Annotated in this window: 96 protein-coding genes (2 of these 96 running past the window's edge); 69 read left to right on the top strand and 27 right to left on the bottom strand. The window is 40.6% G+C overall.

Annotated elements, in window-relative coordinates; translation table 11 throughout:
- The 17 genes from PR767_RS03830 to PR767_RS03750 form a co-directional block, all read left to right on the top strand.
- On the top strand, positions 1-156 hold the end of the coding sequence (locus tag PR767_RS03830; protein WP_272519906.1) for an O-antigen ligase family protein. 1,515 nt of this gene lie to the left of the window's left edge; 156 of the gene's 1,671 nt are visible here — the last part of the coding sequence; the start codon falls outside the window, past its left edge; its stop codon occupies positions 154-156.
- 110 nt (positions 157-266) lie between these two features.
- Positions 267-464, top strand: coding sequence for a DUF4762 family protein (locus PR767_RS03825; RefSeq protein WP_004907658.1), 198 nt, complete (start codon positions 267-269; stop codon positions 462-464).
- A 79-nt stretch (positions 465-543) separates the two neighbouring features.
- Positions 544-1,230, top strand: a complete 687-nt coding sequence (locus PR767_RS03820) for a thiol:disulfide interchange protein DsbA/DsbL (RefSeq protein ID WP_227024193.1) — start codon at positions 544-546, stop codon at positions 1,228-1,230.
- A complete protein-coding gene (locus PR767_RS03815) occupies positions 1,227-2,183 on the top strand; it encodes an ABC transporter (protein WP_110731620.1) in 957 nt (318 codons plus the stop codon). Before PR767_RS03820 ends, PR767_RS03815 begins: the two co-directional genes overlap by 4 nt.
- 6 nt (positions 2,184-2,189) lie before the next feature.
- Positions 2,190-4,394 carry a peptidase domain-containing ABC transporter gene (locus tag PR767_RS03810; RefSeq protein WP_109912779.1) on the top strand — a complete coding sequence of 735 codons (2,205 nt, stop codon included), beginning with the start codon at positions 2,190-2,192 and terminating at the stop codon, positions 4,392-4,394.
- A complete protein-coding gene (locus PR767_RS03805) occupies positions 4,391-5,572 on the top strand; it encodes an efflux RND transporter periplasmic adaptor subunit (RefSeq protein ID WP_272519905.1) in 1,182 nt (393 codons plus the stop codon). Before PR767_RS03810 ends, PR767_RS03805 begins: the two co-directional genes overlap by 4 nt.
- Positions 5,572-7,545: an ABC transporter permease gene (locus PR767_RS03800; RefSeq protein ID WP_109912778.1), complete on the top strand. Its 1,974-nt coding sequence runs from the start codon at positions 5,572-5,574 to the stop codon at positions 7,543-7,545. The genes PR767_RS03805 and PR767_RS03800 overlap by 1 nt, the downstream gene beginning before the upstream one ends.
- 2 nt (positions 7,546-7,547) lie before the next feature.
- Entirely contained in the window at positions 7,548-8,960 is a 1,413-nt protein-coding gene (locus tag PR767_RS03795; protein WP_210850695.1) for an efflux transporter outer membrane subunit, read from the top strand.
- Complete coding sequence (locus tag PR767_RS03790; protein WP_109912777.1) at positions 8,957-10,210, top strand: beta-ketoacyl-[acyl-carrier-protein] synthase family protein; 1,254 nt, start codon at positions 8,957-8,959, stop codon at positions 10,208-10,210. The genes PR767_RS03795 and PR767_RS03790 overlap by 4 nt, the downstream gene beginning before the upstream one ends.
- The gene (locus tag PR767_RS03785) at positions 10,207-11,016 is read left to right on the top strand and encodes a MaoC family dehydratase (RefSeq protein ID WP_109912776.1); all 810 of its coding nucleotides are present in this window, start codon (positions 10,207-10,209) and stop codon (positions 11,014-11,016) included. Before PR767_RS03790 ends, PR767_RS03785 begins: the two co-directional genes overlap by 4 nt.
- 19 nt (positions 11,017-11,035) lie before the next feature.
- The gene (locus tag PR767_RS03780; protein ID WP_004907686.1) at positions 11,036-11,287 is read left to right on the top strand and encodes an acyl carrier protein; all 252 of its coding nucleotides are present in this window, start codon (positions 11,036-11,038) and stop codon (positions 11,285-11,287) included.
- A 1-nt stretch (position 11,288) separates the two neighbouring features.
- Positions 11,289-12,029 (top strand): SDR family NAD(P)-dependent oxidoreductase, encoded by a 741-nt coding sequence (locus tag PR767_RS03775; RefSeq protein ID WP_004907691.1) that lies wholly within the window; start codon positions 11,289-11,291, stop codon positions 12,027-12,029.
- Between the two features lie 409 nt (positions 12,030-12,438).
- Positions 12,439-14,883 carry a DMSO/selenate family reductase complex A subunit gene (locus PR767_RS03770; protein WP_109912774.1) on the top strand — a complete coding sequence of 815 codons (2,445 nt, stop codon included), beginning with the start codon at positions 12,439-12,441 and terminating at the stop codon, positions 14,881-14,883.
- A gap of 11 nt (positions 14,884-14,894) precedes the next feature.
- The gene (locus PR767_RS03765) at positions 14,895-15,512 is read left to right on the top strand and encodes a DMSO/selenate family reductase complex B subunit (protein WP_109912773.1); all 618 of its coding nucleotides are present in this window, start codon (positions 14,895-14,897) and stop codon (positions 15,510-15,512) included.
- 1 nt (position 15,513) lies between these two features.
- On the top strand, positions 15,514-16,365 hold the full coding sequence (locus tag PR767_RS03760) for a DmsC/YnfH family molybdoenzyme membrane anchor subunit (protein WP_272519904.1): 852 nt from the start codon (positions 15,514-15,516) through the stop codon (positions 16,363-16,365).
- A gap of 61 nt (positions 16,366-16,426) precedes the next feature.
- Positions 16,427-17,065 (top strand): Tat proofreading chaperone DmsD, encoded by a 639-nt coding sequence (gene dmsD / locus PR767_RS03755; protein ID WP_117162610.1) that lies wholly within the window; start codon positions 16,427-16,429, stop codon positions 17,063-17,065.
- 109 nt (positions 17,066-17,174) lie between these two features.
- Positions 17,175-17,921, top strand: coding sequence for a GntR family transcriptional regulator (locus tag PR767_RS03750; protein WP_123382216.1), 747 nt, complete (start codon positions 17,175-17,177; stop codon positions 17,919-17,921).
- 32 nt (positions 17,922-17,953) lie between these two features.
- On the opposite strand, the gene PR767_RS03745 is transcribed toward PR767_RS03750, so the two are convergent.
- The 4 genes from PR767_RS03745 to PR767_RS03730 all read right to left on the bottom strand — a co-directional run bounded on the left by PR767_RS03745 (position 17,954) and on the right by PR767_RS03730 (position 23,016).
- On the bottom strand, positions 17,954-18,937 hold the full coding sequence (locus tag PR767_RS03745) for a PfkB family carbohydrate kinase (protein WP_109912770.1): 984 nt from the start codon (positions 18,935-18,937) through the stop codon (positions 17,954-17,956).
- Positions 18,924-19,943 (bottom strand): ADP-ribosylglycohydrolase family protein, encoded by a 1,020-nt coding sequence (locus PR767_RS03740; protein WP_004907711.1) that lies wholly within the window; start codon positions 19,941-19,943, stop codon positions 18,924-18,926. Before PR767_RS03740 ends, PR767_RS03745 begins: the two co-directional genes overlap by 14 nt.
- 85 nt (positions 19,944-20,028) lie before the next feature.
- Entirely contained in the window at positions 20,029-21,300 is a 1,272-nt protein-coding gene (locus PR767_RS03735; protein WP_004907714.1) for a nucleoside permease, read from the bottom strand.
- Between the two features lie 309 nt (positions 21,301-21,609).
- Positions 21,610-23,016 carry a cytochrome-c peroxidase gene (locus PR767_RS03730; protein ID WP_109912769.1) on the bottom strand — a complete coding sequence of 469 codons (1,407 nt, stop codon included), beginning with the start codon at positions 23,014-23,016 and terminating at the stop codon, positions 21,610-21,612.
- 580 nt (positions 23,017-23,596) lie between these two features.
- Between PR767_RS03730 and PR767_RS03725 the strand changes: the two genes are divergently transcribed.
- Positions 23,597-25,339: a lysophospholipid acyltransferase family protein gene (locus PR767_RS03725; protein ID WP_272519903.1), complete on the top strand. Its 1,743-nt coding sequence runs from the start codon at positions 23,597-23,599 to the stop codon at positions 25,337-25,339.
- 25 nt (positions 25,340-25,364) lie between these two features.
- Here the strand turns inward: PR767_RS03725 and PR767_RS03720 are convergent, their stop codons facing one another.
- Positions 25,365-26,633: a cytosine permease gene (locus PR767_RS03720; protein WP_272519902.1), complete on the bottom strand. Its 1,269-nt coding sequence runs from the start codon at positions 26,631-26,633 to the stop codon at positions 25,365-25,367.
- A gap of 837 nt (positions 26,634-27,470) precedes the next feature.
- On the opposite strand from PR767_RS03720, the gene PR767_RS03715 reads away from it, so the two are divergent.
- Positions 27,471-29,807: an AAA family ATPase gene (locus tag PR767_RS03715; RefSeq protein WP_272519901.1), complete on the top strand. Its 2,337-nt coding sequence runs from the start codon at positions 27,471-27,473 to the stop codon at positions 29,805-29,807.
- A gap of 1 nt (position 29,808) precedes the next feature.
- Positions 29,809-31,980 carry a UvrD-helicase domain-containing protein gene (locus PR767_RS03710; protein ID WP_272519900.1) on the top strand — a complete coding sequence of 724 codons (2,172 nt, stop codon included), beginning with the start codon at positions 29,809-29,811 and terminating at the stop codon, positions 31,978-31,980.
- A 47-nt stretch (positions 31,981-32,027) separates the two neighbouring features.
- Here PR767_RS03710 and yghU read toward each other — a convergent pair whose 3' ends face one another.
- Entirely contained in the window at positions 32,028-32,867 is an 840-nt protein-coding gene (yghU, locus tag PR767_RS03705) for a glutathione-dependent disulfide-bond oxidoreductase (protein ID WP_117162605.1), read from the bottom strand.
- Positions 32,868-33,363: 496 nt separating this feature from the next.
- Between yghU and PR767_RS03700 the strand changes: the two genes are divergently transcribed.
- The 7 genes from PR767_RS03700 to PR767_RS03670 all read left to right on the top strand — a co-directional run bounded on the left by PR767_RS03700 (position 33,364) and on the right by PR767_RS03670 (position 42,305).
- On the top strand, positions 33,364-34,881 hold the full coding sequence (locus tag PR767_RS03700; RefSeq protein WP_196723524.1) for a class I adenylate-forming enzyme family protein: 1,518 nt from the start codon (positions 33,364-33,366) through the stop codon (positions 34,879-34,881).
- A 67-nt stretch (positions 34,882-34,948) separates the two neighbouring features.
- Positions 34,949-36,517, top strand: a complete 1,569-nt coding sequence (locus PR767_RS03695; RefSeq protein ID WP_004907757.1) for a bifunctional acetyl-CoA--acetoacetyl-CoA transferase subunit alpha/beta — start codon at positions 34,949-34,951, stop codon at positions 36,515-36,517.
- A gap of 26 nt (positions 36,518-36,543) precedes the next feature.
- On the top strand, positions 36,544-37,281 hold the full coding sequence (gene fabG / locus PR767_RS03690) for a 3-oxoacyl-ACP reductase FabG (protein ID WP_004907760.1): 738 nt from the start codon (positions 36,544-36,546) through the stop codon (positions 37,279-37,281).
- A gap of 9 nt (positions 37,282-37,290) precedes the next feature.
- Positions 37,291-38,475 (top strand): thiolase family protein, encoded by a 1,185-nt coding sequence (locus tag PR767_RS03685; protein ID WP_109912755.1) that lies wholly within the window; start codon positions 37,291-37,293, stop codon positions 38,473-38,475.
- A gap of 123 nt (positions 38,476-38,598) precedes the next feature.
- Complete coding sequence (locus PR767_RS03680; protein WP_272519899.1) at positions 38,599-39,939, top strand: MFS transporter; 1,341 nt, start codon at positions 38,599-38,601, stop codon at positions 39,937-39,939.
- A 33-nt stretch (positions 39,940-39,972) separates the two neighbouring features.
- Positions 39,973-41,136: a glycerate kinase gene (locus PR767_RS03675; RefSeq protein ID WP_102138109.1), complete on the top strand. Its 1,164-nt coding sequence runs from the start codon at positions 39,973-39,975 to the stop codon at positions 41,134-41,136.
- A 14-nt stretch (positions 41,137-41,150) separates the two neighbouring features.
- Positions 41,151-42,305 (top strand): CdaR family transcriptional regulator, encoded by a 1,155-nt coding sequence (locus tag PR767_RS03670; protein ID WP_004907773.1) that lies wholly within the window; start codon positions 41,151-41,153, stop codon positions 42,303-42,305.
- Positions 42,306-42,317: 12 nt separating this feature from the next.
- Here PR767_RS03670 and narL read toward each other — a convergent pair whose 3' ends face one another.
- The gene (gene narL, locus PR767_RS03665) at positions 42,318-42,974 is read right to left on the bottom strand and encodes a two-component system response regulator NarL (protein WP_004907776.1); all 657 of its coding nucleotides are present in this window, start codon (positions 42,972-42,974) and stop codon (positions 42,318-42,320) included.
- Between the two features lie 21 nt (positions 42,975-42,995).
- Positions 42,996-44,738: a nitrate/nitrite two-component system sensor histidine kinase NarX gene (narX, locus tag PR767_RS03660; RefSeq protein WP_102138108.1), complete on the bottom strand. Its 1,743-nt coding sequence runs from the start codon at positions 44,736-44,738 to the stop codon at positions 42,996-42,998.
- Positions 44,739-45,069: 331 nt separating this feature from the next.
- On the opposite strand from narX, the gene PR767_RS03655 reads away from it, so the two are divergent.
- The 5 genes from PR767_RS03655 to narI all read left to right on the top strand — a co-directional run bounded on the left by PR767_RS03655 (position 45,070) and on the right by narI (position 53,236).
- Entirely contained in the window at positions 45,070-46,470 is a 1,401-nt protein-coding gene (locus PR767_RS03655; protein WP_102138107.1) for a NarK family nitrate/nitrite MFS transporter, read from the top strand.
- Positions 46,471-46,537: 67 nt separating this feature from the next.
- Positions 46,538-50,299: a nitrate reductase subunit alpha gene (locus PR767_RS03650; RefSeq protein WP_210782382.1), complete on the top strand. Its 3,762-nt coding sequence runs from the start codon at positions 46,538-46,540 to the stop codon at positions 50,297-50,299.
- Positions 50,299-51,840, top strand: coding sequence for a nitrate reductase subunit beta (gene narH, locus PR767_RS03645; protein WP_109912751.1), 1,542 nt, complete (start codon positions 50,299-50,301; stop codon positions 51,838-51,840). Before PR767_RS03650 ends, narH begins: the two co-directional genes overlap by 1 nt.
- Complete coding sequence (narJ, locus tag PR767_RS03640; protein ID WP_004907791.1) at positions 51,837-52,562, top strand: nitrate reductase molybdenum cofactor assembly chaperone; 726 nt, start codon at positions 51,837-51,839, stop codon at positions 52,560-52,562. The genes narH and narJ overlap by 4 nt, the downstream gene beginning before the upstream one ends.
- Positions 52,559-53,236: a respiratory nitrate reductase subunit gamma gene (narI, locus tag PR767_RS03635; protein ID WP_004907792.1), complete on the top strand. Its 678-nt coding sequence runs from the start codon at positions 52,559-52,561 to the stop codon at positions 53,234-53,236. Before narJ ends, narI begins: the two co-directional genes overlap by 4 nt.
- 115 nt (positions 53,237-53,351) lie before the next feature.
- Here narI and PR767_RS03630 read toward each other — a convergent pair whose 3' ends face one another.
- Positions 53,352-54,134, bottom strand: a complete 783-nt coding sequence (locus PR767_RS03630; RefSeq protein WP_004907793.1) for an IclR family transcriptional regulator — start codon at positions 54,132-54,134, stop codon at positions 53,352-53,354.
- A 245-nt stretch (positions 54,135-54,379) separates the two neighbouring features.
- On the opposite strand from PR767_RS03630, the gene PR767_RS03625 reads away from it, so the two are divergent.
- From PR767_RS03625 to PR767_RS03495, 27 genes are all read left to right on the top strand, one after another.
- Complete coding sequence (locus PR767_RS03625) at positions 54,380-55,375, top strand: 2-dehydro-3-deoxygalactonokinase (protein WP_162617356.1); 996 nt, start codon at positions 54,380-54,382, stop codon at positions 55,373-55,375.
- Positions 55,376-55,408: 33 nt separating this feature from the next.
- The gene (locus PR767_RS03620; RefSeq protein ID WP_115168032.1) at positions 55,409-56,035 is read left to right on the top strand and encodes a 2-dehydro-3-deoxy-6-phosphogalactonate aldolase; all 627 of its coding nucleotides are present in this window, start codon (positions 55,409-55,411) and stop codon (positions 56,033-56,035) included.
- Positions 56,036-56,053: 18 nt separating this feature from the next.
- A complete protein-coding gene (locus tag PR767_RS03615; RefSeq protein WP_272519898.1) occupies positions 56,054-57,490 on the top strand; it encodes an N-acyl-D-amino-acid deacylase family protein in 1,437 nt (478 codons plus the stop codon).
- Positions 57,491-57,503: 13 nt separating this feature from the next.
- Positions 57,504-57,896 carry a RidA family protein gene (locus tag PR767_RS03610; protein WP_004259329.1) on the top strand — a complete coding sequence of 131 codons (393 nt, stop codon included), beginning with the start codon at positions 57,504-57,506 and terminating at the stop codon, positions 57,894-57,896.
- 24 nt (positions 57,897-57,920) lie between these two features.
- Complete coding sequence (locus tag PR767_RS03605; protein ID WP_004907804.1) at positions 57,921-59,372, top strand: sodium:solute symporter family protein; 1,452 nt, start codon at positions 57,921-57,923, stop codon at positions 59,370-59,372.
- Positions 59,373-59,392: 20 nt separating this feature from the next.
- Positions 59,393-60,646 (top strand): amino acid deaminase, encoded by a 1,254-nt coding sequence (locus PR767_RS03600; protein ID WP_272519897.1) that lies wholly within the window; start codon positions 59,393-59,395, stop codon positions 60,644-60,646.
- Positions 60,647-60,889: 243 nt separating this feature from the next.
- Complete coding sequence (locus PR767_RS03595) at positions 60,890-61,849, top strand: D-2-hydroxyacid dehydrogenase (RefSeq protein ID WP_272519896.1); 960 nt, start codon at positions 60,890-60,892, stop codon at positions 61,847-61,849.
- Between the two features lie 30 nt (positions 61,850-61,879).
- Complete coding sequence (locus tag PR767_RS03590; protein ID WP_004259316.1) at positions 61,880-62,689, top strand: class I fructose-bisphosphate aldolase; 810 nt, start codon at positions 61,880-61,882, stop codon at positions 62,687-62,689.
- A 36-nt stretch (positions 62,690-62,725) separates the two neighbouring features.
- On the top strand, positions 62,726-63,766 hold the full coding sequence (locus PR767_RS03585) for a zinc-dependent dehydrogenase (RefSeq protein WP_004907811.1): 1,041 nt from the start codon (positions 62,726-62,728) through the stop codon (positions 63,764-63,766).
- Between the two features lie 20 nt (positions 63,767-63,786).
- Complete coding sequence (locus tag PR767_RS03580; protein ID WP_272519895.1) at positions 63,787-65,289, top strand: xylulokinase; 1,503 nt, start codon at positions 63,787-63,789, stop codon at positions 65,287-65,289.
- 135 nt (positions 65,290-65,424) lie between these two features.
- Positions 65,425-66,747: an MFS transporter gene (locus PR767_RS03575; RefSeq protein WP_004907815.1), complete on the top strand. Its 1,323-nt coding sequence runs from the start codon at positions 65,425-65,427 to the stop codon at positions 66,745-66,747.
- An 80-nt stretch (positions 66,748-66,827) separates the two neighbouring features.
- On the top strand, positions 66,828-67,973 hold the full coding sequence (locus PR767_RS03570; RefSeq protein WP_272519894.1) for a glycerate kinase: 1,146 nt from the start codon (positions 66,828-66,830) through the stop codon (positions 67,971-67,973).
- Positions 67,974-68,148: 175 nt separating this feature from the next.
- Positions 68,149-69,306 carry a sugar diacid recognition domain-containing protein gene (locus PR767_RS03565; RefSeq protein ID WP_109912742.1) on the top strand — a complete coding sequence of 386 codons (1,158 nt, stop codon included), beginning with the start codon at positions 68,149-68,151 and terminating at the stop codon, positions 69,304-69,306.
- 1,485 nt (positions 69,307-70,791) lie between these two features.
- Positions 70,792-71,322, top strand: a complete 531-nt coding sequence (locus PR767_RS03560; protein WP_004907820.1) for a fimbrial protein — start codon at positions 70,792-70,794, stop codon at positions 71,320-71,322.
- 79 nt (positions 71,323-71,401) lie between these two features.
- Complete coding sequence (locus PR767_RS03555) at positions 71,402-71,953, top strand: fimbrial protein (protein WP_109912690.1); 552 nt, start codon at positions 71,402-71,404, stop codon at positions 71,951-71,953.
- A 20-nt stretch (positions 71,954-71,973) separates the two neighbouring features.
- The gene (locus PR767_RS03550; protein WP_004907825.1) at positions 71,974-74,664 is read left to right on the top strand and encodes an outer membrane usher protein; all 2,691 of its coding nucleotides are present in this window, start codon (positions 71,974-71,976) and stop codon (positions 74,662-74,664) included.
- A 35-nt stretch (positions 74,665-74,699) separates the two neighbouring features.
- Positions 74,700-75,452: a fimbria/pilus periplasmic chaperone gene (locus PR767_RS03545; RefSeq protein ID WP_272519893.1), complete on the top strand. Its 753-nt coding sequence runs from the start codon at positions 74,700-74,702 to the stop codon at positions 75,450-75,452.
- Between the two features lie 13 nt (positions 75,453-75,465).
- On the top strand, positions 75,466-76,047 hold the full coding sequence (locus PR767_RS03540) for a fimbrial protein (RefSeq protein ID WP_004907828.1): 582 nt from the start codon (positions 75,466-75,468) through the stop codon (positions 76,045-76,047).
- Positions 76,040-76,594, top strand: coding sequence for a fimbrial protein (locus tag PR767_RS03535; protein ID WP_004907830.1), 555 nt, complete (start codon positions 76,040-76,042; stop codon positions 76,592-76,594). The genes PR767_RS03540 and PR767_RS03535 overlap by 8 nt, the downstream gene beginning before the upstream one ends.
- Before the next feature lie 10 nt (positions 76,595-76,604).
- On the top strand, positions 76,605-77,090 hold the full coding sequence (locus PR767_RS03530; RefSeq protein WP_227024197.1) for a fimbrial protein: 486 nt from the start codon (positions 76,605-76,607) through the stop codon (positions 77,088-77,090).
- On the top strand, positions 77,090-77,620 hold the full coding sequence (locus PR767_RS03525; protein WP_004907834.1) for a fimbrial protein: 531 nt from the start codon (positions 77,090-77,092) through the stop codon (positions 77,618-77,620). Before PR767_RS03530 ends, PR767_RS03525 begins: the two co-directional genes overlap by 1 nt.
- Before the next feature lie 17 nt (positions 77,621-77,637).
- Positions 77,638-78,480, top strand: coding sequence for an MrpH family fimbial adhesin (locus PR767_RS03520; RefSeq protein WP_004907835.1), 843 nt, complete (start codon positions 77,638-77,640; stop codon positions 78,478-78,480).
- A 14-nt stretch (positions 78,481-78,494) separates the two neighbouring features.
- Entirely contained in the window at positions 78,495-78,764 is a 270-nt protein-coding gene (locus PR767_RS03515; protein ID WP_004907837.1) for a helix-turn-helix domain-containing protein, read from the top strand.
- Between the two features lie 368 nt (positions 78,765-79,132).
- On the top strand, positions 79,133-80,101 hold the full coding sequence (locus PR767_RS03510) for a siderophore ABC transporter substrate-binding protein (protein ID WP_004907838.1): 969 nt from the start codon (positions 79,133-79,135) through the stop codon (positions 80,099-80,101).
- A gap of 3 nt (positions 80,102-80,104) precedes the next feature.
- Positions 80,105-81,067 (top strand): ABC transporter permease, encoded by a 963-nt coding sequence (locus tag PR767_RS03505; RefSeq protein WP_004907840.1) that lies wholly within the window; start codon positions 80,105-80,107, stop codon positions 81,065-81,067.
- Positions 81,054-82,037: an iron chelate uptake ABC transporter family permease subunit gene (locus PR767_RS03500; protein WP_109912688.1), complete on the top strand. Its 984-nt coding sequence runs from the start codon at positions 81,054-81,056 to the stop codon at positions 82,035-82,037. Before PR767_RS03505 ends, PR767_RS03500 begins: the two co-directional genes overlap by 14 nt.
- 1 nt (position 82,038) lies before the next feature.
- On the top strand, positions 82,039-82,797 hold the full coding sequence (locus tag PR767_RS03495; protein WP_102138091.1) for an iron ABC transporter ATP-binding protein: 759 nt from the start codon (positions 82,039-82,041) through the stop codon (positions 82,795-82,797).
- 381 nt (positions 82,798-83,178) lie between these two features.
- Here PR767_RS03495 and PR767_RS03490 read toward each other — a convergent pair whose 3' ends face one another.
- From PR767_RS03490 to PR767_RS03455, 8 genes are all read right to left on the bottom strand, one after another.
- Positions 83,179-84,642 carry a hypothetical protein gene (locus PR767_RS03490; RefSeq protein ID WP_109912687.1) on the bottom strand — a complete coding sequence of 488 codons (1,464 nt, stop codon included), beginning with the start codon at positions 84,640-84,642 and terminating at the stop codon, positions 83,179-83,181.
- 39 nt (positions 84,643-84,681) lie between these two features.
- Entirely contained in the window at positions 84,682-86,250 is a 1,569-nt protein-coding gene (locus PR767_RS03485) for an SLC13 family permease (protein ID WP_109912686.1), read from the bottom strand.
- Positions 86,251-86,340: 90 nt separating this feature from the next.
- Complete coding sequence (locus PR767_RS03480) at positions 86,341-86,973, bottom strand: hypothetical protein (RefSeq protein WP_109912685.1); 633 nt, start codon at positions 86,971-86,973, stop codon at positions 86,341-86,343.
- 10 nt (positions 86,974-86,983) lie between these two features.
- A complete protein-coding gene (locus PR767_RS03475; RefSeq protein WP_272519892.1) occupies positions 86,984-87,454 on the bottom strand; it encodes a CYTH domain-containing protein in 471 nt (156 codons plus the stop codon).
- A 164-nt stretch (positions 87,455-87,618) separates the two neighbouring features.
- Complete coding sequence (locus PR767_RS03470) at positions 87,619-88,590, bottom strand: LysR family transcriptional regulator (RefSeq protein ID WP_109912683.1); 972 nt, start codon at positions 88,588-88,590, stop codon at positions 87,619-87,621.
- Between the two features lie 242 nt (positions 88,591-88,832).
- On the bottom strand, positions 88,833-89,333 hold the full coding sequence (locus tag PR767_RS03465) for a RidA family protein (protein WP_004259262.1): 501 nt from the start codon (positions 89,331-89,333) through the stop codon (positions 88,833-88,835).
- A gap of 123 nt (positions 89,334-89,456) precedes the next feature.
- Positions 89,457-90,875: an NAD(P)/FAD-dependent oxidoreductase gene (locus PR767_RS03460; RefSeq protein ID WP_004907849.1), complete on the bottom strand. Its 1,419-nt coding sequence runs from the start codon at positions 90,873-90,875 to the stop codon at positions 89,457-89,459.
- A gap of 920 nt (positions 90,876-91,795) precedes the next feature.
- Complete coding sequence (locus PR767_RS03455) at positions 91,796-92,458, bottom strand: DUF1028 domain-containing protein (RefSeq protein ID WP_272519891.1); 663 nt, start codon at positions 92,456-92,458, stop codon at positions 91,796-91,798.
- Positions 92,459-92,621: 163 nt separating this feature from the next.
- Here PR767_RS03455 and PR767_RS03450 point away from each other — a divergent pair, with 163 nt between their 5' ends.
- Genes PR767_RS03450 through PR767_RS03425 form a run of 6 tightly spaced genes read left to right on the top strand, consistent with a single transcriptional unit; the run spans position 92,622 to position 99,665 of the window.
- The gene (locus PR767_RS03450; RefSeq protein ID WP_110731635.1) at positions 92,622-94,181 is read left to right on the top strand and encodes an ABC transporter substrate-binding protein; all 1,560 of its coding nucleotides are present in this window, start codon (positions 92,622-92,624) and stop codon (positions 94,179-94,181) included.
- Positions 94,182-94,236: 55 nt separating this feature from the next.
- Positions 94,237-95,184, top strand: a complete 948-nt coding sequence (locus PR767_RS03445) for an ABC transporter permease (RefSeq protein WP_004907851.1) — start codon at positions 94,237-94,239, stop codon at positions 95,182-95,184.
- Positions 95,181-96,995 (top strand): dipeptide/oligopeptide/nickel ABC transporter permease/ATP-binding protein, encoded by a 1,815-nt coding sequence (locus tag PR767_RS03440; protein ID WP_211888522.1) that lies wholly within the window; start codon positions 95,181-95,183, stop codon positions 96,993-96,995. Before PR767_RS03445 ends, PR767_RS03440 begins: the two co-directional genes overlap by 4 nt.
- Positions 96,995-97,798, top strand: a complete 804-nt coding sequence (locus tag PR767_RS03435) for an ABC transporter ATP-binding protein (protein ID WP_004907854.1) — start codon at positions 96,995-96,997, stop codon at positions 97,796-97,798. The genes PR767_RS03440 and PR767_RS03435 overlap by 1 nt, the downstream gene beginning before the upstream one ends.
- A 30-nt stretch (positions 97,799-97,828) precedes the next feature.
- Positions 97,829-98,599 carry a FadR/GntR family transcriptional regulator gene (locus tag PR767_RS03430; protein ID WP_109912678.1) on the top strand — a complete coding sequence of 257 codons (771 nt, stop codon included), beginning with the start codon at positions 97,829-97,831 and terminating at the stop codon, positions 98,597-98,599.
- Positions 98,600-98,603: 4 nt separating this feature from the next.
- Positions 98,604-99,665: an osmoprotectant NAGGN system M42 family peptidase gene (locus PR767_RS03425; RefSeq protein WP_196719638.1), complete on the top strand. Its 1,062-nt coding sequence runs from the start codon at positions 98,604-98,606 to the stop codon at positions 99,663-99,665.
- 69 nt (positions 99,666-99,734) lie between these two features.
- Here PR767_RS03425 and PR767_RS03420 read toward each other — a convergent pair whose 3' ends face one another.
- Both PR767_RS03420 and dsdX read right to left on the bottom strand, forming a co-directional pair.
- The gene (locus PR767_RS03420) at positions 99,735-101,069 is read right to left on the bottom strand and encodes a D-serine ammonia-lyase (protein ID WP_272519890.1); all 1,335 of its coding nucleotides are present in this window, start codon (positions 101,067-101,069) and stop codon (positions 99,735-99,737) included.
- Positions 101,070-101,081: 12 nt separating this feature from the next.
- Complete coding sequence (gene dsdX, locus PR767_RS03415) at positions 101,082-102,419, bottom strand: D-serine transporter DsdX (RefSeq protein ID WP_109912675.1); 1,338 nt, start codon at positions 102,417-102,419, stop codon at positions 101,082-101,084.
- Between the two features lie 216 nt (positions 102,420-102,635).
- On the opposite strand from dsdX, the gene dsdC reads away from it, so the two are divergent.
- The 3 genes from dsdC to PR767_RS03400 all read left to right on the top strand — a co-directional run bounded on the left by dsdC (position 102,636) and on the right by PR767_RS03400 (position 105,284).
- A complete protein-coding gene (gene dsdC, locus PR767_RS03410; protein ID WP_051128906.1) occupies positions 102,636-103,607 on the top strand; it encodes a DNA-binding transcriptional regulator DsdC in 972 nt (323 codons plus the stop codon).
- A 61-nt stretch (positions 103,608-103,668) separates the two neighbouring features.
- Positions 103,669-104,691 (top strand): LacI family DNA-binding transcriptional regulator, encoded by a 1,023-nt coding sequence (locus PR767_RS03405; protein ID WP_226537983.1) that lies wholly within the window; start codon positions 103,669-103,671, stop codon positions 104,689-104,691.
- Positions 104,692-104,816: 125 nt separating this feature from the next.
- Positions 104,817-105,284: a hypothetical protein gene (locus PR767_RS03400; RefSeq protein ID WP_272519889.1), complete on the top strand. Its 468-nt coding sequence runs from the start codon at positions 104,817-104,819 to the stop codon at positions 105,282-105,284.
- Positions 105,285-105,336: 52 nt separating this feature from the next.
- Here the strand turns inward: PR767_RS03400 and ghrB are convergent, their stop codons facing one another.
- Genes ghrB through PR767_RS03380 form a run of 4 tightly spaced genes read right to left on the bottom strand, consistent with a single transcriptional unit; the run spans position 105,337 to position 109,383 of the window.
- Complete coding sequence (gene ghrB, locus PR767_RS03395; protein ID WP_198641683.1) at positions 105,337-106,311, bottom strand: glyoxylate/hydroxypyruvate reductase GhrB; 975 nt, start codon at positions 106,309-106,311, stop codon at positions 105,337-105,339.
- 10 nt (positions 106,312-106,321) lie between these two features.
- The gene (locus PR767_RS03390) at positions 106,322-107,602 is read right to left on the bottom strand and encodes an MFS transporter (RefSeq protein ID WP_272519888.1); all 1,281 of its coding nucleotides are present in this window, start codon (positions 107,600-107,602) and stop codon (positions 106,322-106,324) included.
- 13 nt (positions 107,603-107,615) lie between these two features.
- Positions 107,616-108,596: a sugar kinase gene (locus PR767_RS03385; protein WP_272519887.1), complete on the bottom strand. Its 981-nt coding sequence runs from the start codon at positions 108,594-108,596 to the stop codon at positions 107,616-107,618.
- 4 nt (positions 108,597-108,600) lie between these two features.
- Positions 108,601-109,383: a sugar phosphate isomerase/epimerase family protein gene (locus tag PR767_RS03380; protein WP_272519886.1), complete on the bottom strand. Its 783-nt coding sequence runs from the start codon at positions 109,381-109,383 to the stop codon at positions 108,601-108,603.
- A gap of 473 nt (positions 109,384-109,856) precedes the next feature.
- Between PR767_RS03380 and PR767_RS03375 the strand changes: the two genes are divergently transcribed.
- Positions 109,857-111,203 carry a phosphoethanolamine transferase gene (locus PR767_RS03375; protein ID WP_272519885.1) on the top strand — a complete coding sequence of 449 codons (1,347 nt, stop codon included), beginning with the start codon at positions 109,857-109,859 and terminating at the stop codon, positions 111,201-111,203.
- Positions 111,204-111,266: 63 nt separating this feature from the next.
- Here the strand turns inward: PR767_RS03375 and PR767_RS03370 are convergent, their stop codons facing one another.
- The 4 genes in view from PR767_RS03370 to PR767_RS03355 are tightly spaced (at most 18 nt apart) and all read right to left on the bottom strand, a layout consistent with a single transcriptional unit that may run on beyond the window.
- A complete protein-coding gene (locus PR767_RS03370; RefSeq protein ID WP_272519884.1) occupies positions 111,267-112,739 on the bottom strand; it encodes an FGGY-family carbohydrate kinase in 1,473 nt (490 codons plus the stop codon).
- Between the two features lie 11 nt (positions 112,740-112,750).
- The gene (locus tag PR767_RS03365; RefSeq protein WP_272519883.1) at positions 112,751-113,614 is read right to left on the bottom strand and encodes an L-ribulose-5-phosphate 3-epimerase; all 864 of its coding nucleotides are present in this window, start codon (positions 113,612-113,614) and stop codon (positions 112,751-112,753) included.
- An 18-nt stretch (positions 113,615-113,632) separates the two neighbouring features.
- On the bottom strand, positions 113,633-114,667 hold the full coding sequence (locus tag PR767_RS03360) for an ABC transporter permease (RefSeq protein ID WP_004259206.1): 1,035 nt from the start codon (positions 114,665-114,667) through the stop codon (positions 113,633-113,635).
- Positions 114,668-114,680: 13 nt separating this feature from the next.
- On the bottom strand, positions 114,681-115,343 hold the 3' portion of the coding sequence (locus PR767_RS03355; RefSeq protein WP_004259203.1) for an ABC transporter permease. The gene runs 327 nt beyond the window's last position; the window shows 663 of its 990 coding nt (coding positions 328-990); the start codon falls outside the window, past its right edge — the gene reads right to left on this strand; it ends in the stop codon at positions 114,681-114,683.

Genomic DNA, 115,343 nt, shown 5'->3' with positions numbered 1-115,343 from the left:
GAAAACTATTCGCGTTCTTGCCCAGATCTTAATGTTTATTTTTCTTGGATCCTTGTTTTAAATGAATTAGGTGAGAAAGAGAAAACAAAAAGCGTCAAAGAAAAAGCGATTTTTTTATTTGATAATAATGAGAAATTAGAAGGATTGAATTTTTAGTTATTCATGCGGTAATTCGTGTGTTAATTAAAAATCTAAAGGATTTATTGGTGTTAATTATCAATAAATAGGGCGTTTTATTAATTAAAATCTATATTAAAGGAAATAACATGAAAAAGTTAAATGCTATCGAAGCTGCTGCTGTAGTTGGTGGAACAAAACAAGTTTGTACTAATTCTTACGAGAGCATCACTGTTGGTGGTGTTAAATCTTGCCAATTAGTGACCACTTGTACTGATAAGCACGGTAATAAAACATACAAAGCAAAAGCTGTTGGTGCATCAAACTGTGATGTAACAGCTCCATAGTATTAAATTTGATTTTTATTAATTGATACATGGGGAGCTATCCCCATGTATTTTTCGTACCGGAATGGAATTAACTGTTATGAATACTCGTTTTAAACCAATAACTATTACACTTTATACTCTATTTGTTATTATCGCTTCTTCACTCATGACGGTTTTGTTCTATCATATTTTTGTTTTTAATACTTTCTCAAATGATGATGCACAAAGCTCTTCTTTTATTGAATTTAATAATGAACAAGTTCTATTGAGTCCAATAAAAGAAAATAACAGCATCATAGAAGTCCTTTCTTATGGTTGCCATTATTGTGCCGTAAATCATGATAATGTCAGTCAATTCGAAAAAACACTCCCTGAGAACGTCAACTTTAAAGTCGTGCATTTAGCCATGGATAATAATATGGGGCTTGCTGCCTATGCGCCTATTTTTGCGACATTGGAAGAGATGGGGGTGGAATCTCAATACCGTCAGGATCTTTATACCGCAGTTATCAATGATAAGCTTGATTTAGCTAATAAAGATGTCTTAAACCAATGGTTAAAACAGCACAATGTTGATTCAACCCAATACCTAAAAACCAGTGAGAGCCAAGCGGTTCAAGAACGCCTGAAAAACATGCTTGAAATTAGCAAGTTTTATCAAATTACTGGAACACCTGCATTTATTATCAATAAACGCTATGTCGTCTATCAAGACCGTGATTTTGCAGACTTTACTGCTTATATGCTTGAGTTATTAGACAAAAGCAATAAGGAGTTACGGTGATCCGGTTTTGCATTGTCTGGACGGTATTTACAGTGAAAAACTGTTTGATGCCGTTTAAAAAAGGATATCAAAAACTTAATCATAGTGGACTTGCCTTTTTACGGTTGTTATTGCGCCGAGGCTATATCACATCGGTATTATTTGTCTCCAATTTATTATGTCGCGTCGGCTTATTAGGTCGTCAATATCGTAATCGGAATAAAGTCGCCACGGAAAACTTTCGTAGTTTAATGGAAACGAAAGGGCATATTGATATGAGCTGGATAGCTGTTCGACGCTTCATTTTGGAAGAGGCAGCCACATGGGGACAAAACCAAAAAATCATGGCGCAAGTTCGAGTTTGTACCCTTGAACTTGATAGCGTCGTTGCGCCTTTGCACCAACAAAATAACCCCGTTGTACTTGCTCCATTGCATATGGTTTCTGATGTTTTAGCTACCATGGTTGGCGCGGGGGTGACTCCAGGCAATGCGACGGTGGTGGTTTCGTCGAGTGCAGAACAGCAGAAGTATAACGCCTCGGCACGTGAGTTAGGGCAGGTGAATTTATCGTATTGTTCTATTCATCAAGGGAATAAAGTATTAGCTAGCCAGTTAATGACTGCGATGACAGAAGCGGCGACAGGGCAAAAGAATATAATTGTTTTTCCTGATATCACCCCTGATTACACGGTTCAAACAGAAGAAGGGGCGTCGAGCAAATTATCGTGCCATTTATTTAACCGTGCAGCAAAGCTGCACAATGGTGTAGTGCGTTTATCCAGTGCGATTTCGGCACAGGTGGTTTTTTATCATCTGTACTACCAAAACGGTTTAAAAATCAAGGTTTATCCGCCTGTTGCAGCAAAAGATGTTGCAACTCAAATGCCCGCCATCATTGAAAATGCGGTTCGTCATTATCCCAATGATTGGCTTTTATGGCATAGCCATTCACTTTATTTTATTAGCCATTAAATAATAATGAAAAATATTATTCCAAATTTTGTTTCTCAAGAAGAAACCAATGAATGTGGCTTAGCATGTATTGCGATGTTAGCACAAACTCAAGGTCTCAATGTTTCTCTTGAAACGCTGCGAGAGGTGTATCCAGCATCGGATCATGGAACTTCTTTGATTGACCTTTCGTCCATTTTAGCTAATTACGGTGTTGCGACGACACCAGTGCTATTTGAGCACCAAGAGCTCAATAGCTTACCACTTCCCGCTATTTTACATTACGGAGCAAGCCATTTTGTACTGCTTGCTTATCGCAAAGGAAATAACGTGTGCGTGATGAACCCTGCAATTGGGCAGCAGTGGTTACCTTTCTCTGCATTAAAAGCGGAAATCAGCGGTTACGCATTAATTTTAGAACCAGATACTGCGCTGGAAAAAATTGAATCACTCGCACCAGAAGACAGAAATGATGGGACTACAGGGAAAAAAGCCCCTCATGCAATGAGTCTGAAAGAAACCTCAGAAATTCGTGGTGTTTATTGGTTGATGATATTCGCTTTTTTGGTTTCTTTAACGCTATTTTTAATGCCAGCAATGGTGAGCAATGCGATCAACCAAGCTTTTTCCGACGCTAAAAATGCCATTTTCCCTTACGGCTGGTTCATTGTTGCCTTTGTGGTTGCAACACTGTTAGCACTCGGCGTGAGAATACTAAGCGAGCGTTTCGTAAAACACTTTGTGTTGATTAAAAGCGGGGTGGGTTTTTCACGTTTATTGAGTAATCCATTGCGCTTTTTTGAAAAACGCGCCCCCGGGGATGTGTTTAGCCGTTTTGTTGCTTGGCAGGGGGCATTAACCGAAAAAATCGAGCTGGATAACGGGCTACGAACGGATTGGGTTATTTGTGCGATAGCATTAGGTACCATGTTTTGGATTGCGCCCGTATTAGCAGCTATTTCAGCTGCGGGTGTTACCGTGATGGGCTTAATTAGTGTATGGGCGATTATTCGTGATCGGTGGTATACCCAACAGTTACAGTTAAAATCAGCAGAATTAAATGACTTTTTTATGGAGACGCTGCAGGGCATTCTGACCATAAAAACAGCAGGGATAGAAAATCAGCGTAAGGCGCAATTTGCATGGTTAAGCCGTGAATTGTTTACCTGTATGCAACGCAGAAATGTGTATCAACAAATTAAAGATGGCATCTATCAATTAACCGGTAGTTTGGAGATGGTCATTTTTATGTTAGTGGTTTTACCCATGGTGGCCAATGAGTTAATTTCTTTGGGGGATTTCTTTGCTTATAGTTTCTTGCGTCAAATTTTCACCAATTATGTGACGCGTATTTTTTATGCGATTATCCATAAGTCGCAACTGCATATTATTGATACACGTGCCCATTCTTTATTCCCTAAGAAAAGTGAGCAGGACACCGCGCCATTCCACGAAAAACAAGCCGCAGTGCTAGGAAAAGCCCCTCACTTATCTTTCAATGGGATTCATTTCAGTTATGACCCTGCGAAACCGATTTTAAATAATGTGTCATTAGACTTACCTTCAGGTACGCAGGTTGCCATTGTTGGGGAGTCAGGAGCAGGAAAAAGCACATTATTACGGACAATCGCGGGTTTATTCAGCCCACAGCAAGGAGTATGCGAGTCCAACGGTGAGGTTGTCAGTGTGCAGCAGCTTACGCAATTGGTTTGCTTGCAAAGCCAAGAAGATATTTTATTTAATGCGACCGTCTTAGATAACATCACGCTATTTGACCCTAACTTCCGCGAAAAAGATAAAAAAAGAGTCGAAGTGTTGCTTGATAAACTGGCTCTCGGTGCAGTGATTAATCAATTACCTGGTGGGGTTAATGCGTTAATAAGAGAAAGTCATGCGGCGCTGTCACTTGGGCAACGTCAACGTTTGTTATTGGCTCGTTCGTTATACAGTGCCCGTCCTATTTTGTTATTGGATGAGCCCACCGCCAATTTGGATGAAGAAACGGCGAAAATAGTCATGGCGACCATTCAGTCACATTGCCAGAAAACAGGTAAGACATTGATTGTTGTCACTCACAGTGAAGAGCTGGCGGCTAATTTCGATGCACTTTACCGAATAGTTGATGGGAAATTAAGTCTTGAGAACAGCCCTAATAAAGCCCCTTGTGTGACAACAGGTACGCCTCAACCTGAACCTTCTTTGTTAGCGGCAATGGAAGGAACTCCCTCATGACCTCTCGCCACGTAGCACCAAAATTGGGTTTAACGACTCAACGATTACGCATTTTAGGTGGGTTGGTAGCACTACTTGTGCTGATCGTGGTGATCGGCCGTTTTGTTTGGGAATCACCCGCGCCAGCGTTGCATGAAAACGTAATTTTATCGGTGGAACGTGGCGATATTGAAAAAGTTGTCATGGTCACGGGGACATTAAAGCCCTCAATGCAAGTTAACGTAGGGGCTCAGGTTAACGGGCAAATCAAAAAACTGTATGTAAAACAAGGCGACAAAGTAGTTAAAGGGGAATTGTTGGCAGAAATCGACCCAACTATCCAGCAGTCTGAGCTCAAAAATGCAACCGCTCGGTTATCCAGTGCTCAGGCGCAAAAACGGGCTGCAGAAGCGACATTAATACAGTATATCAAAGCCTATCGGCGCCAAGTGGTGATGCAGAGAGATGGCTCTGGTATTCGCAGTGAATATGAACAAGCACAAGCCCAATATGAGGCGCAATTACAGCAGGTTAATGTCAATGAGGCGTTAATCACGCAATCAGAAATGGACGTGCAAACTGCACAAGCTAACCTCAATTTTACACGGATCATCGCGCCGATTAGTGGCGAAGTACTGGGTATTGTGGCGAACGAAGGGCAAACCATCGTTTCTTCACAGACAGCACCGACCATTTTAGTGCTGGCGAACCTAGATAAAATGCAGGTTCAGACACGAATTTCGGAAGCGGATATTCAAAAAATTCGCCCAGGCCAACCCCTCACATTCTATGTGATTGCGGACCCTGAAACGCACTACGAAAGTACCATGGGGTATGTTCAACCCATTCCTCCCGAAGCGCTTGATGAAAATAACAATAATTCTGGGGGGCAACAGAACAGTGCAATTTATTACAATGGAACATTTGAGGTTGATAACGCCGATCGTGCATTAAAGACATCAATGACAGCGCAAGTATTTATTCGTGTTGCACAAGCGAAAGATGCGTTACGACTCCCCGTTAGTGCACTAGGGCGAGCGGTAGGTGCAAACCAATATGAAGTGACCGTGATCAACAATGAAAAACCGGAAATTCGCACTATCAAAGTGGGGATTAATGATCGCCATTTCGTCGAAGTACTTGAGGGGATTAGCGAGGGTGAACACGTTGTTATTCAATCAGATAATGTGGCGAGTTAATGATGGCGACGACACGAAATGTATCTTTTACCCGCCCCCTGATTGAACTTCATCATGTTTACCGTGAGTTTTCAGCAGGTACGCAAACTATTCCTGTTTTGAATGATATTTCGCTATCAATTAACCAAGGAGAAATGGTCGCTATCATTGGCGCATCAGGTTCAGGTAAATCGACTCTGATGAATATCATTGGTTGTTTAGATAAGCCTTCTCAAGGAGAAGTGTTTATCAATGGGATTGCGGTTCATGAGGTGAACAGTGACCAACTGGCGGAATTACGTAGCCAATATCTTGGATTTATTTTTCAACGTTATCACCTGATGCCCTACCTGACTGCAGAGGAAAATATTGCTATCCCTGCTTTGTATACGGCAATGCCAGAAGATGAGCGGAGCGCACGAGTTGCTTTATTAGCAGAAAAGTTAGGGTTACAAACACGCTTGGATCACAAACCTTATCAGCTATCTGGTGGGCAACAGCAGCGTGTTAGTGTTTGTCGCGCCTTGGTCAATGGTGCACAAATAATTCTTGCAGATGAACCTACAGGGGCATTAGATAGCGCCAGTGGCCATGCATTGATGGATATTTTACATCAGCTTCATCTCGATGGGCACACTGTTGTGATTGTGACCCACGACCAAAATATCGCTCAGCAAACTCAGCGAATTATTGAAATTAGTGATGGAAAAATTGTTTCTGATAAGCAGAACCAAGCACAGACAGACACAAAACAACGGCACCAGCTTCCTTCTGTTGAAGATAATGGCCGTGCATCGGTGTGGCGCAATATTATTGAGTCCATTCGTATGGCATGGCGGGCCTTACTCGGTCATCGTATGCGTGCATTTTTGTCGATGTTGGGAATTATCATTGGTATTTCTTCTGTGGTGTCATCAATGGCCGTGGGGGAAGGTGCAAGACGCTCCATCATGGATGAAATCGGGAAGCTTGGTAGCACGACACTGGAAATTCGCCCCGGTACTGGGTGGGGGGCAAAGCGGCCTGATATGGAGCGAGCGTTATCGTTAAATGATGTTAAAAGCCTAAAGCAACTGCCATGGATTGAGTCTGTTTCTCCCGTCGCGAGTAGCATGACGATGGTCGTTAATAAAGGCTTGGATAACTCCATCATGCTTAATGGTGTTTCAGAAGAGTATTTTGCGGCACAAGGGTTTCAGCTTTTACATGGCAGTTTATTCAGTACGCTCGATATGGCTGACAGTGAGCCCGTTATTGTATTGGATGAAGGAAGCCGAGAAGTACTTTTTCAGCCAGAAGAAGAACCGTTAGGGCAAATTGTGCAGATTGGCCATTCACCATGGCGAATTATTGGTATTGCCCGTAAACCGGGGCCCAAAATGTCGAGTGGCTTTGTTATGGGATGGGTACCTTACTCATCGTTACAGCAACGTGTGGTCGGGGACAAACCTATTGAGTTTATTTCACTGCGCTTCCCTGAAAGCTTAACCTCTCAGCAAGCTGAATTACAGGTTGAGCGTTTGTTATTACGCGAACATGGTAAAAAGGACTTTTTTATTCAGTCGGATGACCAACTCGCCAATGCATTACAAAAAACATCCGATTCTATGTCATTACTGATCACTTCGATTGCCGCTATTTCCTTATTGGTTGGCGGCGTTGGGGTGATGAATATCATGTTGGTTTCTGTAACGGAACGAACTCATGAAATCGGGATCCGCCTTTCCGTCGGTGCGCGTCCTCAAGATATTATGAACCAATTTCTGATAGAAGCTGTGATGATTTGCTCGCTTGGCGGCTTAATTGGTATTGTCGGTTCATGGTTAACGGGGTGGATTTTCTCTTATTTCACCACTGAATTTACGATGGTGTTTACTCTGTTCCCTGTTTTATTAGCGTGCGGTTTCTCTGCTTTAATTGGTTTGGTTTTTGGTTATTTTCCTGCCCGTCGAGCTGCCAAACTCAACCCAACGGAGGCATTGGCACGCGAATGAATATCAAATCACTTTATATTATTTCTGCTTTATTTTTGCTTAATGGCTGCGGCAGTTTTACGCGTACCGAATACCAACGCCCTGAACTCACATTGCCTCAGAAGTGGGATGATAAAATACGCCAATCTGGTGCGAATGACGTGATTACGTCAGTGCAGGGGGGGAATGTTGCTGGAAATTGGTGGGATAAGTTTAAAGATCCTCAGCTATCCCAACTGATCAATCAGGTACTAGAAAATAATAATGACTTAGCTACCGCGGCAATTAAATTAAAGCTTGCGCGAAGTACTGCTGGGTTAGCAAATACCAATATAACCCCGGATTTCTCCCTTGGCGGCTCAGCAAGTAATACGAAATCCATTCGCCATGGCACTTCCCCTCAAGAAAGCTATAGCTCAAACCTAACCTTAAATTATGAAATCGATTTATGGGGAAAACTGGCACGTATTCGTGAAAAGAATGAGTGGGAAGCTATAGCAACCGAACAGGATTACCATGCAACAGCATTAGTGGTTATTAATACGACAGCACAATTATATTGGAATATTGCGCTGTTAAATCAACAGATTGATAACCTGATAGCAAGCCAAAAGATTGCAGAAAAAAGTCAGCAGCAAATTAAGTCATGGTATTTGGCAGGAAAAGTTAGCCAGCTGGATTTTTTACAATCACAGCAAACGGTGATTAGTCGAAAAAATGAATTGCGACGACTCATTAAAGAGCGTGATAGTTCCCGTAATGCATTAGCACTATTGTTAAACCGCCCTGCAGAGCAACATGTGCGTGAGCTTAGCGCACTTAATCGAAATCAACGGATTGAAATTCTTAACGCGACACCGTTGGCCGTATTAGCACAGCGGCCGGATATTCAAGCCGCCGAGTCACGTTTACGTTCCGCGCTTGCTGATTCTGATGCTGCTAAATTGAGCTTCTACCCGACACTGTCTTTGCAAGGTGCGCTTAATGCGGGTAGCCAGCTGTTTTCTCAATGGTTTAGTGACCCGACACGGGTTGTTGGGGGTTCGATTTCTTTGCCATTTATTCAGTGGAACACAGTGAAATTGACCATTGAACAATCCGACTTACAAGTGCAACAAGCTGCGGTGGCATTTCGTAGTGCAGCTTATACCGCCTTGTCAGAAGTCGATAATGCCATGGAAGCCCGTTTTGCCGCGGATGAAATTCGTCAGCAATTGCAACAGTCATTATCACTTAGCCAGCAGCGACTAAAACTAACTAACAGCCGTTACAGAGCCGGTGCTGTGGATTATCAAACACTGCTTAATGCGCAAGATGACCTTTTAACTATTGAGAACTCATTAGCGCAAAATCAATACGATTATCTTTATGCAACGCTACAACTTTGGCTAGCACAAGGTGGCGGTAGCGCTCGACAGGAGGACAACCCATTATGAACCAAAAATCTCACTTTAAACGCGTTGTTGTCACAGGCTATGGGGCTGTCACTCCTCTGGGTGATACGGCTTCGGCATGTTGGCAAGCAATTATGGATAAAAAGCTCGGTTATCGTTACGTTGATAAAACCGCGCAAAATATCCACAGTCATTTTTTAGGGCTTATTGATAATGAACCTAGCTTAAAAGGGGTTCCCGCGGCTATTCGTCGTCGTTTACCACGCCATACGCGTTTAGCCTTGGGGGCAGCGCGGGAAGCCATGGATATGGCCTTCGCAGGCACGCCATTAACTGATTTTTATGACCCACTGATGTGCGGTGTCATTATGGGAACAGGATGGGCAGGGCTTGATGAAAGTTATATGTCAGTAAGTGAATTTGAAGCGACAGGGATGACCTCGCCTTTCAACTGTTTTTATGCAATGCCAAATGTGACAACGGCGGCTTGCAGCCAGTTTTGGAATTTGCGTGGATATCAAAATACCACCATCGCGGCTTGTGCGACAGGCACTATTGCGATTGGTGATGCTTTTGAAGCGATTCGTCATGGACGAGCCGATATGATGCTCGCTGGTGCAGGGGAGTCCTTGCGGACAGATTGTGCTGTATGGAATATCGATGTTCTTGGTGCTTTAACACGTGAAGCGGAAGACCCGACTCGTGCCAGTTGCCCATTTAGCGCAGATCGCAGTGGTTTTGTCCTTTCTGAAGGTGCGGCCGTGTTGTGTTTAGAAGAGCGTGAGAGCGCTATTTCTCGTGGCGCCACCATTTTGGGCGAGATTACAGGGTATGCGAATTTTTCTGATGCCTTTGATTTTACATCACCAGCAGAAGATTGTGTTGCCCGAGTGAAAACCATTGAAATGGCTTTACAACAAGCGGGAGCTGCTCCTGAATCTCTCGATTATATCAATGCCCATGGAACCTCAACGGCTCTTAATGACTTAAATGAAACAGAATCATTGAAAAAGGCATTAGGTGCGGCAGCTTACCAAGTCCCAATATCCAGTACGAAATCCTATACGGGACATTTAATTGCCGCTGCTGGCAGCTTTGAAACCATTATTTGCTTGCAAGCGATGGCGCATGGTGTGATGCCTGCAACTGCGAATTTGCACCACTCGGACCCGCAATGTGACCTCGATTATATCCCTAATGAACACCGCATTGGTGAAGTTAAGCGTGCATTAAACCTGAGTTTTGGTTTTGGTGGGGCAAATGCGGCACTGATTTTAGAGAAAGCGTCATGAGGACTTTACGCTATACCCTTGAGGATGCAAAACAGTGGGCCTCATTTTCTGGTGATGATAACCCGATTCATTTCGACCTTGAATGGGTCAAAGCAAAGGGTGGAGATCAACTGAGTGTGCATGGCATGCGTGCATTACTCGATGTGAAACAATTCGCGAGTGAATCATTAAATCATCCATTATTGGCTTCAAAAGAGGTTACCGCCCCTGAGTTTATCAAATGTGTTGTGCGACTGCGTAATCCCCTGTGGAACGATAAAGATTATCAATTAGTTGCACGAAATAAAGCGGGGTCTGTAGCTTTACTTTCTTCTGATACACAACAAAATTGCTTAACTTGCCAATTGTCGAACAGTCCTCCACCTGTATTACATGAAATCGCCAATGAGATAACGATTTCGGCCGCAGAGATGGTGAAATTGCAGTCAATATTTTCTCAGTTTTCCAACGAAATGTATGAATGGCAGTTTATTGACGCAGTTTTGTTCTGGTACTTAATTCATGATAGCTCGTTATTTGAACAACAAGAGATCGCACAATGGCTGCCGGTCGGCTCAACATTGAAAGATATTTTTTGCCGTTATCCTATCGTACAAACCCATCAAGAGGTGGTGTTTGACCGTGAACTTCTGACTAAATGGGTTCCTATCACCTCTCCTGAGCCTATTTACCTACGTATTTTGCCGGCCTTAGTGATCGCCGATAGTGAGAGTGGTCGATTAGTGAGTATTAGTATCGCTGCTCGTTACAGAGAAAAAATAATAAATAATTCAATAACATTGAAAGTTAATTCAATAACTCAATAAGAATGCAAGGATAAAACAAATGAGCCAATATCAAGAAATTTATACCAAAATTAGTGACATGATCTGTGACGCAAAAGATTTAGAAGCAGAAGAGCTGAATGCGGAGATGACTTTAGTCCAGTTAGAGTTCGATAGCTTAGATTATGTTGAACTTATGGTGCTGGTTAAACGTGACTTTAATGTTGCTTTAGATGCGGAATTTTTCCTAGAACATCCAGAAATTTCGGTGAAAGCGTTGTGTGAACATATTGATAAGGAGTCGAAATCTTAAAATGGCAAATAATCAATGGATACTCGTGACGGGAGGAAGCCGAGGAATTGGACTTGCACTGGTTAGCGAATTGCGACGCCATTGGAATGTGGTTTTTACTGGGCGTAGCGTTGATGGCGTTAATGAAACTCAAGCGAATCTTGAAAACCCCGATTTAGATACATGGGTGAAAGGATCCCCGTGTGATGGTAAAAATGAAGCCCAAGTTGATGCGCTTTCTAGCTCGTTATTGGAACAATTTGGAGCGCCTACGGCGATTATTCATAATGCGGGTATCACTAGGGATGCCTTACATATTCATCAAGATGCTGAAATCTGGCGAGACGTGCTAGAGAACAACGTCATTTCCGTGATGAATTGGCACCGTAAATTATTACCTGCCATGTTGATGGCGGGGAGTGGCTCAATCGTATTGATGTCATCAATTACTGGGTTAAAAGGCAATATTGGTCAAACAGCTTATGCGGCGAGTAAATCGGCGATGATGGGATTGACGCGTTCATTGGCTCATGAAGTTGGGCGTTTTGGATTACGTGTGAATTGTATTGCTCCGGGGCTTATTGATAGTGATATGACCCGCGCAATGCCTGAAGCTAAATTAAAAGCTATGTGCCAAAACATCCCTTTACGTCGCTTAGGGCAACCTCAAGAAGTGGCAGAGCTAGTTGAATTTTTGATTGGTAATAACAGCCAGTACTTAACCGGGCAAACATTGGTTTTAGATGGTGGGTTAACGGCGTAATTGCCAGTTTTGAGTGCTGTTAAAAGAAAAAAGTCACTAGATAAGGTTAGTTTCTATGTTTCCCCTTAAACGCTTTAGTCAATTTTCGTTTAAGGGGATTTTTTATGGATAGAGACTCGGAAATAAATGAAAAACAGTAAACTCAAGTTAAAGAAGAATGGAATTATATTTATTTCAATTTAATTCATAATTAAATATTAAAAATAATTATTTTAATTTTAGTCTGGCTTGAATGACTCGATATAACGTATCAAAACCACACAATTTGTATTGGATTGTTGATCGTGCACAATACCCCACGGTGCCTCGGTTATAGAATGGTAATTGGAAGTTGATAAATAAATTAAAGATAAAAATAAATTTCAGAAAACCATTTTAAAACGCTGAAGCAATGTAAAGTGAGGCAGATATGAGTAAAGCATTATCTGAGGGAGTACTCCAATCGGAGATCAGCCGCAGGAAGCTAATGCAAACCAGTACCGTCGGGGGACTCGCACTTGCAAGTGGAGCGCTAAGTTTACCTTTTAATAGTGTTGCTAATACCAGTGAAACCGCATCCAAAACAACCATACCTGAAGAGAAAATAGTTTGGAGCGCATGTACTGTTAACTGTGGGAGTCGCTGCCCACTGCGTATGCATGTGGTTGATGGTGAAATCAAATATGTCGAAACCGATAATACCGGAGATGATGTTTACGGCAATAATCACCAAGTTAAAGCCTGTTTACGTGGTCGCTCAATGCGCCGTCGTGTCTATAACCCTGACCGCTTGAAATACCCAATGTTGCGCGTTGGGGCGCGTGGTGAAGGTAAATTCAAACAAATCAGTTGGGATGAAGCCTACGATCTAATCAGTGGTAACCTAAAACGAATTATTGCCGATTATGGTAATGAAGCAGTGTATTTGAACTATGGTACTGGCACATTAGGTGGCACAGTCGCACGTTCATGGCCGCCAGCGAATTCACCCATCGCCCGTTTGATGAACTGTATGGGCGGCTATTTAAACCATTACGGAACTTACAGTACGGCACAAATCAGCTGTGCAATGCCGTATACCTATGGTAGCGGAGCGGGTAATAGCGTTTCCGATATCGAAAACTCAAAGCTGGTGGTTCTCTTCGGTAACAACCCTGCAGAAACCCGTATGAGCGGTGGTGGGATTACTTATCAATTAGAACAAGCTCGTGAGCGTTCTAATGCAAGAATGATAGTGATCGACCCGCGTTATACTGATACAGCAGCAGGGCGTGAAGATGAGTGGATCCCAATCCGCCCAGGAACAGACGCCGCATTAGTGGCAGGGATCGCCCATGTGTTGATCACTGAAGATATGGTTGATCAACCCTTCTTAGACCAATATTGTGTAGGTTATGATGAGAAAACCCTGCCAGCAGACGCCCCAAAAAACAGTCACTACAAGGCGTATATTTTAGGCCAAGGGGATGATGGCGTAGAAAAAACACCACAATGGGCTGCGCAGATCACCGGTATTCCGGCTGATAAAATCATTAAACTCGCGCGTGAAATCGGTTCTGCAAAACCTGCGTATATTAGCCAAGGTTGGGGGCCGCAACGTCATTCGAATGGTGAACAAACCGCACGTGCGATTGCGATGTTACCGATTTTAACCGGTAATGTTGGCATCAATGGTGGTAATACAGGGGCTCGTGAAGGGAATTATGATATTCCATTTGAGCGGATGCCAACGTTAGAAAACCCAGTCAAAGCAAGCATTTCCGTATTTTTATGGACTGATGCAATAGAGCGCGGCCCAGAAATGACCGCAACTCATGATGGCGTACGCGGCAAAGATAAACTGGATGTTCCGATTAAGTTTATTTGGAACTACGCCAGCAACAGCTTAATTAATCAACACTCTGATATTAATAAAACGCATGACATTCTTCAGGATGATAAAAAATGCGAAATGATAGTAGTGATTGATAACCATATGACCGCCTCAGCGAAATATGCGGATTTAGTCCTACCAGATTGCACCGCCTCTGAACAAATGGATTTTTGTTTGGATGGTGCCGCCAGTAATATGGGGTATGTCATTTTCGCCAGCCAAGCTATCGAACCGCGTTTTGAGAGTAAAACAGTGTATGAAATGTGTACACAAATTGCGCGTCGCATGGGCGTTGAAGAGAAATTCACCGAAGGGCGAACCCAAGAAGAGTGGCTACGCCATTTGTATGAAATCTCACGACAAAAGTTACCTGAGCTACCTGATTTTGAGACATTCCAGCAGCAAGGAATTTATAAAAAAATGGACCCGCAAGGGCATTTTGTAGCACACAAAGCCTTCCGTGAAGACCCTATTGGTAATCCATTAAATACCCCGTCAGGAAAGATTGAGATCTATTCATCTCGCTTAGCGGATATTGCGAAAACATGGACTCTAGCGGAAGGTGATTTGATATCAGCACTTCCAATGTATTCCCCAGGCTTTGAAAGCCATGATGATAAGCTCACCGAAAAATACCCACTGCAATTGAGTGGTTTTCACTATAAATCACGAGTTCACTCCACCTACGGTAACGTTGATGTGATCAAGGCGGCTTGTTTACAAGAGATGTGGATCAACCCTATTGATGCAAAACGTCGCAATATTAAAGATGGCGACATGGTACGAATTTACAACGATAGAGGGGAAGTACAGATCACTGCCAAAGTGACTCCACGCATCATCCCAGGCGTTGTCGCAATGGGGGAAGGGGCTTGGTACGCACCTGATGAAAACAAGGTAGACCATGGTGGTAGCCTAAACGTCCTGACGACTCAACGCCCGTCACCGTTAGCGAAAGGTAATCCGCAACACAGTAATTTGGTTGAAGTGGCAAGGGTATAGGGGGATAAATCATGACAACACAATATGGTTTTTATATTGATTCCGCACGGTGTACGGGATGCAAAACATGTGAGTTAGCGTGTAAGGACTACAAAAATTTATCTCCTGCGGTGAATTTTAGGCGCATTTATGAATATGTAGGGGGAGATTGGCAAGAAGATAACGGTGTGTGGCATCAAAACGTATTTAGTTATTATTTGTCGATTTCATGCAACCACTGCGAAGACCCTGCTTGTGTCAAAGTGTGCCCTAGTGGCGCGATGCACAAACGTGAAGATGGCTTTGTCGTTGTAGATGAAAGCGTGTGTATTGGTTGCCGCTATTGTCATATGGCCTGCCCATATGGTGCACCGCAATTTGATAGCGAAAAAGGACATATGACCAAGTGCGATGGTTGCTATGAACGTGTTGCAGTTGGTAAAAAACCGATTTGTGCCGAGTCTTGCCCATTGCGTGCATTAGACTTTGGCCCCATTGATGAATTACGTGAAAAACATGGCAATTTGGCCGAGATTGCGCCACTACCTGAAGCGCACTATACCAAGCCCAATCTTGTCATTAAACCAAATGCCAATAGTCGCCCTGTCAATGATACGACAGGCCATTTAGCCAATCCTCGGGAGGTATAACATGGGCAATGGATTACATGAATGGCCGCTAATTTTATTTACGGTATTAGGCCAAAGTATTGCAGGTGGTGTGATTGTAACGGGGCTTGCATGGTTATCGACAGACGATAAACCCCAAAAACAGCGTATTGTGAATGCGATGTTGGCATTATGGGTATTGATGGGCTTAGGTTTTTTCGCTTCTATGATGCATATGGGCTCACCGATGCGTGCATTTAACTCGATGAACCGTGTATTTGCCTCGTCACTGAGTAACGAAGTGTTATTCGGCTCTATTTTCTTTGCTTTGGGTGGCTTATGGTGGTTGTTATCCGCAATCAAAAAGATGCCAACAGGACTCGATAAGGTGTGGCTAATCATCACCATGTTGATGGGATTGCTATTTGTTTGGGCAATGACACGAGTTTATATGATAAGCACAGTACCGACATGGAACACGCCACATACCACTATCGGCTTCTTTATGACTCTGTTTGTTGTGGGGCCAATTTTAGGTACTTTGCTATTACGAGTTGCTAAATTTCCATTTAATAGTGGTAAATTAGCGGCAATTAGTGTCGTTGCTTATATCGTGACTATTGCATCAGTACTACTGCAAAGTGGTGAGATTGCGCTTATCACCACCTCAGTACAAAAAGCCGTGGATTTAGCCCCTGATTTTGGTGTTTTACAAGTGATACGCATCGTGGTGACAAGTCTTGGGTTGTTGTTATGGATTTTGCCTGTTGTGCGACAAAATCAGCCTTCGGTTTTGAGCTTACTTCTTGGTACCGTGCTGGTACTGGTTGGTGAATTTATCGGTCGTGGGCTATTCTATGGTTTACATATGACAGTCGGCATGGCTGTAGCTTAATTAGTAAACTTTCAGCGCAGGGTGTGATTTCCCTGCGCTGATAACTTCAGAGACAATCAATATGCAACAAGCGCACTTTCTTGAACACGTTGCAGTGACAGGGCGGGTTTTGGGATCTTTATTTTATTTCTCCCCAGAGAATGAAAACAATGCAGAAATTATCGCGATTTTACAGGAGCCGACTTGGCATGACGAATGGCCATTTGCTTTACCTTCCTTAGTAAAAATTAGCCAGCTTTTGCAATCCAGTGCTCAGGGGAATGAACCACTGAGTGAAGCATGGCAGCGCTTGTTTATTGGGCCTTATGCTTTACCTGCTCCCCCTTGGGGTTCGGTTTGGCTAGATAAAGAAAAGATTGTTTTTGGCGACTCAACCGTTGAATTGCGTCAGTGGATGCGTATTAAAGGTGTTGAACCCGTAACGACACAAAAAGAGCCTGAAGACCACTTTGGGTTGATTTTGATGTTAGCGGCTTGGCTGGCTGAGCAAAATCGCAGAGCGGATTTAGAAGAGTTGCTCGCTTGGCACTTATTACCTTGGTCGGCACATTTTCTCGAAGTATTGATAGATTCGGCTAACAGCGATTTTTACCGCGCATTGGCGATATTATCGAAAGAAACACTGGATGGGTATCAACAGCAATTGACTTTACCTATATCAGAGAAAAACGTGTACCTCACCAGAAATAGTACCCTGTAGCATTCTGTTTTTCATTGGTAATAAATTTATCTAATTCAATTGCCTGCAATAAATTTATGGATAGTGGTACTATTGATTATTGCTGCGATTTTTAGGTGACTAACTCAATATGAATGATGCGCATTTATCTCTGATCCAACAACTTTGCACCCGTCTTGCTGAAATAGACAATACACCTTTATATGTAAAATTTGCTGAAACGGTGAAATTTGCCGTGCGAACAGGGGTTTTGCATCAAGGTGATATGTTACCCAGTGAAAGGGAATTAGGTCAGCAGACAGGGGTGTCACGTATTACCGTTCGAAAAGCGTTAGAGCTACTTGAACAAGAAGGCGTTATCATTCGGTCACAAGGTTATGGCACCCAAATTAGTGATAAGTTTGAATATTCACTCAAAGAAGCTAAAGGTTTTTCACAACAAGTTGTTTTACTTGGAAAAAAACCAAACACACTTTGGGTCAATAAAAGTATCGTGCCTTGTTCACAGGAGGTGGCAGAGTCACTAGCGCTCCCCATCAATAGTGATGTATTTATGTTAAAACGTATTCGCTATGTGGATGAACAGCCGGTCTCTATTGAGGAGTCATATGTTCCTATTGGGCTGATTGGTGATGTCGATGATATTGGCTTATCTTTGTACGATTATTTTCGCAGCCAAAATATTTATCCTACACGAACAAAGAGCAAGGTGAGTGCTCGAATGCCAGATGAAGACTTCCAAACGCACATTAAATTGGAAAAGACCGTACCTATTTTAGTGATTAAGCAGGTGGCTTTCGACCATAAAAATGTGCCCATTGAATACAGTTTTAATCAGTGTCGCAGTGATATGTATGTATTTGTCTCTGAAGAGTAAAAAAGAGGCTAGGCCTCTTTTTTCTCTGATGATTAATATTGCTGTAAATATGCGGTGAGTTGCTCAGACGAAGGCGCACAATCCCCTCCGCGATGGCTAACTACATAGGATGCGACAGCATTTCCGAGTAACACGGCGTCTTCTAGTGCCCAGCCGGACGCCAATGCCGCAATCACGCCTCCTGCATGGCTATCTCCTGCTCCAATGGTATCGACAACGGTGGTTTCAAATGGTGCCACCCAGCCTGATGAACGACCACTTTCTTGAAAGAACGCGCCTTCTTTGTCGACTCTAACAATCACGGGAACTAAAAATTGAGAATGCCAAATATTGGCTAATGCTTCTGTATCCATTCCTTGATGCGCGATATCAGGGAATAATGTGACGATATGTTCGACTTCTTGGCGGTTCAACGAAATGATTGGTTTTAAAGCCATTAATCGTAATAATTGTGTTTTCGAAAGGTCGGCGATCCGAGGGCCAAAATCGATAAATAAAGTGACGTTATCGGAGAGCGACTCCAGCCATGAAAGCAGAGTTTCGCCACATTTTGCGGCTAGTTGGTAGCCAGAAAGATAGATGATAGTGTTAGATGTAATTCGCAATTCATCTAGGGTTTGGCGTTCCCATTGGTTTTCTACACCGCTAATTGAAAGAAATGTCCTTTCTCCATCGGGTTCAACCAAGGCTAAACACCAGCCATTATCACCTTTATTCGTTTCTATAACGGAACTCACACCTTTTTTATTGAGTTGGTTGCGGATGATATCTGCCCATACACCTTGCCCAATAGGTAATGCATTGAGAGACTGGATACCAAGACGCTGCAAGGCCACCGCAATATTCAGAGCACATCCACCGATATTGACACTCTGCTGGTGCAATTCGATATCACTTCCGCGATAAGGCAGTGAATATGCATCTGCAATCACATCAATAACGGCAGCGCCAATCAGGCAGACAGGACGATGCTCCGCTTGCAATGGAAGATGGGCAATAAGTTCAGCAGTTTTCATAAGCTTTTTCTCTTGCAGTTCTCAATGCCATAAAGGCTTGGCTATACTGTGTAAAATCAAGTTGATTCACATCATCTAATTGTTTTTTGAGCTGTTTATCGATGGCATCAACGCCATGGAGGGCGCCACAAATGGCGGTGGCCATTGCCCCTATGGTATCGGTATCTCCCCCTAAATTAGCACACAGAATGGCACAGCGGTTGGGATCAGTTTCCGCTAATTCAACCATAGCAATGGCGGCAGGAACTGACTCAATGGTGCTCGTACCAGCGCCAACGAGTTGATAAAGCTGTTCCATTGCTTGCTCGGCGCCAATCGTGTTTTTCACCGTGTGTAAAGCAAGTTCAATACGTGCAGCTATTGATGGGCTAAAGGTTGTGACATGCTTTTCTTGTGCTAGCTTCGCAATAGCAGGTAATTGGTCGCGAATTTGCGGCCAATTTTCGCCATCTATCGCTTTAGAAATTGCCCAAGCAATAGCGACCGCCCCCGCAATTGCCACATCCGATTTATGCGTTGGCGATGAGGCGAGTGTAATTTCATCAATAAATTCATCAATAGAATGAGTTGGCAGCAAACAACCGAGTGGGGAAACTCGCATTGCGGCACCATTTGTCATGCCATTGTTTTCTAACTGAGAAATCGGAGTCCCTTGTTTTATTGCCTTTAATGCAATTTTAGAGGTCGGCCCTAAGACATTTTTATTAAAGGCATCAAATTGCTCTGCCCATTTTAAAATATTACGGCCAATAAGTTCAGGACTCACTTTGCCATCACATTCTATAATCGCGTCCGCAAGTGCGAGCGCCATTGAGGTATCATCTGTAAATTCTGCCGTATTGAAGTAGCAAGCTGCATTATTTTCTTTTGGCCCAGGTAAGAAGCGGTCTATCCAACCAAAATGTGCTTTAACACGAGAGCGAGGCCATAATTCAGAAGGCATTCCCATTGCATCACCTAAGGCTTGGCCATAAAACGTGCCTAAAATACGGTTCTCTTTGTTCATTATAATTCCTTCAATTTTGGCTAAAAACAGCGCCCTTATGTGTTGGCAGTCGGTCAATAAAGGCGTTTAATTAATGATTGCTTAACTAATTGGATGTGGGTTTTATGCCACTTTTATTAATATCAATTTCTTGAATATCACGGCTCGACTCTTTAAACATCAACATGAAAACAACCGTGATTACGACGATCATAGCAGCGCCGAAGCCCCACATACCGGCCCAGTTAAAGGTCTGGCCGTTGACAGGTTCACCGTAAGAAAAAAGTTTTTCCATCATTTGCCCACCTAGGCTATAACCCAGTAAGCTACCAAAGCCTTGGCAACAGAGAGTAATTAAGCCTTGAGCCGCTGTTCGCATATGCACAGGCGTCTTTTTGTCGACATAAATATATGCGGTGACATAGTAAAAATCGTAGCTAACACCGTGTAATAAAATACCGAGGAAGAGTAATCCGTAGGTGAATAGGTGGTCTGCATCGCCATAGATAAAGAAAGCATAACGGATAGCTGCAGTGATTAAACCAAGAAGTAATACCTTTTTGATACCAAAACGTTTAGTAAAGAAGGGCAAAGCAAGCATGAAGAAGATTTCAGAGAATTGCCCCAAGGTCATCCATCCGGTGGCATTTTTCATCCCAACTTCAGTAAGGTAGCCGTTAGCAAAAATATAGTAAAAAGCTAAAGGCATGGCGAAGAGGAATGAACACACGAAAAATACTAAGAAATTACGGTCTCTTAACAGCACAATGGCATCCAATCCGAGCATGACTTTAATACTCATTTTGCCAGTTCCTTTTGGTGGGGTGTCTGGCAAGAAATAGGTAAAAAAGCCCAGTAAAGCGGAGCTAGCGGCTGTCACTAAGAGCGGGATATTAGTCGCAGAAATATCACCAAAGCCCATCATGGAAGGTAAAAATCCACATGCAATGCCTGATGCAATCCAGCCGATAGTCCCCATTACACGAATACGAGGATAGTCACGTTCCACATCTTCCACATTGGAAAAAGCGATACTATTGGTGAGCGCAATGGTTGGCATATAAGTCAATGCATACGCCAAGAGTAGAGGGAAAAAGCTAGAAAATTCAGTTTGCTGAGCTGCGAAAAACATAAAGACTGCCCCTGCAAACATCAGTACCGCCAGGACTTTTTGCGCGGCAAAAAATCGGTCAGTAATTGAGCCTACAAGGATGGGAGAGATAATTGCAGCAATGGCTGTACAGGCGTAAGACCATGCTATTTGAGAAGGGGTGAAGCCACTTTTATTCAAAAATAGCCATAAGGGAACAAACCAAGCCCCCCATATAAACCATTCAATGAACATCATGAATGAGAGTTTTGCTGTTGTTTTTTTCATCTTTCATTCCTTTATACGGCTAATTATAGGTATTGTAGGGTACAGCAATGACAATACCACTTAATAATACCTTTTAAATACCATTCAATGAAAACTTTGAGCTAGTTAACATTGTTTCGTATAAATTGGGAAACTGGGATCGTTTAAGTAATAACACAGTGGGAAAGAGATACGCGATAACGTGAATTGCTTTGAATATAGATTAAGTCGGGGTTGTAGGTAGCCTATACGGCAGTTTTAAATAAAAAAATAGCACCGCTATTATTTGAGCGGTGCTATTGGTTTTTCATATCAATTAGCTATTGATATTTACTGTTGTGATTCACCTTGTTGTACATATGGTGTATACACACCCGTTAAGCTTTCAAGAAAGGCAACAATGTCGTCGACATCTTTTTGTGGCAGTTCTTTACCGACTTGATAACGCAGCATCAGTTTCACTGCTTCATCTAAGGTAGCCACATCTCCACGGTGGAAGTATGGCGCGGTTAGCTCGACATTACGTAGTGTTGGGACTTTTTGGCGTAACTTATCGCGCTCATCAGAGGTGACATTCATGCGACCAATATCTTGTGCGGTAATTTCACCGAACTCATAGTCTTTTTTCAGGCCCAGAGGTTCGAAGGAACGACCACCTAAGATCACGCCACCATGGCAGGTTGCACATTTGTTCTCTTTAAATAACTGGTAACCATGGAGCTGTTGTGCGGTTAATGCAGTTTTGTCGCCTCTTAACCAATTATCAAACGGAGAGTCTGGGGTGATTAAGGTTTTTTCGAACTCAGCAATCGCATCTGTGATGGTGTCACCCGTAAACCCTTCTGGGTAAACTGCATTAAAATCTTGTTTTAAGACAGGGTCTTTATCCAATTTTTCAATGATTTCATCCCATGATTTTGATGCCATTTCGATAGGATTTAATGGTGGGCCACCGGCTTGCGCTTGTAAATCAGGTGCTCTACCATCCCAAAATTGCTCGACATTAAATACAGAGTTAAACACCGTTGGCGCATTGATTGGGCCTACTGCGCCACCAACACCAATTGATGTTTTACGGCCATCAACACCACCTGCATTGAGTGCGTGGCAGTGCGCACAAGAAATCGTGCTATCCCCTGACAGGCGCGCATCATGATACAAGCGGAAACCTAATGCGACTTTTGCATCATCAACATCCAGTGATTTTGGAATTGGTTGAATTGGTTCGTTACGGTGCTCAGCAGCGGTATCTTGGCTGGCATAGTGCTCTTCTCGCTGTTTAGCTATCCAATTCAAAAGGCTATTACGCTCTTCATCACTGACGCTACTTGCCCAATGAAGTGCAACATAACGAGTTGGCGGCATGGTGTGGTTCTGCATAACCCACTCAATTTTATTTAATTCACTTTGTGGTACAGGTTCTCCTGCGATGAGTGCAGCGCGAGCAGCCTCAAGGTTGAATGATTTATAACCTAGCTGAATATCGTATTCCATCAGTTGCTTAGCAATGGGGAACGATGCGTAGGCAGGTAAATCAGTTGACGGCGTGTGACAGTAATCGCATCCCTTTTCAGCGAAGAATTTGAGAACTTGATTATTTTCTGCAATTTTAGATGTCTGAATGTCATTATTTTCTCTTCGTTGATTATCGTGATACCACACATATCCAGATAACCCAAAATAACCGAGTAAAAGCAAAAATATGACAGCGACCGTAATGCGAGTAAGTTTTTTCATTACACTATCCTTGAAAGATTGCGGTCAAATATATTTAAATATTTTTTAATTAATATAATTCTACAGCCGGACTATCATGTATAAATAAGGTCGAGAGGTTCTTGATTTTTATCAATGATGGCCATCGGTTTAAGCAATTGCTGAAATAAGATTTGCCTATCAATAAGAAAAAAGTTAAAAATTAAACTTATAATTAATTTTTATTTAATTGAATTTAAAGGGTATTGTTTGTTTCTGATCTTATTGTAATAAATTTTTAGTTCAATTTAATTGGTGGGTATTTATAAATAATAAATTCTGAATTATTCAAATAAATTAAGTAAAACTAATCAAAAAATTTAGTTTTATACTTTTTTAATTGTTGTGGAATAAATGCATATTATAAAATGAGTAAAATATAAATTATTCAAGAAAGCAATATTCGGAAAAATTATTGATTTTAGATAACTATAATATTAGTAAATGAAAAGTAATGATCTACATCATCATTTTTGTGCTTTCACCATTTTGTCATAAAATAAACATATTGTTGTTATGAGTCTGACTTAAGTTCGTCGTAACTCAGTTAGGAGATAGCATTATGTTTAGTGTCGATACCCTGCTGCACGATATTTTTCCTCATCAAACACCAGGCAAATGGAAACGTCGTTTATTAAAAAAGCTGCTGTTTGAACAAGAATTTCACCAATTTGCCCAAGATTATCCGCACTTAAAGGGCTTGGATCTTATTGAACAAATCATGGAGTTCTTTGATATTTCTTGTGAAATGGTTGAGGGTGACTTAGAAAATGTTCCGACTCAAGGCCCTGTTGTCTTAGTTGCTAACCATCCGATAGGTTCACTCGATGGCCTTGCACTATTACGTGCAGTTGCTGCCGTTCGTCCTGATGTCAAAATCGTGGCAAATCAGTTCCTCAATTATATAGAGCCACTAAAAAGCTTATTTATTTCAGTGGACAACATGAATAACCGAACCAGTCGGCAGCAGGTTGAAGCAATGCAACGGCATTTGGACAAGCAAGGGGCATTAATTGTGTTTCCTGCGGGTGAAGTCTCTCGGTTTGGCCGTAAAGGGGTTCGTGATGGCCACTGGCGTACAGGTTTTTTGCGTTTAGCCGCAAAGGCCAGAGCACCTATTGTCCCCATTCATATTCAAGGGCGAAATAGCCATTTATTCTATTTAACCTCGTTGGTTTACAAGCCGTTATCGACTTTAATGTTAGTCAGGGAAATGTTTAAGCAGCGAGGAAAAAGATTAAAAATTCGTATTGGTGGCAGCATCCCATTTATTCATTGGCATGATGGCCATACAGCGGCTCATGAGCTAGCAGGGCGCTTTCGTCGCCATGTCTATTTGTTGGGAAAAGGTAAGGAAGGGCTATTTACCAGCGAATCACCAATTGCTTTACCAGAAGACAGAATTGAATTAAAAAAAGCGTTGGTGGCATGTGAGCGGCTAGGAACATCCCCTGATGGGAAAGCGATTTACCTTTATCACCGAAACCAAGAAGTAAGGTCGCCGATTTTGCGAGAAATAGGGCGATTACGCGAAATTGCATTTCGTGCTGTAGGGGAAGGCTCAGGTAAGCGCCGTGATTTAGACAGCTATGATAACGATTATTATCATCTGGTATTATGGGATGAAAGTGAACTTGATATTGTCGGAGCTTATCGGTTTATACCCACTAAAAAGCAAATTGAGACCAAAGGTTTGCAGGGTATTTACAGCTCTAGCTTATTTCATTATGACCAAGCCATGATGCCAATATTAGCGCAAGGTATTGAGCTTGGTCGGAGCTTTATTCAGCCTAAATATTGGGGAAAACGGGGTTTAGATTATTTATGGTTAGGTATTGGCGCGTATTTGGCGAAATACCCACAATATCGCTATCTTTTTGGTCCTGTATCTATGTCTGGCTCAATGCCGATTGCGGCGCGTGACTTACTGATTACTTTTTATCGGCTCTATTTTTCGGCGCAACACAGCATTGCACAGTCACATCAGCCGTATCCAGCTTCTTTGCCACAGCTATTAGCCCAATTTTCAGGGGGCAATTACCACGAAGATTTAGTTAAATTGAAAAGCTTACTCAATAACATTGGCTGTTCAATTCCGACGCTTTATAAGCAATATACTGAATTATGCGAGCCGGGTGGCGTACAGTTTATGGATTTCGGTACAGACCCCGCATTCAATGATTGTATCGATGGCTTGGTACTGGTGGACTTAACCAAATTAAAACCCGCACGTTATCAGCGATATATAGGGGTACATTTGGTTTCACAAGAAGAACATAAAGGGCAGATGAAAGAGGGAGATTAACCCTCTTTCACTATTCACTTAGCGATTATTTTGAAAATTGATGACCAATCCAATAGATAACAGAGGAAGAAATTAACCCTGCAACCACGACGGAAAGCTCAGGAGCATAAGCATTAACGATTAAGGCAATCCCTGAGGCGAGTATCCAAGAGATGAAAGCCAGTGGTTGCCATTTTCTTGCTTCATTATTTTTACGCTTAAGTACCAGCTGATCCATAATGATAATAGCGGCGATTGGCGGCACAATTAAACCCAGTAAATTCAACCAGGTTTGAAACGCATTCCAAATCCCAGTCACAGCAACAATAATCCCAATGACACCTAAAATAATGGTTAATGTTCTCATCTTTCCTTTCGTAATATGAGACCAGCCCACCGCCCCATTATATAAACAGTGAGTACAGCCCACTCCTAAGTTAACAAATACAAAAATAATCGCGAGGATAGAAAGTAGTGGGCTTGAATTTGCTAAAATAGTGATGAAATCACCGCCCGTGACTTCGGGGTGCATGACTACACCTGTTGCCACAATAATTGCTCCAATCACTTCCGCAAAAAATTTAGAAATGGGGAACGCGGTAAAGGCTGCTAGAAAACCTTGTTTGCCATTTTTTGCCCAACGGGTAAAGTCGGCTGTCATGGTGCCTGAGTCAGTAAATGTAGAGAAAATCATTGTAACTGCAACACCAAATGATAGTGCTCCAGCCCCTGCAAGGGGTTGGTAATTGATAATATCTGATGAGCCACTTTTCATTGCGATGTAAACGGATATTAACCCTAAAATCAAATACATCGGTGCAGCGATATACCCTAAAATAGCGAGGGCTTTAATACCAATAAACGTTGCGCCAACATACAATACACCGCCTAAAATGGTCATGAGTAATAAATCCTGCCCAAATGAGCGAAACATCGTATCGCCTGTAAGACCGACCATCAATGCGAACCAGCCGATAACGACCGTAGCGAGCAGTCCTGAAACTGCAATATAGCCGCGCTGCCCAAAGGTTCTTTTGGCTGAAATTGCAAAGTTTTCACCTGTCTTCCCTGCTAAATAACTCAATGACCCAATCACTAAACATAGCAATAAGTTACCCACTAAAATGGCGGCGACGCCCATTTTAAACCCTAACATGGCAGTTACAACACCACCAATAACGGCACTAGTTAATACTAATGGGAAGCTATACCAAACAGCGGAAACAGATGCAAAGCTTTTACGATGTTCAAGGGGAACGGGGACATGTTCATACTCGGAATCTAATAAAATATTATCTTTTTCTTTAATTGACATAATTAGGTGAACCTCATTTTAATTAAAATTAATTGGCGTACCTATAAAAATTAATAATAAAATTTTTATAATTTAAATTTTATGAATGTGAATAAACTAATTAAATAAATCCCACGGTGAATAAATAGCTTTATTAACCTATAATTAATTGATTTTTTGGGTTTGTTTTGATGGTGTAGCAAGAATAGCAACAGTTGATATGGAATAGAATCCATTTGAAAAAGATTCATCAATGGGGTAGGTGATTATTGATTAATTTTCAATAAAGGTTCATTTATGTGATTGCACGCATTGTTAATTGGTAAATTAATATCTTTTTTAGACAGTATTTTAAAATCAAATCCTTATTTTGATTTTTTTATTAAAAAATAAAGTTGAATTTGTGATTTAAATCAAATTGAATGTTTTTTATTTGTTAATTTTTTATTTAAATAAATATAAATTTTATTAGCTTTGATATAATTTTGCATTCGTAAAATCTTTATTACTTTTATATGACAGTAAGTTGAGCAAGGTTCGATCGGCAGAGGCTTGGTGATGGCCTGTTGAGCAGCTTAAATTTTACGGTGTGAGTACAAGCGATAGAGGTGGTATTAAAAATAATTTTTAGTGAAATTTCGCATGATGCTTGTTCATTTAATTTAAACTAATAACTAAATGCAAATATAACATTAGATATTAATTTCAATTCTAAGTATTTATTTCTACAGATGATTATTATTTTGTGATGAAAATCTCTATTGTTATAAAGAGTGTTTTATTTAATTTTTTTTATGAATAGTATTAAGTGAAATTATTTATAGTAGTTGCGTTTAGTTGTTTTAATAAGGATATAATATGTATTTAGAAAGCCTTAAAATTGTAAACTATCGAAAGTTTCGCACAGAAGACAATGTTGTTCATTTTGTAGAGCCTTGTAGTATAGAGGATTCTGAATCAGATGGATATTCAGGTATAGGGCCCTCGACAACATTAATTATTGGTAAAAATAACGTAGGTAAAACAACGATTGTCAATGCGTTAAAAATGGTTTGTGAGAATCAGCAGCCAAAGGCGGCAGATTTTAATGTGCAATATTTGAAAGAGTTATTTGAAGAGTATTTGCAGGGGAACGAGATAAAATCTTACCCTGAACTAGAATTTAAATTAGTTGTTAATGTAGATTTCGATACTAACGATTTGCTATCGGTGTTGAATGATTTTATGCCGCTAGAGAATAGCGACCATGAGGATATTGATTCAGAAGAAAAAAAATTAAAAAATAATTGCTCTGAGGAGAATAAAAAAAATCAAGAGAAAATTGAAATAACGGTTAAGGTAGAGATATCAGAACAAGTCGCATTTGGGAGTGCAATTAAAAGCATTATAAAAAGTTCAAATTTTTCTACATTATCCGGAGAAGAAAAAGAACAAAAAATAATAGAGATGACTCATTATTTCTATGAGTTACTGGATCAAAATTCAGATCATTTGAATTTGGGTGAAAATAAAAAATTGTTTGAGATTAAATATTATGACTCAAATGAGAGGAAAGTTAGTAATTTTTATCTAAAAAATCTAATTAATCTAAAAGAAATTAAAGCTAATCGACACCTTAAAGATGATGTATTGAGTAATGTTTTTAATAAGATAATATCTTATTATTTTGATAATGACAAAGAGAGTAAGAAAAATCTGAAGAATGATATTTATAATATGAATAAAGGTTTAACCGATAATGTGGATAAAAAAAGCGATAATGTATCTTCGATACTTGAAAAAATTGAGGGTAAGAGTCATGTAGGATTAAAATTATTGGGTAATATAACTTATGATGGATTAATTAAAAATCTAATTAAATATAATTTTTCTGATGATGGGGATTTTATTCCTGAAAACCAGTTTGGGTTGGGGTATATTAACCTTTTAAATATTATTGGCGAAATAATTTACTACGTAGATAGTTACGAAAATGGTAGTCAAAATAGCCGTATCAATCTACTTTGTATCGAAGAACCCGAAGTATTTATGCATCCACAAATGCAAGAGTTTTTTATTAAACGTATTGATGATGCAATAAAAGAAGTACTTTCTCTTGCAAATGAAAATGAAGGTAATAAAAAGAAATTGAATTGTCAAATTACCATTACGACACATTCATCTCATATTGTTAATAGCAAAATACACAGTAGTAATTCTTTTAATAACATTAACTATGTAACGGTGTTGAATAAATCTGCAAGAGTTATTAACCTCCATGATAGTGTAATATCAAAAGGAATTAAAATTGAAAGTAATACTAAAATGGAAAAGAATAATAATGAAATTGATGATTTAAAATTTATAAAAAAACATATAAAGTACAAGGTTTCTGAGTTGTTTTTTTCAGATGCGGTTATTTTTGTTGAGGGGGCAACAGAAGAAACATTACTCCAGTATTATTTGGAGAAAGATAAGGTGTTAAGTGAATTTTATATTTCTGTTTTTAATATTAATGGAGCTCATGGAAAGGTCTACTTTTCTCTTGCTAAAATATTAAGAATACCATGCTTGGTTATTACTGATTTAGATATTAAAAGAAGCCCTTGCCAGAAAGGTGTAAAACATAAAAAAAGTAATGAAAGCTGTCATATATGTGGTCATATTAAAGGGCAGGATAATGTCCCAAGTGTTTCAGATAAAATGGAGTTTCTACAAATAAGCGATCTGAAAAATTTCATTACAACAAACAAAACCATCTCATACTTTAATGAAATGAAATATAAAAATGACAATATACAAAATGAAGCAAATGAAAACTTTGAATCATTAGAAAATATTGATTATTTTGAGGATGAAAATATTTATGTTGTTTTTCAAAAAGATAAAGTGTCAGGGTATTATGCAACAAGCTTAGAAGAGGCTTTTATATTATCTAATTTCAATAATGACATTTTGAATGATGCTTTGAAACAATGTAAACCCGATATATATAAAGAGATCATAGGTAAAGGTGATAAAAATAATTTAAAAGAGAATTCATTTAAATTACAAAGTAAACTTTCCGATAGTAAAAATAACTTCTCCAGTGAATTATTATATCGCTGTATCATATCAGATGATAAAGATATCCCCAATCTTCCTAAATATATTATAGATGGATTTAAATGGTTAAAAGAAAAACTGAATGACATCATAATTCAGAAGGAAGCCTAATATGTTAATTAATGAAAAAGAAAAAAATGAAATTGAAGAACAGAAAATACAAGAGTCTCTTTATAAATCTGTAATGAACCATACTAGTTTTCGTTTTAATGCCGGTGCAGGGGCTGGTAAAACTTATGCATTAGTGGAGGTATTGAAGTTTTTATTAAGTAACAATTTAAACTGTTTGAGTAAACGAAACCAAAATATTTATTGTGTGACATATACAAATGTAGCTGTTAATGAAATAAAAGAGAGATTAGGGAATTCAGATGTCATTATTGTTTCTACCATTCATGAAATGCTGTGGAAGTTAATAAAACAACACCAACCAGAATTGCTCGCTTGTCACCTCAAAAAATTAAGGTATGAACTGGAGAAATTAAACAATGATTTAAATGGTATTGTTGATGAAAACAAACCGCCGAAAGATAAAAACCCCTTCCAATTTTATTTGGATCTTAAAGATAAGCAAGGGTTTGAATTTTTTCTTGAGTCAACAAAAGAGATTTTTTATAAAAATCAAAGTGCTAATTCTGAAAGTTTTAAAAAAGTATATAACGATATCAATCCGTTAGATTTTAATTTATTGGATTTAAATAAATATTTAAAAAATATAGCCAACTTTAAAAAAGTAGCAAAGGCAGTTTATAAGAGAAATAGATATAAAAAATGTATAGAAAAGATAATGGGAAAAGTCACTGATTATACAGAAGTTTTTTATGACAATTTATTCAACTCAGATAGACTAGATAAAATGCGATTTAGCCATGATACATTAATTGAATATGCTAAGGTAATCATAGGAAATAGTGATATTTTAAAGCGTATTATTATTGATAAGTATCCTTTTGTTTTTATTGATGAATATCAGGATACTAGTATACCTGTAGTTGAGATAATGGCTGATATTCATCAATATGCCATAAAGAACAATAGAAATTGGGTTGTGGGTTATTTTGGTGATACAGCACAAAATATCTATGATGATGGTGTTGGAAGCGATATTACAAGACTTCATTCTATTCCTATTAAGGTAAATAAGAGTTTTAATAGGCGTTCGCATAAGCAAATTGTAGATATTGCTAATAAAGTTAGAAATGACGAAATACAACAAGTATTAATAGATAATGAAAAAAACAAAGGTATTTTTAATTTTTATCAATGTGATTTTGATGGGGGAATTAATAATTCACTATTAAAGGAAATACGCGATAAACTCTCCACGAAATTTGGCAATGAAAGTGTGATTGATTTTTTCGTTTTAACAAATAAATTATTGGCTAATTTAAGTGGGTTTGGCACTATATATAACATGCTTGAGGCGGAAAGTGCTTTTTATTTCAAAGACTTTAATTCACAATTAATTTCTCATGAACTTAATAAATTGAATCCTTCTATTCGTAAAATTTTTAATTTTACAAATATGTATATAAAAGTTAAAAGTGAAGGAAGTACTTATTATGATATTTTTGGTGATAAAGGAAGGGAATTGAAATTATCTCTAGCTAAAGATTTAATTGTTTATATAAAGAAAATAAAAGTAGATACCTTAAGAGATTTAATTGATGGCTTATCTAGGTATTCTGAAAAGGCAGCTAGCTTGAGTTCACTCCATATATATCTTGAAAGTTCCTTAGGAAATGAGATTGAAACCTATAATGATCTATATTCAAAATTTAGAGTAATAGTTGAGAGCTTAATGAAAACACCCTTAAGTCATGATGAGGATAATAATGATAGAGTGATTAGTTTTGTAGAGAAATTTTTATCTATAAATATTTCTGAATGGAAATCATGGGTTAATTATATTAACAGAAGCCAAAATTCCGATGACATTAGATGTCATACTTACCATGCAACAAAAGGTGAAGAGTATGAAAATGTTGTAATTATTATGGAACATAGTTTTGGCAGTTTAGCTCAAAACAGAAATAAATTTAAAAATTTTTTTGAAATTAGGGGCATGAGCGAAGAAGAACAATTGGATAAATTAGAAAATATGAGTGATAACGACAAAAAAGAATTTTTCAATACCCAAAATTTAGTCTACGTTGCTTGCTCACGCGCAATTAAAAACTTAGCCATACTTTATCTGGATGATATCTCAGAAATTAAAGACGGGCTGGAAAATATATTTGGTGAAGTTCAAGAGTGGCCCCCACAACAAAATAAGGTGGTATGATAAAAAGAAGGGTAATTATAAAGAAACTACCCTTCCTTAATAATCAATTAACTTATATCGCTCGCATCGTGGCGTTCGCGTACTTGTTGTGCAGGGTCACCTTGTAGGCGATTAACCCGGCGACCTCGCTGTACTGCTGGGCGTGCATAGACTTCATCAGCCCAACGAATAACATTTTTATATTCATGGACAGATAGAAATTCTGCGGCATCATAAAGCCAACCTTTCACTAATGCACCGTACCATGGCCAGATGGCGATATCAGCGATGCTGTAGTTTTCCCCTGCAACATATTTATGTTCTGCTAAACGCTTGTCTAACACATCTAATTGACGTTTAGTTTCCATGGCAAAGCGGTTAATTGGGTATTCAAACTTTTCAGGTGCGTAGGCATAAAAATGCCCAAAACCGCCACCAGCAAAAGGTGCTGAGCCCATTTGCCAAAATAACCAGGATAAGGTTTCAGCTCGTTCCGGCTGAGTTGTGGGTAAAAAAGCAGAAAATTTTTCGGCTAAATAGGTCAGAATCGAGCCTGACTCAAATACTCGGATAGGCTCCTTGCCGCTTCTGTCGACTAAAGCGGGAATTTTTGAGTTAGGGTTAATTTCAACAAAACCAGAACTAAATTGGTCGCCTTCACCAATGTTAATTAACCAAGCGTCATATTCTGCCTCTTTAATGCCAAGGGCTAATAACTCCTCTAACATGATAGTGACTTTTTGCCCGTTCGGCGTTCCTAAGGAATATAGCTGTAGTGGGTGCTTACCTATAGGTAAAGATTTTTCGTGAGTTGCACCGGAAACTGGACGATTAATATTGGCGAATTTTCCGCCGTTACCTTGCTCCCATTGCCAGACTTTTGGGGGAATATAGGGGGTGTTTGCCATGAGTTATCTCCTTAACCGTTTGCAAAGGTGGCGATTTTTTTCTCATCAATTTTTTCATTATGAAGGTCTTACACTGTAGCAATCTCTAGTGAATTCTCCACTGTTTTTATCGTATTTGGTTTGGTGGGAGGGCTAAATAGCACAGAGTGCAAGAACATATAGAGGATAAGCAGATGAGTTAAGTATTACTGCTGAGCGACTTTTTAGTCTGGGGGTCATTGTTTATACGCACAATCATAGTTGAGTTATTCATCGAAATTAATATGCATTTTGAATGGTTAGATAATAACAAAAGGTAAATATCTTCATGTTCAATAAAAACCAGCGCTTAAAATAAGACGTAAGTAACAAAATTGTTAACAAATTCGTTGTGCAGATCACTAATTCAAATAAAAAAAGGGTGTGAATAATTTGTGAAGATTGGCACTAATTTGCTGGAGTGTATTTTATACATTGATAGCATATCAGTCATATTCAGGTGTATCGGAGTGTGTCCATGCTTGCGCCAAATTCAAACATCTACCAAAGCTTATTACAAAGAGCAAAAGTGCAGCCAGACGCTGTTGCGATTGTATTTGAAGAGCAAAGTTGGAGTTATCACCAATTACTTGAGAAAGTAAACCAAACAATGTTGTGGCTAACTACAGCCGCACAGTTGAAAAAAAGTGATCGGATAGTACTCGGCTGGGGAAATACGATTGAATTTTGCCAATTATTTTATGCTGCTGTAGGGCTGGGCATTCAGGTCATTCCTTTAAGTACTAAAATGAAAGAGTTTGAAGGCAAAGAGCATTTATCTTGTATTAATGCGGATGCTATTTTTTGGGATGACACATATCAACCATGGTTAGCTCAGTTCAGTACAAAAGGGATGAGTCTTTCTCAGTGGCGTAATATAATACTTACTGAAGAAATTAACTTTACCAACCAAGTTAATGAGGAAGACCCCGCGGTTGTGATATTTACTTCGGGTACAACAGGTGCACCAAAAGGTGCGGTGATCACACACAAGAATATATTGTCTGCAGTATATGCCTATCAGGAAACATTAAAGTTATCTGAACACGATAAAACAATTTTAGCAGTACCGATTTATCATATTACTGGGCTTTCTGCTATTTTAGCGTTATTTATTCATATTGGTGGGACGGTTTATCTTCAAAAGAAATTTAATGCAAAAGATATTATTTCAACAATTGCAAAAGAAAAAATCACATTCTTACATGGTTCTCCAACTGTGTTTATATTATTAATTCAAAAAATAAAAGAAAATAAAAGTATTAATCTGGAAAGATTTAATTCATTAAAAATGATTGCTTGTGGTGCAGGTCATTTGAATGAAGGCACGATTAAAGAGCTTTCTTATCTATTCGCTAAAACATCCATTCATTCTATTTATGGTTTGACAGAGACATCATCCCCAGCCACCGTATTTCGTGAAGATATTCGGTACAGTGATAAAAAGGCGAGCTCAGGCACTCCGGTTCCTGGGTTACAGGTGGCCATAAGAGATGATAAAGGTGAAGATAAACCTGCTAACAGTACTGGCAATATCTGGGTTAAGGGGGATGTTGTTATCCAACGTTATTGGCCTGATAGCCCTGCGAATAGCACGTCGTTTAATGATGGTTGGTTTTTTACCGGCGATATTGGTTATAGGGATGATGATGGTTTCCTTTATATTCAAGATCGAATTAAAGACATGATTAACCGTGGTGGAGAAAAAATATATTCTATTGAAATCGAAGATTTGATTTCTAATTACCCAGGCGTTAATGAGGTCGCGGTCATTCCAATTGAAAGTACAATATATGGCGAAGAACCCATTGCATTTATTATTCCTGAGAACCAAGTATGTTTAACCAGTAAAGAAATTATTGAATGGTTAAAAGATAGAGTGCCAACGTATAAAGTTCCAGTAAGAATTATGTTTACACGTAATTTCCCTAGAACTTGGAATGGGAAAATAAGTAAGAAAGATTTGAAATTACGCTATTACTCTTTAAATAACTAAAATCTAAATTAGTTTTTAATTAATCAAAAAGGGGCTATGAAATATTAGCCTTCAGGTAGGTTTTATCATGAATAATAAATTTATTTCTAAACAAGATGCCGCTAAATTAATTAATAATGGCGATACAATTTGTACTGTGGGAATGACATTAACCAGTGCTGCTGAATCTATTTTATCGGCAATTGAACAACGTTTTTTATCCGAGGGCGTACCAAATCAATTAACTCTCGTTCATGCGGCTGGGCAATGTAACCGTATTCGCGGGAATCAACACTTTGCCCATGAAGGAATGGTGAAACGGATTATTGGTTCTCATTGGGGGTTAGCGCCTAGATGGATGCAGATGATTAATGACAATCAAGTCGAAGCGTATTGTCTTCCGCAAGGGCAAATGGTGCATTTATATGGCGCAATGGCCGCAGGCTTACCAGGACGCTTATCCAAAGTGGGGTTAGGGACATTTATCGACCCTGATCTTGAAGGCGGGAGGATGAACGTTAAAACGTTGGCGCTTCCTCCTTTAGTTGAAAAAGTGAATTTCAAAGGGGAAGAATGGTTATGGTACCCAGAAATTCCTTTAGATGTGGTGGTGATCAGAGGAACCCATGCGGATAGTAAAGGTAACCTCACCACCGATGAAGAAGCCATGGCGTTAGAAGTTTTACATGCGGTACTGGCTGCTAAACGCTTTGGTGCCAAAGTAATTGCACAAGTGAAGTATTGTGTTGAAGAAGGGACTTTACATCCTAAGCGTGTTACGGTTCCCGCCAGCTTTATTGACCACATTGTCGTGTGTGATAACCCTGAAGAAGACCATCGCCAATCCTCAAGCTGGTTTTTTGACCCAACGCTATGCGGTGATATTCGTACGCCTATCCAACAAACTACGCCATTACCTTTAGATATTCGCAAATTGATTGGGCGAATTGCATGCCGTTATCTATATGAAAACTGTGTGATTAATTTAGGAACGGGAATTCCAAACGATGTTATTGGTTCAATTATTCAGGAAGAAAATGCAACCAAGCGGGTTGATATTACCGTGGAGTCAGGGATCTGGGGGGGCGTTCAAGCCGGCGGTATTGATTTTGGCATAGGCCGTAACTTGTCAGCGATGATTAGTCACCAAGACCAAATGTTGTACTACAACGGGGCAGGCGTTGATATCACCTATATGGGCGCAGGGGAAATGGATGCCAGTGGTCATGTCAATGCGACATTGTTAGGCAATATTTGCCCTGGTGCAGGTGGGTTTATTGATATTACCCAAAATGCTCGGCACGTAGTGTTTTGCTCAACGTTCACGGCAAAAGGGTTAGATATTCATTGTGAAAATGGGCAATTAACTATTGTGCGGGAAGGGGATATTAGAAAGTTAGTTAACCAAGTACGGCAAATTTCATGGAATGCGGATGTCGCACGAAATATCAACCAAACCATGCATTTTGTCACGGAGCGTGCGGTGTTCACTTTAGGGGGGAAAACCCCAGTACTGGTTGAAATTGCCCCCGGAATTGACCTAGAGCGTGACATTCTTGCCCATATGGACTTCGTACCTGAAATTTCGCCTGATTTGAAAGTGATGTCCTCTTCATTATTTGAAGAGGCACCTTTTGATCTGGTTTCGTATTTGTAGTTTCAATATTAAAGAGGAATTTATCCATGTTAGTAAAAGATAAAGTTGCCATTGTGACGGGTTCTGCAAGAGGTATTGGTTTTGCGATTGCTCAGGTACTTGCAGAAGAAGGGGCAAAAGTTGTTATTTCTGATTTAGCCATGTCATCAGGTGAAGAAAGTGCAAAACAGTTACAAGAACAAGGCCATCAAGCCATTTTTATTCCTTGCGACATTGCTAAACGTGAAGAGGTGAATGCCTTATTTTCTAACGCATTAGCACATTTTGGGGCGATTGATGTACTGGTGAATAATGCGGGGATCAACCGAGATGGCATGCTGCATAAATTAACGGAAGATGATTGGGACAAAGTGATTGATATCAATCTGAAAGGGACATTTAACTGCATGCAAGAAGCGGCAAAATTAATGCGTGAGCAAGGAAGTGGCCGAATTGTCAATATTTCCTCGGCGAGTTGGCTTGGGAATGTTGGGCAAGCCAACTATGCCGCGTCCAAAGCTGGGGTTATTGGTCTGACTAAAACGGCTTGCCGTGAACTAGCCCGTAAAGGTGTCACAGTAAATGCGATTTGCCCAGGATTTATTGATACAGATATGACTCGTGGTGTACCTGAAAAAGTTTGGGACATCATGATTAGCAAGATCCCTGCGGGTTTTGCTGGCGATCCACGTGATGTCGGCCAATGTGTTGCATTCTTAGCCTCTGATAAAGCGCGTTATATCAATGGGGAAGTGATCAATGTTGGCGGCGGAATGGTGTTATAGGGGGAAATAATGAAACAAGCGAATGATATTGTCATTGTCAGTGGTGTGAGAACAGCAATTGGCACGATGGGAGGAAGCTTTGCAAATACGCATCAACACGACCTTGGGGCCGCGGTTATTCGTGAAGCCGTGAAAAGAGCTGGAATTGCTCCCGAAGATGTCGATGAAGTCATTGTGGGTAATGTTGGGCAAATTGCAGAAAGTGGTTTTATCGCCCGTATTTGCCAGCTGCGAGCTGGGCTACCAAAAGAAACTACAGCATATTCGGTTAACCGCCAATGTGGTTCCGGGTTACAAGCTTTAGCCGATGGCATGATGTTACTGCAGACTGGTCAATCCGATGTTGTGGTGGCATGCGGTACAGAAAATATGACGATGCTGCCGTACTACTTACGCAAAGCGCGTTATGGCTACCGCATGGGGAATGATGTGCTCGAGGATGGATTAACGTCCATCCTAACTTGGCCAGAAGGCCCTTATCACAACGGAATGACTGCAGAAAACGTTGCAGAACAGTTCAATATTACCCGCGAAGAGATGGACGATTTTGCATGGGACAGCCAGCAAAAAGCGTTAAAAGCGATTCAAGCGGGTTATTTTGCTGACCAGATATTGCCAGTAGAAATACCGGAAGGCCGTAAAGGCACACGTATTTTTGATACCGATGAACATCCACGTGATACACCACGTGACAAATTGGCTAAGTTGCGCCCTGCATTTAAAGCCGACGGTGTGATCACGGCGGCAAACTCGTCAGGGATTAATGATGGCGCTGCGGCATTAGTGATGATGCGACGTGAAGAAGCAGAAAAACGTGGCCTGAAACCAAAAATGAAAGTGGTCGATTGGGCAGTTGCGGGTTGTGAAGCGGCCATTATGGGCTTTGGGCCTGCACCAGCGACGCGCCGACTCATGGAAAAGCTCAAGATGAATGTAAAAGACATTGACTTAATTGAGCTAAATGAAGCATTTGCGGCACAAGCTATCGCAGTTATGAATGATTTATCTCTTGATAGCACTAAGGTGAATGTGAATGGTGGCGCAATTGCTTTGGGTCACCCAGTGGGTGCCAGTGGGGCTATTTTGCCCGTGAAGTTAATGTATGAAATGGAACGCCGTCAGGTTGCCACCGGGTTAGTCACGATGTGTATTGGTGGTGGCCAAGGGATTTCAATGTTGTTCGAAAGAGAATAAGAAAAACTGCAAGCAGAAAGCCCGACGTGGGGCGTCGGGCTGTTGCTGAAGTAAAAGCTACAGGTATGGGTCACTTAGAACCAAGAGCCGTACCTGTTTCACTACAACATGAGGATCTTATCTATGTTTTCTACAAATGCAAAGTTAGATTATGCGGCTCAGGGGAAAAAAACCAACGCAAAGATATACCGTAACCTGATGCCGTTGTTGATTTTAGCGTACATTATTAGCTTTATTGACCGAACGAATATTGGCATGGCAAAAAATGCGATGTCGATTGATTTAGGATTATCTGCAACCGCATTTGGTATCGGAGCAGGGCTTTTTTTCCTAACCTACTCAATTCTTGAGATCCCAAGTAATTTGATCATGGAAAAAGTAGGCGCGCGTTTTTGGATCACGCGGATCATGATCACGTGGGGGCTATTATCTGCGGCGATGGCATTTGTGACAGGGCCGACTTCTTTTTATATCTTACGGTTATTACTGGGAGCAGCTGAAGCGGGTTTATATCCCGGGGTTATTTTATATATGACATATTGGTTTAGCCAAGAGGAACGAGCTAAAGCAACAGGGTTATTTTTACTTGGGGTCTGTCTTGCGAATATTATTGGAGCACCGCTAAGTGGCTTATTGCTGAGTATGGATGGCTTATTAGGTTTCCATGGTTGGCAATGGATGTTTGTTATTGAAGGTTTACCCGCGGTGATCCTCGCATTTGTTGTGTGGTTTGTGTTGCCGAATAAACCGGAAGATGCGAAATGGTTAGATGAGGATGATCGGAATTATATTAAATATAAACACGACCAAGATAAAAACAGCATTAGTGTGAGTAATAGTAAATTCTCACTTAAGGCGGCATTTAAAAATAAAGCCTTTATGATGATTGTTGCTATCTATTTTACTCACCAGTTCTCCGTCTATGGTTTAAGTTACTTTTTGCCTACTATTATAGGTGAGTATGGCAAACTGACACCGATTCAAATTGGCTTATTAACGGCGATCCCTTGGATTTCAGCTGCAATTGGTGGCATTTTTGTAGCGAGAAAAGCCAATACACCGCGTCGTTCATCACGTATTTTAATTTCAGGTTATGCCGTGATGGCGGTTGGATTAGTGATAGGTGCACTGGGAGGCCCAGTTGTCGGCTTAATAGGCTTTTGCTTGACTGCATTTATGTTTTTTGTGGTTCAATCGATTATTTTCTCTCTTCCACCCACTTATATGAGTGGCAGTATGCTGGCGGGAAGTTTAGCATTATTGAACTGTTTAGGATTATTTGGTGGTTTCCTCGGCCCGTTTATTCTTGGTTTTTTTGAGGATTACACTGGAACAGCGACTTCTGGATTATGGTTTGGTGTCGGTTTGTTAGTTATCGGAACGATTATTGCTTCACGAGTGAATACTAACGGTATGAGCGAACCTGAACCATTACAAGTATCGGCTTCAGTGGAAAGCAAATAATTCAACATCGCCATTTACAATAGGAAAGTCTGCATGAAAATTGTTATCGCACTTGATTCCTTTAAGGGAAGTTGTTCTGCAAGGTTAGCATGTCAAGCCGTTGCTGAGGGTTTCAAGCGTGTATCCTCTGAATTAGATATGACGTTATTACCCATATCTGATGGCGGAGAAGGTTTGTTGGAGTCACTGGAACATAGCCCGGCGCTTTCTGGTGTAACACCTTACATTTTTAGCTGTACTGGACCTTATGGTAGTAAGGTTGATGCAGGATTATTAGTGCTGGAGGAAAAAACTGCTTTTATTGAAATGGCACAATGCTGTGGGCTGGAATTAGTTCAACGCGAGCACCGTCGCGTTGAAAATGCCTCGACTTATGGTTTGGGGGAAATGGTCAAGCATGCACTCGATATGGGTTGCTCTCGTATTGTCATAGGGATAGGAGGAAGTGCAACTAATGATGGTGGTGCAGGGTTTGCTCAAGCATTAGGTGCTTTGTTTTATGATAAAAATTCTCAGCTTATTGAGGCGCCAATTTGCGGTAAAGACCTCATTAATATTGCAAAGATTAATTTTGATAAATTTGACTCGCGAGCCGCTAAGGTTGAATTTAATGTCTCTTGCGATGTTGAAAACCCTTTATTAGGCAATAACGGCGCGACTTATATTTATGGTCCTCAAAAGGGAGCGGACAAAGCCACACTTGATCAGCTTGAAATGGGAATGGCTCACTATGCGAAATTAATGTCAGCAATAACGGGAAAAGATGTTTCGCTGGAGGCGGGCAGTGGCGCTGCGGGTGGATTAGGTGCGGGGCTTCGTTGGTTTGTTTCGGCAAAGCTCGAAAAAGGAATCGATCTCGTTTTGGGGCTCCTTGGTGCGAAATCCTATATTCAACAAGCGGACTTAGTCATTGTAGGAGAAGGGCGGCTTGATAGCCAAAGTGCGAACGGTAAGGCTCCTGTGGGAGTGGCTCGTATGGCCAGTCATTATGGTGTGCCTGTTATTGCGCTTTGCGGAGGATACAGTGAAGATAGCCGTATCCTATATCAACATGGTATTAGCGCAATGTGGTCATTGTGCCCTGGGCCGATTTCCCTTGAGCAAGCCATGACAAATGGTGAGCGTTACTTGGCAGATACAGCAGAAAATTTGCTGCGAACCGTACTAGCGAATCCGAATAAGCAAATAAAACCCTAAAGTGAGGCGGTAAGATGCTACTGACTGAAAAATTAGCCAATGATATTGTCACGCGTGCAATGGGGATTATCCATCACAACGTCAATGTGATTAATAGTCAGGGCGTGATTATCGCCTCAGGGGAAAAAAAGCGTATTGGTGAAATTCATGAAGCCGCAGTGGAAGTGATTCGCTGCGGCAAACGGATCACTATTTACAATGAAAATGAAGCACGAGCTTATTCGAATGTAGCTCCGGGGATAAACCATCCGATTGTTGTGGCAGATAAAGTGGAATTAGTCATTGGGGTGAGTGGTGACCCTGTTGTGATCCAGCGTTATGCCGAGCTTGCCATACTGACGGCTGAGCTGCTAATTCAACAAGAAATTGAGCGGCGTAGTATTAACTGGCAGCACCGTTTGCGAGATATGTTATTTGTCCAGTTTATAGAAAGTACAACGCAAGCACAGGGGCGCAGTGCGTTACTCAAACTGCATAACTCTGGTTTTGCATTCACTTTACCGACTATTCCTGTGATTATTAATATTGAAGCTATTCAGTATCGTCCTGAAATACTCGATACGATCATTACTGAATTATCAGCCATGGAAAAAAGTGATGTGTTATTGCTTAATAGCCGCGAAATTTTGATGCTATTTCCATCAACTCATTATCAAAATGAATCATTTATTCCTAATCTTCATTTCATTCTAGATAGCCAGCTTAGCCAATATTATATTGGTGTTGGTGTCCAGGCAGATACGCAGGAACATGTGAGGGATGCCGTTCATTTCGCACGTTCAGTCATTGAAGTTGGCCGGCTAACTGTGCCCGATAAACAAGTTTTTCTATTTAAAGAAATGGCATCTTTATGCCTCTTTAATGAATTGGAAAATAGCTATCTATTTAATTTCTTTTTGGATATTTGCCATAAAATATTGTTGCATGATTCGGGGGATATTTTAATTGAAACCCTTGAGTTATTCCTATCGCAAAATGGGGAAATAGGCAGTACCGCACAGCAATTAGGCATTCACAGAAATACATTAAGTTATCGGTTACAGCAAATTAAAAAGCAAACCAGTTTGGACCCGACAAGGTTTACGGATCTGATTCAATTATCTGTTGCTATGCATGGCTATCGTCGACGTTACCCAAAACAACAGCCATGGCTTGATGCATTAAGTTAAGGTGCAGTGTCATTACTTTTGTTGTAAAACCCAAATAGCCGCTTCAACGCGTGATTTTAAATTGAGTTTCTTTAGTAGGTGTTTGACATGGACTTTGACGGTGCTCTCTGTGATTTGTAATTTATTAGCAATCATCTTATTTGATAGCCCCTGAGAGATTAAATCTAAGATATGGGTTTCTCTTGGGGTTAATGCAGATAAATTATGCTCTGTAGAGGCTCGGTTATCTCTTAAGGATTCAGCTAAAATAGAGGCGAGCGTTGGGCTAACGACCATTTTACCACTTGCTGCTTCTTTTAATGCAATAATTAATTTTTCGGGTTCCATGTCTTTCAGTAAATAGCCATCAGCACCTCGTTTTAATGCATTAATTAAGTCTTCACCGTAATTGGATACTGTAAATAAGATAATACGGCCTGAAAGTTCGCGGCTACGTAAACTATCGAGTACTTCAAAGCCATTCATACCCGGCATATTGAGATCTAATAGGATTAAATCGGGGTCTTGCTCTTCAGCAATTTTAATACCCGTTATTCCATCGTCTGCTTCACCAATTACTTTTAATGTGGGTTCTAAACTAATTAATTGTTTAACTCCGTTACGTAGCATCGGGTGGTCATCAATCAGTAAAATGGTGGATTGCCCAGTTAGTTTATTTTCATTTTTCATTAATGAGTTACTCCAATTCAATTAAGCCACAGTCAGTGGAAATTCAACATTAACAGTAGTGCCTCCTTGAACTCTTGGCGAAATTTGATATTTCCCATTTAGGCTCAGAGCTCTCTCTCTCATAATAATCAATCCGTAATGGTTATTTTTTGTTGGCTGAGGCTGAATCCCTTCCCCATTATCTTCTATCGTCATGGTGATTAATCCGTTATTTTCAATTAATGAGACTTGTGACCAGTTTGCATTAGCATGTTTGAGAATATTGCTTAAAGCTTCTCGGATTATCTGGATAATATGGATAGATTGATGTGGGGAGAGGCTTTTTGCTGGAATTTGGTAATTTAATCCAATTTGAAAACCAAGGCGCTGACTGAATTCTTGGATTGTGCTTTCTAAAGCCGGGAATAAGCCGGGTTCAGTTAATTTTAGCCTGAAGGTTGTTAAAAGTTCACGTAATTGGCTATAAGCGGAATTTATTTCATTACGCATTTCGTTTAATAGTTCTTGGTGCTTAGTTGGCAATGTTTTAGGTTGCATTTGCAGATAACTAATTTGCATTTTGAGACAAGATAATGATTGTGCGATTGAATCATGCAATTCTCTCGCAATCGCCGAGCGTTCATCCATAATCAGTAACTGCTGTTGTTGTTCTAATTGGTGCTCCATCGCTAGCATTCCAGCAATTTGTTTAACTAGCATCAGCACTAAATTATTTTGCTCTTCAGATAATGGCTGATTTATATCTATTTCAGCCAAAATCATGCCATAACGCTGTAAGTTATCGGAAATCTCCCATGATATTACTTTAAGTTGTTCAGTTACCTTGGGTGACTTGAGAGAGTGCTCTTCGTTTTCTGGGCAATGAATTTCATGAAAGTAGGTATCATTATTTTCTTCGTATAGTCTCAAGCTGATATTCTGTAGCGGTATTAAGCTTTTAAGCTCAGATAATACTTTTTCTAACCTGACTGATAATGGCCCAATGGCATGTAAGGTGCGATTAGATTGGTATAAATAGAGTAATACTTTATTTTTATTTTGCAGGTCAGCCGTTTTTTCGATAACTCGGGATTCTAATTGATGGTAACTTTGTGCAAGCTCATCCGACATTTGATTTAACGTTTGGCCCAGTGAATTTAGCTCATCTTGTTTTTTGCCTGCAGGAAAGCGCTGACTAAAATCTTGGTGACTAATCGCATTCACCATATGAAGTAACTTAAGCCAAGGTGTATAAATTTTCTTTCTAAAATGGCAGATAGCAAAAATAAGTAGCAACGAAACGAGGCTAATAAATACCATTTGAGTGATTGCTACATAGGTTATCTTTCGTTCTGTTTTTTCATCAATATTGCGAACTAATGCATCAAGCTTATTAACAAAAGTAACGACCGCAAGCCGTGCATCATTAGGCGAAACTGCATGGTTAAGTGCAGGTTTTAATTCTGTAACCCAATATTGATAAATCTCAGAAAATTGCGGTTTTAAATCTTCTATTTCGACGACTTGTGTCAGTTCATCGCTTAATAAATTTTTCTCAAGTTCACTTACATATACGTCAGAATATTGGTTGAGTGGTACTAATGAAAGTAAATGATAGCTTTGCATCCGCAATGAGCCTGATTTATTAATTGCATGTGCATTTCCTTGCACACTAATGATCATACTATTTGAGATTGTCATGCCAATAATACCGAGTACGGCAATCAATAACATTAAACCAATAACTTGGTTAATGATTGAAAATCGGTGATAAGCAATAGACATAAATAATCCTTTCTACGGTACATGTTTATTCATTATTTTTGATAACGTAGATATTGTTTCTCTATTATATAAAATTGAATATGCCACTTCGGTATTACTCCTTAATATCCCATTGAAATATTCGCATTAAATTCCAATACATAAAATTACCGAGTAATAAATTTTTTTGTTTTAATTCAATTTGTTATTGGCTTGTACTCCTAATACCCCTCTAGTGGTTAACGAAAAAAAACGCGAATATTTCATTTAAGTCTCTCTTGATTTAGATCAGCTTCACGGTGATCTATTCGCCACACACTGCGAACAGAAATTGTATTTATCGGGGTGATTTATGTCTCAACGAGATAATGTTAATAACGTAGTTGCACCGTCAAATAACGGAGTTATACAGGATTGGCGTCCTGAAGATACTCGGTTTTGGCAGCAAACAGGGCAGCGTATTGCAAATCGTAATTTATGGATTTCTATTCCATGTTTATTGCTCGCATTTTGCGTATGGATGTTATTTAGTGCAGTTGCAGTTAACTTAAATAAAGTGGGTTTTAATTTTACGACAGACCAATTATTTTTATTAACCGCATTACCTTCCGTTTCAGGCGCTTTATTAAGAGTCCCTTATTCATTTGTTATTCCTATTTTTGGTGGGCGTCGCTGGACGGCGATTAGTACACTATTTTTAGTGATCCCATGTATTTGGCTAGGTTATGCGATTCAAAACCCTGCCACGCCTTATCAAGTCTTTGTCATTATTTCCCTACTTTGTGGTTTTGCTGGCGCTAACTTTGCGTCCAGTATGGCCAACATCAGCTTCTTCTTTCCTAAAGCTCGCCAAGGCGGGGCACTTGGTCTAAATGGTGGGTTAGGTAATTTAGGGGTCAGTGTCATGCAATTGGTGGCTCCTTTCATTGTAGGTGTTGGCGTATTTACTTTTGTGGGTGGAGCTGGAGCGGCTCAGCCGGATGGCTCAACGTTGTGGTTAGAAAATGCCGCTTGGATTTGGGTGCCATTTCTGCTGCTTTTTACTGTGATGGCTTGGTTTGGCATGAATGATTTAGCGGCGAATAAGGCATCTCTTAAAGCGCAGTTACCTGTTTTGAAACGGGGTCATCTATGGGTATTAAGCCTGTTATATCTGGCAACATTCGGCTCATTTATCGGTTTTTCTGCCGGTTTTGCTATGTTATCGAAAACGCAGTTCCCAGACGTCATTATTTTGAAGTTTGCCTTTTTTGGCCCTTTCCTCGGAGCTCTAGCTCGTCCAGTCGGCGGCATGTTGTCTGACCGTTTTGGTGGTGTGAAAGTCACATTACTGAACTTTGTGGTCATGGCGGTTTTCTCCGGCTTGCTATTTTTTACGTTACCAGAAAACGGCCAAGGAGGCTCTTTTGGAGCATTTTATGGCGTATTTATGGTGTTGTTTTTAACGGCAGGGCTAGGTAGTGGCTCAACCTTCCAAATGATTGCTGTCGTTTTCCGTAAATTAACTATGGACAAAGCCATCTTAAGAGGAGCTTCAGAGCAAGAAGCCCAAAAAGAGGCGGTAACAGAAAGTGCTGCGGCTCTAGGGTTTATTTCTGCAATTGGGGCAATAGGTGGCTTCTTTATTCCAAAAGCGTTCGGTACATCACTAACACTGACGGGGTCACCGGCAGATGCGATGAAAGTGTTTTTTGTATTTTATCTTTCCTGTGTGTTTATCACATGGCTGGTATATGGCCGTAAACACAAATAATAACAAGTCATAAAAATCAATTTTAGCAATGTACGGCGCCGGTCGCCGTCTCTTTGGAGGCAATCCGATGAGCAAGTTTTTAGATAGATTTCGGTATTTTAAGCAGTTAGGCGAGACCTTTTCAGGTGATCACGGGCAAGAATTAAATGTAAATCGTGATTGGGAAGATGGTTATCGTAGCCGTTGGCAGCATGACAAAGTCGTGCGTTCCACCCATGGTGTTAATTGTACTGGCTCTTGTAGCTGGAAAATTTATGTCAAAAATGGGTTAGTCACTTGGGAGACCCAACAGACGGATTACCCACGCACTCGCCCAGACCTACCTGATCATGAACCAAGAGGATGCCCTCGTGGGGCGAGCTACTCTTGGTATTTATATAGCGCAAACCGTGTTAAATACCCAATGATGCGTAAGCGCTTACTTAAATTGTGGCGTGAAGCAAAAGCAGAGCATCAAGACCCTGTTGCAGCGTGGCTATCTATTATCAATGATCCGCAAAAGGCACAAAGCTATAAACAAGCTCGTGGTCGCGGTGGTTTTGTTCGTTCAAGTTGGCAGGAAGTGAATGAACTGATTGCAGCGGCAAACGTCGCGACGATTAAAGAATTTGGTCCTGACCGCATTGTTGGCTTTTCACCAATTCCTGCGATGTCGATGGTTTCCTATGCCTCGGGCGCGCGCTATTTATCATTAATTGGTGGCTCATGCTTGAGCTTTTATGACTGGTATTGTGACTTACCGCCCGCATCCCCAATGACGTGGGGCGAACAGACTGATGTACCTGAATCTGCGGACTGGTACAACTCATCCTACATTATTGCTTGGGGTTCTAACGTTCCGCAAACCCGTACGCCAGATGCTCACTTCTTTGCAGAAGTCCGCTACAAAGGGACTAAAACAGTCGCGGTGACGCCGGATTACGCGGAAATTGCCAAATTATGTGACCATTGGTTGAACCCGAAACAAGGAACAGATAGCGCCATGGCAATGGCGATGGGGCATGTGATCCTCAATGAGTTCCATGTAAAACGTGAAGCAGAATACTTCCGTGAATATGTGCGAACTTACACCGATATGCCTATGTTGGTGATGCTCGATAAGCACGAAAATGGTGCCTATGTTGCTGGGCGTATGCTGCGTGCTTCGGATCTCGTTGATTCTTTAGGCGAAGAGAAAAATGCCGAATGGAAAACCATCGCGATTGATGAAGAGACGGGCGAATTATGTGCTCCACAAGGTTCAATGGGATTCCGTTGGGATGATAGCCAAAAATGGAATTTAGAGCCGCGTGCGGGACAAGATGCACATGACATAAAAATGAAACTCAGCTTGGCAGATAGCCATGATGAATTTGTTGAGGTTGGCTTCCCATACTTTGGTGGTTTAGAAAGTGAGCATTTTCAAAGCGTTGAACTGAAAGACGTCTTACTGCATAAATTACCTGCGAAACGTATTCAGCTTGCCGATGGCAGCGAGTCACTGGTTACTAGTGTGTATGATTTGATGCTTGCTAACTACGGTATTGACCGTGGTTTTGGTGATGAAAACTGTGCGGTTGATTACGATGATATGAAAGCGTATTCACCGGCGTGGGCAGAAAAAGTCACTGGGGTTAGCCGCCAAAATATCATTCGTATCGCCCGTGAATTTGCGGATACCGCAGAGAAAACTCACGGTCGTGCGATGGTGATTGTCGGGGCAGGGATTAACCACTGGTACCACATGGACATGACTTACCGTGCGATTATCAATATGTTGATTTTCTGTGGTTGTGTTGGGCAGAGCGGCGGCGGCTGGTCTCACTATGTTGGGCAGGAAAAATTACGTCCACAAACGGGTTGGTTACCTTTAGCATTCGGTTTGGACTGGCAGCGCCCACCTCGTCATATGAATAGCACCTCTTTTTTCTATAACCATTCAAGCCAATGGCGTTACGAAACGGTGGGAACAGAAGAGTTGCTGTCGCCTCTAGCCGATAAACACGCCTTTAGCGGCAGTTTAGTTGATATGAATGTACGTGCAGAACGCATGGGGTGGCTGCCGTCAGCGCCACAATTAAATGTAAACCCATTAAATATTGCGAAGAATGCACAAAATGCAGGTATGTCACCCACAGACTATACTGTTAAGCAATTGAAAGAAGGGAATATTCGCTTTGCAGCAGAGCAACCTGATGATCCTCAAAATTTCCCACGTAACCTGTTTATTTGGCGTTCAAATTTATTGGGGTCTGCAGGGAAAGGTCATGAATATTTATTGAAATATTTATTGGGTACTGAAAATGGTATTCAAGGCAAAGACTTAGGCCAACAAGGCGGCGTCAAACCTGAAGAAGTGGAATGGCAAGATAAAGCGGCAGAAGGGAAAGTTGACTTAGTGGTGACTCTCGACTTCAGAATGTCGAGCACCTGCCTGTTCTCGGACGTTATCTTACCGACCGCTACTTGGTATGAAAAAGACGATATGAATACCTCGGATATGCATCCATTTATTCACCCATTGTCAGCTGCGGTCGACCCAGCTTGGGAATCCAAAAGCGACTGGGAAATTTATAAGGGGATTGCCAAAGCATTTTCTGAGGTCAGCGTTGGGCACTTAGGCAAAGAAACGGATGTGGTGACGTTGCCGATTCAACATGATAGTGCAGCCGAGATGGCACAACCGTTTGATGTTAGAGATTGGAAAAAAGGGCAGTGTGAGCTTATTCCAGGGAAAACAGCGCCACATATTATCTGTGTTGAGCGTGACTACCCAAACACTTATGCACGTTTTACCTCTCTTGGCCCACTCATGGATAAACTGGGTAATGGTGGTAAGGGCATCAGTTGGAATACGCAAGATGAAATTGATTTCCTGAAAAAGCTCAATAAAACTCAGCCTGAGGGGGCTAATGCAGGGCGACCAAAAATTGAAACAGCGATTGATGCCGCAGAAGTCATTTTAACACTCGCGCCTGAAACTAATGGGCAAGTGGCGGTAAAAGCATGGGATGCGTTAAGCAAAGTAACGGGCCGCGACCATACTCATCTTGCTCGTTATAAAGAAGACGAAAAAATCCGTTTTCGCGATATTGTTGCGCAGCCGCGTAAAATTATATCAAGCCCTACATGGTCAGGGTTGGAAGATGAACATGTTTCCTACAACGCCTGTTATACCAACGTACATGAAATGATCCCATGGCGGACGCTCAGTGGTCGTCAGCAATTGTATCAAGATCACGAATGGATGCGCGCCTTTGGGGAAAGCCTTGTGGTGTATCGCCCACCGATTGACACTCGAGCGGCTCAGCCTCTTATGGGGAAAAAATCGAATGGATTTCCTGAGAAAGCACTGAACTTTTTAACACCGCACCAAAAATGGGGGATCCACTCTACTTACAGCGACAACTTATTAATGTTGACGTTAGGCCGCGGTGGTCCAGTTGTTTGGCTTAGCGAAGAAGATGCTCGTGAACTGGGTGTTGAAGATAACGATTGGGTTGAAGCTTTTAACAGTAATGGGGCATTAACCGCCAAAGCGATCGTTAGCCAACGTATTCCTGATGGCATGATCATGATGTACCACGCCCAAGAACGGCTGATCAACTTACCCGGCTCTGAAATTACGGCTCAACGTGGTGGAATTCATAACTCGGTCACGCGTGTTTGCCCGAAACCGACCCATATGATCGGTGGCTATGCGCACCTTGCCTATAGCTTCAATTATTACGGAACAGTAGGTTCTAATCGTGATGAATTTGTGGTTGTTCGCAAAATGAAACAGGTTGACTGGCTGGATGGTGAAGGTGATGCCTACCAGCAGACCTTGAGCGGAAAGGAGAAAGCATAATGAAAATTCGTTCTCAAGTCGGCATGGTGCTAAACCTTGATAAATGTATTGGTTGTCACACTTGCTCAGTGACCTGTAAAAACGTGTGGACTAGCCGCGAAGGGGTAGAATACGCATGGTTTAATAACGTCGAAACCAAACCGGGTATTGGTTACCCCCAAAATTGGGAAGACCAAGAGAAATGGAAAGGCGGTTGGATCCGCACCATTAAGGGTAAATTGGTTCCACGGATGGGAAACAAAGTGGGTGTTTTATCGAAAATCTTCGCTAACCCAGATGTACCTGCCTTGGATGATTATTATGAGCCGTTTAATTATGACTACGGCCATTTAAAAAATGCCAAAGAAGGCAAGCACGTACCGACAGCACGTCCTCGTTCATTAATTACGGGTGAGCGAATGAGTAATGTCAAAATGGGACCAAACTGGGAAGATGATTTAGGTGGTGAATTCGCCAAGCGAGCCCAAGATAAAAACTTTGAACATATTCAAAAAGAGATGTATGGGCAGTTTGAAAATACATTCATGATGTATTTACCACGCCTTTGTGAACATTGTTTAAACCCAGCGTGTGTCGCGACCTGCCCAAGTGGGGCAATTTATAAGCGCTCAGAAGACGGTATTGTGTTGATTGACCAAGATAAATGCCGCGGCTGGCGTATGTGCTTAACCGGTTGCCCGTATAAAAAAATCTATTTCAATTGGAAAAGTGGTAAATCAGAAAAATGCATTTTCTGTTATCCACGTATTGAGTCAGGCATGCCAACGGTCTGCTCTGAAACCTGTGTTGGTCGTATCCGTTATTTAGGGGTATTGCTGTATGACGCGGACAAAATTGAGTCAGCGGCCAGTGTAGAAAAGGAAACTGACCTTTACCAGAGCCAACTTGATGTTTTCCTTGATCCTCATGATCCAAAAGTGATTGAAGAAGCGCAAAAACAAGGGATCCCATTAAGTGTGATCGATGCGGCACAGAAATCCCCAGTGTACAAAATGGCGATGGAATGGCGCTTAGCTCTGCCACTGCATCCTGAATATCGCACGTTACCAATGGTGTGGTATGTGCCACCTTTGTCACCGATCCAGTCAGTGGCAGATTCAGGGCTCTTAGCCAATAACGGTGTATTGCCGGATGTAGAAAGCTTACGTATTCCAGTGCAATACCTTGCGAATTTGTTAACGGCGGGGGATACCGAGCCGGTGTTATTGGCGTTAAAACGTATGTTAGCGATGCGTCATTTCAAACGGGCAGAAACCGTGGAAAACCAATGTGATACCAGCGCGTTAGAGCAAGTTGGCTTAACACAAGCTCAGGCACAAGAAATGTACCGCTATTTAGCCATTGCTAACTATGAAGACCGTTTTGTCATTCCATCCAGCCATCGAGAATTGGCACGCGAAGCGTTCCCTGAAGCCAAAGCTTGTGGCTTTAGTTTTGGTGATGGTTGCCATGGCAGCGATAGCAAAGCGAATTTATTTAATAGCAGGCGCATTGATGCCATTGATATCACACCAAAAAATAATCAGGAGAAAGCACTATGATGACACTAAAAGTGATTTCTCGGTTATTGGAATACCCTTCTGAAGCGCTTTGGTTACATCGCGATGAGCTCATTGAAGCACTAGAACAGGCTGATGAGCTGCCTGTCACACGGGCTGTTCAATTGATGGTGTTTGTGCGCGAGTATCTCAACGAAGACTTACTTGATATGCAGGCGCAATATTGTGAGCTGTTTGATAGAGGCCGCGCAACATCATTATTGCTATTTGAGCATGTGCACGGTGAGTCCCGAGACCGAGGACAAGCGATGGTGGATTTAATGGCTCAATATCAGCAACACGGTTTGCAAATTGATTGCCGTGAATTACCTGACCATTTGCCCATTTATTTGGAATATCTAACGGTATTACCGACCAATGAAACTATCGAGGGGTTGCAGGATATTGCGCCAATTTTAGCGTTGTTAGGGGAAAGGCTGAAACAGCGAGAAAGCCGTTTCTCTGTTTTATTTGATTTTTTACTTGAGCTTTCTCATAGCGATATTGCGGCGGAGCAATTAAGCAAACAAGTGGCAACCGAAGTACGGGATGACACCCCAGAGGCATTAGATGCGGTTTGGGAAGAGGAGCAAGTGAAATTTTTTGCCGATGAAAAAACATGTGGTAGCGAAGTGGCGGCACATCAACATCGCTTCGCCAATGCGGTGGTACCACAGTATTTGGATCTCAGTGTGGGCAGCAGCCATGTAGGAGTTCAAAAATGAATTTTATCAATCAATTTTTCTTCGATATTTACCCCTATATCGCTGGGACGGTATTTATTGTCGGTAGTTGGTTACGTTACGATTATGGGCAATACACGTGGCGAGCGGGTTCCAGCCAAATGTTGGATAAAAAGAATATGCGTTTGGCATCAAACTTATTTCATTTGGGGATTATTGGGATTTTTGTCGGCCACTTTTTAGGTATGCTAACGCCTCACTGGATGTATGAATCTTTCTTGCCAATGCATATTAAGCAGTTAATGGCAATGATTGGTGGGGGCGCAGCAGGTGTGATGATGTTAATTGGTGGTGCGATGCTATTGAAGCGCCGCCTAACGAACCCACGAGTGAGGGCAACTTCATCCTTCGGTGACATCATGATTTTAACCTTGCTGGTGGTGCAAGTTTGCTTAGGATTACTTACCATTCCATTCTCAGCACAACATATGGATGGCAGCGAAATGCTGAAATTAGTGGGATGGGCGCAGTCTATTGTGACATTCCATTGGGGGGCATCCAATTACCTTGAAGGTGTTGGCATCGTTTTTAAACTGCATATTGTGTTGGGTATGACGATATTTTTACTCTTCCCATTCTGCCGTTTAGTGCACATTTGGAGTGCACCTATCGAATACCTGACTCGTCGGTATCAATTGGTGAGAAATCGCCATTAGGTTGGGTTCCACAAGGAGGTGGGCCAGTACATTGCTTTTGTACAACTTGTTCTTGTGTAAACAACAAATATTGCTATTTTGGCACCCCATCTCATATGAGATGGGGTTTTTTGTTTTATTTAGTGCTGGTTGGCTCGATATAGCCAAGGCGGCGGGAAATCAGTAAGCAAACGTGGGCAAGTTCTTCATTAACACGGTCTATTTTGGAAACCATTCTGTGAGTCGGCCCAGCGACACTAATCGCGCCGATCACATTACCGGTATAATTAAATATCGGCCTAGCTACACAGGTAAGCCCTTCTTCATTTTCTTCATCATCTAAAGAAAAACCTTTTATACGGATATCAGCCAAAACTTCATACAGTTTCATGCGGTCGATAACTGTTTTTTCAGTGTATTTGGTTAACGGTTTATCCAGTACTGCATCAATTTCTTCTAACGGTTGGAAGGCTAATAAAGCTTTCCCTATACCAGTACAATAAGCGGGTAGTCGAGCACCCAGTTTTGCGGAAGTTTGAATGGATAGCGTTCCTTCACTTTTATAGAGATAGACCACATGGCCACTGTTATAAACCCCTAAAAAGCAAGTTTCAAACGTTGAACTCGACAACGTTTTTAAATAAGGGATTGAAACTTCGACTAAATTAACATTCATTAAGCCTTTAATGCCTAATTCGAGGCTTTTTAAGTCAAGGTTATAGCGTTCTGTAAGATGGTCTAAGCTGACATATTGGCGTTCTTTTAGTGTTTCTAATACGCGAAAAGCCGTGGTTTTTGGAATTTCCGTATTCTTGACCAATTCGGCCAAAGAAATTCCGTCAGAATGGTTACTAATCTCTTCAAGTATGGTCAGTACTCTGTCGATACTCGACGAGTTTGCTTGACTTTCTTTCGTCATCGTAGGCTCCTCACTCACGCTAAGCTCTTTCATTGTACTCATTATTTAAACGTCGTTCCATTTTTACCTCGATGCAATTTTTTTCTCTGAAAAAACATGCAGTACGTAATGTATTGATCTTCATTGAATTTGATTTTTTGATTGTGATCGCTGTCGTTATTCTTATAAAAACGGAACGACATTCCTATATTTTAATGTATGTTATTAAAAAAGGAACGACGTTCCGTTATTTTAAAGGGATAAACATGTTGATAGTGACCATTGATACAGGGACAACGAATACCCGAGTTAGAGCATGGAAAAATAACGCGGTTGTTCGTGAACAAAGTGTTGAAGTTGGTATTAGGGATTGTGCAAAAAATGGCGATAAAACGCTGTTAATTCAATCAATAAAAATAGTACTAGATAAGCTGTTGTTAGGAGTGAGTGCTGAAGAAAGAGAAAATTATCAGCTCGTTGCATCTGGCATGATTACATCCGAAATTGGGCTGTGTCACTTACCTCACCAAGTGACCCCGGTTTCAATGCAACAACTTGCTAAAGCCACAATGCCTTGTGTTATCAAGGAGATCAGTGAAAAACCGATTATTTTTATACCAGGCGTTAAAAATAACGTGGCAAATATGACGTTTGATTCAATTGAAAGTATAGATGTAATGCGTGGTGAAGAAGTTGAAGTTTTTGGCATTCTAACACAGCAACCGGATCTTGGCCCTGCCTTAGTCATTTTGCCCGGCTCGCATTCTAAGTTTGTACGTCTTGATGAAAATAATAATGTGGTTGCATTGGCAACAACGATGGCAGGGGAAATCTTCGATACATTAACGCACCAGACTATCTTAGCCAGTTCTTTAGAACACCAATTTGTTCAATGTTTAGATAAAGAATATTTACGCAAAGGTGCTGAGCTTAGTCTGCAAGTAGGGATTGCGAGAAGTTGTTTTTCGGTGAGGCTACTAGACCTTTTCACGGAAGCGACACTTGACCAACGCTCAAGTTTTTTATTGGGAGCTATTTTGGCGTCAGATTTACTCGCAATAAAACATAGCCAAGCTCTTAATATTACTAGCGATATAAAAATTGTTATTAGTGGAAAACCTATTTTAGCGGATGCACTTAAAGAGTTAATTAAAAATGATAGTTACTTCACTGGGGAAATACACCTATTAGACGATAAAAAGGAACAGCCTTTTTCTGGATTGGGTGCAATTTCAATATTAAAAGAAACGCAATACAAATAAATATTATTAATGGTTTTTTATTAGGTGATTGTTATGAATTCTAAAAATGAAATACCGCTTATTGCAATATTACGGGGAATAAAACCTGACGAAGTTTTAGAACATATCGCTATCCTTGCAGATGAAGGTTTTAATTATATAGAAATTCCTCTTAACTCTCCCGAGTGGGAAAAAAGTATTCCATTAGCGATTGAAAACTACGGCGATAAATTAAAAATCGGTGCCGGTACTGTGCTCAATAAAAGCAATGTTGAAAAGTTGGCAATAATGAACGCTAAAATTATTGTCACACCTAACATTAACGTTTCTGTGATCACGACTGCTCTTGAAAATAAGATGGAAATATTTCCAGGTTGTGCAACAGCAACAGAAGCTTTTACCGCGATTGACGCTGGTGCTGTTAATTTAAAAATCTTTCCTACTGCGCCTTTTGGGGTTAATTATGTGAAATCGCTGATGTCAGTGATCCCAAAAAATATTGCCATTTATGCGGTAGGAGGTATCACGCCGAATAACTTGCATGAATACCTAAGTATTGGCTGCCATGGTGCAGGGTTGGGAAATGATCTTTATCGAATAGGCCAAACACCAGAGAAAACCAGAGAAAAAGCGAAAGCATTTATATCTGCATATATCGCATTTAAAAATCAAACTAATTAATCTTAAAGAGATATTCAAATGAAATACGATTATGTTTTTAAAAATGCCACTGTAATAGATGGTAGTGGTAAAAGTGAGTTTGTCAGTGATATTGCCGTTAAAGATGAATGGATTATTAAAATATCAAAAAATATAAGTGAAGATGCTGAAAAAATAATTGATTGCTCAGGTTTAATTTTATCACCTGGATTTATTGAAGTGCATACTCATGACGATTTAATTGTGATTGATAAGCCTGAATATATCGAAAAAACATCACAAGGTGTAACGACAATTATTGTCGGTAATTGTGGTATCAGTGCAGCGTGTGCAACATTAAAGGACGAAGTTCCTGACCCAATTAATTTATTAGGTGAATTAAGCGAATTTCAATTTGCTGATTTAGCCAGTTATAAACAAAAAATTAATAATGTGAAGCCAACTGTTAATGTCGCGACATTAATAGGGCATACAACCTTAAGAAATAATTTTGTAACAGACTTATTAAAGCCCGCGACGCCAGACAATATCGCTCATATGAAGCAAGTATTGGCCTGTGCGTTAGATGAAGGGGCTTTAGGGCTAAGCACTGGTTTATCTTACGGTAACGCGATTAATTCTTCGACCGAAGAAATTTGTGAGTTGGCTGAATTATTAGCAGAGCATCAGGGAATTTATACCACTCATATGCGAACTGAATATGACGGTATCATTGATGCGATGCATGAAGCCTTCCATATTGGTCGTCATGCAAAAGTTCCTGTGCAAATTTCCCACCATAAGTGTGCTGGGGCAAAAAACTGGGGACGCACAAAAGAAACGCTGGCTCTCATTGAAAAATACCAAGTCATGCAGGATATCAATTGCGATTGTTATCCATATCGTGCGGGTTCATCAAACTTAGATATCACACAAGTTACTGAAGACTATGACATTCTAGTAACTTGGTCGACACCATTTCCTGAAGTCGCGGGTAAGACATTAAAAGAAATAGCCGCAATGTGGAGTAGCGATATTTTCCAAGTTGCAGAAAAAATTGTTCCTGCGGGAGCTATTTATTTCCAAATGCACGAAGACGATGTGCGTCGTGTGTTACAGCACCCAAGCAGTATGGTGGGTTCTGATGGCTTACCTCGTGACCCTAATCCACATCCACGTCTTTGGGGAACTTTCCCTCGAGTTATTAGCCACTATAGCCGTGATGAGCAGCTTTTCCCAATAACCACCGCGATTTACAAAATGACAGGCATGTCAGCACAACGTTTTTCTTTAAAGGATAGAGGCCTTATCCAAGAAAATTATTTTGCAGATATCGTTGTATTTGACCCTGAAAAAATTAATGAAACAGCCACATTCCAAGACCCAAAACAAAAAGCAGATGGCATTGAATATGTGTTTGTTAATGGTGTTCTGACTTATACCAAAAAAGAAATGACTGGGAATAGAGCAGGTAAATTCTTAGAAAGAAATAAATAAAAGAGAGATAAAAATGATTAAAAGATTCGGAATTGAAGGCTCAAAAGGTACTGGCGGGCAATCATTGCCTTTTGCTAAAGCGGTGTTAGCTGACGGATGGCTGTATGTTTCAGGGCAAACACCCATGATTGACGGGGAAGTGATTGATGGCGGAATTATCGCGCAATCTAAATTGGCTATCGAGAATTGTTTAAACATTATGAAAGATGCGGGATTTGCTACGCAAGATATTGTGCATATGAAAGTGGTATTAAGTGATGCGCGCTATTTCCAATCTTTTAATAAAGTATTTCAGCAATTCTTTGCAGATAACCCACCTGCGCGGGTGTGCTTTGTCGCTGACCTTGTCGTCGATTGTATGGTTGAAGTGGATATCACCTGCTTCAACAGCAAATTCAAATCTTAATTGCTAAGGCGATGAGAGGCTACTATGGAACATAATAATTTCTTAATGTGGTTTTTGTTATATGCATTTGTGATGATGTTTGTGGGTTGGTACGTCACAAGGCATCAAAAAACCGGTGAAGACTTCATTCTTGGGGGCAGAAAGCTCCCTATGCTACTCACTCTCGGTTCAACTGTCGGTACGATGGTGGGAACGGGCTCAAGTATTGGTGCAGTCAGTTTTGGTTATTCCAATGGTTGGGCGGGAATGTTGTATGGGATTGGTGGAGCGACGGGGATCTTACTAACGGCTTGGTTATTTGCGCCAGTAAGAAATTATCGCTTTATGACCATGAGTGAAGAGATCTGCTATTACACAGGCGGCAGCCGTTTAGTGAAAAACTTGGTTGCGTTATTAATATTTTTAGCATCGATAGGCTGGCTGGGCGCTCATATTCTTGGCGGCGGTTTATACCTAGCATGGGCGGCAGATATTGATATTACTGTTGCGAAGATCATTATCGCAGTTGGCTTTGTTTTTTACGTGGGGATTGGTGGCTATAAAGCGGTTTCATGGATTGATACACTGCAATCAATTGTTTTATTCCTCGGGTTTATCATTCTAGCGGTTGCTTCGGTAAGCTATGTTGGTGGTTGGGATGTTGTTGTTAAGAGTACAGACCCTGACGCCTTTACTTTATTCGGTATTGGTAAATTAGGCGTTTTACCTGCGATATCATTGGCTGTGGTCATTGGCATTGGTGTATTAGCGACACCGTCATATCGCCAACGTATTTATTCAGCAGCATCAACTAAAGCTATCCGCCAGTCCTTTATTATTACAGGGTTACTGTATATGGGGTTTTCGTTCCTACCTGCGATTATCGGGATGGCAACGCATGTGATGGAGCCGAATTTAGAAAACAGCAGCTTTGCTTTCTTATATGCAACTAATGCTTTACCGCACGTGTTAGCGATGGTGGTATTGATTGCAGGTATGTCTGCCAATATGTCATCAGGCAGCTCAGATGCTATCGCGGGTGTTTCTATTATCCTACGTGATATCTATACGATGGTAACAGGTAGGATGCCTCCACCTGAGAAAGCGATCAATTTATCTCGTATCTTCTTACTTGGCGTCATCTTGTTAGCACTTGTCTTTGCATTAACTTCGAATGACATTATCGGCTACATTACCAAAATGATATCAATGATTATGTCAGGCCTGTGTGTAACCGTGTTATTGGGTAAATTCTGGCATCGTTTTAACTGGCAAGGCTGTATTGCTGCATTGGTTGCGGGGAGTTCAACATCATTAACGATTATCTTGACGCCAGAGTGGTCTGCAAAATTAGGCAACCCAGTAATCCCTGCATTAGCCATCAGTTTGGTCTGCGCGGTTGTTGTGACATTGATAACACCAAAAAATAAACTCAGTCGTGAAGAAGTACTAGAAAATATTACTCACGAGAGAGAAAACACAGCCAAAAGCCAGTAACCAGCAAGTTGAGGAAAAAAATGACGAAACTGAATGTGTTAGCAGGCGTAGGGCATAAATCAGCCACATTAAATCAAGAGGGTATTTCGGTAAACATTCTACATGAGGATGTGTGTTTGCCTGCGGTGGTAGTGAAGCGTAATGAGCTGGAAAATAATATTGCATGGATGCAGCATTATTCGAATGTGGCGAATGTTTCGTTGTCTCCACATGGTAAAACCACCATGACGCCTGCCATTTTTAAACGACAAATTGCTCAAGGTGCATGGGGGCTAAGTGTAGGAACAGCTTATCAAGCCAAGGTGGCAGTGGAGTCAGGTGTTCAGAATATCATTATTGCGAATCAAGTCGTGGGTAAAACCAATATTCGATTACTTGCAGAGTTAGTGCTATTAAATCAAGCCAATATTTATTGTTGTGTTGATAGCGTGATTCATGCAAAACAGCTGGCGGCTATTTTTTCATCGTTAGATTTAACCATAAATGTGCTGATTGAGTTAGGGGTTAATGGTGGACACTGTGGATGTCGAAGTGAAGAAGAAGCCATCATATTGGCAAATGAGTTAACCAAACTCCCTTCTTTAATGATTGCTGGCATTGAATTCTATGAAGGCGTTATTCATAGTGATGATGCTCAAAAGGATATTGAAGAGATACAGCAATTTTTACAGCGAGTGTTAACCACCAGTCAAAAACTGGATAACTTAGGTGTATTTGCACGTTATTCAGGGGAGCTATTAATAACTGGGGCAGGTTCAGTTTGGTATGATCTGGTCAGTAAAAAAATGGCAGAGTTTCATCTTTCTAAACCTATTCGGTTTGTGATCCGCCCTGGATGTTATATTACACATGACCACGGTATTTATGATGAAGCTCAGAACGCATTGAAAGTTAGAGATAGTATGGCCTGCCAGTTAGATGGCGATTTGATGCCAGCGATGGAAATTGTGGCATTAATTCAGTCAGTACCTGAGAGGGGACGAGCGATTGTTAATTTTGGCAAAAGAGATGTCGCCTTTGATGCAGGTTTGCCTCAGCCTCTAATGCAATACCGAGAGGGGAAGCCAGTCTATTTTCAAACTAATAGTGCGAAAACAGTTGGTTTAATGGACCAACATGCCATTTTATCTTTTGATGAAAATTGTGATTTCCAAGTTGGTGATATACTGGTATTTGGGACATCTCATCCCTGTATTACATTTGATAAATGGAAAGTGATTTATCTTGTTGATGATAAATATGATGTTATAGAGGAAATGCCAACCTTTTTCTAATGTTGAGTTATTAACTCACTTTATTTTAAATCGGTCACCTGTTTTAAGGGGCCGATTTTTTATTCATCACATTCTTGTGATCGAATTCATAACAAATTGTGCATATGCACAATTATATTCAATTTTTTACATTGAAAACTAGTCATTCTTACAATGCCTTCCTGATAAGTGAATTATATAATTTTATTAAATCAAAAAGTCTAATTGATATTCATTTTGTTGGTTAATTGGGTGGTAATAAAAATGACAGTTAAAATCGTGTTTCTCGATCATGAAACTTTCCCCGAAGGAATAAATATTAAGAAAATAAATAAAGAATATAGTTTAGAACTGTATGGGAAAACATCGGAAGATGAAATTATTGAGCGAGTAAAAAATGCAGACATTATTATTACCAATAAAGTAAGAATAACTAAAAAAATTATTGAAGCTGCAAAGAGACTTAAATTTATTTCTGTCGCTGCAACAGGAATGGATGTGATTGATATTGGTGCTTGTAATGAGCGTAATATATTAGTTTCTAATATCAGAAATTATGCAATAAATACAGTTCCTGAGCATACGTTTACCTTGATTTTAGCCTTACGTCGTAGCTTATTAGCCTATGCACAATCAGTACGAAATGGTCGCTGGCAAGAATCAGGTCAATTTTGTTATTTTGATTATAAAATTAATAACTTAGCTGACTCGACGCTTGGTATTATTGGTGATGGTGTCTTAGGTAAGGCAGTTGCTGATATCGCAAAAGTTTTTGGTATGAAGGTGTTATTTTCCACATACAAGGGCACGAATAATATGGGCCCACTATATACACCTTTTGAAGATGTTATTGCGAAAAGCGATATTATTTCTATTCATTGTCCATTACTCAAATCCACCAAGGATTTAATTAGCTTTCCAGAATTCGAACAGATGAAATTGTCTTGTATTTTAATTAATACTGCACGAGGTGGGATCGTTAATGAAGAAGCATTATATGGCGCTCTAATAAATAATAAAATATTAGGTGCTGGGTTTGATGTTTGTATTTCAGAACCACCTGAAAAAGAAAGTTATATGATGAAATTAACTCAGTTATCAAATTTTATTCTTACTCCTCATATTTCATGGGCTAGTTTTGAAGCCATACAAACCTTATCAGACATGATGATGGACAATATCGAAGCCTTTTTATCTGGCCATCCTCAAAATTTAGTTAATTAATTCACTCATTGATTTAAAGAGGTCATCAATATGTTTTTAGGAAAAGAAATCCGTTTAAAAAGATTATTAAATAAAAAATCTGGCCGTCTTCTTGCAATTACCATGGATCATCCGATTACACGTGGTGTATTACCGGGAATTGGTGATATTAAATCCGTCATGAAACAGGTTGTTGCGGGTGCACCTGATGCTATTACGATGCATAAAGGTATTATTGAAAAAGTTTATCCTCCATATGTTGCTTCCGATGTTTCTATCATCATGAAAGCGACAAGTTACTCCATACCTTACCATGAAGCTTATGACACACCCGTTGCTGACGTTGAAGAAGCCATTCGTTTAGGAGCAGACGCAATTTCAGTCGGCTGTATTATGGGCGGGCCAGAACAGGCACAGCAATTGACATTTTTAGGCCAAGTATCGAAAGCCGCTGCTTCCGCAGGACTGCCTTTAGTCGCACACATTTATCCAAAAGGCCCAATGATTGAAGACAGTTTTGATGCGAAAAATCTCGCTTACTGTGTTCGCGCAGGCGCTGAGCTAGGTGTCGATATCATCAAAACACTCTGGTCTGGTTCCCCTGAGACATTTAAATCTGTCGTTGATAGTTGCCCAGCTATGGTTGCTTTAGCTGGTGGTGATATGGGGAGCGATCTTGTTAGCTTCCTAACAAATACACGTAAAGCATTAGATATTGGTGTTGGTGGTGTGACATACGGGCGCTTTGTATGGCAGCACGAAAACCCAACAGCAGTCATTAAGGCTCTGAATGCATTAATCAATGATGATTGTTCGGTTGACCAAGCTATCGCGGAATATAAGCAAGCGGGTGGCAAATAACCAACGTTCATAGCTGTCATGCATGGGGAGGAAAAAATGAAAGCAGCGGTATTGTATGCGCCTAATGAACTTAGAGTGGCAGACGTTAAATATCCACAAGTTGGTAAAGGCGATGTGGTTATTAAAGTCAAGGCAGCCGCGATTTGTGGAACTGACGGACGGATTATTTCCGGTAAAAAAACCAAAGGCGTGCGTTACCCTTCTGTAATAGGGCATGAATTTTCAGGGGAAATTGTCGAAGTCGGTGAAAATGTGACTGACCTAAACGTCGGGGACGCAATCGCTGTTGACCCTGTCGTGCCATGCCGTTCTTGTGTTTATTGTCGTATCGGTAAAGAAAATGTCTGTTTAAACCGCCAAGCAATCGGTTATGAATTTGATGGCGCTTTTGCGGAATATGTTCGAATACCAGAGGTTGCTTTGTCATCGGGTAATGTCTTTAAGATACCGAAAGGGATGTCTTTTGAAGCCGCAGCATTAGCTGAGCCGTTAGCTTGCTGTATCAATGGACAAAAAAATGTGGGTATTGAGCTTGGTGATACGGTGGTCATTATTGGTGCGGGGCCTATCGGGTTAATGCATGTGCAACTTGCGCGTTTCTCAGGTGCGACAAATATTGTTGTTAGTGAACTCAATGAACAACGCCAACAGGCTGCGTTAAATTGCGGTGCCACACGTGTCGTCAATAGCCAGCAAGAAAACTTACTGGATGTAGTAAAAGGCTTGACGGAAGGGGTGGGCGCAGATGTGGTGATTATTGCTATTGGCATTCCTGGATTAGTTAATCCCGCATTGGAACTCGCTAGAAAAGGAGGACGAGTTAACTTGTTTGCCGGCTTTTCAAAGGATGATATGGCGCAAATTGATGTCAATATTATTCACTACAACGAGCTTATTCTTACAGGAGCCAGTGCGTTAAGTCGAGAAGGCTACCAGCAAGCCTTGACACTGATTTCTTCGGGCTTAATTGATATCGAGAAATTAGTGACTCACCGATTTGCTTTAGATGAGATCAACGAGGCCATGGCAACCGCTCAAAAAGGTGACGCGATTAAAATTATTATACATAACAATTAAAAGCAGGCGTTGGAGGCAGCATGATGGACAGTGTCTATTTGGGAATTGATGCAGGTAGCAGTAGCGTGAAAGTTTGTGCATTTAATTTCCATGGAGAATTATTGGCAAAGGCTTCACGTGATACCAATATTATTTCCAAATCTCCCAAAAATCATGAAATTGACTTAAATGACTTTTGGAAAAAGACCGCAGATGCAGTTAAAGAAGTGACTTCTCAAGTAAAGAATATCGTATCTGTGAGTTTTTCTGTTGCTTGCCCAACGCTGGTTTTATTGGATAAACATCATAAGCCTGTTGCAAATGGGATTACTTATCTTGATGGGCGTTCCGAAGGTTTCATACAGCAAACACTCGGGGAAAATATAACGCATGTTCGGGCACTTTCTTGTAATAGTCCAAGTCCGTCTGCATGTTGGGTGGGAACGTTAGGATGGCTACAAGAACAACAGCCGGAATTAATGCAAAAAGTTCATAAGGTCGTTCTACTTAATAGCTTTTTATCTTTAAAGTTAGGAAGTCAAAAAGCCGCCATTGACCCGACCCAAGCCGCGTATTCTGGCGCAGTCGTTTTGTCTAAAGCACCTAAGTGGTCAAAAGAACTATTAAGGTATTGGAAGTTTAATCACGATATTTTACCGCCAATTTACCAGTGCACTTCTGTGGTTGGTAAGGTGAGTAAAGAAGCCGCTCAAGAAACGGGGTTGAAAGAAAATACGCCAATTATTTTAGGGTCGGCAGATACTGCTGCTGCTGCATTTGCCGTTGGGTTACTTGACCCTGAAACAGCTTTTGAATCAACAGGAACATCAGGAGTCATTACGTTTTGCTTAGAAGAGCCGAACTTTGATCCTCGTTTTATGAACCGATATCACATCGTTCCCAATCAATGGTTGGCCCATGGAGCGATGTCGACAACTGGGGGGACATTCAGTTGGCTAAACCAGGCGGTTTGGCCGGAAGTTAATGACCATGAACAGTTGGAGATATTTTCAAAATCATCAGTACCTGGTGCTAATGGCTTAATTTATCTGCCTTATTTAGCTGGAGAACGTAGCCCTATTTGGGATGTTAATGCATCGGGGGCATGGATAGGCTTACGGCTAAATCATACTCGCGATGATATGGTCAGGGCGGCATTTGAAGGTACAGCATATGGTTTAAAACAGATTTTGAATATTGCCCATGAAAAATGGGGGGTGATATTAGATGAATTACTCAGCGTAGGGGGAGGATCACGTAATACGTTATGGACTCAAATTAAAGCGGATATTCTTCAGGTTGAATATAATATTGCCCAAACAGCAGATGCAGCGGCTTTTGGCGCGGCAATGGTTGGTGCGACAGGAGCCGGTTTTTTCTGTGGCATTAATGACCCTGATTTACCGATTATAAAAACAGAAGATATCACATTCACACCAAATCAAGATAAAAAAACACAAGATACTTATAACAAGCAGTTTAATATTTACAATGGACTGTATCCTTTATTAAAAGAAACAATGCATAGCTTGTCGAGTAAATAAAATTAATTGAAGTAAGTTTAAATTAAATAACGTTCCTAAATGTTAATTTTAATGAATTAGCAGGGATCGTTTCATTTTTAAAAAAGCAGGTAATAAAACGTGTATTAAATAATAAACTGCTCTGGAGCGAAAATAATGATAAATTCAAATCCGATTAGGCCAAAGACGAATTATCGTTGGGTGGTATTAGCCCTGATTTTTATCGTCTATGCTGTAAATTATGCAGACAGAAGTAATATTGGTGCGGTTCTACCTTTTATTACTGATGAGTTTAAATTAACTAATTTAGAAGCGGGCTCTCTCGCGAGTATGTTTTTCCTCGGTTATGCTTTATGTCAAATACCCGCAGGCTTTTGGATGGCGAAACGTGGGATAAGAGGTATGGTGTCATTATCCATTCTCGGTTTTTCTGCCATGACTTGGTTTATTGGCTTAGCCCAATCTGCCTTTGCAATTAAGTGGTTGCGTCTTGGCCTAGGTATGGCCGAAGCACCAACTCCTGTCGGGCTAACGTCGACAATTAATAACTGGTTTCCAGCAAAAGAAAAAGCAACCGCCACTGGCGTTTATATTGCTTCAACGATGTTTGCTCCGATTATTGTTCCACCATTAGTTGTTTGGATTGCATTAACTTATGGATGGCGTTGGGTCTTTATTCTGTTCGCTATTCCCGGTATTTTTCTTGCAATTATTTGGTATTTATTTGTTAGAACAAAACCAGAGGAAAGTCGTTTTGTTTCGCAAAGTGAATTAGATTATATTCGTGCCGATAATTCAGAAATTGCAGAAAAGAAAATAGAAGGCAATATTGTTCTGAGTCCTAAATTTAATACGCTAGATAAATTTATTCGTGTTAAATCAGTCACTCCATTAAGTTCAGCTTCCCAAATATTTAAATCTAAAAATATTTGGTGTAATACTATTTCTTATTTCATGATGGTCAGTATTTTATATGGAATATTAACCTGGATACCTTCTTATCTGGTAAATGAAAAAGGCTTTTCATTTATGAAAATGGGCTTTGTTGCATCAATGCCATTTGTTGGTGGGTTTATCGGCTCGATTTTTGGTGGCTGGATCTCTGATAAAGTTTTTGGTCGTCGTCGCAAACCCACCATGCTTTTTACCGCAGTAGCGACGATTGCGATGATGTTAGTGATGTTGAATGTACCCGAAAGCACGAGCGCAGTTGCACTTGCCCTTTTCTCGGTTGGTTTGTTCTTGAATATTGGCTGGCCTGCATTTACTGCTTATCCAATGGGAGTCGCTGATAATAATAACTATCCAATTGCGATATCTGTTGTAAATAGTGGAGGAAACTTAGGTGGCTTCGTTTCACCTATGATGGCAGGGTTATTGTTAGATATGACCGGTAAGTTTGATGCTGTTTTCTCTTACTTTGGTATCTGTGCGGTGATTGGCTTAATTATGATCCTCTTACTCGATGAACCGAAATAATAAAAAGTCGTATCAGGTGGGCGAGTACCCACCTGAATTTTTAACTTATTGATAATAAAAATTTCTAAAGGATTATTTTTATGAAAATAGTCATTGCACCTGACTCATTTAAAGAGAGTTTATCTGCATTGAAAGTCGCAACGGTTATTGAAAACGGGTTCAAAGAGGTTTTTCCGCATGCAACTTATGTTAAGTGCCCTATTGCGGATGGTGGTGAGGGTACAGTTGTCACGATGGTTGAGGCTACCAATGGGGAAATCTATCATCTTGATGTTATTGGTCCTTTAGGTACGAGTGTTCAGGCATTCTATGGTTTATCTCAAAATAAACAGCAAGCATTTATTGAAATGGCTGCGGCAAGTGGGCTAGAGCTAGTCCCTATTGAATTAAGAAATCCATTACTAACGACATCATATGGCACAGGAGAGTTGATAAAGGCCTGCCTAGATACTGGGGTAAAGCAGATTATTATTGGTATAGGTGGAAGTGCAACCAATGATGGCGGAGCAGGAATGTTGCAAGCACTTGGGGCCAAATTATTAGATTCTCATGGGCAACAAATCAAATTAGGAGGGCAAGCACTTGCCGATTTAACGAGTATTGATGTCAGCACAATGGACCCGAGGATAAAAGCGTGCCAATTTAGTATTGCTTGTGATGTTTCGAACCCATTAATAGGGAGAAATGGCGCATCTGTGATATTTGGCCCCCAAAAGGGTGCGACAAATGAACATGTTGAAATGTTAGACAAAAATTTAGAACATTTTGCAGATATTATTAAGCGAGATTTGCATGTTGAAGTTCATTATATTGCAGGAGCCGGTGCTGCAGGAGGAATGGGAGCAGCCTTACTTGCTTTTCTCAAAGCGGAACTCAAGCCTGGCTTCGATATTATTGCACAAACCTTGAACCTTGAATCACACATGGTAGGAGCAAATTTAGTTATTACAGGTGAAGGGCGGTTAGATAGCCAAAGTTTAAATGGCAAAGTGCCTTTTGGCGTCGCTCAGTTAGCGAGAAAACATAAAATACCCGTTATTGCCATTGTTGGAAGCCTTGGTGATGATCTCAGTCATTTACAACAATATGGTATTGATTCAGCGTTTAGTATTTTGCATAAAATTAGTTCACTAAAAGAAGCTTTAAATAATGCTGAAAGTAATTTATTTAATTGTACTAAAAATATTGCGAATACGCTGAATATTAAAATAGATAATAAAAATTGAAATAATAGTTTTAAAATTTAGCTTTGTTTGCTGTATTTTAAATGAAATTTGTTTTTCTTGATTTTTTCAAGGAATATTGAATACTGGAGTTAATTAAATTAAAAATAAACATTATTAAAATTTATGATTGGAAAGTTTGTTTCTATTTTACAGCACCAGTAAAAGAGGTTGAAATATGTATGATTATTGTCTTACCTCCAAATTAGCGCAAGAAATTGTTGATAGAACCATGAAAATTATTGATTGTAATATTAATGTTATGGATGAAACTGGATGTATTATAGGAAGTGGAGATAGTAATAGATTGGGTGAATTCCATGAAGGTGCATTACTCGCAATAAAGCAAAAGCGAACAGTTGTTATTGATGACGCCACTGCGAATCATTTACATGGGGTTAAACCAGGTGTTAATTTACCTCTTTATTTGAATAGTAAAATTATTGGTGTAATAGGATTAACCGGGGAGCCAACCCAAATTAAACAATTTGGGGAGCTGGTTTCCATGACGGCAGTAATGATGTTAGAGCAGGCAGAGATTTATAACCATTTGAATTTAAACGATCGTTTTAAAGAAGAAATTATTCTAGCGTATATTGAAAATGGAACCATTCCTGATAACATAACTGAATGGTCTAAAAAGCTTAATATTAATTTTTCTATTCCACGAGTCGCTATTATTATTGAAGTAGATAGCGGACAATTAGGTGTAAATAGTGCATTTAGTGAATTACAAGAAATTAAAAAATTAATAGAGTATAATAATCCTGATAACTTAGTCGCTATTCAATCTTTGACGGAAATTGTCTGCTTAACTCCTGCATTAAATAAGTTCAATCGCTGGGATATTGACACTGCAAAAAAGAAAATTTTAAAATTAGAATCGGATATTCTTAAATTATTTAAATTACAAGTGAAAATATCATTAGGTAATTTCTTTTTAGATCCTGCAGAGGAATCAATTAAAAAATCATATGAGACAGCTAAAATTACCATGCAAGTAGGGAAAGCTAAAAAACCCCAGTTAAAAATTTATTGTTACCAAGATATCATGCTACCGGTATTATTATACGGGTTAAATTTTAAATGGTCTTCAGAAGAACTATTAAAACCATTGAATACATTATTACATGAAGATTCTAATGGTGTATTGATTAAAACATTAACAGTCTGGTTTAAAAATAATTTATTATCTCGTGAAACAGCTAAAGAATTATTTATTCATAGAAATACATTAGATTATCGTTTAAAAAGGATATCTGAGATAACAAAATTAGATCTACTAACGATTGAAAGTAAGGTTCTATTGTATGTTGCTCTACAGCTGAAAAATTAATCCAATAACACTATTGATGATCATCTCTCATGGAGTAAGAGAAGAATATGTTAACCTTGTTGGCAATCGCCTCAAACTCTGACGCCACGAAGTGGCAGTAAAATTTCTACTTCTTATCTTATATTTTGACTAGTTAGAGACTATCTGCCTACCCACCGATGCTTAGAGCATGATATGGCTTCTTGCCTACTCACATGTACCATCTCAATGAATACCCTATCAAGAAAATAAAGACGTATTGACATCAAACTAAGCTAGCATAGATTGTTCTTAATCTGATTGAGATCAATCTATTTTATATTTGACTCAATAATATCTACTTTCATCATATTTTAGTTCCTTTGTTCTTGAATAGTACATTAAGTTTTTAGCTACCTACAAATGCGAAAATAAGTATGTCGATAATGTTAAAAATAAAGATGAATTATGTTTTACTTGATTAGTGTTTTTACTTAAATGTAGGGTCTCTATATTTAATTTCACTATTATGTCAGTGATGTAATTATCGATAACAATTTAAGATATCATACTTACTCATTGTGAGTTTTCTAATGAATTATTTTATCTAACTTATCTTAATTAAATGGGTTAATTTCATTATGAAATAATTCAATTGTTATTGAAAATATTTTTTTTGAATTTTTTAGGTCTTAAGATAAGATTTTTGTATTTATAAATTAATTAAAAATTACCTTTAATTACCTTTTGAAATATTTTGTAATGCCAAGGTTTTTCTCGAGCATACCTTTTTTTAAATTTTCACTTAATTGTTTCTATTTTTATTTTAATTTAAAAAAATGTTTTATGATATTGTTCTTTTTTCGCTGATTTCTATATTTTTATGTATGTTAATTGTTGGTTATCTATTTGATATTTCTGTCATTATTTTTATTTTTTAATTTTCAAGATAAATGTAACAATTAATGAATTAAGAAATATTATGAAATTATTTAATTCTTTTTTTTGGGATATTTCTGATTAATTATCCACCGATAAAAATTTCGTTTTAATAATTTAGGCTTGTTTTAATATTAGCGTTATTTTCCGAACCATTTTTTTTCACTAATAAGAACCCGTTTTATGAGTATAAAAAACTTTATTAATATTGAATGGGTTTATTTTGTGGTTTTTTATTAAGAAAAAATCAATTTAATTAGGTATGCATCACTTGTTTATCCTGTAATGGTGTATTCAAAATAGAGTATGTTGTGGATATTATATATATATCACTAACTTACAGTGAAGGTTGTTAATTAATTGGTGGATTTGACATAATTAAAATGAGATATAATAATGGCAACGCATTGATGCATTGTTTAATTGTCTTATTTATTAATGGAGTTTGATAAATAGGAATGGTTATTAGTGTCAATCCTTAATGTTTACTAACCGAATATATTTTAAGAAAAAAATTAAAATAATCAGATTAATAATAACTTGTTATTTTAATTTGTGTTGTCTTTTTATCTAATGGAAATGTATAAAATGAAATTAAATAAACTTGCTTTAGTATTAGGTTTAGGTCTGGCAGTGGTTGCTGGTTCTGCTTCTGCAAACCAAGGTGGCGGCCAAGTCACTTTTAAAGGTTCAATCATTGATGCTCCTTGCTCAATTCCACCAGGTTCTCAAGCATTTGAAGTACCAATGGGTGCTATCGCAACATCTGCATTAAACGGTGGCGGTAAAAGTATTGCTCGCGATTTCAACATCCAATTAGAGCAGTGTGATATCACGACTCTGAAAACTGTTCAAACTACATTTACTGGTACGCCAAGTGCTTCTGTAACTGATGGTTTGGCTATCGCTGGTACTGCGAAAAATGCAGGTATCGTGATCACTGATTTCAACGGCACTAAAATTGCTTTAGGTGCTAAATCTCCATCTCAAGCTCTGTTCACTGGTGCAAACACACTGCGTTTCCAAGCGTATTTGCAAGGTGATGCTGATGCAACAAATAAACCAGCTGTACCGGGTGAATTTGATGCAATTGCAACATTTGCTCTGAGCTACCAGTAATTGGTACCGCCCATACAAGGATGTATGGGCACTAATTTTAATGCATTGAAATTGGTTATTAAGTTGAAATGGAGTCGCTATGAATCACTTTGGCATCATTGTCATGGTGCTTTCAGGAATGATATTTGCCCCGATAGCGAGTGCGCAAAATCAAAATTCTCGGGCACAAAGTCAGTTCAAAGGAACTGTTACTATGGGCGGTTCAATTATTGAGAGCCCTTGTGCAATTGATGCAGATAGCCGAGATCAATCAGTTAACATAACAACTGTACCGGTTAGCCAGATAATTAACGATAGAGAAAGCCCTGCAAGTAATTTCTCTATACGCCTTATCAATTGTGTTCTAACACCGGTAACTCCTGGAACTCCTAATTGGCAAACTTTCAATATTACATTTGATGGCCCGACAGATGGCCGCAGCTTCGATGTTTTCGGGCATGCAAACGGATTGTCAGTAAAAATTTCTGACACAGCTGGAAATGTTGCAATACCTGGTAAGGCAATGCCGGATTTACCCATCAGAGCAGGGGAGACAACTCTGCACTATAAGGTGCAGGTAGTACCTAATAATAAACGCTTAAAACCAGGAAATTATCAGACAACTATCCGTTTTAAAATGGATTATTACTGAGTTATTACTAAGGGACTATTATGGCTCTGCGATTAAAAAGTAAAAATAAAGTATTTAATAACTCAGTAAGTTATTTTTTAACGCCTGTTGCTACCATGGTGTTTATAGCTATTGCTCATATAAATTTAGCTAATGCGAATAATGATAATATTGAGTTTAATACGGATGTTTTAGACCTTCAGGATAAAAGCAATATTTCCTTAAATGAGTTCTCTCGAGCAGGCTATGTCATGCCAGGGAAGTATCCATTTAAAATTAATTTAAATAGTCGCGACTTAGCTGACACTTTTGATATTGAATATATCGCGGATCCTAATGATCCAAGTATGACAGAGCCTTGTTTAACGCCAGATGTTGTCGACCATATCGCTTTGCGCGATGAATGGAAACAGAAGGTTGAGTTTTCTAACAATGGCCAATGTTTAATTCCAGAAACGATTCCAGGAATGACAATAAATGGCTCTTTAGCTAAAGAAACTATCACAATTACGGTACCTCAGGCTTATATCGAGTTTACTTCTGATAACTGGGATCCACCATCTCGTTGGGATGAAGGGGTGCCCGCTCTAATTTTTGACTATAACTTGAATGCTAACGTGACAAGGCCTGCGGATTCAGCCAATACCCAGTCGGTTACTGGTAATGGTACAACAGGTTTTAACCTCGGCGCGTGGCGTTTTAGGGCTGATTGGCAAGCTAGTTATAATCGGACTAATGGGCAGTCAACTGATCGTAAATGGGATTGGAGCCAGTATTATGCTTATCGAGCAATCAAAGAGTTAAATGCAAAGCTAACGATGGGTGAGCAATTTTTACGCTCAGGTTTGTTTGACTCATTCCGTTATATGGGGGTGAGCCTGATCTCAGATGAGAGAATGCTACCACCAAATCTACGTGGTTATGCACCTGAGGTAACAGGTGTTGCAAGAACCAACGCAAAAGTGATTGTAACTCAGCAAGGGCGCGTTATTTATGAAACGCAAGTCGCTCCGGGACCTTTCCGTATTCAAGATTTAAGTGATGCGGTTAGCGGTAAGTTAGATGTACGAGTAGAAGAGCAAGATGGCTCTGTACAAGAGTTTCAAATGAATACCGCCTCTATTCCTTATTTAACACGTCCAGGCTCAGTGCTATTTAAGATAGCGGGTGGTCGACCGAATAATATGGAACATGAAACCGAAGGGCAAGGGTTTGTTACGGGGGAGTTTAGTTGGGGGGTTTCTAACGGTTGGTCATTATTTGGTGGTGGTATAGCAGCGGGTGATTATAACGCGTTATCACTGGGTGTTGGTCGAGATTTACTTGCCTTCGGTGCAATTTCATTCGATATCACCGAGTCACGAGCAAAACTGAAAACAGATAACAAAATCTATACGGGTGCATCGTATCGCTTAAGTTATTCAAAACGTTTTGAAGAATATGATAGCCAAGTAACCTTTGCTGGATACCGATTCTCTGAACGTGACTTTATGAGTATGAACCAATACCTCGATCGTCGTTATAGAGGTGTGGAGTTCGATAATAGTAAAGAGCTATATACGATTACATTTAATAAGTATTTCACGAATGCAGACCTAACCGCGTATCTGAACTATAACCACGAAACCTATTGGAATAAGCCAGCGGCAAAACGTTATAACGTTTCTATTGCGAAATATTTCAATATCGGTCGTTTTAAAAATATCAATTTAAGTTTAACGGCATTCCGCAACAAATTTGATAATAGAAATAATGACGATGGGCTATACATGAACCTCTCTTTGCCATGGGCAGATAGAGCATCAATTAGCTACAACAATATGATAACGAGAGATGGTAACTCACACACTGTCAGCTATTTCGACTCCGTTGATGATAAGACCAACTATCGTGTTGGTACTGGGGTGAGTAGCCGAGGTCGTGGAACTATTGATGGCTTCTATACGCGTTACGCTGATTTAGCAACAGTAACTGCAAGTACCAGCTATATCAATGGTGATACTTCTTCAGCCGCCTTTTCTCTACAAGGTGGTGCAACAGTCACAGGGCATGGTGCTGCACTGCACCGTATTAATACCCCAGGTGGTAGCCGTGTGATGGTGGGTACTGAAGGTGTGAAAAATGTGCCTATTCAAGGTTTCGGGCCGACCACGGAAACCAATATTTTTGGTAAAGCGGTAGTTGCTGATATCAGTGATTATTACCGTACTAATACACATATTGATGTGACTCAATTGCCTGACAATGTGGAAGCTATTCGGACATCTCAGCCAATTACGCTGACCGAAGGGGCGGTTGCTTATCGTGAGTTTGAAGTGTTATCGGGTATTAAAACTATGGTGAGATTGGCATTGGCCGATGGAAGTTATCCGCCATTTGGCGCCACAGTGAGAAATGAAAAAAATAGAGAGCTCGGTATCGTGACTGATAATGGCTCTGTGTATATCTCTGGTGTCAATCCAAATGAAGTTTTAGATGTGCATTGGGATGGAAGCACGCAGTGCAAAATTCAGGTTCCAGAAAATATTACAACGGCTGAATTTAACTCACTGTTATTACCGTGTACAAGCAGCCCCAGTGTTGAACCTGGGTATATGCCAGCAAAAGCCGTTCCTGTTGGGCAGCCAGCACCAGTTTACAAGCCTGCACCGATTAAACAGGGCGTAGCACCCAGTCAGCGTTGGTTATTGAAACCACCGGATATTGCTTACAGCGTAGATTATACCGAGTAACCCAAATTGCTTGATTTTATAACTAGTTGGTACATATGAACATTAAGAAAATTGCATTATTTACTACAACAATCACGTTATCCGCGGTGCTATGTGGGCAGGCTTTGGCCGCGATTGCCCTCGATAGAACACGCGTCATTTATAATGGGGCTGAAAAGACCATTAGCTTGAATATTAAGAATGAAAACACAGAGTTACCATACCTTGCACAGGGGTGGATTGAAGATGCAAATGGTAACAAAATTGAAAGCCCACTCACAGTTTTACCCCCGGTTCAACGTGTAGAAGCGGGTGAAGGTAGCCAAGTTAAAATTCAAGCTCTTCCTGATATCGCGACATTGCCTCAGGACAGAGAGAGTGTTTATTACTTTAATTTACGTGAAATTCCACCACGTAGTAAAGAAGCGAACGTATTACAAATTGCATTACAGACGCGAATTAAATTGTTTTATCGACCAAAAGCGTTATATGCCACACGCACGGATTTGGAGAATCCATGGCAAGAGAAAATTACGCTAACACGTAAAGGTGATGCCTACGAAGTCACGAATCCAACACCTTATTTCGTCACCATTGTAGACGCAAGTACAAAAGTGGGCGGAGACACGGTGAAACAGTTTGAGCCTGTCATGATCTCACCAAAAAGTAATGGAATGCTTAAAGGTAGTGCAAGTGCGATGGGGGCAAAACCCGTTCTAACTTATATCAACGATTATGGTGGAAGGCCTAAACTGACGTTTGGTTGCGCTGGTACAACTTGCAAAGTTGAATCTTCGACGGATAGATAACGGGGAATAACGTATGAAAAGGACTCTCCTGTTCAGCACTATCTTATTCGGTTTAGTTCCAGTGTTCACCTTTGGAGCAGACAGTTGGGATATTGATGGATTACATGGAACATTGACAGTCAATGGCATGATGACCGAAGCACCTTGTACGATGGATGTGACTAATTCAATGCGCCAAGAAGTGTCTCTAGGGGAGATTCCTTCTTATTCACTGCGTAAACCTGGTGATAGAGCTGAGCCAGTTTCATTCGAATTAGAATTTAGACATTGCATTCGCACGGAAAGCCGAATGAAAGACACAAGAACGGGAAGATCGCTTTGGGATGCAATGCAACCGGTGATAACTGTCTCTTTTGTTGCCGTATCGGATCAACATTTTCCAGAAATGTTAAGTGTAAAAGGCGTCTCTGGCTTGGCGTTAGAAGTGACAGATGCACAACGAGAAGACATCAGGCTAGGAAGCCGAGGTCGTCCTCAATTTCTCGATGCACCGCAGGGTACTCTTCAATACTTTGTAACGCCAGTGAGAACCCCTGAAAAATTGACTGAAGGAAGTTTCAGCGCCGTAATGGACTTTAAGGTGGATTATGAGTGATTTAAACAAGCAGCGGTACCTGCTGGCATCTTGTCTCGCTGGACTATTTTTTACATCGGTTTCTTATGCAGGATTACCTGATTCACGTATTAGCCCATCGGGAAATACACGGGCAACAGTTACACCCGGTATGATAACTGTACCGATTAAAGGGGTTGTTTTGGCTCCACCGCCTTGCAAAATTAATGGTGGAAATATAATCAAAGTTAATTTTGATGAGATCATGAGTACCCGAATTGACGGTAACGCCTATTCGAAGCCCATAAATTACAATATTAATTGTGAAAAAAGGCCAACATCACAAATGAAAATGACGTTGATTGGTATTCCTGCATCTTTTGATAGTGGGGCAATTGAAACAGATCTTCCGGGTTTAGGGATTGCTTTTCGTTATAACGGAAGCAAGCTTCGATTGAACCAAGAGGTCAAGTTTGTGTACCCAAATGCGCCTCAATTTGAAGCCATACCTGTTCGTGATTTATCCACAACTCTGACAAAGGGTGGGGTTTTTCATGCAGGCGTCACTATCAAACTTGATTATCAGTGAGGGAAAAATAATGCAAAGAATAATGAAAAGACTTCCTCTGATAATGAGTTTGTTAGTTATACCTAGCAGTGCCGTGATGGCAAATGATGTGGAGTTTACTGGAACCTTGCTAATTCCACCGCCTTGCACTGTTTTTGAAGATAAAGTCCACGTTATTGAATACAAAGATATTGGTTTACATAAGATTGATGGTATCAGATTTACGAAACCTATTAATTACGCTTTGAAGTGTGAAGACAATTTAAAAGGTTGGGACTTAATGCTAACTATCAAAGGGACAGCAACAGATTTTGATAAGTCGGCACTGGAAACCAATATTCGAGATCTTGGCATGCGTATTACCCAAAATGGTTTAGGTTTTGAAATCAATAAACCATTGAAAATTACTTATGGGCAACCGCCTGTTTTAGAGGTTGTTCCTGTCAAGCGATTGGGAGTGACGTTGCCTGAAGGGGGCTTTACTGCAACAGGCACATTGCTAGCGGAGTACCAATAATGAACAAAGTAATCCAATGTGCAGTAGCAGGCGCCTTACTTATTAACTTTAATGCTGCTTTTGCTGTGCCTGATAATTTAAGAGTTATCGGTAATTTAGTGGAGGAGCCTTGCACTATTTTACCGGGTGATGAAAACATTCCGATGGATTTTTTTGATACACCGGAGAAAAACTTTTATGCCTATGGTGAAACTCCGCCTAAAGAGTTTGTGATTAAGTTGTCTGACTGTGACACGACAATAGGCAAATTTGTGGAAGTGACTTTTTCAGGGACACCTAATCTTGCACTTCCTGGTTTTTTAGCATTATCAACAAGTAGTGTTGCATCGGGTTTCGCGGTGGGGCTGCAAAATTCAGATAAAACACCACTGGCTATTGAACAGAAAGGCTCGAAGCTAACGCTACAAGATGGCGCTAACCAATTGCGGTTCTATGCCTATTTAAAAGGTGAACCGGATGCTATTGCTGATAAGACAATAAAAGTAGGGCCTTACAGTGCTGTAGCAACATTTAAATTAGATTATGAATAATAAGGCTGTGAACTAATATGAAAGTATTTTTATCGCTATTAATTGGTGCAGTCATGTTTTCGCCTTCTGCATCAGCTTATATTTTTTCCTATATCACTGAATCAAGACCCGGTAATAATCCAAATAACGGAGATGCAGATTATAAATATGTGATTGCTCGTTGGGATCCTGAATCGCCGAGTACGCCTAATCCTTGTTATGGGTGGTCGACATGCTATCTCACCATAAGTCATAAGCATACCGCTGATGGAACACCGGGGGCTGCAACAGTCAATTTGGCCGAAATTTCTAAGTATCGATATATGATAGATGTTCAGAATATCCCCGGGGTTTTGGCAAGAGCGACAGCTCCAGCAACACAGTGGGCTGTTCATACCGGAGTTAGGTTACAGAATAATCAAGAGTGTGTGGGGCTGTTTTACCAAGATCGCACTGGTGTTACAAGCAGAGGAGGTCTACTTCCTGGTTCTCAATGTGGTATAGCTCCGCCACCAATAGGAGCTTGTAAGATCAACAATAACATCCCGGATATTAACTTTGGCCCAATTAGCGAAGCTGATCTCGCTGGCCAATCAAAACAAGTGAACGTTAGTGTGACATGTAACTTAGCGATGGATGTTTTGGTGATTGCCACTGGTGTGAACGTGACAAATGGACGTGTAAATTTACGAGCAGATAATAGCTTATATGCGAATTTGTATTTAGGTGGGAATGATACTCCAGGGGAAAATGGTTACAAAATCCATGTGCCTGCAGGTGGAACAAACTCGGTATCCCTAAAAGCCGTATTAGGTACCAATGGCCGAGTTCAAGCTGGTCAGTTTGAAGGTGCCGCAGCCCTTATTTTAACTGTGCCTTAATAAATGGTGATAATATGTATTCAGAAAATGGCAGCGAAAAAATCCATTATATGGTAGGTCAGAGGATCTTAGAAAAACGTAGAGAACTGGGATATACAGGGTTTCAGTTAGCTCAATTGTTAGGTGTTAGTCAACAGCAAATCTCACGCTATGAAAGAGGTAAAATCAAGATTGATTTGTTTCATTTATTTAAACTTGCATTTTTGATGAAAACGCCAATTGATTGGTTTCTGGAAGATATTAGTTCTCAGCTCAATGAAAATGGGCAATTAGATGACATGTAATCATGCGCATTTAAATGGGAATTAATGGTATATAGGTTGAGATTACGGATTTATATCGTCTGCTGTCATAAAAATAGTTAAGCAAACAAATACAGTCGCAGGCTCAACCTATTTATTTTACCCAATGAAGTGCAATCAAATCACGTTTTACTCTATTTTCCTGATTTTCTATATCTATCCTCTTTGTTTAAACATTAAAACCTACGTGGTCAATTCATTGAATTGATGTTTTTGTGCGTTAAGACAACTTTTTAGTGAATGCAAATGCAAACTAATATCATTTGCGCTTGTTTGCGTGTAAGATACGCCAAATTGTGAATCACAAAATTTAATCATCAGTACTTTTATCGATGGACGGAGGAAATTAGATGTTTGCAAAATCATTAGTTTCGGGTATTGCTTTGTTATCTGCGTTAGTATTAGCCGGTTGTGATAACGCGAAAGACACGACAGAAACAACACAAGTTGCAGAAAAACAAACTATCACGATAGAACATGCCCAAGGCAAAACTGAAATTCCTCGTCATCCTCAAAAAGTCATTGTGATGAACATGGAAACATTGGACATCATGGATGCACTCGGAGCCCCAGTTGCGGGTGTTCCACAAACCAACGTTCGCTTCCCTGAATTCTTAACGAAATATAGTGGTTCTGAATACGTCAATGGCGGAACATTATTTGAACCCGCTTATGAAACATTAAGTAATGCTAAACCTGACCTGATTTTAGGTGGAAGCCGTGCCCGTGATGCCTATGACAAACTCAGTGGCGTTGCTCCAACTATCTCATTAGACATTGATAACAAAAACTTTATTGGTAGCTTAACTGAGCGTACTAATGAACTTGGTGCATTGTTTGGTAAAGAAGAACAAGCCAAAAAATTGATTGCTGACTTCAATACTAAAATTGAAGGTATCAAAACTAAAGCACCTACCGCGGGTAAAGCGATGGTGATCTTAGTCAGTGGCGGTAAAATTTCCGCATACGGTCCGGGTTCTCGTTTCGGCTTTATCTTTGATGTATTAGGTTTTGAACCTGCTTATGTATTTGAAGAAAACACGGGTCGCCACGGTAACATCGTTAATGCAGAGTTACTGGTGAAATTAAACCCAGATTGGTTATTTGTTATCGACCGTGATAGCGCGATTGGTAAAACAGATGCACAGCCAGCAGCAGAAGTATTAGATAACGCATTAGTGAGAAAAACCGCAGCGTGGGAAAAAGGCCAAATTACATACCTTGACCCAACTGCCGTATATATTGCAGGTGGTATTCAAACTTACTCTAAGTTAATGGACGATATCAATACAGCATTAGAGAAGAGCCAAGCAAAATAACCGATGAAAACGCTTTATCTTTTTTGTGGAATTATCGCGTTATTGGTTTTAGCGGTATTAAGCTTGTTTATTGGAGCGGGTGACGTGTCACCCGTTTCGCTTTTCACCGACCCAGAGATGCAAGACATCTTTTTTATTAGCCGAATTCCCCGAACCGTCTCTTTGATTTTAGCAGGTAGCGCCATGAGCGTTGCTGGGCTAATCATGCAATTATTAACACAAAACCGCTTTGTTGAACCTTCTCTTGCAGGGACAACCCAGTCAGCCAGTTTAGGTTTATTGGTCGTTATGGTGCTTTTCCCTGCAGCAAGTATTATGACTAAGATGGTGGTCGCTAGCGGTTTTGCGCTTCTTGGCACCATGTTGTTTATGGTGCTATTGCGTCGTGTCATTTTAAAATCCGCCCTGATAGTCCCATTGGTAGGGATTATGTTGGGTGCAGTGATTAGCGCATTGACCATTTTTACTGCTTATTATTTCGACTTATTACAATCACTTGGTGCATGGATGAGCGGTGACTTTTCTAGCATCATTCAAGGCCGATATGAACTATTGTGGTTAGTAGGAATATTAACGTTAATTGCTTGCTGGATTGCCGATAGCTTTACGGTTGCCGGTATGGGGCGTGAATTTTCAATTAATGTTGGCCTAAATTATCGCAAAGTAATGACCATCGGTTTATCGATTATCGCTTTAATTAGCGGCGTAGTGGTCGTGGTGGTCGGGGCGTTACCTTTCCTAGGCTTAATTATTCCAAACCTCGTGAGCTTAGTGATGGGGGATAACATACGTAAAACCATCCCTTGGATTTGTATTGCTGGTGGTGGTTTAGTTTTACTGTGTGACATTATTGGGCGTTTAATTCGCTATCCATTTGAAATCCCTGCAAGTGTGATTTTAGGTGTTGTTGGCGCGGTGATTTTTTTATATTTATTGTTGAAGCAACAACGTTATGCAAAAAGTTAATACATCAATAGCGTTACCGAAGAAAAGGGTAACGCCGTTGCAAAGAATATGGATACTACTGGCTTTGTCATTGTTATCCATTATTCTTTATATGACGGTCAATTTGGGCAGTAACCTTGCCTATATTTTGCCGCATCGAGGCTATATTGTTCTCACGATGATCGTGGTGGCTTTCGCTGCTGGGGTTTCAACAGTTCTCTTTCAAACTATTGCTAATAATAAGATACTGACCCCATCTATCATGGGGTTAGAAGCATTATTTATATTATTACAAACCATTTTTGTCTTCTATACCGATAGCTTTCCATCCTCTTGGTTATTGAATATTGGTAAATTTTTATTAGAGTCCACATTACTTGTGTTGTTCTCTGTTCTGCTTTATCGCTGGTTATTTGTGTCAGTTAAAATGAATATCAACCTAGTATTGATGGTAGGTATCATTCTTGGCACATTATTTCGCAGTGTAGCGACATTACTACAGCGTTTAATGGACCCCAATGAATTTTCCATTTTACAAAGCCGGATGTTTGCCACCTTTACGAAGGGGACGCCTGAGCTGATTGTATTCACACTGCTGATTACAGCGGTGGTAGGGGTTTTGTTGTGGCGCATGCGCTATTGTTTTGATGTTATCGCGTTAGGGCAAGCCAATGCGGTGAACTTAGGGATTAATTATCGCCAGCAAGTCACGGTTATTTTGTTACTTATTTCAATCTTGGTTGCTGTTTCTACGGCACTGGTTGGCCCTTTAACATTCTTAGGCTTGATGGTCGCGAACTTAGCTTATTTAGTGGCTGGCAGTAGCCAACACCGCTATTTGCTCCCCGTTTCCTTTCTACTTGGTGTCATTGCGCTGATTGGCGGCCAGTTGATTCTTGAGTACGGTTTAAATATGGCGGGAACATTATCAGTCGTTATCGAGTTTGTCGGCGGAATTTTCTTTATTTATATGGTGTTAAGAAGGTTTTAGTATGATTGAAATTAGTCAGATATCGAAAAGTTATCAAGATACTAAAGTCTTAGATAACGTGACAACAACAATTAAAAATAGCGGTATTACCTCAATCATCGGGCCTAATGGTGCAGGTAAATCAACACTGCTGTCGATTATTGGGCGTTTGTTACAGCCCGATGATGGCGGTTATGTCAAAGTGAATGAGCTTGATGTTTCAACAACACCCAGTGATAAATTAGCAAAATGCTTATCGGTTTTGCGCCAAGAGAACCAATTTGCGAGTCGATTAACCGTCGAGGAGCTGGTTGGTTTTGGACGTTATCCGTACACGAAAGGCCGTTTAACTATTGATGATAAAAAGAAAATTGATGAATCACTCTCTTTTCTCAATTTGTCAGATTTGCGCCACCGCTATTTAGATGAGTTATCGGGTGGCCAGCGCCAACGAGCTTATGTTGCAATGGTTTTATGCCAAGATACAGAATATGTTTTACTGGATGAACCACTCAATAATCTCGATATGAAGCATGCGGTGATTATGATGAAGTTATTACGTAAAGCGGCTGATGAACTAGGGAAAACCATTATCCTAGTGATCCACGATATAAACTTCGCTTCTGTTTATTCAGATTACATTGTTGCACTGAGAAACGGGCGTCTGTCTTATCATGGCAAACCAGAAGAGATCATGAAATCTGAAATTATTGAGGATATTTTTGATACGCCAGTGGATATTAAGCGGGTGGATGATCAGTATATTGCTCTCTACTACTAAATTTGCGTCATCTTTCGCACTGTAGTTGTGTTGGCTTCGTTTAGCTACTCTGGGTCACATACTTTTGTATGTTCCCAATTTTCGTCATCCTTCGAGCTGTAGCGGTGTTGGCTACGTTCAGCTACTCGGGTCACATACCTTTGTATGCTCCCCGAGATATCTTCTCTTGCCGCCTTGCTGCCGTTCGAATGGTTTAGAAAATTAAATTTTCGTCATCCTTCGAGCTGTAGCGGTGTTGGCTACGTTCAGCTACTCGGGTCACATACCTTTGTATGCTCCCCGAGATATCTTCTCTTGCCGCCTTGCTACAGTTCGAATGATTTAGAAAATTATCGTGAATTAGAATATTTTTCTTGAGAAGAAAATAAAAAAACAAAATATTTATGGTGAAATTTCAATATCTTCATCGGTTGTCAGTAAATCTAGTGACTGCAACACTTCTAAGCGTTTAATTCCATCGGCATTCACCACTAAACGAGCTAGCTCATTATAAGTTTTTTTGTTAATTGTGACGCGACGGCAAAGGTAAATGTGATACACCTTTTCACCAATAATCGCAGGCTCATCATCATTCACAGTGAGTTCTTCATAGCTAATATCAATATATTTTAGGAAATCCGAAATATTAAAACGCGTAATATCTGCGATTGATGATTGGTTTTTTTCAAACACGGATTGGCGGTTATGTAGCAATACATCTTTGCGGTAATACAGAATATCTTCCATTCGCTGGACGTTAACTAAATTGACCCAATGCGATTTTTGCCGCATTTCACGGATATCTGGGGAAAGCATATTTTCATTAATAAAACGAAAAGACTCTTTACAAATACCGACTGGTGCTTTCACTCCTTCGCGGTAAATACGTAATTGCCGGTCAGGGATCCATTTTTGAAATAAGCGATACAGCTGCTCTCGACCTACTTCTTTCAGCCTATCTTTGAAGATATAGCCGATGACCATAGCCAAAAATAAGTTGGCACTTAAAGCACCATATTTTCCTTGCCAGAAAAAGGCGATAACAGTTGCGAAAAGCATTGAAATTGCAGCAGCAATACCATAAATAGAGTGTAATAACAGGGGAAGTCCCCGCTTGTGGCGAATTTCTAAATAGAGATAGCGATTGATATATTTTTTCAATAAATTACGGCGATATGTGACTAATTCAGCATCCGTCTCATCACTAGGAAAACAATCAGGGTATTGTTTCTTTAGGTAACGCATTTCTTGATACCAGAAATGACGTATTTCTTCGCGCAATGGCATTTGCTTATCGGCTAATAAATCACGTAAATAATTCATGGTGTAATACGTCATGAATTCGTCACAATAAGAAAATGCATTGGAATGGATTGCTTCTTCAATTTTGGTTGACTGTGTTGCTAATTCCCGATAAGTACAGAGACATTTTGCGATGTTTGCCATGAACTCAGCTAAGTATTCAGGCGTTTGCCGTTGGGGATTTTGGCTTACCATTTTAACATTCAAACGAACGGTTCTTTTGAAGGTTAAAGCATAGCGCTTTAGCCTATTTTCATACTCGTCTAATGAAGGTAAGTTTTGTGGCGTACATTGTTGTAACCACTGTTTTAGTTCATCTAATGCCCCGTTTTCATCAGTCAGTGATGATAATTTTACGGTCGGTGGGCGCAGCCGAATATAGTTTTTGAGGCTGCGCTGGAGGTTTGATGCTGTGTAGAGGTCTGGGTTAATCTGTAATGATGAAGGCAAAAAGAAAAAGGTCTCTACTTGGTAACGGATCTCTTTAGACTTACGTGGAAACAACACTTTTTGTTTGATTTCAAACTGTTTTTTTCCATGGATCTTGAGAGATTCTTTAATCATATTTTCCTTCACACTGTTCTTTTGGCCAATATTCTATCTTTACCAAAGATAACTATTAAATCCCATGAGTGGCATAATGTAATGTGTCCATAGTATTAGTAGTATCCAGATAAGAATGAGTTGAATCATACCATATTTAAATGAGTCACCGGTTGAATATTGGTCAGTCAAATAACTGATATTAGCAGGCTTAGAGTTAAAATAGAGAACATAAACCTGATTAATCATAAACGCCATTGGTAAACAGAAGCCAACTAAATCCCAGTTATATCGTTGAGCAATGGCAATAATAATAGGGAATAAAATAATTGTACGTGCTGTTTTACTTTCACTAATCAATGTGGTGAGTGCAAATACTGCGCTTAATACAGCGAAAACAAGCAGTTTTCCAGCACCTTGAGGGTCTATGTTCCAATGGTCAAAGGCTTTGTGGACATAAAGGCCGACAATATCCGTCTGGTCCATCATACCGCCTAATACGTAAGCACCAAAACTAAACATTAACATGTGCCATGGAATATCAGCATCATTCCATTTCATGACACCCATTGCTGGCAGCCGTGAAAAAGAGGGCATCAGGACAATACAAGCACCTGCTAATGCGACAACTTCAGCTCGTAAGCCTGTCCATTTACCCGTGGACCATAATAGTAAAACAAGAATAAATACGACCCCTGCTTTAATTTCACTGATTTTGACTTTACCTAATGCATTATATTCCGAGCGTAAGCGGTCCATGCCACCTTCGAGTTTCGGTGTTTTTTCTTCATCTGTAATCCTAAAAATAAACCGAGTCCCAGTCCACCATGCGACTAAACATTGAATGACAGCCAATGGGAATAGTGCAATAAACCAATCTTGATAAGTGACTAATGCACCTGCTTTTTCTAGCATTGCTGCCGCTAATAAATTGGCCGCAGAACCTGTTAAGAATGCGCTAGCGGAGACATTATTCGCCAGTAAGTTAAGGAGCACCATATTACGGCCAACATTGTTACGCTGAGCACCACCAGTGGCACCGTAGATAGCCGAAATCACCATAAATAATGGCAGCAGTAGTGCCGTTTTTGCCGAGGTTGCACTAATAAATGCACCAAAAATCAAGTTTAATGCCACAAAGCATAGGAATAACATGGTTAAATGATTTTTAGTTTTGAGTACTAGCATGAGTGAAATACGTTTTGCCAAACCTGTCGTAACTAATGCGCTCGCTAGGATAAAGCTGGCAATATTTAGAATCATGACGGGTTCACCCAGCATCGCGAAGGCAGGGCGCATTTTCATCACACCAGTAATGATAACGACAACAACGACAATTAATGACGTGAGATAATTTGGAATAGCTTCAGTGAGCCATAAAATCAGTGAAGCAACAAAAATCCCCATTGCACTATAGCAATGAGCTGCCGGAACTTTTGTTTGTGCTTCAAATACATCGATTGTCCCACACCATTGTAATTCGAAAAATAGAAATGAGAGAATAGCTAAAGGTACACCAATGAGTTTGAGATTTTGCATTAGTGCGCCAGCTTTGATATCACGGAATTTTTCTAATGAATAATTACGCATATCAAGTGGGTCAAAGCTTGGCTTACTATTTGCTGACATACATATCTCCTTTTATTATTATCATTCAAGGGTCGGTGTTATTTGACTCGACCCATATAGATGAACAACGATATGCATTACATAAAAGAGTTACATGCCAACAACACGCTTGGCGGCTTTCAAATAATTTGTATTAGGTAATTTGTTGATACCTAAGGCATTAACGACGGCTTGCATTTTTTCGTAATCTTCACTTTCACAACAAGCGGTTTCCATTAGTGCCCCATTGAACCAAACGCGTGCAAACTCACAAATAATGCCATCGACCATAAAGCCATAGCGTATTTTTTCAACGGTGACTGCATTGAGACAAGGGTGTTGGCGCACAATAGCTTTGAATTCCTCAATTTCATAGCTGTCTTTATCGAGAGGAATATCAACTTCAAGGTGAGATAAAATAATATTTAATTCTTCTTTTTTTACTGGAAATTGGAATTTGCCTCTCGGTTGGAATATTTCATAGCCCTCTTTTGTTTCACCAACTTTAACTTTAATATCTAATAATCCATCACGTACTTTTACATTGGCATCATTCGTTTTTTCAGATAAAAAATAGGTTTCTATTGGCATTTTTCGCGCAGCGTATAAGGTTGCTTTGACATCCCAAATTTTAGTTTCTATTTCGTTAATAAGGTCATGTCCAAATATTCTAAATTCTGCTCTAGGTACTATTTTACTTGCATCTTCTTCTGATATCGCAATATTTTTAGTTAATGTATTCATAAAATTCCCCTTATTTTTTCCATGTGGTATAAGGATTAGCAACAAGATTAGAATTAAAATATTTGGGGTCTGAAGATATTTCGTCGCCTACCCATTCGGGTTTTTTAAAGGATTGGTTTTCATCGCTAAGTTCGACTTCAGCAACAATTAACCCTTCGTTAACACCAAAAAATTCATCTACCTCCCAAATTAAGCCATCGAAGGGGATTTTATAACGTTTCTTGTCGATAATGGGTTGTTCTGCTAATTGCGTCAGCATAGTAACACAATCAGCATGGGGAATTTCATATTCATATTCAGTTCGAGTAATACCGACGGTAATTCCTTTAATTGTTAAGAAGGCTTTATCATCGATAGTTCTTATTCTAACGGTACGTTCTTTCTGGCTATTTAAATAACCTTGGGTGTAACGAACACCATTGGCTAATTCTCTCCATGAATCACCCGATACTAAAAATTTACGTTCAATTTCTTTAGCCATTATGATTACTCCTGAGAAGAACAAAGTGGTTAATTTTTATTATTAACCATGCATTTTATTTAAAACCATCTTTGCACATTCATAGAGGAACCAAAAATCAGCAAGTTGTATGCGTAATATAAGTAAATATTATAGTTGCTTATCTGTTGTATAATTGATGCGATTTAGATATTTTCGGTATGAATAAGTTGCGCTATATCACTATTTAATGATATTTCGTCAGATATTTCGCGTAATAGCATAATAAATTGAAAAGCAGCTGCGGAAAGCGAACGATTAGTTTGATAAGTTAAATAATAATCTGCATCAACATCAAAGGCATTAATTTGTAGCTGGATCAATTTTCCAACACTAATATCATCGATAACACTTAAATAAGGCAACGCGGTAATCCCAAAACCACTTGCGACTAATCTTTTTGTCGCCTCTAAATTAGTGACAGTAATAATAGGGGGAGGGGAATCATGGAGTGCAATATGTGCTTTTAGCCAATCTTCAATTTTAGCACGAGTGCGTGTTCCCTTTTCCCTCATCACGAGAGAAGCGTTTGTGAACTCTTCTATTGTTAATGGACGCTGAAGTTGTAGAAGTGGAGAATTGGGACCGACAACGGCGATATAAGGCTCCCGGTGTAAGAATACTTGGTTTACATTCGGTACAATAGGGACTCGGCCTGCTAAACCAATTTCTGCCTCTTGTTCTGCTACCCAATCCATCACTTGCTGTGAATTGCCAATTTTTATTTTTATATGAATCAGCGGATAGCGAGTATTAAATTGTTTTAGGATATCTGGCAAATAATAACTGCCCATAACAGCAGTTGCTGCAATTGTTAGCGTTCCAGTTTGTAATAAATTTAAATCTTGAAAGACATGCTCTATCTCATCAAATAATGAAAATAACCTTTTGGTATAGCTATAGAGTACTTTTCCTTCACTGGTTAAGGTGATTTTTTTTCGGGAACGATCAAATAAAGCAACCCGTAGAGAATTTTCTAAACCTTGGATTTGTTGGCTAACAGCTGGTTGGCTCAAAAATAAAATATGTGCTGCTTGAGTAAAGCTACCACTTTTAGCCACGTAATGAAAAGTTTTAAGATGGTCTAAATTCATTCGACTGACAGTATTGTGAGTCATTTTTGTTTACCCGCGATGTCATATTTTTCAGCCCTGATCCGTTCTTTGAAATTATAAGTAGGTGTGAAACGGTTGCACAGAAAAGGAGTGATAATTTGTGACCGCACAGAGGATAGGGGGATAAATAATAGCGGTAGCGTGAAGTAATGTATCAAAAAAAGAATGGAATAGGGTTATTAGGGGGAAATATAATGGGGCATAATGATTATGCCCCATTATTGATTATTCTTCGTTAGAAGAACTTATTTTTTTGCAGCAGGGCGTACCGCTGTCACTTCGATTTCTACTCTCCAAGCTGGGTTAGCCAGTTTAGCGACTTGGAAGGTAGAACGAGCTGGCAGATTAGTAATTTTCTCAGACTCATAGAACTTGTTGTAACCAGCCATAAAGCCAGCGAAGTCCATAGTACCTTGAGTTTCTTCACCACCAACTAAGAATACTTGCATTTTAACAACGTCATTCATCGTCAAGCCCATACCTTCGAGGTTAGCTTGGATTTGTTTTAATACGTTGATTGTTTGTGCTTCGGTATTACCATAAGACTCTAAAACGCCTTCTTTTGCGTCAGCAGAGATTTTAGAAGGAACTTTTCCGCTTAGGAAAATGAGGTTGCCCGCGTTGATTTCTACTGATTCAGAGATAGGGAATCCTTTCACTGGAACGCGTTTAACATCATCGGCTGCATTCGCACTTGCTACACCTAAAATCAAAGGCAGAGAAAGCAATAAAGTTTTATAGCGCATGTAAACTCCTTAACATTATCAAAGTAAATAGGATCTATTAGTTTTATCAAAAATTAAACTTTCATGTAACTTTAAACTATTCGCTAATAGATCCACAGTAAAAATCGCTTTTTTTCCTGTTTTTTAGCTAAAACGGGAAAGTTTATACGGCGTAGGATCAATAAATGGTGTTTCGCCCATTAACAATTCTGCCGTTAATCGACCAGATGCAGGGCTTTCCGTCATACCCCAGCCTGTGGCGGTGTTGATGACTAGTCCTGGATACTGCTCGATTGTTGAAATAATTGGAATTTCATCATCCGTTGGTGCAACGGTACCACCCCAACGTTCAACCACTTTAGACTCTTTAAATACTGGGAATTCTTTTCTCAGTCTTTCCAGAACGCCATCTAAGTGTTCGTTGTTTGGTGTATTAGTTGCGGTACGGAACTCTTCAAAAGGTGTTTTCTCGTCTAAGTTCCAAGACGTTGCCATCATGAAGGAGTTGAATAAATCTTTACCAAGAGAGAACTCTAATGGTAATTCCCCGCCGCCTAATACGTGTAGGAATCTTGGTCCTAACAGGAAGCTGTCTTTTACGATAGAGCTAGTAAAGATACGTGGCGCAACGGCGTAGGTACCATCAGCTTGTTCACGGAAGTGAATACCGTTAGGTAAGTGGACGTTACCTTTTGGTGCGCCTGGTACGCCAGTAATACGCTGTTGTGATAGGTAAACGTTCAGTGTTGGAACATCAATGCCTAAGTTACCCATGAACAGACGCGACCAAATACCGCCCGTCAGAACAACACGAGAAGTTTTGATTGCACCTTTTTCTGTGACAACATCAGAAATTTTGCCGCCCGCCGTTTCAATACCACGTACTGCGCAATTGGTGTAGATGCGAATACCGATTGATTTTGCGTAGTTTGCCATGGTTGGTGTGACAACTTCAGGGTCAAGGCTACCTGAGTCTTCTTCAAATCCACCGATTTTCCATGGAGTTTGTGCATCAACCAGACGATTCGCCAGTTCAGTTCCTTCAATCATACGGGTACGTAAAGGTGTATCGAAACCTGGGTTTTCAGATGCAGATTTAATCCAGGCTCTTGAAATTTCTAAATCTTCTTCGCTTGAAGGTACTTCAACACGGCCTTGAACACGGTAGCTGGTATCAGCACCGATTTTTTCGTTCATGCCAAGCCATTGAATTTTTCCGTAATGGTGTAAAGGGAAAATAGCTGGGGAAGTCTTATAACTGATAATTTGGCTATATGCACGGCCTGATTGCTCACCACCGACAACACCTTTTTCACAGATAACAACATTAAGACCTTTTTCAGCAAGGTTAATTGCAGTCATGATCCCTTGAAGGCCGGCACCGATGATGACTGCATCTGCAGACTCTGGTAATTTGCCTTCTGTGCCAGCAACAGCTGGTACACGTGATTTAGTCGATTCAAAACGACCTTCACGATTGATCATAGGAACAACCGCAGCACCCCCTGCTAAAACACCAGCAGCACCAACCCCTAATAATAGCTTTCTTCTCGAGATTTTCATCTATAACCTCAATAACAATCTTGTTTTTTATATAGTAAATAATTTCAAATTGAGATTATGATCTTATCATATATTTCATAATTATTAAGTATGGGTAGCATTTGTTAATAAAGTTGGGTGAATGATTCGCGAAAGTAAATTGATATTGTCAGTGTTGTAAAGGGTTTGTCGGAGATTATGCTGTTTTTCTAATTTGTGATTTATTATTTTTTATAACTAACTGTCATGAAAAGTGTACGGGTGTAAATATAAATATTTCGCTTAAATAGTGTTATAAAGAGTGAAACCAAAATAAGGGATGAATATTTCATCACAGAAGAAAGTGCTGAATATCCCTTAAATGCTAAAGGGGGGGGGAATATAAAAAATATGTTTTAAATGAAATAAATGAGTTATTTTTTGTTCGTTTGATTATTAATTATACGTAGAGTCAGAGCAATATAATTCATATTGATTTAAAAATACTCACTTATTTGTATGTATTTTATACATCTAGGTGGTGTTTTTTAATTTATTGATAATTATGATTATTTTGTTTTCATCTATTTTTTAGCGTAGTAACTGAGTGAGGGTAATAACCTAATTGTTATTAAGGTTAATAATCTTGATAAATTAACAAAGTGCATTTGTAGATTACGAAAAACCAGTCACTTTGATTACTTTGAGTATTATAGCTAAATAATTAGAGACTTTGGTTTCCACTACTGTGCAGCAAATGATTAAGATGCTGCAAGATAGAAATCAATTATTAAGAATATATTATAAAATAGTTTTTTTGGATGAATGAAAGAATTAAGAATAATAAAAAAATACATAATTATTCATTGAGTTAATAATAAAATGATTTATTAACCATTTTGTTTCAGGGTGTATATCATTAAATTATTTTACATTATTAGTCGATACACACCTAAATAGCATCAATTACGAGTGATATATTCATTTCCTGTAGGAATTTGTGCAAAAAAATCAGCATAATCTTCGGAACGAACCTGTTGAAGAATGATGGAAAGCGCTGATAGCGGTGCTTCTGACCAGTCACTGCGAATATCAATATCTGGATATTGTCGGTTATTCCATACTTTTAATGCAGCGGAACGGATCCCTCTGTAGTCACCACCTTTATCTGCACCTGCTTGCATGGCGATGAGTAATCGATCAGCCAGAGCTTGATGTGAGTTGTTATGGTAGCTCTGATAAATGGCATTCAGGACTTGCTCTCCAACTAACATATTTCCAGCAATGGCTAAGTTAGGCTCCGATAAACTTCCGCACCAAGGTAAGCAATTTTGGCCGGTCCAATCAGCTGTACCTCCATGATTATCAATAATAATCAGCTGTCGTTGCTTCCGCTCAATATCTTGCGTTACAAGGTAGTCTAAGCTGTTATTTGCATTATGGCTTTGCTGCAAATATTCAATACCGGTTAAGCCTGCAATTGGGTTTGTCATTGCTTGAGTGGCGATGGCTCCCGTTTGGCTTTTACCGTGTAAGACTAATGCTCCAACCGCAGGACCACCTGTTGCCGTCGCTGCACCTATTTTTCCTGTCAATGGGCAGCGCGCCACAATTGAAAATGTCATTTTGCACCTCATAAATTAGACCTTGATCAAATTTATCATTATAAATTCTTGCTTGAAATATAATTTATCATCATAAATAAAGAAAAAGATAAAATTATTAACAAAATTGACACAAATCACACTTCACAATCATATGGCAATGTCAGTACTCGGGGAGGAGCGAATGAATATGCGTTTATGTAGGTGGATAGCCAGTTTTTGGCTTTTATGCTTTATTTCGCTACCGACATTGGCGGTGAACCACCCGAATGTTTTGTTATTAGGACAAGTTGCAGAGCCGCAGTCATTAGACCCGCAAGTTGCAACCGCTGCGAATGATTCCCGAATTTTGGTTAACTTGTACGAAGGGTTAGTTCGTAATGCTGATGGCACATTAACGCTTGAACCTGCTTTAGCCCAATCATGGTCTATTAGTGATGATGGCCTCACATACACTTTCCACTTGCGTGAGAATATAAAGTTCCATGATGGCAGCCCCTTCAACGCGGATGCAGTCAAATTCACGTTTGAACGAATGTTGGATAACCAGCACCCGTATTACCATACTGGGCCATTCCCATTATCGTTTTTTTTCTCTGCGATAGACAAGATTACAACCCCGAATGACAAGACTGTGGTTTTTACCTTAAAAGAACCGTTTGCCCCGTTTTTATCAAACTTAGCCACACCCGCAGGGCTGATTGTTTCACCCGCAGCAGTAAAGCAATATGACAAAGACTTTAGTCGCCATCCCAGCGGAACAGGCCCCTTTAAATTTGATGAATGGACGGCAAACCAAAGGGTTGTCATATCCGCTAATGAAGACTATTGGGATGGTAGACCCAGCTTACAACATGTTGTTTTTCGGCCTATTACTGACGCCAATACCCGGGTAGCCGAAATGTTATCAGGGGGGATTGATGCCATGGTTGAAGTCCCTGCTGATAATGTCCCGTTATTTGTTAATGACAACCGCTTCCATGTTTATGAAGCTGTAGGACCTCATGTTTGGTATGCCATGCTTAATGCGTCTCAGCCACCGTTTGATGATGTGCGTGTAAGGCAAGCAGTTAACTACGCGGTAAATAAAGAAAATATCGTGAAATATATTCTTCAGGACTCCGCAGGCGTCGCACAAGGTCCGATTCCATCAGCTTTCGATTGGGCATTTGATGAAGAAACCAACGCTTACCCTTATGACCCTGAAAAAGCTCGCCAATTGATAGCAGAAGCGGGGGCACAAGGGCAAAAAATTATTTTTTATGTCACCGAAGGGGGCTCAGGAATGTTAGACCCGATTCCTATGGCTACTGCTATTCAAGCTGACCTAAAAGCGGTTGGTTTAGCTGTCGAAATTCAAACCTTTGAGTGGAATACCTACTTATCCAAGGTCAATGCAGGCCTCAAACAAGCGCATATGGCCGAAATGGCGTGGATGACGAATGACCCAGATACCTTACCTTTTTTAACCTTGCATAGCGCTTCTTGGCCGGATAAAGGCGGATTTAACTCCGGTTATTACAGTAACAAGCAACTGGATGAATTGTTAGATAAAGCGCGGGTCACAAATAACCTTGAGGAGCGCGCTCAGTTATATCGACAAGTTCAAAAAATTGTTCATCAAGATGCACCTTGGTTGTTTGTGGCGAACTGGAAGCAAAATGCGGTCGCTAATGAGCATGTTAAGCATTTCAAATTGCAGCCTAATTTTAACTTATTACTTAAAGACGTTCGTAAAGATTGATTAATTAATGTGAGTTAGCTATTCAATTAATTATTTGATTTTATGGGGAAAAACTATGTGGTTATACTGTTTGAAACGCATTTTAGCGACCATACCCATACTGATTGGTTTGACGTTAATTGTCTTTTTTATCATGGCAATGATCCCTGGAGAGCCAGCTCAAGCACTGCTTGGCCCTTGGGCGACTCCTGAAAATGTGGCTAGAGTAAAAACAGAGCTTGGGTTGGATAAGCCGTTATATCAGCAATATTTTATTTGGATGAATAATTTGATTTCGGGAGATTTTGGCCGCTCATTTGTCCTTAACCGACCTGTTGTTGATGAGGTTTTAGAGCGATTTTCTGCCACATTAATTTTGGGCGGAAGTGCGCTGTTACTCAGCTCAATTTTAGGGCTATTGGCCGGGGTTCTTTCTGCCATTCGTCAATTTAGTTGGAGTGACCGATTTATTACACTCGCCGTTTTATTGGGTATCTCAATGCCATCTTTTTGGATTGGTTTATTGATGATTATGCTTTTTTCTGTTCAATTACAATGGTTTCCGGCATCTGGAATGTACGATATTTGGCAAGGCGGTGGCCTGAGCGATTTATTGCATCACCTTGTTTTACCTGCTGTGACGCTTTCATTGGTTGCGACAGGGGTGATAGCACGTTTGACGCGCACAGCAATGTTAGAAGTACTGCGACTTGATTTTATTCGCACCGCAAGGGCAAAAGGCTTAAGTGAGCGCAAAGTGATTTTCCGCCATGCATTTCGTATGGCATTAGTTTCCGTCATTCCCGTCATTGGTATCCAAGCGGGCTTTGTTTTTGGTGGGGCGGTATATATTGAAACCGTTTTTCAATGGCCGGGGCTAGGCGCCATGTTGGTGAAGGCTGTGGCAACTCGTGATTTGTTTTTAGTCCAAGGGGGCGTATTGATTGCCGCGGCGTCCTATGTCTTTATCAATTTACTTGCGGATGTTGCGCAAGCCATATTAGACCCGAGGTTGAAATCATGAGCCAATCTGTGACCCCTGTTATTCAGCATCGTCATCGCCAATCGGTCGGCTCGTTACTGCTAGCGAACCGCCTAGCAACTTTGGGGCTATTTACTTTATCTATCATTATGCTCTTGGCATTCTTAGCGCCTTGGCTCCCCCTTGCTAATCCTGATGAAACTGATTTAGTTAATCGGCTACTTCCCGCTTTTTCGTCTGGTCATTTATTAGGTACTGACCATTTAGGGCGAGATATTTTATCTCGATTACTGTGGGGAACGCGAGTGTCTCTATTGGTCGGTATTTCAGCAACACTAATCGCTGCAATATTCGGAACCCTGATTGGTTTAGTGGCTGGGTATGTCGGCCATCGCACCGATACATTATTGATGCGTTGTATTGATATGCTAATGGCATTTCCATACATTCTATTGGCATTAGCCATTGTCGCGGTACTTGGGCCAGGGTTACTCAATGCGTTATATGCGATCGCATTAGTGAATATTCCCTTTTTTGCTAGGAATATTCGTGGGTTAACAGTGGGTTTACGCGATAGGGATTTTATTCAAGCAGCTAGGTTGTCAGGTAAAAACCATTTACAAGTCCTATTAACGGAAGTGTTACCGAATGTCTTGCCAATCATTGTGGTTACTATGTCAACGACCATCGGTTGGATGATTTTAGAGACGGCAGGTTTGTCATTTTTAGGGTTAGGTACTCAGCCACCTAATGCAGACTTAGGTTCAATGCTAGGGCAAGGGCGCGCACAGATGTTTGTCGCTCCTCATGTGGCATTGGTACCCGGTATTATGATCTTTCTTATTGTGATTAGTTTTAACCTGCTAGGGGATGGCGTGCGTGACATTCTTGATCCCCGGTTAAAATCGGGAGCCTTACAGCGATCACAACCAATGACACAAACCGATAGAGTTAATATTCCTGCGAAAACGGGAGGTGAACAAGCGGTATTAGAAGTCAAAGATTTGTCGGTTGCTTTTTGCCAAGGAAATCAATTACGTTCAACTGTAAAAGGGATCAGTTTTACTGTTGGGGCGGGGGAGTGTCTAGGGTTAATTGGGGAAAGCGGCTCGGGTAAGAGTGTCACCGCTTTATCTGTGATGGGGTTGCTCGCATCACCTCCGGCATTGATTACGGCGGGGGGAATTTATGTGGAACACGAAGAAATGCTGTCATTGCCGCTATCTGTTATGCAGCGCCGTCGCGGTGCGAAGGTTTCATATATTTTCCAAGACCCACTGACGACGCTCCATCCCCAGTTTACCATCGGTGTGCAATTACGTGAGGCCATCACCGCTCACCAATCTTTGTCACTCTATGAGGCGAAAAACAAAGCCATTGAATTGTTGGACAGCGTCGGGATCCCAGATGCGCGAGAACGTTTCGATGCCTATCCCCATGAGCTTTCGGGCGGACAGCGCCAGCGGGTAGGGATCGCAATGGCTCTGGCTAATGACCCCGTGTTGATTATTGCTGATGAGCCGACCACCGCATTAGATGTCACAGTACAAGCGCGAATTCTAGAATTACTTGACCAGCTACGCCGTGATCGCGGTGTTGCACTCTTATTTATTACCCATGATTTCGCGGTGATTAACCAAATTTGCGACCGTGTTGCGGTGATGCAGCAAGGTGAGATAGTCGAAACCGGTGATACGCAAACGGTATTACGGCAGCCTCAGCATCCTTATACACAACGTCTGATCGCCAGTGTACCTAAGTTAGGGGAAGGACGTGGGTTTTTAAAACAAGTCCAACAACTCTATGGTCATCAGCCCGATAGTAATGATTTGACATCGGCACAGGAGGTTTAATGAAAAAAGTGATTGAGGTTAATCAGTTAGTGAAAACCTTCGGGCAGCCAAGAAGCCTATTTCACCCTCGAGGGCGCCAAGTTCATGCATTAAAAAATATTTCTTTATCACTTTATGAAGGTGAAACTCTGGCGGTGGTTGGGGAGAGTGGCTCAGGAAAAAGTACTTTAGCGCGTATTTTAGTTGGCTTGGACCGCGAGACCTCAGGAGATATTACTGTCTTAGGACAAACTCGTGCAGAGTGGCAGCAGCAAGGTGCGCGAGCTTTTGGGCAAGCCATTCAGTATGTTTTTCAAGACCCTGTCGCATCTTTGAACCCGCGAAAAACCATTGGAGAAACTTTGTCTGTTCCGTTGAAATATTTAAAACACATGAACTCATCACAAAGAGCGGCTCGGCTGGCGGAATTACTTGAGGCCGTCAATATGCCAATCGATGCTTTAGCTTGTTATCCTCATGAATTTTCGGGAGGGCAAGCACAGCGGTTAGCCATTGCGAGAGCTTTAGCCGCAGATGCACGAATATTAGTACTAGATGAGCCGGTTAGTGCGTTGGATGTTTCGGTACAAGCGCAAGTTTTGTTGTTACTAGAACAACTTAAACAACAGTTTTCGTTATCCTATTTATTTATTAGTCACGATTTAGCGGTAGTGGAATCAATAGCAGATCGAGTCGCCGTACTCTATTTAGGGGATTTGCTAGAATGTCGAGATACCCGCAGCTTATTTGCCGCACCGGAGCATGAATATACGCGAAATTTATTGGCTAGTGCCCCTCGTATTCGTGTTGATTCAGTCGCTTAGAAACTTATTTAAACCAGTTGAGAACCTAATATGAGCACCAATAAGCCGACAACGATAGAACCAGTACGTATTAAGCGGACTGATGAAATCGTCAATGCAATAAAAGAAACTATCATGGCCGATAACCTCATACCCGGTGACCGTTTGCCACAAGAAAAAGAACTTATTGAACATTACAACGCCAGCAAAAGTACTGTGCGAGAAGCACTGAAATCACTGGAAGTTCAAGGGTTAATTAAAACGAAAACCGGGCCGGGTGGTGGTGCGTTTATTGATTCCATGACTGAATCGCGAGCAATGAGTTTGTTATCGAACTATTTGTTTACGCGGGATATATCAATCAAAGATATTTATACGTTACGTAAATTACTAGAACCGGTGGTTGCGGTTAGTGCGATTGACAACATCGATAATGACGGTATCCAGAAGCTATACGATACCATCGCCATTTATGACCATGAACCCGCAGATGAAAACGAACGCTGGCAGCAACGGATGGCAGAACTGGATTTTCATGCGGTGGTTGCCAGCTATTCCGATAACGTTTTATTAGTGTTTATTTGCCACTTTTTACAGCGTTTACTCAAAGATTTAGCGGTTTGTAAGGACATTTATTTAAAACCTGAGCCCGTCGACAGGCGCCAAGGTATTGAATACCAATATCAATTAATCGAGGCTTTACGCCGTAAAGACGCCGAGAAGGTTCAATCGGTGATGGAAGCTCACATGGCCTACGCAGAAAAAGCTATGTTAGCGCTACAAGCCACATTGCAAGAACGTTTTTTAAGTGAAGATAGGTAACGTAATGATAGATAAAGCATATCTGACCTCTGTATTAAAAACATTATTATGTACGCCTAGCCCGGTTGGGATGACTGAACAAGCCGTTGCGCGGACACATCAATGGTTGACTGAGTTGGGATTCACGCCGAAATATACACGCCGTGGAGTGCTATATATTACGCTTGGCTCTGAAGAACCTAAACGTGCATTAGCCGCACACCTTGATACGCTTGGGGCGATGGTGACACAACTCAAACCAAATGGGCGCTTGGCACTGCGTAATACAGGCACATGGGCAGCACGCTTTGCGGAAGGTGCAAGGGTGACGGTATTTAGTGACAATCACCAATATCGCGGCACTATTTTGCCATTAAAAGCGTCTGGGCATCGCTTTAATACTGAAGTTGATACTCAAATTGCGGATTGGGATAATTTAGAAATTCGCCTTGATGCTCCCTGTTATAACTTCGCTGATTTACAATCCCATGGCTTAAATGTCGGTGATATTGTTGCGGTTGATGCACAACCCGAATTTATTGATAACGGCTTTATTGTATCGCGTCATTTGGATGATAAGGCTGGATGTGCGGTGATGTTAGCCGCATTAAAATCACTGGTGGATGATGGCGTTGTGCCTGAGGTGCCTTGCCAAATGATGTTCACAATTTCAGAAGAGGTCGGAATTGGCGGTACACACGGTTTTGGTTCGCAAGTTCAAGAATTGTTAGCGATTGATAACTCAGTTTCTGCCCCAGACCAAACCACACGAGATGACGCATTGACTTTAGCCTTTCGTGACAGAACCGGGCCATTTGATTTGGCAATTACACGACATTTGCTGCAATTATGCCAGCAGTATGATATTCCTCACGTCCGCGATACGTTTAAACATTATCGTTCGGATAGTGCTGCGGCCATTGATGCCGGATGGGATATTCGTGCGGCTTTAGCGTGTTTCGCACTAGACAGCTCCCACGGCTGGGAAAGGACTCATTTGGACTCGTTAGTGGCGCTCGCGACCTTAGTGAGACGTTATATTGAAAGTGATTTAGTGCCATTACCGGGGCAATCATTACAAAGCTAATAAGGTGTGGTTGATGCTAAAAAGCCCTCTTCTCATTGAACGCGAAGAGGGCGTTGAATACATTAATTGTTAACTTAGGTTGGCTTGTGATAAATATTTTTGCATCTCATCCACAGGCACCATACCGCCACCCGTTGCCCATACAAGATGTGTTGCGTTGGCCAGTTTCGTCGGCGTGAGGGATTTAGATTGCAAATAACCCTTGTTTTGCGTGACATGTACGCAGCCAGTCATACCTGCCAAGGCTGACGGTTCTAATTTAATCGACTCAGTCTGGTTGAGTAAACCTAACAGGTTATACATTTCGCTATCGTCAATGGTGTGATAACCATCAATAAGCCGCTCCATTGCACGCCCCACAAAACCGGATGCACGGCCAACTGCCAGCCCGTCTGCGGCGGTAATATTATCAATACCAATTTCTTGGACTGACACACCATCATGTAGGCCAGTATGCACTCCTAGCAGCATACAAGGCGAGTGCGTTGGTTCGGCAAATAAGCAATGGACGGCATCACCAAAGGCCAGTTTTAACCCGAAAGCGACACCACCGGGGCCACCGCCGACACCACAAGGTAAATAGACAAATAGCGGGTGGTCGTTATCCACAGTAATCCCTTGCTCTAAAAATTGTCTTTTTAGACGAAGGCCTGCGACAGCATAGCCGAGAAACAGGGTGGTTGAGTTTTCATCATCAATAAAAAAGCAGTTAGGATCTTTTTCGGCTTCTTTACGGCCTTGCTCAACTGCGATGCTGTAATCTTGCTCATATTCCACCACATTCACACCATGTGAACGCAATTTGTCTTTTTTCCACTGTCTGGCATCAGCGGACATATGCACGCTGACGCTAAAGCCGAGTTTAGCGCTCATAATGCCGATGGACATACCAAGGTTACCGGTTGAACCGACTGCAATACGGTATTGGCTAAAGAATTGGCGAAATTGTTCAGAGAATAAAATTTCGTAATTATCATCTGTCGATAAAATACCGGCGGCTAAGGCAAGTTTTTCCGCATGAGTGAGTACTTCATAGATCCCCCCTCGGGCTTTAATTGACCCCGAAATTGGCAGGTGACTATCTTTTTTCAGTAACATTTTTCCCGCGATTGGCGTTTGATAACGTTTTTCCAGCGCGGCTTGCATGTTTGGAATATCGATAACTTCAGATTCGATAATTCCTTGTGTTGCTTGAGTTTCTGGAAACGCTTTCATCAAATAAGGCGCAAAGCGATTTAAGCGCGCTTCTGCATCTTGCACATCTTCAATGGTTAGCCCGACATAAGGCAAACCCGCTTGTGTCGTCGTGACATTTGGGTTGAACCACGCAATTTGCTTTAAATCGATTAAGTCCTGAACTAAAGGGTAGTCAGCAATTAACTTATCAACATTTATCTGAGTCATAATTACTCTCTTTTAAATCACAAATGAAAGTGCAAAAGTCCCTGCCAGCGCGACGAAAGACGCAATCAACGTGGCGACACTGTAAAAACGGAATGTTTCGGCTAAAGTGGCATTACAGTACTGTTTGACTAACCAGAACAGCGAGTCAGTGACGATAGTGCAACCAATTGCGCCTGAACCAATGGCTAATGTCATGATTTCTGGGCTAATGTGCGGGTACATTGGCATTAGCGGAGCCACAATCGCAGTTGCGCCCATCATCGCAACAGTGGCAGAACCGACTGCGGCATGCAGGATGATTGCCACTAGCCAGGCCAGTAAGATTGGGTGCATATCAATACCCGATAGCACCATCGCTAAGGAGTCACTCAGCCCACTGCCTTTTAAGATACCGTTAAATGCCCCTCCCGCACCGATAATCAATAAAATATTAGCGATTGAGCTAAAACTCTCTTCGGTTTTGCTGAGTAATACGCTCATTCCCATATTACGTCGGATCCCTAACATGTAATAAGCGACAAAAGCGGCAATAAACATAGCGGTTATTGGGTTACCAATAAACTGTAAAAAGGTAAATAACTGGTTATCTTTGCTCATGTTTAAATCAGCGGCTGTTTTGATCAACATGAGGATAATTGGCAGTAAAACGGTAAACAGTGTGGCACCGAGAGACGGTAAATCTTTCTCTTCTCGTACTTCGAGGTCAGAGAAGGCTTCTGGCACCGTTTTAAACGGTAAGCGGTCACCTAAGAACTTAAGGAACAGCGGCCCACCCACTAATGACGCGACTAAGCCTACTGCGAGCCCTGCCACAATCACTGTACCAATGTCAGCACCTAATTCATTTGTGACAAAGAGAGCCGCAGGGTGTGGTGGTACAATACAGTGTACCGCCATCAGTGCGGTACATAATGGGATAGCCAGTTTTAATAACGAGGTATTGGTTTTTTTCGCAATAGAAAAAGCTAATGGGATTAGCAGGACAACGCCCACCTCAACAAACAGCGTAATACCGCAGATTAAGCCAATCAGCACCATGGTAACGTCAGGCGTTAACCAACGGCTCTTTTGTAATGTCACCCCAATGCGCTCTGCTGCACCGGAGATTTCCATCATTTTACCGAGTATAGTCCCCAAACCGATAATAGCGGCTAAAAACCCAAGTGTACCCCCAATGCCATTTTCGATGGCGCTGACCATCTCTAATGGGTTCATTTGCATGGAGATACCGACAAAGAAGCTGGCGAGTAAAAGTGCTAAAAAAGGGTGAAACTTAAATTTAATAATTGAAACGATGATTAGTAAAATACTGATAACTAAAGTACCAATCATCCACATTGTAGAGTCCATATCCTACCTCTGATCATCTTGTTGTTGTTCTTCTATTGGATAATAAATATTCAGAGGTGACAAACGATGAAACATGCAGTTTAGATGAACTAAATTAACCCAAGGCTGTGATATTAGTCATGTAAATTGGATTTTAGAGTCTTTGGGACACCTAAATTCATCTTAAAATGGGTATTGTAGGGATTATTAGGCATCATGGTTTTTATTGGGGGCATTGTGTCGGCAAATTTCAATCAATTTGAGCAATCTGGATTTATTCAATGGAATAAACGGCTATCAAGTTATCAACTATCGCGCTTGCATACCTTTGAAGCAGCAGCACGGCATCTTTCTTTTGCCTTAGCGGCGCAGGAACTTTCGTTAACACCAAGTGCAGTTAGTCACCGAATTAACATGTTAGAAGGGGAATTGGGGTTTAAATTATTTGAGCGTTTTCATCGGCGTATTGAGCTAACCTCTGACGGGGAACGAATTTACTGGGCTCTACGTAAAAATTTGGATGATATTAACCAAGAAATCATTGATATCAAAAACCAAGAAATCTCGGGTGAACTGACGGTGTATTCACGGCCATCTATCGCTCAGTGCTGGTTAATCCCCAAAATTGCAGATTTTGCTAATCAATACCCCTCAATTCAGTTGAATCTCTTAACGGGAAACGATGATGTTAATTTTCGTGGGTATGGTATTGATATTGCTATTTATTATGATGATATGACAAGATCTAATCTGTATTGTGAGGATTTGATGACTGAATCTATTGTGCCTGTTTGTAGCCCGCAATACGCGCAGCAATATGATTTACTTAATAATATTCATCAACTAAAAAATTGCACTTTATTACATGACCGTCAGGCATGGAGTAGCAACTCCGATTATGATGAATGGAAAGCGTGGAGTGAGCATTACCAGTTGGCACTGTTTCCACATCGTCGCAACCTGTGTTTTGATCGTTCCGATTTAGCGATTGTTGCCGCAATGAACCATGCCGGTGTGGCAATGGGGCGTAAACAATTGGTTGAAAAACGGCTGAAGCGACAAGAACTGGTGATGCCATTTGGCGATATTTCGCTGAAGTGCCAACAACGCTATTATTTTGCCATGTTGAATGAAAAACGAAACCCAAAGGCAGATATATTTATTCAATGGCTAAAACAGCAAGTTAACGCAATACCGCAAGTAAAATGACACTTATTCGAGTAAGATAACCACTTGGTGATGTTTTTAGAGAATGGAAAAACCGAAAGCTATGGCCCCGAAAACGCAAAAAGTTGCCACGATCAAAGATGTCGCTGCCAAAGCTCAGGCAGGGAAAACCAGTATCTCACGTTATTTGAATGGTGAATTTCATTTGCTTTCAGATAATTTGCGTCAACGTATTGAAAGCGCTATTCGTGAATTAAATTATCGGCCAAACCAAATGGCGCGTAGCTTGAAACATGGGCGGACAGGCTTGATCGGCTTGATTATTGCCGATATCGGTAATCCATTCTCTGTTGAAGTGCTAAAAGGGGTGGAAGCCGAGTCAATCAAACAAGGTTTTATGACCGTCGTTTGCAATGCGGATAACAGCATTGAACGTGAATGCCAATTTATTCAACTGTTAAAAGGTTACCGCGTGGATGGGCTTATCATAAATTCAGCGGGTGTTAACGAACAATTTATTGACGTACTGAAAGAAACCACCCTGCCTTTTGTCTTATTAGATAGAAAAATCGACAATTTTCCCAGCGATATGGTTGGATTAGATAACCCCGCATCCGCACAAATGGCCTTTAATCATCTGGTTGAACAAGGGTTCGAAGCGATTTGTTTCGTTACTGAGCCTATTGTGTATAACAGTGCACGCCAAGAGCGCTTACAGACATTCCAAGCGTTATCGCAGAATCATCAACATATTCAAAGCGAATTTCATGAAGTCACCTTGCCTGATCCGGCAAAATTAGAAGCCATCGTTGCTGATTTTTGTACTGCACATCGTGGTATGCGTAAAGTGATTGTCGCCGCCAATGGCGTACTGACCTTGCAGCTGGCGTATGTCATGAATAAACAAGGGTTACGCTGGGGGACAGATATTGGCTTTTTAAGTTTCGATAACCTCGAATGGGCTGCATTAGCTGGGCAAGGGGTGACCTCGGTGTCTCAACCGACAGCGGAAATGGGGCACAAGGCGGTGGAGTGCTTATTAGAAAAACTGGAAAACCCGGATAAACCTCCAATGCAATACTTATTTAATGGGGAATTGCTGATCCGTAAATCGACGACATTGTAGCTTTTGAAAGCTAAATTGTTCGGCTCTTAAGATTTGGTTACCATTTTTCAATTTAGCTTAAGGTGTATTGCAGGTATATTGGCATGTAGATTACGTTATAACCATTTTGAGAGTGTAGGGAACATATGAAAAAGATAGGGATATTATTGCTAGCTAGCTTTGTTTTAGCGGGGTGTAGCACCAGAAGTCAGGTTAAAGAATATACCTGCCAAGTTGACCAAAGTTATAATCACATCACGATAGAGCGTAATGGTAAGTTTTTCTTCCCCACCGGTGCCAGTAAAGTTCAAATCTTTTTCAATAATAATCAAATTAATGTTGTTGATTTTGTTGGCTATGAGTATATGAGTTATCCGCTAGTGAAAAGCACAGAGCAGCAACGTGTTGAGAAAATAAAAGATTTTAATGTTGTGATCAACAAAGGTGATTTTTATTCTGATGTCAATGGCATGTTGGAGATTTACTCACCCAGCCAAAAAACCATCGGATTATATTATTTAGCGCCGTCAACCAGTAAGCTTAATTCTATCCAGTTTCTGACAGAGTGTGAGCGAACGAATTTTGCTCGTCAGGGCAGTGCCCATAGCCACTAACTCTTTATTTAAAAGCCCTAATTTATATGATTAGGGCTCGATAGTATTTCTGCTATTTCCTAATTTCAGGATTTACACAGTTCTTGCTCAGATCGCCATTTAAGGCTGCAATCAAGTTATCGACGGCACATTCTACCATCGCATAGCGGGTCTCATGGGTCGCAGAACCGATATGCGGCAGTGCGACCACATTAGGTAGCGTGAGTAGTTTAGAGTTGCAGGGAAGGGGTTCAACTTCAAACACATCTAAACCTGCTCCTTGAATTGTGCCTCTTTCTAATGCGTCGATCAGCGCGGCTTCATCAACGATCCGGCCTCTTGAACCGTTGATCAAAAATGCACTGGGTTTCATTTTTGCCAACTCATTTTTACCGATCAACTTTTCGGTTGATGCTGATAATGGCAGCACGACACAGACAAAATCAGATTCTGCCAGCAACGTATCGAGGTCACAACGGCGTGCGTTAAGTTGGTTTTCTGCATCAGGATGGGTATGGTTATTGTAATAGAGAACCGGCATTCCGAAGCCTAAATGAGCGCGTTTGGCAACGGCATAGCCAATACGTCCCATACCTAAAATGCCGATAGTTTTACCATTCACATTACTGCCGTATGCATCTTCACCAATGCTTTTTGTCCATTGGCCATTTTTTACCATTTCAGCCATTTCGATAATGCGGCGTGCACTGCAAAGCACTAACGTAAAAATGGTATCCGCAGTTGTTTCGGTTAATACATTAGGCGTATGCATCAAGGCGATCTTTCTGGTATTCATTGCATCAATATCAAATTGGTCGATACCAACGGAAATGGTCGATGCCGCTTTCAAATTTGGTGCATTGGCAATGTCATCTGCGGTGATAGGATAACTGGCCCCGATAATGCCGTCAGCGCTGGATAACGCTTGTTTAAAGTTAGCGAGATTCTCAGGTGTAATGCTGTCAAATGCAGTGACATTAAAGTGCTGTTGTAGCCGCTCAAGTTGATCCGCGGGAATGGATTTATATAAAATAATGTTCTGTTTCATAGTATCCCTTTTAAGCATGTTTCGTGATGACCGCATCACTATTTTGTTCTTGGCTTGGTTTGACAATTAAGGTAAAGAAGACCGAGGCTAATAGTGCGAGTCCCATAAACATATACGAAGCACTTGGGCTACCGGTCGCCCCATTTAAATAGCCAACAAACCATGAACCAAAGAATGAACCTAATGCGCCCATACTATTGATTAATGCCATTGCACCACCTGCAACGTTCTTTGGCAACATTTCAGGAATGATAGCGAAGAAGGGCCCATACGGAGCGTACATTGCAGCGCCTGCAATCACCAATAAGGTATAAGAGAACCAGAAATTCGTGCTACCGAGCAGGTATGAGCCGAGGAAACAAACCGCCCCAAGCAAAAGCATTGGCCAAACGAATAGTTTGCGGTTATGCATACGGTCAGATGCCCATGACACGAGGATCATGGCTAAGGTTGCAGCAAGGTAAGGCACGGCAGAAAGCCAGCCTGTTTCTACCATTCCAAGGTTGGATGCCCCACGAATAATAGATGGCAACCACAGTACAAAACCATACACCCCAATGCTCCAACAGAAATATTGAGCACATAGTAAAATTACATTACGAGACTTAAAGGCTTCGCGGTAATTGCGAACAGGCTTGATATTTTTTTGTTCGTCACTAAGAATTTTATCTAATGTCTCTTTTTCAGTCTGGCTGAGCCAGCTCACTTGGTTGGGTTTATCACGTGCAGTTCTCCACCAGAAAAAAGCCCACAAAATCGCAGGAACCCCTTCAATGATAAACATTTCCCGCCAACCGAATGCCTGAATGAGGTAACCGGATAGCACAGACATCCACAGCACTGTAACTGGGTTGCCTAAAATTAAAAAGGTGTTGGCGCGTGACCGTTCTGACTGAGTAAACCAGTTACTGATATAGATAAGCATCGCAGGCATGACTGCGGCCTCAACGACTCCAAGGCTAAAGCGAATAATTACCAACATCGGAATATTGCTGACCATCCCTGTTAGGCTAGCAAAAATTCCCCAGAGAAAAATACAGGCAAAAATCAGTTTGCGGACACTGCGCTTTTCCGCGTAAATAGCGCCAGGTATTTGGAAAAAGAAATAGCCAAGGAAAAATAATGAGCCGAGTAGCGACGACATCCCTTTGGTAATACCTAAGTCGGCATTGATACCTGCGGCGGCGGCAAAGCTGTAGTTTGCTCTATCCAAATAGGCAAGGCTATAGGTGATAAACACGATTGGCATGATGCGCCACCAACGTGACATTGCTGGAGTATTCATTGTCATAATCGATTTCCTTTTAACATACCGCTTTAGTGGTGGCTACGTAGAGTAATGCCATTTCATGCTGCAGTTGCGCTTGGGTTGGTAAACCTTCACTATCACCTATAACTTGAATGGCTCTTGCTCCAACAAAATTACCTCTTGCAACAGCTTGTGGTAATGTTAAGCCTTCAAGTAAGGCGCTAATGACGCCAACGGCAAAGCCATCGCCAGCTCCAACGGTATCAATGACGTGTTTAACATGAACGGCAGGAGATATGCCCTGCTGGTTATCCGCTGTTTTATAATATGCGCCGTGTTCTCCGGTTTTAATCACAACGGCTTCAACACCGTGAGCGAGATAAAAATCAGCAATAGACTCGGGTTGGTCGAAGCCTGTCAGAATTTTGCCTTCTTTTAAGCCAGGTAAAACCCAATTAGCTTGAAACGCGAGTTGGTTGAGCTGTTTCACCATTTCTGTTTCACTCTTCCATAGAGAAGGGCGCAAGTTGGGGTCAAATGATAGTGTTTTACCTGCATTTCGCATCCATTTCGCGGCATACAGTGACAGTTGGTAGCTGGTGGGTGAAAGCGCGGCTGCCACACCACTTAAATGCAAATGGCGTGCGGATAAGAAATAATTTTCATTAAAATCGGTTAAATCTAAATGGCTTGCCGCAGAGCCTTGACGGAAATACTCCACGATGGGATCGGCTCCATTTTCAGCTTTAGATTTAAGTTGAAAGCCTGTTGGGTAATGAGAGTCTACCGTAACACATTGAGTATCCACATGTTCATTATCTAATGTGGCTTGGATAAAACGCCCGAAAGAGTCATTACCTAAGCGGCTTATCCATCCTGTTCTTAACCCAAGGCGTGAAAGGCCAACAGCAACGTTGAGCTCTGCTCCTGCAGCACGGCGAACAAAGTTTTCGACCTCATGCAATTTCCCTGTTTGCGTGGCGACGAACATCATCATGGCTTCGCCAAGAGTAACTACATCTAATTGATTTTTCATTAAATTAATTTCCCCTTTCACTGAGAGAGCTTTTAACAGAGAAGTTCTTTAATAGAGAAACATAGTATTCAGTGACTGCGCGTAAATCATGCCCTTCGAGCGGAAACTCGATACCACAAGGAGCGTCATCTGGTAGAAGGTTGAGTACTTCTTTCCATTTGCCATCGCTGTCATCAAGTGCTACAGCAACGCGTTTATTGCCACGCAATTGGCAGGCTTTAACGTGAATGTAAGCGACTTGGGAAGCAAAAATATGTGCAGCTTTTAACGGATCTTCCCGATGCCAGTACCAGTTCGCCATATCAAACGCCATTTTTATAGGCATATTTTGGTGTTTTACATCAGCAAAAAAACATTCAAGAGGCGCAATATGGCCACCGACTTCGGTTTGGTCATTCTCGATCACTAACTGCGTGTTGTATTGATTGAGAAGATTAATGACTTCCGATAAATCATAATTTTCTGGTAATTCACCGAGTGATAGTTTTAAAAAGCGAGCATTAAGTTGTTTGGCATCTTCAAAATAGCCTTGTAGTTTAGTGATAGCGATAGGGCTACGTTGCTGAAATAGCGTGTCAGGCACGGAATAAACGGCGGTGAGCTGCCTTGATTGTAACCCTTTGGCAATATCCGAAAGATTATCGCTTGGTAGTAAGAGTTCTTGGCGAATCTCTGCGCCATCCGCATGGCTGTTTTGAATAATATCGAATACAGCCTGTTGGCCACCTAATTGTTTTACGGTTTGTGCCCCATAAGCGGCGGTGACAACAATAATGTGTTTGCTCATGACTTTCCTCTCTCTGAATAGGGCATTAGCCTATTTGTCATTGCGAATAACTCATTATGGAACCGGTTCCATAATGCTTTCTAGTGACAAAAGAGCAAAATCAGAGCTATATCACTAATCAAATAGCGACAAATGTTTAATTGCCGATCTTTATCACAACTCTAGATGTAATGGGTGTAACGCCTATTATTCTTTCTGATCAATACATTTATATTCCATAACTAATTGATTATTATTTTTTTATATACAGGCAATATGAAAATGTACCTAATAAATGCGTGATTCTTCATAATTAATTATTGTTATCGGTATCTCAATTTCGTCTTCTTCGCCTTTTAATGAAATAATATTTCAATATATTAATCAAGGTGTGAAATTTTAGTGCGATGGCTGCATTAATTTCACAAACTCTACCCTGACTACACCACAGCAACTCATAAAAAATAATAAGTTACGAAGATGAGGTTCTGAATATGAAAGTAATGAAATTAACCGCACTTTGTAGTGCGCTTCTGTTAGCTAGCGTTACATGGGCTCAAGCAAATACTAATGAAAGTGCGGGAGTCTATAAAAAAGCCTGTACACCAGAGTTAATCCAAGCAGCAAAAAGCAATGCAGATCTTTGCTATGGGGTGAATACGGCTAGTGATATTCAAATTACTAAAAAAAATGATGATAAATATAAGATAAAAGTCGTCATTATTGGTGAAAGTACCAATAAAAATTATATGAATACTTATGGTTATCCATTAGAAAATACACCATTTCTTTCATCGGTAAATGGACGTTTTTTCAATAATTTTATTAGTGCAGCATCCAATACGGTACCGACTTTAACGCGTGCATTAGCGAAAAATGATTTAAATACGATCACACAGCACCATGAAAAGCCGTATTACAATAATAATTCGGTTGTTGATTTAGCCAACAAAGCGGGTTATGAAACCTATTACATCGGTAATAATGGCAGCTTTGGTGATGATGAAATTGGCTTTACAAATTATTTTCTAAAGGTGAATTATTTTTTACCGGTTAGAGACAGCAAGCCTGGTTTTGACAACCTTTTCGTGCAAGAAAAGGTTGTCGTTGATGACAGTGTGAATAAACTCACCAATGATTTTAAAATGTTACCTGCCTTTAAAGCCGCGTTAAATAACCCGTCAGAGAAAGAAAAAGTCATTTTTGTTCATATGTGGGGGCCTCACCATGATGGTTGGCCGAAAGGAGCTTGTGAACTCGTTAAAAATAATTACAACATTAACCCTGAGCAATTTGATACGGGCTGGGGAAGTATAGCGAACTGTTATGTTTCAGCGATTAAACTGAGTGATGATTTTATTAGCGATATTTATAGTATCTTGCAAGAAAATAATAAAAATGGGGATAACCCATTCTCCATTTTATATTTTTCTGACCATGGGCAAGGGCTAGTCAAAGCTAATAAACAGCACGTAAAAGCACTGGAAGCAGAGTATAAAGGGTATATCAAAGAAGGAAATCTATACTTACGTCATGGTCAACTCGTGAAAGGGGCATATCAAGTTCCATTAGTGGTCATCAATTCGGATGATACTAAACGTGAATTTCGCGATGAAACGTTAAGTGAGTGGAATTTATTTGATTATTTCGCGTCGTGGTTAGGCGTAGAAACTAACCTAACATCCCCAGCGAAAAGTATCGTAGCGGAGACTATCACACCTGAAAAAGATATTGATGTCTTTGTTTTCCCACGGGATGAGTTTGTGAAGTACGATAGCTTGCCGCAGGATACCGTATTATCACCAGCCACAGTTAATACCCAAGTCGTCGCTGACAATTAATTTGTCAAAAAATAAGGCAGAACCGAATTATCTGTTCTGCCTTTATTATCTTTATTCAATAGGTTATTGACTCAATGCATCGGCAACCGCTTTAAAACGGGCAAATTTATCACGTAACTGTTGATACCCAACGGCGTTTGGTTGGTAAGTGGTGATTTTAGGGGTACTTGCTGCAATGGCGACATCAAAACCTGAGTAGTAACCTGTTCCGACAGCGGCACAAAGTGCTGCGGCTTGGCAACCTGATTGCTGTACGTTGACGACATCTAACGGCAAGTTACTGGCATCACAGAACATTTGCATCCACAATGGTGACTGTGTTGGGCCACCCGTGAAGCGAATAGATTCAGTTGTATTATCAAGTCCAACGATACGGTCTTGGTGCAATAAATGTGAAAATACAATCCCTTGATAGATAGCATAAACAATATCGGCATCCGTATGGTGTGAACTTAATCCGAGTAGACCACCGTGCAAATTACTGTGGTAGTTAGAACCGTACAGCCAAGGGAAAAATAGAATATCGTTTGGCCGCGTTGCCCCTTCAGCCACACAGTGATTTAGTACATCATAATCTTGCAAACGTTGATTGAAGAAGTGACGAGTGAACCACGCGAGGTTACTGGCGGAAGTCGGGCTGCCTTCGTGGACAAAATAGGTACCTGGAATACAGTATTTACTCCATACGTATGGGTAATCTGAAGGCACGATTTCATCGAAGACACGTGTTGAAATGGTCCAAGTTCCGGCTACGGCGCTGAGTTTATCTTTTTGACTCACCCCTGACGCCAACGCTGCACCCACGACATCAAAGAAGCCACCAAATACAGGGGTTCCTTCCACAAGCCCAGATTCTACAGCAGCTTTGTGGGTTACCGTTCCTGCTAATTGCGCTGAGTTAATTACTGGGGCCAGCTTGTCATTTGCTTCATCAATACCAAATAGTTGGCATAATTTAGGATCATAGCTCGACAGGGTTTGGTTAAATAATTGGCTACCAGAAATATTGGTTTCTTCGCAGGCAATTTGGTCGGTTAGACGGTAGCGGATGTAATCGTGGACCATCAAAACATGCTGAGTATCACGATAATTATCAGGCTCGTATTGTTTTAACCAGCGTAGTAGGGCCACAGGATGAGAAGCCCATAATTGCTGTAAACTCAATGGATAAGCTTTATCCGCAGTGCCGTCTTGGTGCCATTCATCAACAATAGATTGAGCGCGTGAATCAGATGACACAATCCCATTTCTAACCGGTTTTCCTTGGCTATTGAGTAAATACAGCCCTTTGCCGTGAGAAGAAAAGCTGACACCGGAAATTTGGGCGGGACTGAGTTGGCTATTTTGAATCGCTTGGCGGATCACGCTGCAAGTCGCTTCCCACAGCATCTCCATATTACGTTCACTAAAACCTGCTTGTGGACTCTCAGTGGGAAAAGAATGTTCAGCAACGGTAATTTCTTGGCCTTCTGCGGTGTAGATACCCGCTTTAATGACGGTACCACCAAGGTCAACACCCATAAAAAATGCATTCATTATCGGCTCCTTTAGGCGTTGTACCAGCCTGCTTGTTGCATTTTGTCTTCCATCCAATGACGGGCTTTGATAATTTCAATCAGCGGCTCATCGGCTTTTTCTGTCCACATTTCAATCAGGAAGGAACCGCGGTAATTTAAACGTTTTAATAATTTGAATAAATTAACAAAATCTACGCAGCCTTCGCCGAAAGGCACATCACGAAATTGGCCTTTGCAGGTTTCGGTCACTGCATACGTATCTTTTAAGTGAATCGCTGCTACGTGTTCAATTCCTTGGGTGAATTCTTTTTCGACATCATTACCCCACGCGGTTAAGTTACCGACATCAGGATACACACTGAACCAAGGTGAGCGAATCTTATCGGAAAGCGTTTGCCATTTGCTAATGGAATTCATAAAAGGCGTATCCATGATTTCCACTGCACACATCACTTGAGAAGCGGCTGCAATTTCACTGACCCATTGCATGCCTTTTTCGAAATTAGCAATCGTTTCGGCATCTTGCTCTTCATAGTAAACGTCATAACCCGCAAGCTGTATAGTACGAATACCTAAGTCTTGAGCGAGCTTAATGGCTTTTTCCATTAAGGTATAGGCCATCATACGGGTGGCTTCATCATGGCTACCGAAAGGAAAGCGGCGATGGCCGGATAAACACATACTTGGAATGCGAATGCCTGTTTCTTGAATGGCGCTAACAGCTTCCAGGCGTTCTGCGGTGCTCCAGTCTAACCGAGCTAGGCGTTCGTCAGTTTCATCTACTGACATTTCTACAAAATCGTAACCCGCAGATTTTGCGATAACTAATTTTTCTAACCAACTGCTGTTTTTCGGTAATGCTTTTTCATAAATACCAATTGGATGCTTGCGCATGGTTTTCCCCTTGAAAAATTAACTTTGTGTCGATGCTTTATTAAGGCGTTGGTTGCGGTTCATCGCACGTTTAGCACTCCATTTTTCTTTGAAGAACTTGAATGCTAATGCCAAGATGAGCGTGATCCCCCAAACAGCGAGGTTAAAGTGCAGGCTCACGCCTAGCAGGCTTAAACCTGTCGCAATGACCTGTAAAACCAATAAGGCACAGAACACTCGGCTAACCTTACCAACCCCCCCAAATGGGTTAGTTCCACCTAATACGATGGCAAGAATGGTGAGCAGTAAATAGGAATCTCCGTAGCCCATACGTGCAGAGTTAAAGCGAGCCATCATGATTAGCCCAGCTAACACACATAACAGACTAGAAATGGTGTATATCGCAATCATGACACGGTCGGTACGAATACCGCTGAACCACGTTGCATTGATATTACTGCCACTCATATAGATATTTTTACCTAGCCGAGTACAGCCTAGAAAAAGCGCTAAGAGAATTGCGGTAACGATGAAAATAATCATCGCGATTGGCACCCCAAGCACGGTATCGGAACCAATGGCACGAACAATGGGCGGCATGCCACTCAGTGCCGCTCCTTTGGTGAGGTAAACACCAATACCGCTGATAATCGTCATGGTGCCGAGAGTGACTAGAATAGGGTGTGCCCCGATGTGGGAGATCATCAGTCCCGTTAAGCTACCAATAATGACCGCAATTACGGTTGCGCCAATTAATGCGAAGACTAACCACATCAGCTGTGTACCCGTTCCTGCATCCACCGGAAGGTAATTGATAAACACCCAAGCCATAAACAGGCCGGTTAAGTTAGCGGTACTAATAATTGCAAGGTTTAAGCCGCCACTTAACATAGGTACAAACATGGCAAAGGTAAGTAAGCCCAATTCAGGTAACTGAAAAGTGATACTTAAAAACGTGTTTTGGGTAAAAAAGTGACCTGGCATGGCAATACTAAATGCGGCGATAGCCAGAACAAAGATTGAAAGCAGTCCGATAACAGAGCCATCAATTTTAAAAAAAGCATTTTTTTTCATGGTGATATTCCTGTTAAACAAAACCTACGTCCGTCTCTTTACGTTTTTTGTAGTGAGTAATACAAATCGCAATGAGAATAACCAGCCCAATGACGATATTGACGAAGTAGTTTGAAACACCAATCAGGTTTAGGCCGTTTTTCAAGATACCAATCAGGAAAACGCCCATTAGTGTACCTATCACAGAGCCTCGTCCACCGGATAAACTGGCGCCACCTAATACAGCTGCAGCAAGCACATCCAGCTCTCCGCCCACAAGGGCACTCGGTACCACTTCGCTCATTCGGTAGGTTTGCAACATGCCGCCAATCGCCGCCATTGCACCAAGGTAGCCATAGGCAAACAAGTAAATCACTGAAACACGGATACCAATACGAGATGCAGATTCTTGACTTCCGCCTACAGCGTATAACTGACGGCCGATGTGGGTTTTATTCATCAAAATCCACGTTAAGAAGGCAATGCCAAGCATCACAATTAACGGCAAGCCAACTTGGTAATATTCGCCATCCACTTCAAAAGGCAAGATAGTCACAGGGTCAACCCACCAATCAGGCAAGTCATAAATACTGTGCCCATTGGTTAACCACATCAGCATCCCAAACAGCAGTGATTGCATACTAATGGTGATAATGATCGACACAACATTCAGCGAATAAATCAAAATGGCATTGAT

Source organism: Providencia sp. PROV223 (assembly GCF_028479245.1).
GTDB classification, from domain to species: Bacteria; Pseudomonadota; Gammaproteobacteria; order Enterobacterales; family Enterobacteriaceae; genus Providencia; species Providencia rettgeri.
This window is presented reverse-complemented; position numbering and strand designations above follow the sequence as displayed.

Coding starts and splice junctions, on each gene's coding strand:
- PR767_RS03790 (WP_109912777.1), top strand. CDS start 8,957: ATGAACCAAAAATCTCACTTTAAACGCGTTGTTGTCACAGGCTATGGG.
- PR767_RS03820 (WP_227024193.1), top strand. CDS start 544: ATGAATACTCGTTTTAAACCAATAACTATTACACTTTATACTCTATTT.
- PR767_RS03725 (WP_272519903.1), top strand. CDS start 23,597: ATGTTTAGTGTCGATACCCTGCTGCACGATATTTTTCCTCATCAAACA.
- PR767_RS03670 (WP_004907773.1), top strand. CDS start 41,151: ATGCTACTGACTGAAAAATTAGCCAATGATATTGTCACGCGTGCAATG.
- PR767_RS03740 (WP_004907711.1), bottom strand. CDS start 19,943: ATGAACAAAGAGAACCGTATTTTAGGCACGTTTTATGGCCAAGCCTTA.
- narI (WP_004907792.1), top strand. CDS start 52,559: ATGAATTTTATCAATCAATTTTTCTTCGATATTTACCCCTATATCGCT.
- PR767_RS03680 (WP_272519899.1), top strand. CDS start 38,599: ATGTTTTCTACAAATGCAAAGTTAGATTATGCGGCTCAGGGGAAAAAA.
- PR767_RS03595 (WP_272519896.1), top strand. CDS start 60,890: ATGACAGTTAAAATCGTGTTTCTCGATCATGAAACTTTCCCCGAAGGA.
- PR767_RS03770 (WP_109912774.1), top strand. CDS start 12,439: ATGAGTAAAGCATTATCTGAGGGAGTACTCCAATCGGAGATCAGCCGC.
- PR767_RS03760 (WP_272519904.1), top strand. CDS start 15,514: ATGGGCAATGGATTACATGAATGGCCGCTAATTTTATTTACGGTATTA.
- PR767_RS03825 (WP_004907658.1), top strand. CDS start 267: ATGAAAAAGTTAAATGCTATCGAAGCTGCTGCTGTAGTTGGTGGAACA.
- PR767_RS03435 (WP_004907854.1), top strand. CDS start 96,995: ATGAAAAAAGTGATTGAGGTTAATCAGTTAGTGAAAACCTTCGGGCAG.
- PR767_RS03360 (WP_004259206.1), bottom strand. CDS start 114,667: ATGAAAAAAAATGCTTTTTTTAAAATTGATGGCTCTGTTATCGGACTG.
- PR767_RS03445 (WP_004907851.1), top strand. CDS start 94,237: ATGTGGTTATACTGTTTGAAACGCATTTTAGCGACCATACCCATACTG.
- PR767_RS03765 (WP_109912773.1), top strand. CDS start 14,895: ATGACAACACAATATGGTTTTTATATTGATTCCGCACGGTGTACGGGA.
- PR767_RS03605 (WP_004907804.1), top strand. CDS start 57,921: ATGGAACATAATAATTTCTTAATGTGGTTTTTGTTATATGCATTTGTG.
- PR767_RS03700 (WP_196723524.1), top strand. CDS start 33,364: ATGCTTGCGCCAAATTCAAACATCTACCAAAGCTTATTACAAAGAGCA.
- yghU (WP_117162605.1), bottom strand. CDS start 32,867: ATGGCAAACACCCCCTATATTCCCCCAAAAGTCTGGCAATGGGAGCAA.
- PR767_RS03470 (WP_109912683.1), bottom strand. CDS start 88,590: ATGACTCACAATACTGTCAGTCGAATGAATTTAGACCATCTTAAAACT.
- PR767_RS03615 (WP_272519898.1), top strand. CDS start 56,054: ATGAAATACGATTATGTTTTTAAAAATGCCACTGTAATAGATGGTAGT.
- PR767_RS03420 (WP_272519890.1), bottom strand. CDS start 101,069: ATGACTCAGATAAATGTTGATAAGTTAATTGCTGACTACCCTTTAGTT.
- PR767_RS03675 (WP_102138109.1), top strand. CDS start 39,973: ATGAAAATTGTTATCGCACTTGATTCCTTTAAGGGAAGTTGTTCTGCA.
- narX (WP_102138108.1), bottom strand. CDS start 44,738: ATGTCTATTGCTTATCACCGATTTTCAATCATTAACCAAGTTATTGGT.
- PR767_RS03580 (WP_272519895.1), top strand. CDS start 63,787: ATGATGGACAGTGTCTATTTGGGAATTGATGCAGGTAGCAGTAGCGTG.
- dsdX (WP_109912675.1), bottom strand. CDS start 102,419: ATGGACTCTACAATGTGGATGATTGGTACTTTAGTTATCAGTATTTTA.
- PR767_RS03575 (WP_004907815.1), top strand. CDS start 65,425: ATGATAAATTCAAATCCGATTAGGCCAAAGACGAATTATCGTTGGGTG.
- PR767_RS03505 (WP_004907840.1), top strand. CDS start 80,105: ATGAAAACGCTTTATCTTTTTTGTGGAATTATCGCGTTATTGGTTTTA.
- PR767_RS03540 (WP_004907828.1), top strand. CDS start 75,466: ATGAAAAGGACTCTCCTGTTCAGCACTATCTTATTCGGTTTAGTTCCA.
- narH (WP_109912751.1), top strand. CDS start 50,299: ATGAAAATTCGTTCTCAAGTCGGCATGGTGCTAAACCTTGATAAATGT.
- PR767_RS03465 (WP_004259262.1), bottom strand. CDS start 89,333: ATGCGCTATAAAACTTTATTGCTTTCTCTGCCTTTGATTTTAGGTGTA.
- PR767_RS03745 (WP_109912770.1), bottom strand. CDS start 18,937: ATGAAAACTGCTGAACTTATTGCCCATCTTCCATTGCAAGCGGAGCAT.
- PR767_RS03590 (WP_004259316.1), top strand. CDS start 61,880: ATGTTTTTAGGAAAAGAAATCCGTTTAAAAAGATTATTAAATAAAAAA.
- PR767_RS03520 (WP_004907835.1), top strand. CDS start 77,638: ATGAAAGTATTTTTATCGCTATTAATTGGTGCAGTCATGTTTTCGCCT.
- PR767_RS03730 (WP_109912769.1), bottom strand. CDS start 23,016: ATGAAAAAACTTACTCGCATTACGGTCGCTGTCATATTTTTGCTTTTA.
- PR767_RS03750 (WP_123382216.1), top strand. CDS start 17,175: ATGAATGATGCGCATTTATCTCTGATCCAACAACTTTGCACCCGTCTT.
- PR767_RS03710 (WP_272519900.1), top strand. CDS start 29,809: ATGTTAATTAATGAAAAAGAAAAAAATGAAATTGAAGAACAGAAAATA.
- PR767_RS03650 (WP_210782382.1), top strand. CDS start 46,538: ATGAGCAAGTTTTTAGATAGATTTCGGTATTTTAAGCAGTTAGGCGAG.
- PR767_RS03620 (WP_115168032.1), top strand. CDS start 55,409: ATGAATTCTAAAAATGAAATACCGCTTATTGCAATATTACGGGGAATA.
- PR767_RS03510 (WP_004907838.1), top strand. CDS start 79,133: ATGTTTGCAAAATCATTAGTTTCGGGTATTGCTTTGTTATCTGCGTTA.
- PR767_RS03685 (WP_109912755.1), top strand. CDS start 37,291: ATGAAACAAGCGAATGATATTGTCATTGTCAGTGGTGTGAGAACAGCA.
- PR767_RS03735 (WP_004907714.1), bottom strand. CDS start 21,300: ATGAAAAAAACAACAGCAAAACTCTCATTCATGATGTTCATTGAATGG.
- PR767_RS03480 (WP_109912685.1), bottom strand. CDS start 86,973: ATGAATACATTAACTAAAAATATTGCGATATCAGAAGAAGATGCAAGT.
- PR767_RS03425 (WP_196719638.1), top strand. CDS start 98,604: ATGATAGATAAAGCATATCTGACCTCTGTATTAAAAACATTATTATGT.
- PR767_RS03780 (WP_004907686.1), top strand. CDS start 11,036: ATGAGCCAATATCAAGAAATTTATACCAAAATTAGTGACATGATCTGT.
- PR767_RS03375 (WP_272519885.1), top strand. CDS start 109,857: ATGAAAGTAATGAAATTAACCGCACTTTGTAGTGCGCTTCTGTTAGCT.
- PR767_RS03805 (WP_272519905.1), top strand. CDS start 4,391: ATGACCTCTCGCCACGTAGCACCAAAATTGGGTTTAACGACTCAACGA.
- PR767_RS03555 (WP_109912690.1), top strand. CDS start 71,402: ATGAATCACTTTGGCATCATTGTCATGGTGCTTTCAGGAATGATATTT.
- fabG (WP_004907760.1), top strand. CDS start 36,544: ATGTTAGTAAAAGATAAAGTTGCCATTGTGACGGGTTCTGCAAGAGGT.
- PR767_RS03715 (WP_272519901.1), top strand. CDS start 27,471: ATGTATTTAGAAAGCCTTAAAATTGTAAACTATCGAAAGTTTCGCACA.
- PR767_RS03535 (WP_004907830.1), top strand. CDS start 76,040: ATGAGTGATTTAAACAAGCAGCGGTACCTGCTGGCATCTTGTCTCGCT.
- PR767_RS03370 (WP_272519884.1), bottom strand. CDS start 112,739: ATGAATGCATTTTTTATGGGTGTTGACCTTGGTGGTACCGTCATTAAA.
- PR767_RS03775 (WP_004907691.1), top strand. CDS start 11,289: ATGGCAAATAATCAATGGATACTCGTGACGGGAGGAAGCCGAGGAATT.
- ghrB (WP_198641683.1), bottom strand. CDS start 106,311: ATGAAACAGAACATTATTTTATATAAATCCATTCCCGCGGATCAACTT.
- PR767_RS03695 (WP_004907757.1), top strand. CDS start 34,949: ATGAATAATAAATTTATTTCTAAACAAGATGCCGCTAAATTAATTAAT.
- PR767_RS03785 (WP_109912776.1), top strand. CDS start 10,207: ATGAGGACTTTACGCTATACCCTTGAGGATGCAAAACAGTGGGCCTCA.
- PR767_RS03390 (WP_272519888.1), bottom strand. CDS start 107,602: ATGACAATGAATACTCCAGCAATGTCACGTTGGTGGCGCATCATGCCA.
- PR767_RS03450 (WP_110731635.1), top strand. CDS start 92,622: ATGAATATGCGTTTATGTAGGTGGATAGCCAGTTTTTGGCTTTTATGC.
- PR767_RS03600 (WP_272519897.1), top strand. CDS start 59,393: ATGACGAAACTGAATGTGTTAGCAGGCGTAGGGCATAAATCAGCCACA.
- PR767_RS03800 (WP_109912778.1), top strand. CDS start 5,572: ATGATGGCGACGACACGAAATGTATCTTTTACCCGCCCCCTGATTGAA.
- PR767_RS03610 (WP_004259329.1), top strand. CDS start 57,504: ATGATTAAAAGATTCGGAATTGAAGGCTCAAAAGGTACTGGCGGGCAA.
- PR767_RS03720 (WP_272519902.1), bottom strand. CDS start 26,633: ATGTCAATTAAAGAAAAAGATAATATTTTATTAGATTCCGAGTATGAA.
- PR767_RS03460 (WP_004907849.1), bottom strand. CDS start 90,875: ATGAAAATCTCGAGAAGAAAGCTATTATTAGGGGTTGGTGCTGCTGGT.
- PR767_RS03490 (WP_109912687.1), bottom strand. CDS start 84,642: ATGATTAAAGAATCTCTCAAGATCCATGGAAAAAAACAGTTTGAAATC.
- PR767_RS03455 (WP_272519891.1), bottom strand. CDS start 92,458: ATGACATTTTCAATTGTGGCGCGCTGCCCATTGACAGGAAAAATAGGT.
- PR767_RS03385 (WP_272519887.1), bottom strand. CDS start 108,596: ATGAAAAATCAATTAGATGTAGTTACTCTTGGCGAAGCCATGATGATG.
- PR767_RS03585 (WP_004907811.1), top strand. CDS start 62,726: ATGAAAGCAGCGGTATTGTATGCGCCTAATGAACTTAGAGTGGCAGAC.
- PR767_RS03380 (WP_272519886.1), bottom strand. CDS start 109,383: ATGAGCAAACACATTATTGTTGTCACCGCCGCTTATGGGGCACAAACC.
- PR767_RS03405 (WP_226537983.1), top strand. CDS start 103,669: ATGGCCCCGAAAACGCAAAAAGTTGCCACGATCAAAGATGTCGCTGCC.
- dmsD (WP_117162610.1), top strand. CDS start 16,427: ATGCAACAAGCGCACTTTCTTGAACACGTTGCAGTGACAGGGCGGGTT.
- PR767_RS03560 (WP_004907820.1), top strand. CDS start 70,792: ATGAAATTAAATAAACTTGCTTTAGTATTAGGTTTAGGTCTGGCAGTG.
- PR767_RS03545 (WP_272519893.1), top strand. CDS start 74,700: ATGAACATTAAGAAAATTGCATTATTTACTACAACAATCACGTTATCC.
- PR767_RS03630 (WP_004907793.1), bottom strand. CDS start 54,134: ATGACGAAAGAAAGTCAAGCAAACTCGTCGAGTATCGACAGAGTACTG.
- PR767_RS03495 (WP_102138091.1), top strand. CDS start 82,039: ATGATTGAAATTAGTCAGATATCGAAAAGTTATCAAGATACTAAAGTC.
- PR767_RS03565 (WP_109912742.1), top strand. CDS start 68,149: ATGTATGATTATTGTCTTACCTCCAAATTAGCGCAAGAAATTGTTGAT.
- PR767_RS03810 (WP_109912779.1), top strand. CDS start 2,190: ATGAAAAATATTATTCCAAATTTTGTTTCTCAAGAAGAAACCAATGAA.
- PR767_RS03475 (WP_272519892.1), bottom strand. CDS start 87,454: ATGGCTAAAGAAATTGAACGTAAATTTTTAGTATCGGGTGATTCATGG.
- narJ (WP_004907791.1), top strand. CDS start 51,837: ATGATGACACTAAAAGTGATTTCTCGGTTATTGGAATACCCTTCTGAA.
- PR767_RS03430 (WP_109912678.1), top strand. CDS start 97,829: ATGAGCACCAATAAGCCGACAACGATAGAACCAGTACGTATTAAGCGG.
- PR767_RS03485 (WP_109912686.1), bottom strand. CDS start 86,250: ATGTCAGCAAATAGTAAGCCAAGCTTTGACCCACTTGATATGCGTAAT.
- PR767_RS03500 (WP_109912688.1), top strand. CDS start 81,054: ATGCAAAAAGTTAATACATCAATAGCGTTACCGAAGAAAAGGGTAACG.
- PR767_RS03525 (WP_004907834.1), top strand. CDS start 77,090: ATGAACAAAGTAATCCAATGTGCAGTAGCAGGCGCCTTACTTATTAAC.
- narL (WP_004907776.1), bottom strand. CDS start 42,974: ATGAAAAATGAAAATAAACTAACTGGGCAATCCACCATTTTACTGATT.
- PR767_RS03570 (WP_272519894.1), top strand. CDS start 66,828: ATGAAAATAGTCATTGCACCTGACTCATTTAAAGAGAGTTTATCTGCA.
- PR767_RS03550 (WP_004907825.1), top strand. CDS start 71,974: ATGGCTCTGCGATTAAAAAGTAAAAATAAAGTATTTAATAACTCAGTA.
- PR767_RS03625 (WP_162617356.1), top strand. CDS start 54,380: ATGTTGATAGTGACCATTGATACAGGGACAACGAATACCCGAGTTAGA.
- PR767_RS03400 (WP_272519889.1), top strand. CDS start 104,817: ATGAAAAAGATAGGGATATTATTGCTAGCTAGCTTTGTTTTAGCGGGG.
- PR767_RS03655 (WP_102138107.1), top strand. CDS start 45,070: ATGTCTCAACGAGATAATGTTAATAACGTAGTTGCACCGTCAAATAAC.
- PR767_RS03530 (WP_227024197.1), top strand. CDS start 76,605: ATGCAAAGAATAATGAAAAGACTTCCTCTGATAATGAGTTTGTTAGTT.
- PR767_RS03365 (WP_272519883.1), bottom strand. CDS start 113,614: ATGCGCAAGCATCCAATTGGTATTTATGAAAAAGCATTACCGAAAAAC.
- PR767_RS03515 (WP_004907837.1), top strand. CDS start 78,495: ATGTATTCAGAAAATGGCAGCGAAAAAATCCATTATATGGTAGGTCAG.
- PR767_RS03440 (WP_211888522.1), top strand. CDS start 95,181: ATGAGCCAATCTGTGACCCCTGTTATTCAGCATCGTCATCGCCAATCG.